The organism is Leclercia sp. LTM14 (assembly GCF_023736175.1).
Classification (GTDB): Bacteria; Pseudomonadota; Gammaproteobacteria; order Enterobacterales; family Enterobacteriaceae; genus Enterobacter; species Enterobacter barmai.
In genome coordinates, this window is sequence record NZ_JAIKTT010000014.1 from 1 (window position 1) to 114,377 (window position 114,377).

The 114,377-nt window shown below is 54.9% G+C and carries 106 protein-coding genes, 4 tRNA genes, 1 rRNA gene and 5 pseudogenes (1 of these 116 running past the window's edge); 61 read left to right on the forward strand and 55 right to left on the reverse strand.

Annotation, left to right across the window (positions count from 1 at the left end; translation table 11 throughout):
• The 3 genes from rrf to dkgB form a co-directional block, all read left to right on the forward strand.
• A 5S ribosomal RNA gene (gene rrf, locus K5I40_RS21380) occupies positions 1–93 on the forward strand; the annotation flags it as partial.
• 55 nt (positions 94–148) lie between these two features.
• Positions 149–225: transfer RNA gene (locus K5I40_RS21385), tRNA-Asp, on the forward strand.
• 162 nt (positions 226–387) lie between these two features.
• Positions 388–1,191 (forward strand): 2,5-didehydrogluconate reductase DkgB, encoded by an 804-nt coding sequence (gene dkgB, locus K5I40_RS21390; RefSeq protein WP_223075611.1) that lies wholly within the window; start codon positions 388–390, stop codon positions 1,189–1,191.
• Between the two features lies 1 nt (position 1,192).
• Here the strand turns inward: dkgB and yafC are convergent.
• Positions 1,193–2,124, reverse strand: a pseudogene (gene yafC, locus K5I40_RS21395) (DNA-binding transcriptional regulator YafC).
• 104 nt (positions 2,125–2,228) lie between these two features.
• Here yafC and K5I40_RS21400 point away from each other — a divergent pair.
• The 3 genes from K5I40_RS21400 to K5I40_RS21410 all read left to right on the forward strand — a co-directional run bounded on the left by K5I40_RS21400 (position 2,229) and on the right by K5I40_RS21410 (position 5,191).
• On the forward strand, positions 2,229–3,404 hold the full coding sequence (locus K5I40_RS21400; RefSeq protein ID WP_223075609.1) for an MFS transporter: 1,176 nt from the start codon (positions 2,229–2,231) through the stop codon (positions 3,402–3,404).
• A gap of 139 nt (positions 3,405–3,543) precedes the next feature.
• Positions 3,544–4,344 (forward strand): endonuclease/exonuclease/phosphatase family protein, encoded by an 801-nt coding sequence (locus K5I40_RS21405; protein ID WP_039032074.1) that lies wholly within the window; start codon positions 3,544–3,546, stop codon positions 4,342–4,344.
• Positions 4,345–4,420: 76 nt separating this feature from the next.
• Entirely contained in the window at positions 4,421–5,191 is a 771-nt protein-coding gene (locus K5I40_RS21410; RefSeq protein WP_223075608.1) for a class I SAM-dependent methyltransferase, read from the forward strand.
• A gap of 53 nt (positions 5,192–5,244) precedes the next feature.
• On the opposite strand, the gene mltD is transcribed toward K5I40_RS21410, so the two are convergent.
• Together mltD and gloB are read right to left on the reverse strand one after the other, a co-directional pair.
• The gene (gene mltD / locus K5I40_RS21415; RefSeq protein WP_039032075.1) at positions 5,245–6,612 is read right to left on the reverse strand and encodes a murein transglycosylase D; all 1,368 of its coding nucleotides are present in this window, start codon (positions 6,610–6,612) and stop codon (positions 5,245–5,247) included.
• Between the two features lie 71 nt (positions 6,613–6,683).
• Complete coding sequence (gloB, locus tag K5I40_RS21420; RefSeq protein ID WP_223075607.1) at positions 6,684–7,439, reverse strand: hydroxyacylglutathione hydrolase; 756 nt, start codon at positions 7,437–7,439, stop codon at positions 6,684–6,686.
• A 32-nt stretch (positions 7,440–7,471) separates the two neighbouring features.
• Here gloB and K5I40_RS21425 point away from each other — a divergent pair, with 32 nt between their 5' ends.
• Positions 7,472–8,188 (forward strand): class I SAM-dependent methyltransferase, encoded by a 717-nt coding sequence (locus K5I40_RS21425; RefSeq protein ID WP_223075606.1) that lies wholly within the window; start codon positions 7,472–7,474, stop codon positions 8,186–8,188.
• Here K5I40_RS21425 and rnhA read toward each other — a convergent pair whose 3' ends face one another.
• On the reverse strand, positions 8,189–8,656 hold the full coding sequence (gene rnhA / locus K5I40_RS21430; protein ID WP_039032078.1) for a ribonuclease HI: 468 nt from the start codon (positions 8,654–8,656) through the stop codon (positions 8,189–8,191).
• 145 nt (positions 8,657–8,801) lie between these two features.
• On the opposite strand from rnhA, the gene dnaQ reads away from it, so the two are divergent.
• A complete protein-coding gene (dnaQ, locus tag K5I40_RS21435) occupies positions 8,802–9,545 on the forward strand; it encodes a DNA polymerase III subunit epsilon (RefSeq protein WP_223075605.1) in 744 nt (247 codons plus the stop codon).
• Positions 9,546–9,675: 130 nt separating this feature from the next.
• A tRNA-Asp gene (locus K5I40_RS21440) sits at positions 9,676–9,752 on the forward strand.
• 97 nt (positions 9,753–9,849) lie between these two features.
• Here the strand turns inward: K5I40_RS21440 and K5I40_RS21445 are convergent.
• Both K5I40_RS21445 and fadE read right to left on the reverse strand, forming a co-directional pair.
• Positions 9,850–10,620, reverse strand: a complete 771-nt coding sequence (locus K5I40_RS21445) for an amidohydrolase (RefSeq protein ID WP_039032080.1) — start codon at positions 10,618–10,620, stop codon at positions 9,850–9,852.
• Positions 10,621–10,729: 109 nt separating this feature from the next.
• Entirely contained in the window at positions 10,730–13,174 is a 2,445-nt protein-coding gene (gene fadE / locus K5I40_RS21450; RefSeq protein WP_223075604.1) for an acyl-CoA dehydrogenase FadE, read from the reverse strand.
• A 238-nt stretch (positions 13,175–13,412) separates the two neighbouring features.
• On the opposite strand from fadE, the gene lpcA reads away from it, so the two are divergent.
• A complete protein-coding gene (gene lpcA / locus K5I40_RS21455; RefSeq protein WP_039032082.1) occupies positions 13,413–13,991 on the forward strand; it encodes a D-sedoheptulose 7-phosphate isomerase in 579 nt (192 codons plus the stop codon).
• A gap of 45 nt (positions 13,992–14,036) precedes the next feature.
• Positions 14,037–14,803 (forward strand): annotated as a pseudogene (locus K5I40_RS21460) (class II glutamine amidotransferase).
• Here the strand turns inward: K5I40_RS21460 and dpaA are convergent.
• Positions 14,774–15,514 (reverse strand): peptidoglycan meso-diaminopimelic acid protein amidase, encoded by a 741-nt coding sequence (gene dpaA / locus K5I40_RS21465; RefSeq protein WP_039032084.1) that lies wholly within the window; start codon positions 15,512–15,514, stop codon positions 14,774–14,776. The pseudogene K5I40_RS21460 and the gene dpaA overlap by 30 nt on opposite strands.
• Positions 15,515–15,938: 424 nt before the next feature.
• Between dpaA and K5I40_RS21470 the strand changes: the two genes are divergently transcribed.
• The 7 genes from K5I40_RS21470 to nqrM are packed head-to-tail and all read left to right on the forward strand — an operon-like array spanning position 15,939 to position 21,995.
• On the forward strand, positions 15,939–17,282 hold the full coding sequence (locus K5I40_RS21470) for a Na(+)-translocating NADH-quinone reductase subunit A (RefSeq protein ID WP_139564369.1): 1,344 nt from the start codon (positions 15,939–15,941) through the stop codon (positions 17,280–17,282).
• A gap of 3 nt (positions 17,283–17,285) precedes the next feature.
• A complete protein-coding gene (locus K5I40_RS21475; RefSeq protein WP_039032086.1) occupies positions 17,286–18,524 on the forward strand; it encodes an NADH:ubiquinone reductase (Na(+)-transporting) subunit B in 1,239 nt (412 codons plus the stop codon).
• Positions 18,517–19,311: a Na(+)-translocating NADH-quinone reductase subunit C gene (locus tag K5I40_RS21480; protein WP_039032087.1), complete on the forward strand. Its 795-nt coding sequence runs from the start codon at positions 18,517–18,519 to the stop codon at positions 19,309–19,311. The genes K5I40_RS21475 and K5I40_RS21480 overlap by 8 nt, the downstream gene beginning before the upstream one ends.
• A complete protein-coding gene (locus K5I40_RS21485) occupies positions 19,304–19,942 on the forward strand; it encodes an NADH:ubiquinone reductase (Na(+)-transporting) subunit D (RefSeq protein WP_032616678.1) in 639 nt (212 codons plus the stop codon). Before K5I40_RS21480 ends, K5I40_RS21485 begins: the two co-directional genes overlap by 8 nt.
• Before the next feature lie 6 nt (positions 19,943–19,948).
• Complete coding sequence (gene nqrE / locus K5I40_RS21490) at positions 19,949–20,545, forward strand: NADH:ubiquinone reductase (Na(+)-transporting) subunit E (protein ID WP_039032088.1); 597 nt, start codon at positions 19,949–19,951, stop codon at positions 20,543–20,545.
• An 11-nt stretch (positions 20,546–20,556) separates the two neighbouring features.
• The gene (nqrF, locus tag K5I40_RS21495; protein WP_039032089.1) at positions 20,557–21,780 is read left to right on the forward strand and encodes an NADH:ubiquinone reductase (Na(+)-transporting) subunit F; all 1,224 of its coding nucleotides are present in this window, start codon (positions 20,557–20,559) and stop codon (positions 21,778–21,780) included.
• On the forward strand, positions 21,780–21,995 hold the full coding sequence (gene nqrM, locus K5I40_RS21500; protein WP_039032090.1) for a (Na+)-NQR maturation NqrM: 216 nt from the start codon (positions 21,780–21,782) through the stop codon (positions 21,993–21,995). The genes nqrF and nqrM overlap by 1 nt, the downstream gene beginning before the upstream one ends.
• A gap of 33 nt (positions 21,996–22,028) precedes the next feature.
• On the opposite strand, the gene K5I40_RS21505 is transcribed toward nqrM, so the two are convergent.
• Positions 22,029–22,874 carry a glycerophosphodiester phosphodiesterase family protein gene (locus K5I40_RS21505; RefSeq protein WP_223075603.1) on the reverse strand — a complete coding sequence of 282 codons (846 nt, stop codon included), beginning with the start codon at positions 22,872–22,874 and terminating at the stop codon, positions 22,029–22,031.
• 159 nt (positions 22,875–23,033) lie between these two features.
• Between K5I40_RS21505 and dinB the strand changes: the two genes are divergently transcribed.
• The gene (gene dinB / locus K5I40_RS21510) at positions 23,034–24,092 is read left to right on the forward strand and encodes a DNA polymerase IV (protein WP_039032116.1); all 1,059 of its coding nucleotides are present in this window, start codon (positions 23,034–23,036) and stop codon (positions 24,090–24,092) included.
• 107 nt (positions 24,093–24,199) lie between these two features.
• On the opposite strand, the gene pepD is transcribed toward dinB, so the two are convergent.
• Positions 24,200–25,657, reverse strand: a complete 1,458-nt coding sequence (gene pepD / locus K5I40_RS21515; RefSeq protein ID WP_223075602.1) for a cytosol nonspecific dipeptidase — start codon at positions 25,655–25,657, stop codon at positions 24,200–24,202.
• A 260-nt stretch (positions 25,658–25,917) separates the two neighbouring features.
• On the opposite strand from pepD, the gene gpt reads away from it, so the two are divergent.
• From gpt to crl, 3 genes are all read left to right on the forward strand, one after another.
• The gene (gpt, locus tag K5I40_RS21520) at positions 25,918–26,376 is read left to right on the forward strand and encodes a xanthine phosphoribosyltransferase (protein ID WP_032616685.1); all 459 of its coding nucleotides are present in this window, start codon (positions 25,918–25,920) and stop codon (positions 26,374–26,376) included.
• 99 nt (positions 26,377–26,475) lie between these two features.
• On the forward strand, positions 26,476–27,720 hold the full coding sequence (frsA, locus tag K5I40_RS21525; protein WP_039032093.1) for an esterase FrsA: 1,245 nt from the start codon (positions 26,476–26,478) through the stop codon (positions 27,718–27,720).
• 57 nt (positions 27,721–27,777) lie between these two features.
• Complete coding sequence (gene crl / locus K5I40_RS21530; protein ID WP_223075601.1) at positions 27,778–28,179, forward strand: sigma factor-binding protein Crl; 402 nt, start codon at positions 27,778–27,780, stop codon at positions 28,177–28,179.
• 66 nt (positions 28,180–28,245) lie between these two features.
• Here crl and phoE read toward each other — a convergent pair whose 3' ends face one another.
• The gene (gene phoE / locus K5I40_RS21535; protein WP_039032095.1) at positions 28,246–29,298 is read right to left on the reverse strand and encodes a phosphoporin PhoE; all 1,053 of its coding nucleotides are present in this window, start codon (positions 29,296–29,298) and stop codon (positions 28,246–28,248) included.
• A 303-nt stretch (positions 29,299–29,601) separates the two neighbouring features.
• Between phoE and proB the strand changes: the two are divergent.
• Positions 29,602–30,704, forward strand: a pseudogene (gene proB / locus K5I40_RS21540) (glutamate 5-kinase).
• A gap of 10 nt (positions 30,705–30,714) precedes the next feature.
• On the forward strand, positions 30,715–31,968 hold the full coding sequence (gene proA, locus K5I40_RS21545; protein ID WP_223075600.1) for a glutamate-5-semialdehyde dehydrogenase: 1,254 nt from the start codon (positions 30,715–30,717) through the stop codon (positions 31,966–31,968).
• Positions 31,969–32,002: 34 nt separating this feature from the next.
• Here the strand turns inward: proA and K5I40_RS21550 are convergent, their stop codons facing one another.
• Entirely contained in the window at positions 32,003–34,636 is a 2,634-nt protein-coding gene (locus K5I40_RS21550) for an EAL domain-containing protein (RefSeq protein ID WP_286011614.1), read from the reverse strand.
• Between the two features lie 307 nt (positions 34,637–34,943).
• Here K5I40_RS21550 and K5I40_RS21555 point away from each other — a divergent pair.
• The 16 genes from K5I40_RS21555 (at position 34,944) to K5I40_RS21630 (ending at position 51,617) form a co-directional block, all read left to right on the forward strand.
• A tRNA-Thr gene (locus K5I40_RS21555) sits at positions 34,944–35,019 on the forward strand.
• Positions 35,020–35,184: 165 nt separating this feature from the next.
• Positions 35,185–36,399 carry a phage integrase central domain-containing protein gene (locus tag K5I40_RS21560; RefSeq protein ID WP_223075599.1) on the forward strand — a complete coding sequence of 405 codons (1,215 nt, stop codon included), beginning with the start codon at positions 35,185–35,187 and terminating at the stop codon, positions 36,397–36,399.
• 18 nt (positions 36,400–36,417) lie between these two features.
• Complete coding sequence (locus K5I40_RS21565) at positions 36,418–37,185, forward strand: hypothetical protein (RefSeq protein ID WP_251931038.1); 768 nt, start codon at positions 36,418–36,420, stop codon at positions 37,183–37,185.
• A 489-nt stretch (positions 37,186–37,674) separates the two neighbouring features.
• On the forward strand, positions 37,675–37,977 hold the full coding sequence (locus K5I40_RS21570; protein ID WP_223075597.1) for an AlpA family transcriptional regulator: 303 nt from the start codon (positions 37,675–37,677) through the stop codon (positions 37,975–37,977).
• 153 nt (positions 37,978–38,130) lie between these two features.
• Positions 38,131–38,850: a Rha family transcriptional regulator gene (locus K5I40_RS21575; protein WP_223075596.1), complete on the forward strand. Its 720-nt coding sequence runs from the start codon at positions 38,131–38,133 to the stop codon at positions 38,848–38,850.
• Positions 38,843–39,406 (forward strand): host cell division inhibitor Icd-like protein, encoded by a 564-nt coding sequence (locus tag K5I40_RS21580; protein WP_251929852.1) that lies wholly within the window; start codon positions 38,843–38,845, stop codon positions 39,404–39,406. Before K5I40_RS21575 ends, K5I40_RS21580 begins: the two co-directional genes overlap by 8 nt.
• Positions 39,399–39,608: a hypothetical protein gene (locus tag K5I40_RS21585; RefSeq protein ID WP_062677021.1), complete on the forward strand. Its 210-nt coding sequence runs from the start codon at positions 39,399–39,401 to the stop codon at positions 39,606–39,608. The genes K5I40_RS21580 and K5I40_RS21585 overlap by 8 nt, the downstream gene beginning before the upstream one ends.
• Positions 39,609–39,610: 2 nt before the next feature.
• Positions 39,611–42,367, forward strand: coding sequence for a TOPRIM and DUF927 domain-containing protein (locus tag K5I40_RS21590; protein ID WP_223075613.1), 2,757 nt, complete (start codon positions 39,611–39,613; stop codon positions 42,365–42,367).
• Positions 42,368–42,562: 195 nt separating this feature from the next.
• Positions 42,563–43,012, forward strand: coding sequence for a single-stranded DNA-binding protein (locus tag K5I40_RS21595; protein ID WP_062677022.1), 450 nt, complete (start codon positions 42,563–42,565; stop codon positions 43,010–43,012).
• Between the two features lie 258 nt (positions 43,013–43,270).
• Positions 43,271–43,441: a hypothetical protein gene (locus K5I40_RS21600; RefSeq protein WP_169809891.1), complete on the forward strand. Its 171-nt coding sequence runs from the start codon at positions 43,271–43,273 to the stop codon at positions 43,439–43,441.
• 90 nt (positions 43,442–43,531) lie between these two features.
• Positions 43,532–43,744, forward strand: coding sequence for a hypothetical protein (locus tag K5I40_RS21605; RefSeq protein ID WP_062677023.1), 213 nt, complete (start codon positions 43,532–43,534; stop codon positions 43,742–43,744).
• A 54-nt stretch (positions 43,745–43,798) separates the two neighbouring features.
• Positions 43,799–44,365: a hypothetical protein gene (locus K5I40_RS21610; protein ID WP_223075593.1), complete on the forward strand. Its 567-nt coding sequence runs from the start codon at positions 43,799–43,801 to the stop codon at positions 44,363–44,365.
• A gap of 62 nt (positions 44,366–44,427) precedes the next feature.
• A complete protein-coding gene (locus K5I40_RS21615) occupies positions 44,428–47,031 on the forward strand; it encodes a transglycosylase SLT domain-containing protein (protein WP_251929851.1) in 2,604 nt (867 codons plus the stop codon).
• Positions 47,012–48,709, forward strand: a complete 1,698-nt coding sequence (locus tag K5I40_RS21620) for a hypothetical protein (RefSeq protein ID WP_223075591.1) — start codon at positions 47,012–47,014, stop codon at positions 48,707–48,709. The genes K5I40_RS21615 and K5I40_RS21620 overlap by 20 nt, the downstream gene beginning before the upstream one ends.
• Positions 48,709–51,258: a hypothetical protein gene (locus K5I40_RS21625; protein WP_223075590.1), complete on the forward strand. Its 2,550-nt coding sequence runs from the start codon at positions 48,709–48,711 to the stop codon at positions 51,256–51,258. The genes K5I40_RS21620 and K5I40_RS21625 overlap by 1 nt, the downstream gene beginning before the upstream one ends.
• A 2-nt stretch (positions 51,259–51,260) precedes the next feature.
• The gene (locus K5I40_RS21630; protein WP_223075589.1) at positions 51,261–51,617 is read left to right on the forward strand and encodes a Rap1a/Tai family immunity protein; all 357 of its coding nucleotides are present in this window, start codon (positions 51,261–51,263) and stop codon (positions 51,615–51,617) included.
• 72 nt (positions 51,618–51,689) lie between these two features.
• Here the strand turns inward: K5I40_RS21630 and K5I40_RS21635 are convergent, their stop codons facing one another.
• Positions 51,690–52,244, reverse strand: coding sequence for a DUF2335 domain-containing protein (locus K5I40_RS21635; RefSeq protein ID WP_062677028.1), 555 nt, complete (start codon positions 52,242–52,244; stop codon positions 51,690–51,692).
• Between the two features lie 503 nt (positions 52,245–52,747).
• Positions 52,748–52,996, reverse strand: coding sequence for an AlpA family transcriptional regulator (locus K5I40_RS21640; protein ID WP_223075588.1), 249 nt, complete (start codon positions 52,994–52,996; stop codon positions 52,748–52,750).
• A gap of 539 nt (positions 52,997–53,535) precedes the next feature.
• Here K5I40_RS21640 and K5I40_RS21645 point away from each other — a divergent pair.
• Complete coding sequence (locus K5I40_RS21645) at positions 53,536–53,787, forward strand: GrlR family regulatory protein (protein ID WP_405023075.1); 252 nt, start codon at positions 53,536–53,538, stop codon at positions 53,785–53,787.
• A gap of 73 nt (positions 53,788–53,860) precedes the next feature.
• Here K5I40_RS21645 and K5I40_RS21650 read toward each other — a convergent pair whose 3' ends face one another.
• From K5I40_RS21650 to arsH, 3 genes are all read right to left on the reverse strand, one after another.
• Positions 53,861–54,268 (reverse strand): hypothetical protein, encoded by a 408-nt coding sequence (locus K5I40_RS21650; RefSeq protein WP_223075586.1) that lies wholly within the window; start codon positions 54,266–54,268, stop codon positions 53,861–53,863.
• A 6-nt stretch (positions 54,269–54,274) separates the two neighbouring features.
• On the reverse strand, positions 54,275–54,763 hold the full coding sequence (locus K5I40_RS21655; protein ID WP_223075585.1) for an ImmA/IrrE family metallo-endopeptidase: 489 nt from the start codon (positions 54,761–54,763) through the stop codon (positions 54,275–54,277).
• A 778-nt stretch (positions 54,764–55,541) separates the two neighbouring features.
• A complete protein-coding gene (gene arsH / locus K5I40_RS21660; RefSeq protein ID WP_223075584.1) occupies positions 55,542–56,240 on the reverse strand; it encodes an arsenical resistance protein ArsH in 699 nt (232 codons plus the stop codon).
• An 85-nt stretch (positions 56,241–56,325) separates the two neighbouring features.
• Here arsH and K5I40_RS21665 point away from each other — a divergent pair, with 85 nt between their 5' ends.
• Genes K5I40_RS21665 through arsC form a run of 3 tightly spaced genes read left to right on the forward strand, consistent with a single transcriptional unit; the run spans position 56,326 to position 58,418 of the window.
• Complete coding sequence (locus K5I40_RS21665; RefSeq protein WP_223075583.1) at positions 56,326–56,646, forward strand: transcriptional regulator; 321 nt, start codon at positions 56,326–56,328, stop codon at positions 56,644–56,646.
• Between the two features lie 44 nt (positions 56,647–56,690).
• Positions 56,691–57,980: an arsenic transporter gene (locus K5I40_RS21670; protein ID WP_223075582.1), complete on the forward strand. Its 1,290-nt coding sequence runs from the start codon at positions 56,691–56,693 to the stop codon at positions 57,978–57,980.
• 12 nt (positions 57,981–57,992) lie between these two features.
• Complete coding sequence (gene arsC, locus K5I40_RS21675; protein ID WP_223075581.1) at positions 57,993–58,418, forward strand: glutaredoxin-dependent arsenate reductase; 426 nt, start codon at positions 57,993–57,995, stop codon at positions 58,416–58,418.
• 495 nt (positions 58,419–58,913) lie between these two features.
• Here arsC and K5I40_RS21680 read toward each other — a convergent pair whose 3' ends face one another.
• Positions 58,914–59,081 (reverse strand): hypothetical protein, encoded by a 168-nt coding sequence (locus K5I40_RS21680; RefSeq protein WP_223075580.1) that lies wholly within the window; start codon positions 59,079–59,081, stop codon positions 58,914–58,916.
• 577 nt (positions 59,082–59,658) lie between these two features.
• On the opposite strand from K5I40_RS21680, the gene K5I40_RS21685 reads away from it, so the two are divergent.
• Positions 59,659–59,735, forward strand: a tRNA-Arg gene (locus K5I40_RS21685).
• A gap of 84 nt (positions 59,736–59,819) precedes the next feature.
• On the forward strand, positions 59,820–60,017 hold the full coding sequence (locus tag K5I40_RS21690; RefSeq protein ID WP_251929847.1) for a hypothetical protein: 198 nt from the start codon (positions 59,820–59,822) through the stop codon (positions 60,015–60,017).
• 614 nt (positions 60,018–60,631) lie between these two features.
• On the opposite strand, the gene K5I40_RS21700 is transcribed toward K5I40_RS21690, so the two are convergent.
• Entirely contained in the window at positions 60,632–60,883 is a 252-nt protein-coding gene (locus K5I40_RS21700; protein WP_223075579.1) for a DUF1471 domain-containing protein, read from the reverse strand.
• A 112-nt stretch (positions 60,884–60,995) separates the two neighbouring features.
• Positions 60,996–61,787, reverse strand: a complete 792-nt coding sequence (locus K5I40_RS21705) for an SDR family oxidoreductase (RefSeq protein WP_223075578.1) — start codon at positions 61,785–61,787, stop codon at positions 60,996–60,998.
• Between the two features lie 148 nt (positions 61,788–61,935).
• On the opposite strand from K5I40_RS21705, the gene K5I40_RS21710 reads away from it, so the two are divergent.
• Entirely contained in the window at positions 61,936–62,829 is an 894-nt protein-coding gene (locus K5I40_RS21710) for a LysR family transcriptional regulator (protein WP_223075577.1), read from the forward strand.
• 34 nt (positions 62,830–62,863) lie between these two features.
• Here K5I40_RS21710 and K5I40_RS21715 read toward each other — a convergent pair whose 3' ends face one another.
• The 9 genes from K5I40_RS21715 to K5I40_RS21755 all read right to left on the reverse strand — a co-directional run bounded on the left by K5I40_RS21715 (position 62,864) and on the right by K5I40_RS21755 (position 69,835).
• The gene (locus K5I40_RS21715) at positions 62,864–63,853 is read right to left on the reverse strand and encodes an aldo/keto reductase (RefSeq protein WP_223075576.1); all 990 of its coding nucleotides are present in this window, start codon (positions 63,851–63,853) and stop codon (positions 62,864–62,866) included.
• Between the two features lie 26 nt (positions 63,854–63,879).
• Positions 63,880–64,731, reverse strand: a complete 852-nt coding sequence (locus tag K5I40_RS21720) for an aldo/keto reductase (RefSeq protein WP_223075575.1) — start codon at positions 64,729–64,731, stop codon at positions 63,880–63,882.
• Between the two features lie 228 nt (positions 64,732–64,959).
• On the reverse strand, positions 64,960–66,066 hold the full coding sequence (locus K5I40_RS21725) for a PTS fructose transporter subunit IIC (RefSeq protein WP_039032103.1): 1,107 nt from the start codon (positions 66,064–66,066) through the stop codon (positions 64,960–64,962).
• A gap of 43 nt (positions 66,067–66,109) precedes the next feature.
• Positions 66,110–66,421 (reverse strand): PTS fructose transporter subunit IIB, encoded by a 312-nt coding sequence (locus tag K5I40_RS21730; protein WP_039032104.1) that lies wholly within the window; start codon positions 66,419–66,421, stop codon positions 66,110–66,112.
• A gap of 49 nt (positions 66,422–66,470) precedes the next feature.
• Entirely contained in the window at positions 66,471–66,941 is a 471-nt protein-coding gene (locus K5I40_RS21735) for a PTS sugar transporter subunit IIA (RefSeq protein ID WP_039032105.1), read from the reverse strand.
• A gap of 182 nt (positions 66,942–67,123) precedes the next feature.
• The gene (gene alsE / locus K5I40_RS21740) at positions 67,124–67,801 is read right to left on the reverse strand and encodes a D-allulose 6-phosphate 3-epimerase (RefSeq protein ID WP_039032106.1); all 678 of its coding nucleotides are present in this window, start codon (positions 67,799–67,801) and stop codon (positions 67,124–67,126) included.
• A gap of 22 nt (positions 67,802–67,823) precedes the next feature.
• A complete protein-coding gene (locus K5I40_RS21745) occupies positions 67,824–69,086 on the reverse strand; it encodes a PTS ascorbate transporter subunit IIC (protein WP_223075574.1) in 1,263 nt (420 codons plus the stop codon).
• 31 nt (positions 69,087–69,117) lie between these two features.
• The gene (locus tag K5I40_RS21750; protein WP_039032108.1) at positions 69,118–69,384 is read right to left on the reverse strand and encodes a PTS sugar transporter subunit IIB; all 267 of its coding nucleotides are present in this window, start codon (positions 69,382–69,384) and stop codon (positions 69,118–69,120) included.
• 7 nt (positions 69,385–69,391) lie between these two features.
• Positions 69,392–69,835 (reverse strand): PTS sugar transporter subunit IIA, encoded by a 444-nt coding sequence (locus K5I40_RS21755; RefSeq protein ID WP_039032109.1) that lies wholly within the window; start codon positions 69,833–69,835, stop codon positions 69,392–69,394.
• 189 nt (positions 69,836–70,024) lie between these two features.
• Between K5I40_RS21755 and K5I40_RS21760 the strand changes: the two are divergent.
• Positions 70,025–71,109 (forward strand): annotated as a pseudogene (locus K5I40_RS21760) (LacI family DNA-binding transcriptional regulator).
• 115 nt (positions 71,110–71,224) lie between these two features.
• Here K5I40_RS21760 and K5I40_RS21765 read toward each other — a convergent pair.
• The 6 genes from K5I40_RS21765 to K5I40_RS21790 form a co-directional block, all read right to left on the reverse strand.
• A complete protein-coding gene (locus K5I40_RS21765; protein WP_223075573.1) occupies positions 71,225–72,289 on the reverse strand; it encodes an alpha/beta fold hydrolase in 1,065 nt (354 codons plus the stop codon).
• Positions 72,290–72,396: 107 nt separating this feature from the next.
• On the reverse strand, positions 72,397–72,981 hold the full coding sequence (locus K5I40_RS21770; RefSeq protein WP_223075572.1) for a flavodoxin: 585 nt from the start codon (positions 72,979–72,981) through the stop codon (positions 72,397–72,399).
• Positions 72,982–72,990: 9 nt separating this feature from the next.
• Positions 72,991–73,752, reverse strand: coding sequence for a carboxymuconolactone decarboxylase family protein (locus tag K5I40_RS21775; RefSeq protein ID WP_223075571.1), 762 nt, complete (start codon positions 73,750–73,752; stop codon positions 72,991–72,993).
• Positions 73,730–74,206 carry a cupin domain-containing protein gene (locus tag K5I40_RS21780; RefSeq protein WP_042395262.1) on the reverse strand — a complete coding sequence of 159 codons (477 nt, stop codon included), beginning with the start codon at positions 74,204–74,206 and terminating at the stop codon, positions 73,730–73,732. The genes K5I40_RS21775 and K5I40_RS21780 overlap by 23 nt, the downstream gene beginning before the upstream one ends.
• A gap of 64 nt (positions 74,207–74,270) precedes the next feature.
• Positions 74,271–75,728, reverse strand: a complete 1,458-nt coding sequence (locus tag K5I40_RS21785) for a heavy metal sensor histidine kinase (RefSeq protein WP_223075570.1) — start codon at positions 75,726–75,728, stop codon at positions 74,271–74,273.
• A gap of 15 nt (positions 75,729–75,743) precedes the next feature.
• Positions 75,744–76,424, reverse strand: coding sequence for a heavy metal response regulator transcription factor (locus tag K5I40_RS21790; RefSeq protein ID WP_223075569.1), 681 nt, complete (start codon positions 76,422–76,424; stop codon positions 75,744–75,746).
• Positions 76,425–76,653: 229 nt separating this feature from the next.
• Here K5I40_RS21790 and K5I40_RS21795 point away from each other — a divergent pair, with 229 nt between their 5' ends.
• The gene (locus tag K5I40_RS21795; RefSeq protein ID WP_223075568.1) at positions 76,654–77,703 is read left to right on the forward strand and encodes an alpha/beta hydrolase; all 1,050 of its coding nucleotides are present in this window, start codon (positions 76,654–76,656) and stop codon (positions 77,701–77,703) included.
• 176 nt (positions 77,704–77,879) lie between these two features.
• Here K5I40_RS21795 and K5I40_RS21800 read toward each other — a convergent pair whose 3' ends face one another.
• The 9 genes from K5I40_RS21800 to K5I40_RS21840 form a co-directional block, all read right to left on the reverse strand.
• Complete coding sequence (locus K5I40_RS21800) at positions 77,880–79,082, reverse strand: multidrug effflux MFS transporter (protein ID WP_223075567.1); 1,203 nt, start codon at positions 79,080–79,082, stop codon at positions 77,880–77,882.
• Positions 79,083–79,273: 191 nt separating this feature from the next.
• A complete protein-coding gene (locus K5I40_RS21805) occupies positions 79,274–79,816 on the reverse strand; it encodes a DUF3916 domain-containing protein (RefSeq protein ID WP_223075566.1) in 543 nt (180 codons plus the stop codon).
• Between the two features lie 315 nt (positions 79,817–80,131).
• Positions 80,132–80,746: a hypothetical protein gene (locus tag K5I40_RS21810; RefSeq protein WP_052246226.1), complete on the reverse strand. Its 615-nt coding sequence runs from the start codon at positions 80,744–80,746 to the stop codon at positions 80,132–80,134.
• Between the two features lie 124 nt (positions 80,747–80,870).
• Positions 80,871–81,809 carry an XdhC family protein gene (locus K5I40_RS21815; protein ID WP_223075565.1) on the reverse strand — a complete coding sequence of 313 codons (939 nt, stop codon included), beginning with the start codon at positions 81,807–81,809 and terminating at the stop codon, positions 80,871–80,873.
• A 9-nt stretch (positions 81,810–81,818) separates the two neighbouring features.
• The gene (paoC, locus tag K5I40_RS21820; RefSeq protein ID WP_223075564.1) at positions 81,819–84,017 is read right to left on the reverse strand and encodes an aldehyde oxidoreductase molybdenum-binding subunit PaoC; all 2,199 of its coding nucleotides are present in this window, start codon (positions 84,015–84,017) and stop codon (positions 81,819–81,821) included.
• On the reverse strand, positions 84,014–84,970 hold the full coding sequence (locus K5I40_RS21825; RefSeq protein ID WP_223075563.1) for a xanthine dehydrogenase family protein subunit M: 957 nt from the start codon (positions 84,968–84,970) through the stop codon (positions 84,014–84,016). The genes paoC and K5I40_RS21825 overlap by 4 nt, the downstream gene beginning before the upstream one ends.
• Positions 84,967–85,641, reverse strand: coding sequence for an aldehyde dehydrogenase iron-sulfur subunit PaoA (gene paoA, locus K5I40_RS21830; protein WP_139564396.1), 675 nt, complete (start codon positions 85,639–85,641; stop codon positions 84,967–84,969). Before paoA ends, K5I40_RS21825 begins: the two co-directional genes overlap by 4 nt.
• Positions 85,642–85,801: 160 nt before the next feature.
• On the reverse strand, positions 85,802–87,007 hold the full coding sequence (locus K5I40_RS21835; protein ID WP_223075562.1) for a glycoside hydrolase family 88 protein: 1,206 nt from the start codon (positions 87,005–87,007) through the stop codon (positions 85,802–85,804).
• A gap of 14 nt (positions 87,008–87,021) precedes the next feature.
• Positions 87,022–88,302, reverse strand: a complete 1,281-nt coding sequence (locus tag K5I40_RS21840; protein WP_223075612.1) for an oligosaccharide MFS transporter — start codon at positions 88,300–88,302, stop codon at positions 87,022–87,024.
• A 203-nt stretch (positions 88,303–88,505) separates the two neighbouring features.
• Between K5I40_RS21840 and K5I40_RS21845 the strand changes: the two genes are divergently transcribed.
• The gene (locus K5I40_RS21845; protein ID WP_251931040.1) at positions 88,506–89,378 is read left to right on the forward strand and encodes an AraC family transcriptional regulator; all 873 of its coding nucleotides are present in this window, start codon (positions 88,506–88,508) and stop codon (positions 89,376–89,378) included.
• A 140-nt stretch (positions 89,379–89,518) separates the two neighbouring features.
• A complete protein-coding gene (locus K5I40_RS21850) occupies positions 89,519–89,785 on the forward strand; it encodes a type II toxin-antitoxin system HicB family antitoxin (protein ID WP_223075561.1) in 267 nt (88 codons plus the stop codon).
• 49 nt (positions 89,786–89,834) lie between these two features.
• On the opposite strand, the gene K5I40_RS21855 is transcribed toward K5I40_RS21850, so the two are convergent.
• Both K5I40_RS21855 and K5I40_RS21860 read right to left on the reverse strand, forming a co-directional pair.
• Complete coding sequence (locus K5I40_RS21855) at positions 89,835–91,301, reverse strand: UbiD family decarboxylase (protein WP_223075560.1); 1,467 nt, start codon at positions 91,299–91,301, stop codon at positions 89,835–89,837.
• A gap of 10 nt (positions 91,302–91,311) precedes the next feature.
• Positions 91,312–91,887, reverse strand: a complete 576-nt coding sequence (locus tag K5I40_RS21860) for a UbiX family flavin prenyltransferase (protein WP_039031322.1) — start codon at positions 91,885–91,887, stop codon at positions 91,312–91,314.
• Between the two features lie 96 nt (positions 91,888–91,983).
• On the opposite strand from K5I40_RS21860, the gene K5I40_RS21865 reads away from it, so the two are divergent.
• Together K5I40_RS21865 and K5I40_RS21870 are read left to right on the forward strand one after the other, a co-directional pair.
• Entirely contained in the window at positions 91,984–92,472 is a 489-nt protein-coding gene (locus K5I40_RS21865; RefSeq protein WP_223075559.1) for a MarR family winged helix-turn-helix transcriptional regulator, read from the forward strand.
• Positions 92,444–93,472 carry a GlxA family transcriptional regulator gene (locus K5I40_RS21870; RefSeq protein WP_223075558.1) on the forward strand — a complete coding sequence of 343 codons (1,029 nt, stop codon included), beginning with the start codon at positions 92,444–92,446 and terminating at the stop codon, positions 93,470–93,472. Before K5I40_RS21865 ends, K5I40_RS21870 begins: the two co-directional genes overlap by 29 nt.
• Positions 93,473–93,564: 92 nt before the next feature.
• On the opposite strand, the gene K5I40_RS21875 is transcribed toward K5I40_RS21870, so the two are convergent.
• Positions 93,565–94,947, reverse strand: a complete 1,383-nt coding sequence (locus tag K5I40_RS21875) for an MFS transporter (RefSeq protein WP_223075557.1) — start codon at positions 94,945–94,947, stop codon at positions 93,565–93,567.
• Positions 94,948–95,210: 263 nt separating this feature from the next.
• On the reverse strand, positions 95,211–96,122 hold the full coding sequence (gene yddG, locus K5I40_RS21880; RefSeq protein WP_223075556.1) for an aromatic amino acid DMT transporter YddG: 912 nt from the start codon (positions 96,120–96,122) through the stop codon (positions 95,211–95,213).
• 394 nt (positions 96,123–96,516) lie between these two features.
• Here yddG and K5I40_RS21885 point away from each other — a divergent pair, with 394 nt between their 5' ends.
• The 5 genes from K5I40_RS21885 (at position 96,517) to K5I40_RS21905 (ending at position 101,538) form a co-directional block, all read left to right on the forward strand.
• The gene (locus K5I40_RS21885) at positions 96,517–97,413 is read left to right on the forward strand and encodes a dihydrodipicolinate synthase family protein (RefSeq protein WP_223075555.1); all 897 of its coding nucleotides are present in this window, start codon (positions 96,517–96,519) and stop codon (positions 97,411–97,413) included.
• Between the two features lie 9 nt (positions 97,414–97,422).
• Complete coding sequence (locus K5I40_RS21890) at positions 97,423–98,925, forward strand: aldehyde dehydrogenase (protein ID WP_039031327.1); 1,503 nt, start codon at positions 97,423–97,425, stop codon at positions 98,923–98,925.
• A 117-nt stretch (positions 98,926–99,042) separates the two neighbouring features.
• Positions 99,043–99,207, forward strand: coding sequence for a hypothetical protein (locus K5I40_RS21895; protein ID WP_226842336.1), 165 nt, complete (start codon positions 99,043–99,045; stop codon positions 99,205–99,207).
• A gap of 95 nt (positions 99,208–99,302) precedes the next feature.
• Positions 99,303–100,004 carry a GntR family transcriptional regulator gene (locus tag K5I40_RS21900; RefSeq protein WP_032707853.1) on the forward strand — a complete coding sequence of 234 codons (702 nt, stop codon included), beginning with the start codon at positions 99,303–99,305 and terminating at the stop codon, positions 100,002–100,004.
• A 214-nt stretch (positions 100,005–100,218) separates the two neighbouring features.
• Positions 100,219–101,538 (forward strand): FAD-binding oxidoreductase, encoded by a 1,320-nt coding sequence (locus K5I40_RS21905; RefSeq protein ID WP_223075554.1) that lies wholly within the window; start codon positions 100,219–100,221, stop codon positions 101,536–101,538.
• Positions 101,539–101,577: 39 nt separating this feature from the next.
• On the opposite strand, the pseudogene K5I40_RS21910 reads toward K5I40_RS21905, so the two are convergent.
• Positions 101,578–103,403 (reverse strand): annotated as a pseudogene (locus tag K5I40_RS21910) (glycoside hydrolase family 15 protein).
• A gap of 332 nt (positions 103,404–103,735) precedes the next feature.
• Here K5I40_RS21910 and K5I40_RS21915 point away from each other — a divergent pair.
• A complete protein-coding gene (locus tag K5I40_RS21915) occupies positions 103,736–104,026 on the forward strand; it encodes a Bor family protein (protein WP_138370663.1) in 291 nt (96 codons plus the stop codon).
• A gap of 57 nt (positions 104,027–104,083) precedes the next feature.
• Here K5I40_RS21915 and K5I40_RS21920 read toward each other — a convergent pair whose 3' ends face one another.
• From K5I40_RS21920 to K5I40_RS21940, 5 genes are all read right to left on the reverse strand, one after another.
• Positions 104,084–105,025 carry a bifunctional helix-turn-helix transcriptional regulator/GNAT family N-acetyltransferase gene (locus K5I40_RS21920; RefSeq protein ID WP_223075553.1) on the reverse strand — a complete coding sequence of 314 codons (942 nt, stop codon included), beginning with the start codon at positions 105,023–105,025 and terminating at the stop codon, positions 104,084–104,086.
• A gap of 62 nt (positions 105,026–105,087) precedes the next feature.
• Positions 105,088–105,420 (reverse strand): DUF1294 domain-containing protein, encoded by a 333-nt coding sequence (locus K5I40_RS21925; RefSeq protein WP_223075552.1) that lies wholly within the window; start codon positions 105,418–105,420, stop codon positions 105,088–105,090.
• A gap of 66 nt (positions 105,421–105,486) precedes the next feature.
• Positions 105,487–105,942 (reverse strand): GNAT family N-acetyltransferase, encoded by a 456-nt coding sequence (locus tag K5I40_RS21930; RefSeq protein ID WP_223075551.1) that lies wholly within the window; start codon positions 105,940–105,942, stop codon positions 105,487–105,489.
• A 137-nt stretch (positions 105,943–106,079) separates the two neighbouring features.
• Positions 106,080–107,888, reverse strand: coding sequence for a diguanylate cyclase (locus K5I40_RS21935; RefSeq protein WP_223075550.1), 1,809 nt, complete (start codon positions 107,886–107,888; stop codon positions 106,080–106,082).
• A gap of 14 nt (positions 107,889–107,902) precedes the next feature.
• A complete protein-coding gene (locus K5I40_RS21940) occupies positions 107,903–109,012 on the reverse strand; it encodes an AI-2E family transporter (RefSeq protein WP_039032445.1) in 1,110 nt (369 codons plus the stop codon).
• 434 nt (positions 109,013–109,446) lie between these two features.
• Between K5I40_RS21940 and mmuP the strand changes: the two genes are divergently transcribed.
• Both mmuP and mmuM read left to right on the forward strand, forming a co-directional pair.
• Positions 109,447–110,844, forward strand: coding sequence for an S-methylmethionine permease (gene mmuP / locus K5I40_RS21945; protein WP_223075549.1), 1,398 nt, complete (start codon positions 109,447–109,449; stop codon positions 110,842–110,844).
• Positions 110,831–111,763, forward strand: a complete 933-nt coding sequence (gene mmuM, locus K5I40_RS21950; RefSeq protein WP_223075548.1) for a homocysteine S-methyltransferase — start codon at positions 110,831–110,833, stop codon at positions 111,761–111,763. Before mmuP ends, mmuM begins: the two co-directional genes overlap by 14 nt.
• A 234-nt stretch (positions 111,764–111,997) precedes the next feature.
• Here the strand turns inward: mmuM and fbpC are convergent, their stop codons facing one another.
• On the reverse strand, positions 111,998–113,044 hold the full coding sequence (gene fbpC / locus K5I40_RS21955) for a ferric ABC transporter ATP-binding protein (RefSeq protein ID WP_138370656.1): 1,047 nt from the start codon (positions 113,042–113,044) through the stop codon (positions 111,998–112,000).
• Between the two features lie 4 nt (positions 113,045–113,048).
• Positions 113,049–114,377, reverse strand: partial view of an iron ABC transporter permease gene (locus K5I40_RS21960; RefSeq protein ID WP_223075547.1) — the 3' portion only. 750 nt of this gene lie beyond the right edge of the window; 1,329 of the gene's 2,079 nt are visible here — the last part of the coding sequence; its start codon lies beyond the right edge, outside the window; the stop codon is at positions 113,049–113,051.

The following is a 114,377-nucleotide window of genomic DNA, read 5'->3' on the forward strand; positions in this document are numbered from 1 at the left end:
CCCACCTGACCCCATGCCGAACTCAGAAGTGAAACGCCGTAGCGCCGATGGTAGTGTGGGGTCTCCCCATGCGAGAGTAGGGAACTGCCAGGCATCAAATTACGCAGTGAACCGGGGCAATAAACCGGTGGTTGTAGAAGTATTCGGTGGAGCGGTAGTTCAGTCGGTTAGAATACCTGCCTGTCACGCAGGGGGTCGCGGGTTCGAGTCCCGTCCGTTCCGCCACTTATAAGAAGCCCTGAGCTAACGCTCAGGGCTTTTTTCTTGCCTGTCGTTTGATTATTGCTTCTAACGCAAAAATCCTCTGCTTAATACGCTCTTTTTTCACATAGCACCGATAGCGATAATCCTCTTCATTAACAAACATGATGAAGAAAAGAGGAATTCATGACTATCCCTGCATTCGGTCTTGGCACTTTCCGCCTGAAAGACGACGTTGTTATCGCATCCGTTAAAACAGCCCTTGAGCTGGGCTATCGCGCGGTAGATACCGCCCAGATCTACGACAACGAAGCAGCTGTCGGTCAGGCCATCGCAGAAAGCGGTGTATCGCGTGACGAACTTTTTATCACGACCAAGATCTGGACTGAGAACCTCAGTAAAGAGAAATTAATCCCAAGCCTCAAAGAGAGCCTGAAGAAACTGCGTACGGAGTATGTTGATCTGACGCTGATCCACTGGCCATCACCGAACGATGCCGTCTCCGTTGAAGAATTTATGCAGGCATTACTGGAAGCCAAAGCCCAGGGGCTGACGCGTGAAATTGGTATCTCCAACTTCACTATCCCATTGATGGAAAGAGCGATTGCCGCCGTTGGCGCAGAAAATATCGCCACCAATCAGATCGAACTTTCACCTTATCTGCAAAACCGTCAGGTGGTGGAGTGGGCGAAGCAGCACGGCATCCATATTACCTCTTACATGACCCTGGCTTACGGCAAGGCGCTGAAAGATGAAACCATTCTGCGCATTGCTGCTAAGCATAATGCAACCGCAGCACAGGTGATTCTGGCATGGGCGATGGGCGAAGGTTATGCGGTGATCCCGTCTTCAACTAAACGTGAAAACCTGGCGAGCAACCTGCTAGCGCGGGATCTGAAGCTGGATCAGGATGACAAAAAAGCGATCGCTGCGCTCGATTGCAACGATCGTCTGGTTAGTCCGGAAGGCCTGGCACCGAACTGGGATTAAATTAACCCGCCCTCTGTACTCCAAACCCTCTTACAGCTCCTTCGGGAGCTGTTTTACATGCTCGCTCAGAAAATCAATAAAGGCCCGGATCCGGGTACTCACCGCTCTGTCGCTGTAATAGACCGCGCTGAAGGGCATCTGAACCGGCAGGCGCTTATCCGCCATCAGCTCGACTAATTCACCCCGCGCGATCTCTTTATCAATCATATAATCCGACAGGCAAGCAATCCCATTTCCTTCCAGGCATAACTGTTTGAGCGTCTCGCCGCTGTTCGATGATAGACCGCAGACCACTTCATGCAACTGGCCATCGTTGCAGGCAACGGGCCAGGTATTTAGCGATACCGGCTCCGTGAAGCCTAGGCACAGATGCTGCTTCAACTCATCAATCGTCTCAGGCTTGCCGAAGCGGGCAATATAGTCCGGAGAGGCGATAATTTTGCGATAGCTGGTAAACAGAGGACGAGCCCGCAGACTGGAATCCGTTAATGTCCCGGCGCGGATCGCGACATCCACCTTGCGCTCGATCAGATTGATAAAGGTTTCTGAGGAGACCAGTGAGAGCGTCATTTCCGGATAACGTTCGCGGAAAGGCTTAATAAGAGGCATCAGGAAATGCAGCACAACGGGGGTCGCTGCATCAATACGTAATAGTCCTCGCGGTGTGCTGCGCGTTTCCATGATCTCTGTTTCGGCGGCGGCCATCTCCTGCAGGATGGACTGTACGCGCCGGAAATAGCGTTCACCTTCTTCTGTCAGGCTGAGCTGACGGGTTGTCCGGTTCAGCAGGCTGACGCCCAGCTTCATCTCCAGCTTTTTGACCGAGCGGCTGACGGCAGAATTGGCCTGTCCCAGCTGTTCAGCCGCACGGCTAAAACTGCCGCTCTCAACGACGGCGACGAATATCGCCAGCTCCTCAGAGGTTGCTTTCATTGTTGCTTTATCCGCAAAATTTTATTGATACTTTGAGCATTTTTGTTATTTAAACACTGGCGCATACTTCGTGTCATCTTAATCCTGATGAGACGGAGTTTTTTATGCCTCTGGCGCTACTTGCCCTGACGATCAGTGCCTTTGCAATCGGCACGACTGAATTTGTTATTGTAGGTCTGGTTCCAACGATTGCTGACCAACTTGCTATCTCGCTGCCTTCAGCGGGTCTACTGGTTTCTATCTATGCTCTTGGCGTGGCAATCGGCGCGCCGGTGCTGACCGCGCTTACAGGCCGTCTGCCGCGTAAGCAGCTGCTGATGGCATTGATGGTGCTGTTCACCGCGGGCAACATCCTTGCCTGGCAGGCACCGGATTATACGACGCTGGTCATTGCCCGCCTGCTGACGGGTCTTGCTCATGGCGTCTTCTTCTCTATCGGCTCAACAATTGCCACAAGTCTGGTGCCGAAAGAGAAGGCCGCCTCCGCCATCGCCATTATGTTTGGCGGTTTAACCGTCGCGCTGGTCACGGGTGTCCCGTTGGGCACCTTTATCGGGCAGCATTTTGGCTGGCGCGAAACTTTTCTTGCGGTCTCACTGCTGGGCGTGATTGCGCTGATTAGCAGTCTGGTACTGATCCCGTCCAATATTCCGGGGCGTGCGGCAGCGACGTTGCGCGATCAACTGAAGGTACTGACACATCCTCGTTTGCTGATGATCTATGCTATTACGGCATTGGGTTACGGCGGGGTCTTTACCGCGTTTACCTTCCTGGCACCCATGATGCAGGACCTGGCCGGGTTCTCACCGAGCGCCGTCAGCTGGATCCTGCTGGGCTATGGTGTTTCGGTGGCGATCGGCAATATCTGGGGTGGCAAGCTGGCGGATAAGCATGGTGCAGTCCCGGCATTGAAAATTATCTTTGCCGCCCTGGTTGTGCTGCTTTTGGTCTTCCAGTTTACCGCCTCCATGCAGTATGCCGCGCTGGCGACGGTACTGGTGATGGGGATCTTCGCCTTCGGCAACGTTCCGGGTCTCCAGGTGTACGTTGTGCAGAAAGCCGAGCTGTATACGCCAAACGCTGTGGATGTGGCCTCCGGTTTGAATATCGCCGCGTTTAACGTCGGTATCGCGCTGGGTTCGATTATCGGTGGGCAGACGGTAGAGCATTTCGGTCTGTCACAAACACCGTGGATTGGGGCGATGATTGTGCTGGTCGCCTTTCTTTTGATTGGTCTTAGTGGCCGCCTGGATAAGCCTGCTCGCGTCGCTCTGGGATAGCTTAATGTAAGTACTTACTGACAAAACTACTCAGGAGTTTCTTAGTAATTGCGTTGAAAGTGTGAGCTGAAAACCCTATAACATTAGAACCCGCTCCTGATTCTGGACGGGTTCTTGTTAATAGAGGTCGTTTCACACCGTGCGAAAAAATACCTATGCCATGCGTTATGTTGCCGGACAACCCGCGGAGAGGATCTTACCTCCGGGGTCGTTTGCGAGCATTGGCCAGGCATTACCTGCGGGGGCGCCTTTAAGCAGCGACGAAAAAATTCGCGTGCTGGTATGGAATATCTTCAAACAGCAACGTGCTGAATGGTTATCTGTCCTGCAGAATTTTGGCAAAGATGCTCATCTGGTGCTGTTGCAGGAGGCGCAAACCACGCCTGAACTGGTCAGGTTTGCAACCACCAACTATCTCGCTGCCGACCAGGTTCCAGCGTTTGTCTTACCCCAGCATCCATCAGGAGTAATGACGCTTTCTGCTGCGCATCCCGTTTATTGCTGCCCATTGCGCGAACGCGAACCGCTTCTGCGCCTGGCGAAATCCGCCCTCGTCACCGTCTATCCGCTGCCGGATACCCGTCTGCTGATGGTGGTGAATATCCACGCGGTCAACTTCAGTCTCGGCGTGGATGTGTACAGTAAGCAGTTGCTGCCTATTGGCGATCAGATTGCGCATCACAGCGGCCCGGTGGTGATGGCCGGTGATTTCAATGCCTGGAGCCGCCCGCGAATGAATGCGCTGTATCGCTTTGCGCGTGAGATGTCGCTGCGCGAAGTACGCTTTACCGATGACCAGCGGCGCAAGGCCTTTGGTCGCCCCCTCGATTTTGTCTTCTATCGTGGTCTGAACGTGAGCGAAGCCTCTGTGCTGGTCACTCGCGCGTCCGATCACAATCCGCTACTAGTTGAATTCAGTCCCGGCAAACCTGAGAGATAGAGGTGCGTCAGGTCTGCCGTGGGGCAGGCCTGCGCGGGTGCTGCCCTTTATTTTTCATCAACCGAAGGACAGCAAAATGACAACACAGTCCCATCATGACAACGTAGAAAAACAGTTTGGCTCCCAGGCTAAGGCCTATCTGACGAGCGCGGTGCACGCATCCGGGCGCGATTTGCAGCGGCTGGCTGAACGTCTGGCCGATTTTCCTGAAGCCAGCGTCCTTGATTTAGGCTGCGGGGCGGGTCATGCCAGCTTCGTGGCGGCGCAGCAGGTGGCGCATGTGACCGCATACGACTTGTCCAGCCAGATGCTGGAGGTGGTATCAGCCGCGGCCAGTGAGAAGGGATTAAGTAATATCACCACCCGTCAGGGCTATGCGGAATCCTTACCCTTTGACGATCAAACGTTTGATATTGTTATTAGCCGCTATTCGGCGCACCACTGGCATGATGTCGGCCAGGCGTTGCGCGAGGTTAAAAGGGTACTGAAGCCGGGTGGTCTGGTTATCATCATGGATATCATGTCGCCGGGCCACCCGGTACGTGATATCTGGTTACAGACGGTGGAAGCGCTGCGGGATACTTCGCATGTCCGCAACTATTCCAGCGGCGAGTGGTTGTCCATGTTAACCGAGGCGGGGCTGATCTCGCGATCGTTGCAGACTGACCGGTTGACGCTGGAGTTTTCTTCGTGGATCGCCCGTATGCGCACCCCAGAGGCTCTGAGCCAGGCGATTCGCCTGTATCAGGATAGCGCCTCTGCCGAGGTCAAAGCCTACTTTGAGCAGCAGGAAGAGGGCTCGTTTACCAGCGATACCATTCTGGCGGAAGCCCAAAAGGCGGGATAAACAAAAAAGGCACCGAGGGGAATCGGTGCCTTTTTCACCGCTGGTCTCTGAAATCAGGAGTCCGGGGTGGCGTTATTTTTCACAAACAGCGTTATCCGGTCGCCAGGCTGCAGATTGTCAGTATCGCTGTTCCAGCGCATCACATCTTTGATGTTCACGCCGTGACGCTTAGCAATACTGGAAAGCGAATCGCCTTTTTGCACGCGATAGGTAATGCTATCGCTGTTATTGGCGAGACGCTGCGCGCTGTTACCTGCGCCAATCGTCAGGTTCTGGCCCACTTTAAGGCTAGAGCCGCGCAGCTTGTTCCACTGCTGCAGATCTTTAGTGCTCACGCCGAGACGTGATGCGATGCCTGAAAGCGTATCACCTGTACGTACCTGATAGCTACGGCTGTTAAGCGGTGTGTTATCCGCAATCAGCGTAGACTGAACCGCTTCAATTTCACCCGCCGCCAGAGATACCCGTAACTGTTCAGCGTGTTTCTGCGGCACCAGAACGTACTTCGGCCCGCTGTTACCAAGCGTAGAGCCTTTAACACCTGCGTTGAAGGCTTTCAGTTTGGTCACCGAGATACCTGCCATATCCGCAACCTGTCTCAGTTCAACAGGGTTGTTGATACGCACTCTCGCCAGCGCACGACTTTCGTCTGAGGTCGGCAACTGCACGCCGTACTGTTTGCTGTTTTTGAATATTTCACTCAAAGCCAGCATTTTAGGTACGTATAATTTGGTTTCCCGTGGCAGTGGAAGCGACCAAAAGTCGGTAGGTTTACCCCGTGCTTTATTCGCTTTCATTGCCTTCAGTACACGACCCTCACCGCTATTATAAGCAGCGACCGTCAGCAGCCAGTCACCGTCGAACATCTTGTTCAGACGTTGCATCATGTCGAGAGCGGCAGTCGTCGAAGCGACTACATCACGACGCGCATCGTAGTTGCGGGTCTGTTTTAAACCATAATTTCGCCCTGTGCTCGGTATGATCTGCCAAAGACCTGCGGCCTTGGCGCCAGACGTTGCGTGCGGGTCAAAAGCGCTCTCCACTATGGGTAGTAGTACCAGTTCCATGGGCATGTTACGTTTCTTAACTTGCCCTGCTATCCAGTACATATACGGCTCTGCCCGTAAAGTTACATCGTGGAGATAGCTCTTATTGCTTAAATACTTCTGTTTCTGTTCGCGAATCCGGCTGTTTTCCGGAATTCCCATCTTTAGCTCGTCGCCAATAGAGACCCACAAGTCTTGATCCTGTGCGAAAGACGTCCCATCGTCTGCCCATCGCGATTGACTTGTAAACTTCCCTGCTTCCCCTTGACCAGCTGCAGAAAGGCTCTGTGCGTGCTGTTGTACGTTGCCAGTGTTCTGAGACGCCTGGCAACCCACAAGCAGGACAGAGGCGAGTAATATCGCTTTTGCCTTCATGTGTGTGTCAATAGTTGCTTAAAAGACGAGCGATGATAACGACGAATAATTAAAAAGGCAACCCGCAATTGTCAGAAGTCATCTTTCTTTGACCTTAACCATGCAAAACAATCCTCAGGTTGTAACATATTTGTTTCTTCTTTAATTTTTTTAACTAAATCAACATCATCTGTTCTGAGAAATAAATTAATTTTACGTTCATTTTTCAGAGTTACGGGGAGTGTTTTTTGGTTTTTTGCGCGTAACTCATTCACTTTGCAGTAATATTCCTGAATCGCTATATCCTCTGGCAGGATGTGCATCGCAAACTTCATATTCGCTAAAGTGTATTCATGTGCGCAACAAATCAGAGTATCTTCGGGCAGGGCGTCAATTTTCTTAAAGGACTGATACATCTGGGCTGGCGTGCCTTCGAATAGCCTTCCGCAGCCGCCAGAGAACATTGTGTCCCCACAGAAAAGATAAGGAAAACTGAAGTACGAAATATGTCCGGAAGTGTGACCAGGTGTGGCAATTACAGAAAATTCCAACCCAAGAATGAGGATCTTTTCGCCATCTTTGACTACGCGCGTTGTTCCCTTATTTTGTGTCTCAGCGGGGCCGTACACCACAAGATGCGGAAATTTTGCGCAGATAGCCGCCACGCCGCCAACGTGGTCATGATGGTGGTGCGTCAGCAAAATCGCTTCCGGCTTCCACTGGTTTTGCTCAATGGCTTTCAACACCGGCTCAGCCTCGCCAGGATCGACAATCACACAACGACCATCATCATTGCTCAAAACCCAGATGTAATTGTCCTGAAAAGCAGAAATACTGTTAAGATTCATACATTACCTCTCATAGCGTGGCGGGTGTTTTGATGAAACCGGCAAGGATACCTCAGATTGTTACCGCACCGAAACACTGGGCGGAGTTGCCCTGGGGTGAATACTATCGTGAAGCGCTTGAGCAGCAGCTTAAGCCCTGGTTTGCGAAAATGTATGGTTTTCACCTGCTTAAGATTGGCAATCTGAGCGCGGAAATCAACTCTGAAAGCTGCGCGATTTCGCATCAGGTCAATGTTTCGCTGGCCGGTGAGCCCGTCCAGGTGAAGGCCAACCCGTTACAGCTGCCGTTTGCTGAGAAATCCGTTGATGCCTGCCTGCTGGCGCATTCGCTGCCCTGGTGCGATGATCCGCACCGGTTGCTGCGGGAAGCCGATCGGGTGCTGATTGACGACGGCTGGCTCGTGATCAGCGGATTTAACCCGATGAGCCTGATGGGGCTCCGAAAGCTGGTGCCGGTGCTGCGCCGCACCCCGCCGTATAACAGCCGCATGTTTACCCTGATGCGCCAACTGGACTGGCTCTCGCTGCTCAATTATGAGGTGATGTACCAGAGCGGTTTTCAGGTGATACCCTGGACGCGGCAGGGGGGGAAGATGCTCAGCACCCATTTTCCGGCGCTGGGCTGTATGCAACTGATTGTGGCACGTAAGAGAACGATCCCTCTGACGCTAAATCCCATGAAGCAAAGCAAGGCAAAAACGCGGTTGCGTGCCGCCGTCGGCGCCACGCGACAGTACCGAAAGCCCTGATCAGGCTTCCGGTTTGTATCCTACATCCTCATGCTGAGGATTCATTGCGGCAGCGCGCGCCAGTTCGTCGCAACGTTCGTTTTCAGGATGTCCGGCGTGGCCTTTCACCCATTCCCACTGGATTTTATGCTGGCTAAGCGCCGCATCCAGGCGTTGCCAGAGATCGACATTCTTCACCGGTTTTTTATCCGCGGTTTTCCAGCCGCGTTTTTTCCAGTTATGGATCCACTGGGTGATCCCCTGGCGTACATACTGGCTGTCGGTGCTCAGCACGATATCACAGTGCTCTTTCAGCGCCTCGAGAGCCACAATCGCGGCCATCAACTCCATACGGTTGTTGGTCGTCAGGCGAAAACCTTCGTTGAAGGTTTTTTCGTGTTCACGATAACGCAAAATCGCACCGTAGCCGCCCGGCCCCGGGTTGCCGAGGCACGATCCGTCGGTGTAAATCTCTACCTGTTTACGCATCCTGGCAGACATCCTGTAATCAAAACGGTAAGTCTGACATAAATGGTCGCCATCAGCACTGCAAAATAAAGTCCCTGTGAATTAGCCTTTGAACGCCTGGTCAGGTTGTTTACAATGTCGTCGTTAAAACGAACAGGCTGACAGAATGAGTATTGCAGACACACATAACGCCGACAGGATCATTGTCCTCGATACCGAAACCACCGGTATGAACCAGATCGGTGTCCACTATGAAGGGCATAAGATCATTGAGATCGGTGCGGTGGAGGTGGTTAACCGCCGTCTTACCGGCAATAACTTTCACGTTTACCTGAAGCCAGACCGGCTGGTGGACCCGGAAGCCTTTGGGGTTCACGGGATTGCTGATGAATTTCTGCTGGATAAACCCACCTTTGCTGACGTCGCCGATGAATTCATCGACTACATCAAAGGCGGCGAGCTGGTCATTCATAATGCCTCGTTCGATATCGGCTTTATGGATTATGAATTCAGCAAGCTCAACCGAGGCCTGCCGAAGACAGACACCTTCTGCAAGGTCACCGATAGCCTGGCGATGGCAAGGAAGATGTTCCCCGGCAAGCGGAACAGCCTTGATGCATTGTGCTCACGCTATGAAATAGACAACAGCAAACGAACGCTACACGGGGCACTGCTCGATGCCCAGATCCTGGCAGACGTCTATCTGATCATGACGGGCGGCCAGACCGCCCTGGCATTTAGTTCCGATAGCGATGCACAGCAGCAGTCCGGCGAAAGCGAAATTCAGCGCGTTATTCGTCAGTCCAGTGCGCTGCGCGTCATACTTGCCAGCGATGAGGAGTTAATGGCGCATGAATCCCGTCTCGATCTGGTGCAGAAGAAGGGCGGAAGCTGCCTCTGGCGCGGATAAAAGTGGCTGAAACGCTGGTAAAATGACCGTTCGGATCGTTTTTGCAGCAAACGATTCAAAAGCTGAGAAAAAGCATTGACGGGATCGAGGGCAAACCGTAATATCTGCCTCGTTCTCAAGGGAACACAGCGGAGCGGTAGTTCAGTCGGTTAGAATACCTGCCTGTCACGCAGGGGGTCGCGGGTTCGAGTCCCGTCCGTTCCGCCACTATTCAGAAGGCCTGAGTCAGCAATGACTCAGGCCTTTCTCATTTTATTCGCCAGGTAAAAATTGCCGGGCAACCTCAAGGCCACCCGGTACACAGTTAACCGATACTGAACGGATCGGCATCCTGCCATGCAGGAAACTTCTCCCGGTACTCTCGCAACGCGGTCAGCGACAGCTCGGCATCAATACGTGTGGCGTGATGCGGCTCAGCGGAGGCAATAATCTCGCCCTGCGGACTAATCACCCGGCTGTCGCCACGGTAGTGATGACCATTGCCGTCGGTACCCACCCGGTTGCAGCCAGCGACATAGGCCTGGTTCTCAATCGCCCGCGCCGTCAGCAGCGCCTGCCAGTGCAGCGAGCGTGGGGCAGGCCAGTTAGCGACATACAGGGCCAGATCATAATCGTTACGGTTACGCGACCACACCGGGAAGCGCAGGTCGTAACAGACCAACGGCAGGATGCGCCAGCCGCGCCACTCAAATACGACGCGCTCGTTACCCGCTTCGTAATGCTGGTGCTCGTCCGCCATGCGGAACAGGTGGCGCTTGTCGTAGAAATGCACCTTGCCTTCGGGCTCTACCAGCAGAAAACGGTTAACCGGCCCGCGCTCGGTCTGCAGCGCGGCGCTGCCAGCAATTAATGCCTGGGTTTGCTGCGCTCTGGCCTGCATCCAGGCGATCAGCTCGTCCTGTGGCAGGGACTGTTTAGCTGCTTCCATGGCAAACCCGGTGGTGAACATTTCCGGCAGGATAATGACGTCGCGTCCGGCGATCTCTTCCAGTTGACGATCAAAATGGCGCAGGTTGGCCGGACCATCCATCCACACCAGCGGTTGTTGCAAAAGCGTAATCTTCAAACCAGGCACAGTTAAGACTCCTCGAATAACCCCATTTTGACACTGTAGCACGACAATCACAGAAACGGGTGGCAATAAAAAACCCCGCACCAGGCGGGGTTTTGTCTACTGAAACGGGTTAGGCGGCTTCAGGTTTACGCACTATCTCTTTCTGCTTTACCGGCTGCGTCGCCAGCTCTTCAGCGTCAAAATCATCAACGTTAATACTGCGCAGACGGCTCTCTTCCGCTTTGATCAGCAGGTCTGCTTCATCTTTAGTAATGATGCCGCCCGCCAGGGCTTCTTTAGCCAGTTCGTTCAGACGGGTGAACGGCAGGTTTTTACCCAGCTGTTTGCAGATCTTCTGATGAATCGGATCGGCAGCCATCACGTCCAGCAGCGCCTCTTCCAGCAGACCGACCGGGTTATGCTCGGTCGGGGCCAGATACTGACCGCGGCCGATACGTGAGCGGGTGGCGCTCGGAACCTGCAGGATCTTCGCAACTTTATGATCCAACTTATCGGACGGTGCCAGATAGTGACGGCCGGTCGGGAAGATCACCACGCGCAGGGCGCCCGCCACAAAGCGGTTCGGGAAGTTCACCAGCAGATCGTCGATAGCCTGTTCCGCCTGATACAGCGCATCCTGCACGCCCCAGTGCACCAGCGGCAGATCCGCTTCATGACGGCCTTCATCGTCGTAGCGCTTCAGCACTGCCGAGGCGAGGAAGATCTGGCTCAGCACATCACCCAGACGAGCAGAAATACGCTCCCGACGCTTCAGGCTACCGCCCAGTACCGCCATCGACACGTCAGAGAGCAGCGCAAGGTTGGCACTCAGACGGTTCAGATGCTGGTAGTAACGACGGGTCGCATCGCCGGTTGGCGTGGCGCTCGTCAGGCCGCGGGTCAGACCCAGCCACAGGCTGCGCATTTTGTTACTGCCGACGTGACCGATATGTTTAAACAGCAGCTTATCGAACGCATCAACATCGTTGTTCTGGGCGGCAGCCATCTCTTCCAGCACGTAGGGATGGCAGCGAATTGCGCCCTGGCCGAAGATCATCATGCTGCGGGTCAGAATGTTCGCCCCTTCAACGGTGATGGCAATCGGTGCGCCCTGATAGCCACGCGCCAGGAAGTTGCCTTCACCCAGCATAATACCTTTACCGCCGGCAATATCCATCGCATCGATGATGGACTGCTGTGCACGGTGGGTACAGTGGTACTTCACGATAGCGGACAGCACAGCCGGTTTTTCGCCCAGCATGATGCCGTAGGTAATTAAGGAAGCGGCGGCATCCATCACGTAGGCGTTGCCTGCGATACGGGCCAGCGGCTCCTCGATCCCTTCCATCTTACCGATAGAGATTCTGAACTGACGGCGGATGTGAGCGTAAGCGCCAATCCCCATTGCTACCGATTTCAGACCGCCCGTGGAATTCGACGGCAGGGTAATGCCGCGGCCAACGGACAGACATTCCACCAGCATGCGCCAGCCCTGACCGGCCATTTTCGGCCCGCCGATGATGTAATCAATCGGTACAAAGATATCCTGACCGCGGGTCGGACCGTTCTGGAACGGCACGTTCAGCGGGAAGTGACGACGACCAATCTCAACGCCAGGGGTGCTGGTTGGGATCAGCGCACAGGTGATGCCCAGATCCTCTTCGCCGCCTAACAGTTTGTCCGGGTCAGAGAGTTTAAACGCCAGGCCCAGCACGGTGGCAATGGGTGCCAGCGTAATGTAACGCTTGTTCCAGGTCAGACGCATACCCAGAACCTGCTCGCCCTGCCACTCGCCCATGCAGACCACGCCGGTATCCGGAATAGCGCCCGCATCGGAACCCGCTTCCGGGCTGGTGAGTGCAAAGCAAGGGATCTCGAGGCCACGCGCCAGACGCGGCAGGTAGTGATTTTTTTGCTCTTCGGTACCGTAATGTTGCAGCAGTTCACCCGGGCCTAAGGAGTTAGGCACGCCGACGGTGATCGCCAGGATCCCGGAGACGCCAGACAGTTTTTGCAGCACGCGAGCCTGGGCGTAAGCAGAGAACTCCAGCCCACCGTACTCTTTCTTAATGATCATCGCGAAGAAGCGATGTTCTTTTAAAAATGCCCACAGTTCCGGCGGCAGATCGGCCATCTCATGGGTGATCTGGAAGTCATTCGCCATGCGGCAGGCTTCTTCAACCGGGCCGTCAATAAACGCCTGCTCTTCAGCAGTGAGGCGCGGCTGCGGGTAGTTGTGCAGCTTTTTCCAGTCTGGGTTGCCCTGGAACAGCTCGCCTTCCCACCAGGTGGTGCCCGCGTCAATCGCCTCTTTTTCGGTACGCGACATCGGCGGCATCACTTTGCGGAAGCCACGGAATACCGGTGCCGAAATCAGCGATTTACGCATGGAAGTGACGTTGAACGGCACCAGAATAATCGCCAGCGGAACCAGCACCCAGGTGTTCCAGATGCCGGTTACGCCCAGCGCAGCGGTCCAGGCCAGTAAGATAAGGCTGCTCAGAATTAAGCTGACCCGGTGATAGAACAACACCCCGAGCAGAACAACGGTTAAGAGAATACTTAAAATCATCATAAAGAATTGCTCCCTGTCTTGTAGGAGGTCTGACCACTTTTGATGATATGGTTGTAGTGGATGTTATTTCTTTTAGCAATGCATTCACAAAATAATTACAACCTGGTTCACATTGTTCAGGTTTTACCCGGCACAAAAAAGCAAAACGCCCGACGATTCGCGCGGCTTTAGCTTCTCGCTTTTACCGCTATCCGGTAAACTTGCTCTGTTATTTCATCAATACTGAAGGATTATCCTCATGTACCAGGATCTTATTCGTAACGAACTGAACGAAGCGGCGGAAACGCTGGCCAACTTTCTGAAAGATGAAGCCAATATCCACGCTATTCAGCGCGCGGCGGTCCTGCTGGCCGACAGCTTCAAAGCGGGCGGTAAAGTCCTCTCCTGCGGCAATGGCGGTTCGCATTGCGATGCCATGCACTTTGCCGAAGAGCTGACCGGCCGTTATCGCGAAAACCGTCCGGGCTACCCGGCGATTGCGATCTCTGACGTCAGCCACATCTCCTGCGTGGGCAATGACTTCGGTTACGATCACATCTTTTCGCGTTATGTTGAAGCCGTGGGCCGTGAAGGGGATGTTCTGCTGGGGATTTCCACCTCAGGCAACTCCGCCAACGTGATCAAAGCGATCGAAGCCGCACGTGAAAAAGGGATGAAAGTGATCACCCTGACCGGTAAAGACGGCGGCAAAATGGCCGGTTCTGCGGATATCGAAATCCGCGTGCCGCATTTCGGTTACGCTGACCGTGTTCAGGAAATTCACATCAAAGTGATTCATATCCTGATTCAACTGATCGAAAAAGAGATGGTTAAGTAAGACTTCGCTGGGGGCAATATGCCCCCGCTGTTGTGGAGGTGATATATGTGCGAACTGCTCGGGATGAGCGCCAATGTGCCAACCGATATCTGCTTTAGTTTCACCGGGCTGGTGCAGCGCGGTGGAGGAACCGGGCCGCATAAAGACGGCTGGGGTATTACCTTCTACGAAGGAAAAGGCTGTCGCACGTTCAAGGATCCACAACCCAGCTTCAATTCACCCATTGCCAGACTGGTGCAGGACTATCCCATTAAATCCTGCTCGGTGGTGGCGCATATTCGCCAGGCCAACCGGGGTGAAGTGGCGCTGGAAAATACCCACCCGTTTACCCGCGAGCTGTGGGGACGCAACTGGACCTACGCCCATAACGGCCAGCTGAGCGGTTATAAATCACTGGAGACGGGCAACTTCCGTCCGGTGGGGGAAACCGACAGCGAAAAGGCCTTCTGCTGGCTGCTACACAAGCTGACCGAACGCTATCCGCGCACGCCGGGCAACATGACCGCGGTCTTTAAATACATCGCCTCGCTGGCGGCGGAGCTGCGGGAGAAAGGTGTCTTTAATATGCTGCTGTCGGACGGGCGTTATGTGATGGCGTTCTGCTCGACGAACCTGTTCTGGATCACCCGGCGGGCGCCCTTTGGTGTGGCAAAACTGCTGGATCAGGATGTGGAAATTGATTTTCAGACCGAAACCACACCCAACGATGTGGTCACGGTTATCGCCACTCAGCCGCTGACGGGCAATGAAGCCTGGCAAAAATCATGCCAGGCGAGTGGATCTTATTTTGTCTCGGGGAGAGAGTAGTTTGACGCCAGCTGTGGCTGGACGACCTCGTGGCTCAGCGGCTTGCTGACCACGTAACGTCCATCCACCACCGAAACGGTCGGCGGCTTATGCGTCTGCTGGAAGTAGTCATAACCCGGCTTCAGCTGTTTCCAGAAATCGGCGTAGTATGAGCTCTTGTGACGCTGCATATTGGCATCGGTCATGCGGAACGGATAGATGCTCACCTGCACGGCAGACTGGCCAAACACCAGCGCGCCGGTCACAAACTGGAAGATCTCATCAATACCGCTGTCCGTCATCGCGTAGCAACCCACCGACACGCAGGCACCGTGGATCATCAGGTATTTCCCGTCATAACCATGCGCACGGTCAAAGGCATTCGGGAAACCAATGTTGATGGCTTTATAGAAGCGGCTGTCGGGTTTTAGCTGGCTACGCTGAACGCTGTAGAACCCCTCCGGGCTTTTGAAATCGCCCTGACGCTGTTTCGGGCCGAGGCCGCCGGAGTAGTTACAGATTTTATAGCTGTCGAGCAGCTGATACGTCTCACCCATCTTCACGAACAGGTCTAACGTGCGCTCTTCCTTATAGATCTGGATATAGACCGGAGAGCCCATCAACTGCTGTTTATATTCTTTGCTAATCGGCGTTGTTGAGCTGTTGCTGCTGAGCAGCCCGGCAAACGAAACGCACGGAATAAGAAGCATCGCAATGAACAATGCGATTTTACGCATACTACATGTTCCTTGATAAAACCTAACCAACTTGCCAGGACGGCAAAAGAGACCCGAACTCAGAATTATCTGTATTAGGAGCGCTCACATTAGCACCACTGCATTTTTTCGCAAGCGTCGGCGCGTGGGTTTACAAAATAGTTTTACCTTATAACCTGGATTGACTCCGCTGGCATTGAGAACTTTGCGTAATCGGTCGCATTTTAGCACCCGCCGCTGCGTTATCTCTGCCTCATGATGGTGGAAAATGGTACACTGCGCGCGTCTTACGACCGAAGGTCAAGAAAGGGAGCTTTTTCAGGATCATCCGCGATCCTGCTGGTCACATCAGCGACTTCTCGCCACCTTTCTTTTCCTGTGCAACGACTTCTGACTTGTCCGGCTTGCTGGCCGGAACGGTTATTCATGGATATCAATTAACACTATGATTAGAATCAGAAAAGGACTTGATTTGCCGATTTCCGGCATTCCAGAACAGCAGATTTCTCCCTGCGCGCCGCCCCGCCACGTTGCGATTCTGGGGGATGATTACGTGGGCATGCGTCCCACTATGCTGGTTCAGGAAGGCGACAGCGTCATCAAGGGTCAGGCGTTATTCGAGGATAAAAAAAATCCTGGGGTCCTCTTTACTGCGCCCGCCAGCGGGACGGTGGTCGCCATCAATCGTGGCGAGCGCCGGATATTGCAGTCGGTAGTGATCCGGACTGAAGGGGAGGGTGAGCGCGAGTTTACCCGCCACGAATCTTCGGATCTCGCCACGCTCACCCGCCAGGCCGTACAGTCGCAACTGCTGGAATCGGGGCTGTGGACGGCATTTCGTACCCGCCCCTTCAGCAAAACCCCGGTGCCCGACACCGTTCCGGCGGCTATCTTTGTCACCGCCATCGACACCAATCCGCTCTGCGCCGACCCGCAGCCCATTATTCTGGCCGAGCGTCAGGCTTTTGATGCCGGGCTGACCGTGCTTACGCGTCTGACGGAGGGCAAGGTGCATGTCTGCCAGGCGAGCGGCGGCAAACTGGGCGGGCATCCGCAGGGGCAAGTGACCTTCAACACCTTTGCCGGGCCGCATCCGGCAGGCCTTCCAGGCACTCATATCCATTTCCTGGAGGCGGTCAGCCTGACCAAACAGGTGTGGCATCTGAACTACCAGGACGCTATCGCCATCGGCAAGCTGTTCACCACCGGCCAGCTTTGCACCGAGCGAGTGATCGCCCTGGGCGGCCCGCAGATGCGCAATCCGCGTCTGGTGCGCACCTGTATGGGCGCCGACATCAACGAGCTGCTGGTGGACGAAACCCTCGAGGGCGAAAACCGTCATATTTCGGGCTCTGTGCTGAGCGGCAGGCATGCGGTGGGCACCCAGGCATATCTCGGGCGCTTCCATTTGCAGGTCAGCGTGGTGAAAGAGGGGCGTGAGAAAGAGCTGTTTGGCTGGGTGATGCCGGGCAAAGAGAAGTTCTCCGTGACCCGCACGACGCTGGGCCATTTCCTGCGCAACAAGCTGTTTAACTTCTCAACGGATACCAACGGTGGCGAGCGGGCGATGGTGCCTATCGGCAACTACGAGCGGGTGATGCCTCTCGATATTCTGCCGACCATGCTGCTGCGCGATCTGCTGGCGGGTGATACCGATAGCGCACAGGCGCTGGGCTGCCTGGAGCTGGATGAAGAAGACCTGGCGCTCTGCACCTACGTTTGCCCCGGAAAATACGAATACGGACCCGTATTGCGCGAGGTGTTAACCCGCATTGAGCAGGAAGGATAACTGATGGGCCTGAAACATCTCATTGAAAAAATAGAGCCGCACTTTACCCACGGCGGCAAGCTGGAAAAGTACTACCCGCTGTTTGAAGCGACGGCGACGCTCCTCTATACGCCAGGGCAGGTTACCAAAGGCGCCGCGCACGTGCGTGATGCCATTGACCTCAAGCGCATGATGATCCTCGTCTGGTTCGCCGTGTTCCCGGCAATGTTCTGGGGCATGTACAACGTCGGGCTGCAAACCATTCCGGCGCTGAACCATCTTTATGATGCACAGCAGCTGCAGCAGATCATCGCGGGCGACTGGCACTACCGGGTGGCGCAGATGTTGGGCGTCAGCTTTGCCGCGGATGCCGGTTGGATCAGCATGATGACGCTGGGGGCAGTCTACTTCCTGCCCATCTACATGACGGTATTTCTGGTCGGTGGCTTCTGGGAAGTGCTGTTCGCCATCGTGCGCAAGCACGAGATCAACGAAGGCTTCTTTGTTACCTCGATTTTGTTCGCCCTGATTGTGCCGCCGACGTTACCGCTGTGGCAGGCGGCGATGGGGATCAGCTTTGGCGTGGTGATTGCGAAGGAGATCTTCGGTGGCACCGGGCGCAACTTCCTTAACCCTGCTCTCGCCGGACGCGCGTTCCTGTTCTTTGCTTACCCGGCGCAAATCTCCGGCGATCTGGTCTGGACGGCCGCGGACGGTTTTTCCGGCGCGACGCCTCTGTCCCAGTGGGCTGCCCGCGGCGGGGAAGCGCTGGTCAATAACGCCACCGGACAGCCGGTCAGCTGGTTCGATGCCTTTATCGGCAACATTCCAGGCTCAATAGGTGAAGTCTCCACGTTGATGATCCTGATTGGCGGGGCCATCATTCTGTTTGGCCGCGTCGCCTCCTGGCGCATCGTGGCGGGCGTCATGCTCGGCATGATCCTCACCGCAACGCTGTTTAACCTGATTGGCTCGGCGACGAATCCAATGTTTGCCATGCCGTGGTACTGGCATCTGGTGCTGGGCGGTTTCGCCTTCGGCATGATGTTTATGGCTACCGACCCGGTTTCGGCGTCCTTTACCAATAAAGGAAAATGGTATTACGGGGCGCTGATTGGCGCGATGTGCGTGCTGATCCGTGTCGTTAACCCGGCCTATCCGGAAGGGATGATGCTGGCGATCCTGTTCGCCAACCTGTTTGCGCCGCTGTTCGATTACCTGGTGGTGCGTGCCAACATCAAGCGGAGGAAGGCGCGTGGCTGAGATTAAAAATAATGACAGCATCGGCAAGACGCTGATGGTGGTGGTGGTGCTTTGCCTGGTCTGCTCCATTGTGGTGGCAGGATCTGCGGTGGGACTTAAGTCCCGTCAGCAAGAGCAACGCGCCCTCGATAAACAACGGAACATCCTGGCCGTAGCGGGGCTGATGAACGGTGAAATGAGCGCTGAAGACGTGGCGCAGACCTTTGCCTCACGCATCACGCCGCGTCTGGTGGATCTCAATACCGGCGAACTGCTCGAGACCGACCCGTCTGGCTATAACCAGGCTCAGGCCCTGAAAGATCCGCAGCGCAGCACCGAACTGGATGCCAGCCAGGATCCGGCAGGTATCAAACGCCGCAGCAATACGGCGGAGATCTATCTGGTGCGCGATGAACAACAGCGCGTTCAGGAGCTGGTCCTGCCGATCTACGGCAACGGCCTGTGGTCGATGATGTATGCCTTTGTGGCCCTGAATACCGATGGCCGCACCGTTAAGGGCATCACCTACTACGATCAGGGCGAAACCCCGGGGCTGGGCGGTGAAGTGGAAAACCCGGCCTGGCGCGCGCAGTTTATCGGCAAAAAAGTGCTGGATGACAACGGACAGCCGGCGCTGAAAGTGGTGAAAGGTGGAGCGCGTCAGGGTGATGAGTACGCTGTCGACGGCCTGTCGGGCGCTACGCTCACCTCAAACGGCGTGCAGCACAGCTTTGATTTCTGGATGGGCGAGATGGGTTTTGGTCCTTTTCTTAAGAAGGTACGTGAAGGAGAGCTGAACAATGGCTGATGCGGGCGAACTGAAAGAAGTTAAACGGGTTCTTATCGGGCCGCTCATCGCCAATAACCCGATTACCCTGCAGGTGCTGGGTGTCTGTTCGGCGCTGGCGGTCACGACAAAACTGGAAACCGCGGTGGTGATGACCCTGGCGGTGACGCTGGTGACGGCGTTTTCCAGCATGTTTATCTCGATGATCCGCCACCATATCCCGAACAGCGTGCGCATTATCGTGCAGATGGCGATCATCGCTTCGCTGGTGATCGTGGTGGATCAGCTGCTGCGGGCGTTTGCCTATGAAACCTCAAAACAGCTGTCGGTCTTTGTGGGCCTGATCATCACCAACTGCATCGTGATGGGGCGTGCAGAAGCCTATGCGATGAAAATGCCGCCGCTGGCCAGCTTTATGGACGGTATCGGCAACGGTCTTGGCTATGGCGTGATCCTGCTGACGGTCGGTTTCCTGCGCGAGCTTATCGGCAGCGGCAAACTGTTTGGTATCACCGTGCTGGACACCGTACAGAACGGTGGCTGGTATCTGCCAAACGGCTTGTTCCTGCTGGCGCCCAGCGCGTTCTTCATTATCGGTTTGCTGATCTGGGCGGTGAGAACCTGGCGTCCTGAACAGCAGGAAAAGGAGTAACCGACAATGGCTCATTACATTAGTCTGTTTGTGCGCGCGGTGTTTGTCGAAAACATGGCGCTCGCGTTTTTCCTCGGGATGTGTACCTTCCTCGCGGTGTCGAAAAAGGTGTCGACGGCCTTTGGCCTGGGCGTTGCCGTTACGGTAGTGCTGGGTCTGGCGGTGCCGATCAATAACCTGGTCTTTAATCTGGTGCTGCGCGACAGCGCGCTGGTTGAGGGCGTTGATCTGAGCTTTCTCAACTTCATTACCTTCATTGGGGTGATTGCCGCGCTGGTGCAGATCCTCGAGATGATCCTCGATAAGTACTTCCCGTCCCTGTATACCGCGCTGGGCATCTTCCTGCCGCTGATTGCGGTGAACTGCGCCATCTTCGGTGGCGTGTCGTTCATGGTGCAGCGTGATTATAACTTTACCGAGTCGGTGGTGTACGGCTTCGGCTCCGGTATTGGCTGGATGCTGGCTATCGTGGCGATGGCGGGTCTGCGCGAAAAAATGAAGTATGCCAACGTGCCGGCCGGGTTGCGCGGCTTAGGGATCACCTTTATCACCACCGGTCTGATGGCGCTGGGCTTTATGTCCTTCTCCGGTGTGCAGCTGTAAGGGCAAATTGTATGGAAATTATTCTTGGCGTGGTGATGTTCACGCTGATCGTGCTGGTGCTCTCGGGGCTGATTCTGGTAGCGCGATCAAAGCTGGTCAATTCCGGCGATGTGATCATTGAGATTAACGATGAGGCAGACAAGCAGATCCGGACGCCTGCGGGCGACAAACTGCTGAACACGCTCTCTGGCAACGGCATTTTTATCTCCTCTGCCTGTGGCGGCGGCGGCTCGTGCGGACAATGCCGGGTCACCGTTAAAGAGGGCGGTGGCGATATCCTGCCGACCGAGCTGTCGCACATCAGCAAGCGTGAGGCGAAAGAGGGCTGTCGTCTGGCGTGCCAGGTGGCGGTGCGCCAGAACATGAAGATCGAACTGCCGGAGGAGATCTTCGGCGTGAAGAAGTGGGAGTGCGAGGTTATCTCCAACGATAACAAAGCCACCTTCATTAAAGAGCTGAAGCTGCGCGTGCCCGATGGCGAAGACGTGCCGTTCCGTGCGGGCGGCTACATTCAGATCGAGTGCCCGGAACATACTGTCGCCTATAAAGATTTTGATGTGCCTGAGCAGTACCGCGGCGACTGGGACAGATTCAACCTGTTCCGCTTTGTCTCTGAGGTCAAAGAGCCGACGCTTCGCGCCTACTCCATGGCTAACTACCCGGAAGAGAAGGGCATCATTATGCTTAACGTGCGTATCGCTACGCCGCCGCCAGGCGTGCCGGATGCACCACCGGGGATCATGTCTTCCTATATCTGGTCGCTGAAAGCGGGGGATAAAGTCACCATCTCCGGGCCGTTTGGTGAGTTCTTTGCCAAAGAGACCGACGCCGAAATGGTCTTTATCGGCGGCGGAGCCGGAATGGCGCCGATGCGCTCGCACATTTTCGACCAGCTTAAGCGTCTCGGCAGCCAGCGTAAAATCAGCTTCTGGTACGGCGCCCGCTCCCTGCGCGAGATGTTCTATCAGGAGGAGTTTGAGCAGCTGGCGCGGGATAACCCGAACTTTAGCTTCCACATTGCGCTTTCCGATCCGCAGCCGGAAGACAACTGGACCGGCTATACCGGCTTCATTCATAACGTCCTGTATGAAAACTATCTGAAGCACCACGCCGCACCGGAAGACTGCGAGTTCTACATGTGTGGTCCGCCAATGATGAACGCCGCAGTCATTAAAATGCTGCAGGATCTGGGCGTGGAAGATGAGAACATCATGCTGGATGATTTTGGAGGCTGATGATGATGACCTTCGTGCTGACCTTTGCCATCTTCGTGCTGGTGATATTTGGCATGTCCCTCGGCTGGCTGATTAAGCGCAAAAGCATTCAGGGCAGCTGCGGCGGCATCTCCTCCCTGGGGATGGAGAAAGTCTGCGATTGTCCTGAGCCGTGCGACGCGCGCAAAAAGCGCATGGAGCGAGAGGCACAGCGCCAGCAAAACAGGATCCTCTGAAATAAACAGGCCGCAAATAGCGGCCTGATTTTTTTACTTCAGCCACTCTCGCGCCTGAGCGGGAGAATCGACCATCACGCCGTCTGCTCCCAGGGCTTTTGCTTTCTGGTAATCCTCTGCGGAATTCACTCCCAGCAGGATAATGTGTCCATTACCCTGAGAGCGGAAACAGTCCATCGCCTCTTTATCCCAGGTCAGGGTTGCCGGAGAAACACCCTCGCCAAGGGTGAACTTTTCCACCACTTCCACCTTGCGGTTCAGCTCCAGCCCGTACCAGTACGCCTCCATTTTCTTTGCTGGCGTCTGGCACACGTGGTTCAGCGAGATATTTGCCAGCCGGGTACGGGTTTCACTCCGGGAGACAAAGCGTGGAATTTCGACTGGCAGAGCATCCAGATAGCGATCTTCCGTTGAGTACACGCGCACGCGTTTCAGGCTATTGGTCTCTTTCAGCACGGTAAGCAGCTGTTTGCCCATTTCTGCCGAGTCCGCGTCAGGGGATTTGATATCAATGTAGAACGGAGTCTCAGGCCAGCGTTCAAGCACGGCTTTCAGCGTCGGGATCGTGGCGCCGGCGACATTCTCTTTCCATTTCGCGCCTGCATTAAATGTCGCGAGTTCCGCCTGGGTATACCGGGACACTTTTCCCTGCGCCGTGGTTAACGCACTTAAATCGCTGGGACGATACAGGACAGGCACGCCGTCACGGCTGAGCTGTACGGTAATCCAGATAGCCTGAGCGTGGTTTTCCAGCGCCAGCGCGATCGCCGGAAGGGTATTCTCTGGTGCGTCTGCGGTTCCACCACGGTGGGCGATAATCTGTGGGTCCGCCCAGGCGTGAGTGGCGATCAGCAGTGAAGCAATAATCATCTTTTTCATGAATAATTTTCCATTTAAAATATTTTAACTTAATGAATTTTAACGATTTATTGACGGGATCTTGTACCACGATTTAGTGACAGAATTGAGACAGTAAAACTGCTGACGCATTTTTTGTACTTTGTTATACTGGATGTAATTACAGGTATGGTGAAGACGATGCGCAAAATCATCCATGTCGATATGGACTGTTTTTTTGCTGCGGTGGAGATGCGGGACAATCCGGCGCTGCGGGATATCCCCATTGCCATTGGCGGCAGTCGCGAACGGCGTGGCGTGATCAGTACAGCTAACTATCCGGCGCGCAAGTTTGGCGTGCGCAGCGCCATGCCCACTGCGATGGCGTTAAAACTTTGCCCCCATCTTACCCTGTTGCCGGGGCGCTTCGATGCCTACAAAGAGGCCTCCAACCATATCCGTGAAATCTTTTCCCGCTACACCTCCCTGATTGAACCCCTGTCGCTGGACGAAGCCTATCTGGACGTCACCGACAGCCTGCACTGTCACGGCTCCGCCACGCTGATGGCTCAGGAGATCCGCCAGACGATTTTCAATGAACTGCAGCTCACTGCTTCGGCGGGCGTCGCGCCGGTAAAGTTTCTCGCCAAAATCGCCTCGGACCTCAATAAGCCCGACGGCCAGTATGTGATCACCCCTGACGAGGTTCCGGCGTTTATCAAAACGCTGCCGCTCGGCAAGATCCCGGGCGTGGGTAAAGTCTCCGCCTCCCGGCTGGAGAGCATGGGGCTGCGCACCTGCGAAGATGTGCAAAAAAGCGATCTGGCGATGCTGCTCAAGCGCTTTGGTAAGTTTGGCCGCGTGCTGTGGGAGCGCAGCCAGGGCATTGACGAGCGCAACGTTAACAGCGAGCGGCTGCGTAAATCGGTTGGTGTGGAACGGACGCTGGCCGAGGATATCCACGAGTGGGAAGCCTGCGAAGCCATCATTGTTGAACAGCTTTATCCTGAACTGGAGCGGCGGCTTACGAAGGTCAAACCGGATCTGCTGATCGCCCGCCAGGGAGTGAAGCTGAAGTTTAACGACTTTCAGCAAACCACGCAGGAACACGTCTGGCCGCGTCTCAACAAAGAGGATCTGATTGCGACCGCGAAGAAAACCTGGGAAGAGCGTCGGGCAGGGCGCGGGGTTCGGCTGGTGGGATTACACGTCACGCTGCTGGATCCGCAGCTGGAACGACAGTTGGTGCTGGGGCTGTAAAAAAGCCCGGTGGCGCTAACGCTTACCGGGCCTACAAAGGGCATTAATCCGTATGGTACTGTCCGTAGGCCCGGCAAACGCAGTGCCGCCGGGCATCAGACCGCACCTTACTTAGCCGGAATCGCTTTCAGCAGTTCGGTCAGCAGGGTCCAGTAATTACCCACGCTTTCGATATGAACCTGCTCATCCGGAGAGTGCGGACCGGTAATGGTTGGCCCGATGGACACCATGTCCATGTCCGGGTACGGCTTTTTGAACAGACCGCATTCCAGACCTGCGTGAATAATCTGAATGTTCGGCGTGCTGTTGAACAGACGCTGATAAGTTTCACGCACCAGCGCCATCACCGGAGAGCTTGCATCCGGCTGCCAGCCCGGGTAGCTGCCTTTGGCGACGGTTTTCGCGCCAGACAGTTTGCCCAGAGATTCCAGCGTGCTCACCACGTAGTCTTTACCGCTGTCGATCAGGGAGCGGATCAGGCAGATGATCTCTGCGCTGTCGTCACCCATGGTCACCACGCCGACGTTCAGGGAGGTCTCCACCACGCCTTTCGCCACGTCGGAGTTGCGGATCACGCCGTTTGGCGTGGCGTTCAGCAGCTGAACAAAACGATCGCGTGACTGTTCAGTCAGCGCCGCTTTATCGCTGGCGATTGCTTCCAGAACCATGGTCAGGTTCTTCTCTTTAGCTTCCAGTTCGTTTTTCAGGATATCCACATAAACGGAGGAGAGCTTTTTCAGCGCATCGGCTTTGTCTGCGGCAACGGCCAGGGTCGCGAAGGCTTCACGCGGGATAGCGTTACGCAGCGTACCGCCATTGAAATCGACCAGACGCAGATCCAGTTCCGCAGCATGACCGGCCAGGAAACGGGCCAGCAGCTTGTTGGCATTGCCCAAACCTAAGTGAATGTCAGCGCCGGAGTGGCCGCCTTTCAGCCCTTTCAGCGTCAGCTTGAAGGTCTGGAACCCTGCCGGGATCGCTTCACGGGTCAGTGGCAGCGTGGAGATAAAGTCGATACCGCCCGCGCAACCCATGTAGATTTCGCCTTCCTCTTCGGAATCGGTATTGATCAGGATATCCGCCTGCAGCCAGTTTGCCTGCAGACCAAATGCGCCATCCATACCGGCTTCTTCGGTCATGGTCAGCAGCACTTCCAGCGGGCCATGCTCAACGCGGTCGTCAGCCAGCACCGCCAGCGCAGAGGCCATACCGATGCCGTTATCCGCACCCAGGGTGGTGCCGCGGGCTTTAACCCATTCGCCGTCGATGTACGGCTGAATCGGGTCTTTGGTGAAATCGTGAACGGTGTCGTTGTTCTTCTGTGGCACCATGTCCAGGTGAGCCTGCAGCACAACAGGTTTACGGTTTTCCATGCCTGGGGTAGCAGGTTTACGGATCAGAATGTTGCCAACCTGGTCGCGTTCAGCGTGCAGCCCTTTTTCCTTCGCCCAGCCCATAATGTGTTCGGCAAGCTGTTCTTCGTGATAGGACGGATGAGGAATGGAGCAGATTTTGGCAAAAATATCCCACAGCGGTTGTGGTGATAGTTGAGACAGTTCAGACACAGTAAGTCTCCTTGTCGATCTCCTGCAGACAATCTTGCAGGTCACGGGGTTAGCAGGTTTAGAGTTACCACAAGTCAGACTTGCGAGGTGGGTTTGAGAATACCACTTTCTCTGTCGGCTGGTAGGGGTAAGCAAGTAAAAACTCCCGCTGTAACCGCTTAGCACTGGTTTTTAGTGCTTCAGATCTCTATAATCTCGCGCAACCATTTTCCCCCTCGAACACTTTTTAAGCCGTATAAACACAGGCTGGGACAATTCACATGAGCGAAAAATACATCGTCACCTGGGACATGTTGCAGATTCATGCACGTAAACTGGCTGCACGCCTGATGCCATCCGAACAGTGGAAAGGCATTATCGCTGTCAGCCGCGGCGGTCTGGTACCAGGGGCGCTGCTGGCACGTGAGCTGGGTATTCGTCATGTCGATACCGTGTGCATCTCCAGCTACGACCACGACAACCAGCGTGAGCTGAAAGTGCTGAAACGCGCTGAAGGCGATGGTGAAGGTTTCATCGTGATTGACGATCTGGTTGATACCGGCGGTACGGCAGTCGCTATCCGCGAAATGTATCCAAAAGCGCATTTCGTTACCATCTTCGCCAAGCCGGCCGGTAAGCCGCTGGTTGACGATTATGTCATTGATATCCCACAGGATACCTGGATCGAACAGCCATGGGATATGGGCGTCGTATTCGTCCCACCTATTTCAGGCCGCTAATAAATACATTTTTAACGCCCGGTGATGCCGGGCGTTATTTTTTTCGCCTCTGTCGCGTTACAATGATGCCCTCTGACGTATCTATAGAGGCAGCGCGCAATGTCCCAGGCGAATCTCAGCGAAATTCTCTTCAAGCCCAAATTCAAGCACCCGGAAACCTCGACGCTGGTTCGTCGTTTTAACAGCGGCGTACAACCCTCAGTGCAATCGGCGCTGGATGGCAAAAACATCCCGCACTGGTACCGCATGGTGAACCGTCTGATGTGGATCTGGCGCGGCATCGATCCCCGTGAAATTCTCGACGTGCAGGCGCGTATCGTCATGAGCCAGGCCGAACGTACCGACGAGGATCTGTACGATACGGTGGTAGGCTATCGCGGCGGCAACTGGATTTACGAATGGGCAAAACAGGCGATGCTCTGGCAGCAGAAGGCCAGCCAGGAGGAAGATCCTCTGCTTAGCGGCCAGCACTGGCTGCACGCCTGTAACCTCTACAGCATCGCGGCATACCCGCACCTGAAAGGCGATGAACTGGCGGAGCAGGCCCAGGCGCTGGCGAACCGTGCCTACCAGGAAGCGGCCCAGCACCTGCCTGGCCGTATGCGCGAAATCAGCTTTACCATCCCCGGCGGCCCGGCGGTGACCGGCTTCCTGCATATGCCCCCAGGCGACGGCCCTTTCCCGACGGTGATGATGTGCGGCGGCCTCGACTCCCTGCAAACCGATTACTACAGCCTGTATGAGCGCTACCTGGCGCCGAAAGGGCTGGCGATGCTGACCCTCGACATGCCGTCGATTGGCTTCTCGTCAAAATGGAAACTGACGCAGGATTCCAGCTTGCTCCACCAGCATGCCCTGAAAGCGCTGGAACAGAATCCGTGGGTGGATCACACCCGGGTGGCGGCGTTTGGCTTCCGCTTTGGCGCTAATGTCGCCGTTCGTCTGGCCTATCTGGAATCATCACGCCTGAAGGCGGTGGCCTGTCTGGGGCCGGTGGTTCACGCTCTGTTAAGTGAACCCGCCCGTCAGGGCAGCGTGCCGGAGATGTATCTTGATGTGCTGGCCAGCCGACTGGGTATGCACGATGCCTCAGACGAGGCGCTGCGCGTGGAGCTCAATCGCTACTCCCTGAAAATGCAGGGGCTGCTGGGCCGCCGTTGCCCTACGCCAATGCTCTCGGGTTTCTGGAAAAACGATCCGTTCAGCCCGGAAGAGGAGTCCCGCTTAATCACCTCGTCATCTGTGGATGGCAAACTGCTGGAGGTGCCGTTCAGCCCGGTGTATGAGAATTTTGACAAAGCCTTGCAACAGATCACGCGCTGGATCCATCAGAGATTGAGTTAAGAGATTGCTAATTTTTTGAGGTTTGGTAAAACAGTGGCTTCACAAAAGGAGATCGCAATGACGTTACCGAGTGGACATCCGAAAAGTAGAATGATCAAGAAGTTTATGGCTCTTGGCCCCTACATCCGCGAAGAGCAGTGCGAAAAGAATCGTTTCTTTTTCGATTGCCTGGCCGTGTGCGTTAACGTAAAGCCAGCGCCGGAGAAGCGCGAATTCTGGGGATGGTGGATGGAAATGGAAGCCGAAGAGTCACGCTTCACTTATAACTACCAGTTTGGCCTGTTCGATAAAGAGGGTCACTGGCAGGCGACGGCCATTAAGGATCCGGAAGTGGTCCAGCGCCTTGAGCACACCCTGCGTGAATTCCATGAAAAAGCCCGTGCGCTGCTGGCAACGTTCGATCTTAAACTCGAGCCTGCTGATGATTTCACCAACGAGCCGGTGAAATTAACGGCATAACGTCTGACGCGAAAAACAGACAATAAAAAACCCGGCACCGAGCCGGGTTTTTTTTATTTGCATAAATCAGAACTGGTAGGTCACACCCAGCGCAACGATGTCATCGCTGCTCACGCCCAGTTTATTATCGTCGTCAATCTGGTTGATTTTATAATCAACAAACGCCGACATATTTTTGTTGAAATAATAGGTCGCGCCGACGTCGATATATTTCACGATATCTTCATCACCGATACCTTCAATATCCTTACCTTTAGACTGGACATAACCCAGGGATGGACGCAGACCAAAGTCAAATTGATATTGCGCAACGGCTTCGAAGTTTTGCGCTTTATTAGCGAAACCACCAGAGATTGGCGTCATATTACGCGTTTCGGTGTACATGGCTGCCAGGTAAACGTTGTTCGCGTCATATTTCAGGCCGGTGCCCCAGGCTTCTGCTTTTTCACCTTCGCCGCGTGCCAGCAGATTCTGGGCATTGGTGCGGTCAGAGTTGGTGTAAGCGCCGCTGATAGCGAAATCGCTGCCGCCGAAATCATAGGTCAGTGCAGTACCGAAACCGTCGCCGTTCTGTTTTTTGGCTTCGCGGCCTTCGTTTTTACCCTGATATTGCAGGGTCAGATCCAGGCCATCAATGGCGCCGAAGAAGTCGGTATTACGGTAGGTTGCCAGACCGCTGGCGCGTTTGGTCATGAAGTTGTCGGTCTGCGCGGAAGAGTCACCGCCGAATTCCGGGAACATATCGGTCCAGGCTTCAACGTCATACAGCGCGCCCAGGTTACGACCGTAATCGATTGAACCAAAGTCCTTCAGCTTAATACCGGCAAAGGCCAGACGGGTTTTCTGCGTTGCGTCGCTTTCGGCTTTATTGCCGGAGAATTCTGCTTCCCAGCGGCCATAGCCGGTCAGCTGTTCGTTGATCTGCGTTTCGCCTTTAAAGCCGAAACGCACGTAAGTCTGGTCACCATCTTTAGCATCATCATCGCTGATATAACGCATGGCTTTTACTTTACCGTACACGTCCAGTTTATTGCCGTTTTTATTAAATACTTCGGCTGCCTGTACAGATGAAGTTGCCACAACGCTCATTACCACTAATGCCAGAGTACTCTTTTTCATTTTCAATCCTGGTTTTATATATACGCGCTAATATTCGCTGAACAGTCAGCTGATGCTTATGTTCCGTGAAAAAACAGGAAGGGTTTTAACTTTCTGTAATGAACGTTTTATGACAATCTCAGAATAATTTTAAATAAATGTATTTTTCTGTTTCAGTAATAAAAGTGTCAAAGTTTGCCGCTACGCTTCCTGATCCCGCGCAACAAAGTGGTGGCCTTAGTGCTAAGGCGGTTGGCAACAGGCCCCAGTCCTGATAAAAAGTCTGATTGATATCATTTCCCCTATTTTGAACGGCAGAGAATCATGAGTGACAGCCAGACGCTGGTGGTAAAACTCGGTACCAGTGTGTTAACAGGCGGATCGCGCCGCCTTAATCGCGCCCACATTGTTGAGCTTGTGCGCCAGTGCGCGCAGTTGCACGCCGCAGGGCATCGTATTGTGATTGTCACCTCCGGGGCGATCGCCGCCGGGCGTGAGCACCTGGGCTACCCCGAACTCCCCGCCACCATCGCCTCCAAGCAGCTGCTGGCGGCGGTAGGGCAAAGCCGCCTGATCCAGCTCTGGGAACAGCTGTTCTCTATCTATGGCATCCACGTCGGGCAGATGCTGCTGACCCGCGCCGATATGGAAGACCGGGAGCGTTTCCTCAACGCCCGCGACACCCTGCGCGCGCTGCTGGATAACAACATCGTTCCGGTGATTAACGAAAACGATGCGGTCGCCACCGCAGAAATCAAAGTCGGCGATAACGATAACCTCTCCGCGCTGGCCGCCATTCTGGCAGGGGCAGATAAACTGCTACTGCTGACCGATCAGCAGGGTCTGTTCACCGCCGACCCGCGCACCAACCCGCAGGCTGAGCTGATCACCGATGTGAAAGGCATCGACGACGCGCTGCGCGCCATTGCGGGCGACAGCGTCTCTGGCCTCGGCACCGGCGGTATGGGCACCAAGCTGCAGGCGGCCGACGTGGCCTGCCGGGCGGGGATCGACACCATTATTGCCGCAGGCAGCCGTCCGGGCGTGATTGGCGACGTGGTGGAAGGCATTTCGGTAGGCACCCGTTTCCATGCCGAAGCCACCCCGCTGGAAAACCGTAAACGCTGGATCTTCGGCGCGCGCCGGCCGGCGAGCTTATTGTGGATGAAGGCGCGACCGCCGCGATTCTGGAAAGAGGCAGCTCATTGCTTCCAAAAGGAATTAAAAGCGTGACAGGTAACTTCTCCCGTGGTGAAGTGATTCGTATCTGCAATCAGGAAGGGCGCGACATTGCCCACGGCGTCTGCCGCTACAACAGCGACGCGCTGCGCCGCATTGCAGGCCACCATTCACAGCAGATCGATGCCATTCTCGGCTATGAGTACGGCCCGGTTGCTGTCCATCGCGACGACATGATCACCCGTTAAGGAGCAGGACATGCTGGAACAAATGGGCGCCGCTGCCAAAGCCGCCTCGTACAAACTGGCGCTCCTTTCCAGCCGCGAGAAAAACCGCGTGCTGGAAAAAATTGCAGAGTATCTGGAAGCCCAGTCCCACGAGATTTTGCTCGCTAACGAGCAGGATCTGCTGGAAGCCCGCCGCAACGGCCTGAGCGAGGCGCTGCTCGATCGTCTGGCGTTAAACCCCGCACGCCTGAAAGGCATTGCCGACGACGTGCGTCAGGTATGCAGCCTCGCCGATCCGGTAGGGCAGGTGATTGACGGCGGACTGCTGGACAGCGGCCTGCGCATCGAACGTCGCCGCGTGCCGCTGGGGGTGATCGGCGTGATCTACGAAGCCCGTCCCAACGTGACCGTAGATGTTGCCTCGCTGTGCCTGAAAACCGGCAACGCCGCCATCCTGCGCGGCGGGAAAGAGACCTGGCGCACCAACGCCGCCACGGTAAAAGTGATCCAGCAGGCGCTGGAAGAGTGCGGCCTGCCGCCCGGGGCGATTCAGGCGATTGAAAACCCGGATCGTGCCCTGGTCAACGAAATGCTGCGTATGGACAAATACATCGACATGCTGATCCCGCGCGGTGGCGCAGGCCTGCACAAGCTGTGCCGCGAGCAGTCGACGATCCCGGTGATCACCGGCGGTATCGGCGTATGCCATATCTTTGTGGATGACACCGCCGACGTCGACCCGGCCCTTAAGGTTATCGTCAACGCCAAAATCCAGCGTCCAAGTGCCTGTAACTCGGTGGAGACGGTGCTGGTGCATCAGGACATCGCCGACACCTTCCTGCCAGCGCTCTGCAAGCAGATGGCGGAAAGCGGCGTTACCCTGCATGCCGATGCCAACGCGCTGACACAGCTGCAGAGCGGCCCGGCGAAGGTTGAAGCGGTGAAAGCGGAGCAGTACGACGACGAGTTCCTGTCGCTGGATCTGAACGTGAAGGTGGTTGCCGATCTCGACGACGCCATCGCCCACATTCGTGAACACGGCACTCAGCATTCCGATGCGATCCTCACCCGCACCCTGAGCAATGCGAATCGCTTTATCAACGAAGTGGACTCTTCTGCGGTTTACGTCAACGCTTCTACCCGCTTCACCGACGGCGGCCAGTTTGGCCTGGGCGCCGAAGTGGCGGTAAGCACCCAGAAGCTCCACGCCCGCGGCCCGATGGGGCTTGAAGCGCTCACCACCTACAAGTGGATCGGCTTCGGCGACGATACTATTCGCGCGTAATCCCCTGCGCGGGCAGCAACCGCTGTTGCCCGCGCTATCCCTGATTATTCTGGCTTGCCCGTTCCTGTGCCGCCGAGTCCAGCGCGGCGATTTGCTCCTTCAGTGCCGTCAGGCTAAGCGGCCTGCTGATTAAATACCCCTGGGTTTCATCGCACTCCATCATCATCAGCTTTTGCAGCTGCTCTTCGGTTTCCACCCCTTCTGCGGTAATGCTCAGCGAGAACGCTTTGCCGAGGCCGATAATATTTTCGACGATGGTGTTGGCGCTGTCGCTCCCCGGCATGCCGTCGATAAAGGATTTATCCAGCTTGATGCCATCGAACGGGAAATTGCGCAGGTAGCTCAGGGAGGAGTAGCCGGTGCCGAAATCGTCCATCAGCAGCTTCACGCCCAGTTTCTTCAGCGCCAGCATGATTTCGAGGCTGTTCTCCGGGTTCCACAGCGTGGCATTCTCGGTCACTTCGATCTCCAGCCGGGCCGGATCCAGCTGCGACTCCTGCAGCGCCTCCCTGATGCGATCCACCACCTGCCAGGATCGGAACTCGACCGCAGAGATGTTCACCGATACCGAGAGGCCATGCAGCGTCTGCTGCGCATCCCGGCAGGCGGTTTTCAGCACCCAGTCGCTGAGCGGGATAATCAGCCCGGTCTCTTCGGCGAGGGAGATAAACTGATCCGGCATGATCAGACCAAGTTCGGGATGATGCCAGCGGATGAGTGCCTCCACGGCGATGATCCGTGATGAGTTGTGGCCATAGCGCGGCTGGTATACAAGACTGAACTGCTCTTTTTTGATGCCCTCGCGCAGGCTCTCTTCCATCTCCCGGCGCTGCACAATCTGCTCTGCCATTTCCGGGGTGTAGAACATCCACCTGTTACGCCCGGTGGTTTTGGCCCGGTACAGCGCAATGTCGGAGAACCGCAGCAGCTCGCCCGCGTCGACGGCATCATGCGGTGCCATGGCGATCCCGATGCTGGCCCCAATCACGATCTCATTTCCGTTGATCAGGAAAGGGCGCGTCAGCTCGGTGATGATGCGTTCGCACAGGGTCTCAATGTAGCGCCGGTCGTGAATGTCGGAGATGATCAGAATAAACTCGTCCCCGCCCTGGCGCGCCACCAGATCGTAATCCCGGATGCAGGCCCGTAACCGGGCCGAGACCTCATGCAGCACGCTATCACCGGCACCGTGGCCGAACAGATCGTTGACCGGCTTAAACTTATCGAGATCGAGACTCAGCATCGCCAGCGGGTGCATCTGGGTAGGCTGTGCCCGCAGCTTGCCCTCCAGAAACTCGCGCATGCGCACCCGGTTGGGCAGCCCGGTGAGATCGTCGTGTCGGGAGAGGTACTCCACGCGCGCCTGGGCCTCGACTTCGAGGGTGACATCCGTGGCGGTGCCGCGGTAGCCGGTGATCCCCTCCGGCGCGACAACGGGTTTGATCGCAATATGGCAGTAGCGCTGGTGGCCCATCGCCGACAGATAGCGGCAGTGCAGCAGGCGGCGATGGCCCGTCTGGCCGGGCAGGGTGATCCACTCCGCCAGCGACTGGTTTTCTGCCTCCATAAATTCGCTGAGCGGGCGGCCGATCCAGGACGAGATACTGTGCCCCGTGATCCCCGGAAAACGCTCAGAAAGCCAGGTGAAACGCAGTTCGGTGTCCGTCTCCCAGATCCAGTCCGTGGTGGCCTCGGCGACGTCACGAAAACGTCTTTCGCTGGCGGTCAGCGCCAGACGGTTCTGCGCCAGCAGCCAGGTATTTTCGTCATACATACGCGCCTTTTTCAGCGCGTTGCGCCCCAGTATCACGCCGGGAACAGCGGTGCAGAGCGCGAGCAGGATCAGCAGCGGCAGGATATAGCGCATCAGCTCCCGCCCCGGATCCTCACTTTTCCACTCAAAAGTGACCTGCTGACCATCAACCGGGAGCGTCGCCGTCCCGCGGCGACCTGCCAGCTTCGGCGCGCCCTTATGCTGCACGCGTGTCTCGGCGATTCCGTACTCCTCACCCAGCGCGGTGAGCTTACGCGCATCCAGCACGTCCACAAACACCAGCACCGATGCGGAACCAGGAGCAACATTAATGCTTGAGTCATCACCCGTGGTGATGCGCGCTGCCGCCACGAGTGCCGGATGGCCATCCTTCATCACCACCGTACTCGCCACTGGCATGGCGTCAGGCTTATCTATTTTTTGCGTCAGGTCGGGCAGGGGATCGTCACCCAGCCAGGATTGCAGGGAGCGAGCCACCAGCTTGCCGTTAATCACGCTGTAGCGAGTCTGCCCGCTACCGTCGAGCACGAACACCCCTTCGTACTCAAAATCGCGCCACAGCGAAGCGCCCATATTCTGGCGGGTATAGGCCCAGTCAGTGTCCACCCTGGGGTGAAGATGCTGGTAGGCCTCGCCCCACCAGGCATAGTCTTTGATGTGGGTCGTGAGCGTATCGACACGGTTATAGATCGCCTTTTGCAGCAGCATGGCGCTGTGCTTATCGCTGTCTTCGTTGATATTGCGCACGATGGTCAGCAACGCGATGATGGCGATGATAAACAGCATCGCCAGCAGAGACACCATCACCAGCAGGGCGCGTTTGATAAAGCTGGCGGTTCTTTTCGGCTCAAGGTCCGTGCCGGCTACGTCATCGGAGACAAAAAATTTATGCATTATTCACCCACTCTCTCAGGCTTTTCTTCGTTCCGGTCTCTGTAAGTATCGACCTGTTCTGGCGGGGCTTGATTTTAATAAGTTAAAACTGAAGATAGACGATCCTGGAAAGATGCGGGGAGAGGGGGCAGGCAGTGTGGGTAAATAGTCGCCAGCGGAGCGGTTGAAAAAGCCAAAAGAGGGCAGTAACCCTTCGGTTTGTGTTGATTTTGTTCATGGTGCTGCAAAAAACAACAACCAAAAGGCGAAGGCTTGACGGGGTGGGCGCTTTTTCTTACCCTTTTACACCGAAGCACCCCTCCTGAAAGCCGATATAGCTCAGTTGGTAGAGCAGCGCATTCGTAATGCGAAGGTCGTAGGTTCGACTCCTATTATCGGCACCATTCTTACTTCTTTCTCTTTCTCTCTAACTCCACGAAGCACCGTGAATGCTGGGGTTTTTGTGCTGTTGTATTCTTTCTACTTCTACCAATGTCTATTGAAATCTACACCGTATTGGGGGTACATTCGGGGGTATATTCTGTTCGGTCTTCCTGAGATACCCCCAAATGAAACTTAATGCCCGTCAGGTCGATACAGCCAAGCCAAAGGATAAGCCTTACAAGCTCGCCGATGGTGGTGGCCTCTACCTCCTCGTGAATCCAAATGGTGCCCGTTACTGGAGGCTCAAGTATCGGGTTTCAGGAAAGGAGAAATTGCTTGCTTTAGGCGTGTATCCAGACGTTACCTTGGCAGATGCCCGCGCTAAACGTGATCAGGCAAAAAGGGGTATCGCTGGGGGTATCGATCCTAACGAAGCAAAGCGGGAAGAAAAGGCCAGCCGCGAAGCTCAGGTAAACAATACATTTCATGACATCGCTACAGAATGGCATTCGAGTAAGTTAAAGAAGTGGTCCCCTGGATATGCCTCCGACATTATGGAAGCATTCAAAAAAGACGTGTTCCCCTACATTGGCAAAAAGCCAATTGCGGAGATTAAGCCGCTTGAGCTGCTGAATGTGCTTCGTCGAATGGAGGCTAGAGGGGCTACAGAGAAAGCCAAAAAAGTGCGGCAGCGTTGCGGAGAGGTTTTCCGTTATGCCATCGTTACTGGCAGGGCTGAGTATAACCCCGCACCAGATCTCACTAGTGCCATGCAGGGGCATGAATCCAAACACTACCCTTTCCTAAATGCGCCAGAGCTTCCCGCATTTTTTGAGTCGCTATCACGCTACTCAGGCAGTGAGTTGGTGGTACTGGCTGCACGCTTGCTCATTATTACCGGCCTCAGAACGGGAGAGTTGCGCGGGGCATCCTGGCAAGAAATCGATGAGCAGGTCGCAGTATGGGAAATCCCCGCTGAACGCATGAAAATGCGCCGCCCACATATGGTCCCTTTATCCCTGCAGGCGCTATCCATCATTGCACGCATTCGTGAAATCACTGGTAGATACCCTCTCATGTTCCCAGGGCGTAACGATCCAAGGAAGACTATGAGTGAGGCCAGCATTAACCAGGTGTTTAAGCGGATTGGATATGCCGGGAAAGTAACAGGCCATGGATTCCGCCACACCATGAGCACGATTCTCCACGAACAAGGCTACAACACAGCTTGGATTGAAACGCAGTTGGCGCATATCGATAAGAACTCTATTCGGGGAACGTACAACCATGCCCAATATCTGGACGGTCGTCGCGAGATGCTCCAGTGGTATGCAAACTATATGGATAGTCTGCAGCATGGTGAAAATGTGATTCACGGTAAATTTAGCTTAACGAGATAATTAATAATGGGGCTCTAAATGACTACTAATCATGAAGAAGGGCAATCCCTTAAAAAATGTATGAAGTTGGTCAGGCTGATCGAATCAATAACTTTTTGGACAATTGAGGAAATTGATGCTGAGAAGATATCAACGTTTGAAGATGCCGAGATGGTTGCGCAGACTTGCCAACTTTTTGTTTTAAAAGAAATAAATCAATATAGTTCTATTGATGTTCAGGCGAATTTGTCCTTTTACAACAATGTGATAGGAAATGATAGGAACTTCAAAAAGTTCATAGGACTCGTTAAATTCAGCAAATCACCGTTGGATTTTATATATGATGCTGCTCTCGATAGCATCATTAGGAATAAGTTACGCGCTTATAGACACTGTGAGAGAATATATATTGATGAAGTTTTCGGTCCGCCAGTACAGGAATACTTCTACTGGATGAAATGTGCTCAAGAGATGGTATATGCCTACTATCCAATGATTGGGCAATCATTTTACTCTCGGTTGCTACGCCTCATTTTGCAGTACCAAGCAAAAAAAGGTAATTCCGGGATTATGGATGATCTACGCTTCCTGAATGAGTATAAGGCTAAGCTGGCAGAAGTATGTAAGATGGCACAGGATTCCATCTTTGACAGCTTAAATCGTAACCGTCGCGAGCCAGATGAGTATATGGGGGATGGCGTTTTCAATCTATTTGAAATTGAGCAACTTATAAAAAAACGGAGTCACTTATCATTACAAAAAGACAAGATGAAACGCTCCATGAAAGGATATTTGCTTCGGGTTTAATGATACTTCTTCATTCATGTGGAGTGAAAAATGTATTAAGCGTTACAAATGTATTTATGGGGGCTGGGTTTATCGAAAATATTGTCGAGCATAGAACGCTTGCTCGTCTGTGGAGTAGTGTTAAAAAGCGCCATGAGCTCGAACTGCAGAGCATTGCTGAACGAGAGGATTTTTCAAAAAAAGATTGGAGAAATCTAAAACTAGAAAAAATGCTATGAATGGTTACACCCTAAATCGTGAAATTTCCACTAAGTTTCACGAACATGCAAAGCATTTAGGGGTGACAAAGAACAGGTACAACCAAGCCTGACTTTGTCATGCCAATATCCCGCCCGCAAATCACAAGCATTGTCATGTCAAACATGTGGTACTGAATGAACGTGTTTGACATGGCGACATTAAGCTAATCTCCCTCTGGTATTGTCATTACTGAAAAAAATCCAATCCCATATAGTGAACCTGACGAAAAACAAAGAAGGTGAACGAAAGATGGAAACGATTAGCAATCAACAAGACCGGGTTAGTAACGATCAGTTGATAGATATGAAGTTTATTACCGCAGATTCTGGCATGGGTGATAAATGGTTTTATCGACTAATGTCTGAGGGTAGATTTCCTCGTCCCATTAAGCTTGGCCGTTTAAGTCGATGGTTGGCGAGGGATTACTATGCATGGAAAGACACCCAGATCTTAAATTCAGCAGAAGAGTTTAAAAAAAGACAGCAGGAAGCCTTGAAGAGAGCAGAAGCAAAGCGTAGCAAACATCAGAATCATGCGATGGGGGTTGCGTAATGGAAATGAAATCCTCAGTGCGACCAAGCGCCATAGCGCATTGAATCAGGCTTTTGTGCAGATGAATTCTGCTGCTGATTATAGTTTCAGCCTGTCAGCGTACATCGCATCCTGAAAAAGCACCGTAATACTGCAAAATAACGGAGCCTGAAAATGAAACTGAATAATATGACCTTATCAGGTCAGGGCCTTGCTCACCCTGCAGCCAGCCAGAATGACATTTTAATTAATCATAAGTCCGAGCCGCGCATTGATTCCCGCGTCATTTCAGAGCGCGCCGGAATACAGCATGAAAGCCTGGGCGCGACGATCAAATCGCACCAGGACAGATTGCGTGAGCTGGGATCGCTGCCCCGCCAGTCCCTCAAAGAATTACCCGATTTGAAATCGGGAAAATCAGGCCGCAAGCGCGGACGCCCTGAGATTAGCTATCTGCTTAATGAGCCCCAACTCGACTATCTGCTGCGCATCATCCGTGGGCGTGATCCTGAGCGTGTTAACCAGTTCAAGCTGGATGTCACTAAGGCATTCACGAATCGTCGCGCCACTCAGCCGGTACGCCGTGAATATCTGCCCGGTTATCACGAAAGCCGTGACGGCCTGAAGGCGCTGGGCGCGCAGCGTCACCACTACATCAATCTGGCACGCGCTGAAAACCGCGTTGCTGGCCTGTCAGATGGCGAGCGTGGCTCCGCTGATGCGCAGCAGCTGGGCGTACTGATCGTTATGCAGAAAATTGAGCAGGCCGCATTCCAGGAAGCCATTAACAATGGCATGACCCCTACAGATGCGGTGAGAGAGGTGGCTAAGCGCATGGAGGCATTCGCCAGCCTTATGAGCGGCAATGCCACCCTGGGGGTAGGACATGCGTAAAAATGCCTTAAATCAAGTTTTGCACCCTCTGCACAAAAAGGGCTTGCCGTTCGTCCCTAACCAGGTTTATGGTTATAGCGCACCAGCAAAATCTGGTGTCAGGATTGGCGTCCTGGTAAAGTTATCGGCGACATACGACGCGCCAGGCGTCTTTTTTTGTGTCGCTAGCTTAGTACACCCTTTTTTCAGCGATGCGGTTATAGTCCGTGTCGTTCACGAGATTATGGTGGGCTGGGCGGGGGCTTCTTCGGAAGCGCCGGTTTCCGATAACGCCGGTTACGCCAACCCTGTCCAGTCCATCACCAGTGAAATTGGCGTTTCCGGTGATGGGTTTATACCATTGTTATCGGAGGCTGCCATCATGGCTACTTTCCCTACCCAAAATCCGCAATTTATCTGGATTATCGCCGCAGTTCGTCGCGATAGTCAGGTTGTAAAACCTATCCTTCACCATATCGTTGCCGCTTCTGAACGTGAAGCTCGTCGCGAACTACTACGTGAACATGTTTGTTTCTTTGCCGGCCGCCTGGCATTGCAGGGGGTGAGCTATGAGTAACCTATTTTCTCGCCCAGCAAACGAGGCTTACTTAATTTCCGAACTTACCCATGATGTTGAATGTTTACTGTCTATCCTTCGTTCCATAAACGAGATTGAAGATCCTCATACAAAGAGCTATCTGGTTGATGCTTCGGAACTTATTGGCACCGGATTATTGAAAAAGCTTGAGCATAATGAGCGTATCGAGGATGGAGAATGATGATGCGTAACATCGACATGATCCGCCAAATTTCTGAGGCAGCCCGCGGCCGTTGGCCAGATGTTCTTTCACTCATGGGGATCGATGTTCCCGACTCGCCCCGCGCTCAGGTCGGCTGCCCGGCTTGTGGCGGAAAAGATCGCTTTCGCTTCGATGACGACGGGCGCGGAGCTCATTTCTGTAATAACTGCGGCGCTGGAGACGGGCTGGAACTGGTGAAAAAAGTAAACAGTTGCGACGCCACCCGGGCCGCTCAGCTGGTGGCCGACGCGCTGGGGATGAACGTGCAGGACATACGCAATCCCACTAGCCAGTGTGGTGCCCAGCAGCAAAAGGTCCAGGCAGAACGCCGGGCGGCGCTGGCGCAGCAGCAGGCCCAAGAACAGGCGACGCGAGCGGCCCGCTTCTCTTCTAAGCTGTCGGCGCTGGCGGCTCAGGCGCAACCTGGTGAATCCGCTTACCTGGCAGGCAAGGGACTGACCGGGTTTTTCTATCCGATCCTGCCTGATGGTGTCCTAGTGCTGACGCTGGTGAATGAATCCGGCACAGCTGCCGCCGCGCAGACCATTGCGGCTAATGGTGAGAAACGTCTGCTTACCGGGTCGGCGAAAAAGGGTGCATATCATGTAATTAACCCCTCTCTTTCGCCGCAAACAGTGATTATCGGTGAAGGGCTGGCAACCGTCCTGTCTGTTCACCTAATGCGCCCCGACGCGCTGGCGGTGGTGGCGATTGACGCCGGGAACCTGCTGCCCGTTGCGCAGGTGATGCGACAGCAATATCCGCAGGCGCAAATCGTCATTGCCGCGGATAATGACTGGCACGCGCCGGGCGAACTGGATGATAAGGGGAAACCCATGGTGAATACCGGGCGTGTCAGCGCAGAACGGGCCGCTGAAATCGTGTCCGGGCTGGTAGCGCTGCCGCTAGGCGAAGAAAAAGCCGACTGGGATGATCTGCGCCAGCGTGATGGCCTCCAGTCCGCCAGCGCAACATTTAACGAATCGCTATACCGGCCGCAAGGAGAAAAAGTGACTGCGCCAGCAGAAGTAATTGAGATCGGCTCTCACGTCAGTCAGAAACGCAACACACAGAAGCCCTACGTGGATAGCCGCCGCAATGGTCTTTTCTGGGTGGAACCCAGGGAAAAGGGCGGGGAGATCACCGAGGTGGAAAGCCTGCTTTGTTCCGCCCTCCAGGTGGTGGGCGTTGGTATTGATGACAACAGAACGCGCTATCTGGTGCTGCGCTGGCGGGCGCTGGGAGCGAAGGAAGAAACGACGCAGGCGATCCCTCTGGCCGACATTGGTGAAAGAGAGGGGTGGCGAACGCTTAAAGGTGGCGGCCTGTATGTCACCACAAAAAGCGGCTTGCGCGCGACGCTGGCTGACTGGTTACAGAGTCAGGCGCACAAAGGTGAGATATGGCGCATCGCTCAGGCTACAGGCTGGCAGTGTGGCGCATACCTGATGCCTGACGGCGACATTATCGGCACTCCTGAAATACCAGTGCTTTTTAACGGACGCAGTTCTGCCGCATCAGGCTATACCACTCGCGGTACAGCAGAGAGCTGGCGTGACAGTGTGGCAAATCTGGCAAATGGCAATTACTCCATGATGACTGGTGTTGCGGCTGCGCTGGCGGCCCCGCTGATTGGCCTCGCCGGAGCGGACGGGTTCGGGATCCATTTCTATGAACAGTCGAGCGCCGGTAAAACTACCACGGCCAACGTTGCAGCCAGTCTGTACGGCAATCCTGATGTGCTGCGTCTGACGTGGTACGGCACTGCGCTGGGGCTGGCGAACGAAGCCGCCGCGCACAATGACGCGCTGATGCCCCTGGATGAAATTGGCCAGGGCGCGGATCCGGTTGAGGTGTATAAGTCGGCTTATGCGTTGTTTAACGGTACCGGGAAATTGCAGGGCGCCAAAGAGGGCGGCAACCGCGAGCTGAAACGCTGGCGCACTGTTGCCATCAGTACCGGTGAGGTGGATCTCGAGACTTTCATTGCCGGTGCCGGACGCAAGGCAAAGGCCGGGCAGTTGGTGCGTCTGCTTAATATCCCACTCTGTAAAGCTTTTCGCTTTCACGGCCATGAAAGCGGTAAGCACCATGCCGATGCGCTTAAAGACGCTTATCAGAATCACCACGGAGCTGCGGGGCGCTCATGGATTCAGTGGCTGGCTGACCACCAACAGGAAGCCGTTAATGCTGTGCGGGAGGCAGAGGCGCGCTGGCGCGGGATAATACCGGCGGATTACGGCGAGCAGGTTCATCGCGTCGGGGCGCGCTTCGCCATTCTGGAGGCTGCGCTCATGGCCGGGCGGGTGATCACCGGCTGGGATGAACAGACCTGCCGGGATGCCATCCAGTACAGTTTCAACGCCTGGGTTCGGGAGTTCGGCACCGGTAACAAAGAACATCAGCAGATCATTGAGCAGACCGAAGCATTCCTCAATGCTCACGGACTTAGCCGGTTCGCACCATTCCCGTATGACCCTGGAAGCCTGCCAATTACCAACCTGGCAGGGTACCGCCAGAAGGGAGGGCATGAAGCGGACCCGGTGGTGTTCTACACCTTTCCGGCAGCTTTTGAAAAAGAGATTGCGCAGGGGTTCAACGCGAAGATGTTTGCTGAAGTGCTGAAAAATGCAGGGATGCTGACCCCGCCAAATACAGGGCGAGGGTATCAGCGCAAATCTCCGCGCATTGATGGCCGACAGATCAATGTTTACGTGATCCAGTATCAACCGGAGTGAAGCCAGCCAGAGTATGTAACTCTCTCATGTGCGTAGTTTAGGTGTTGGTTCAGTTGGTTCAGTTGGTTCAGTGTTTTTATACGATTGTTATTTAAGGGTTCACGCTTTAAAGGTGAACCAACACTGAACCAACAAATGGCCTTTTTGAACCAACACCAACCCCGGATTTCAGCATCAGCGACAGGAAATAAGACGATGACAGCACAAATTTCAGCATACGGGCGGCTGGTGGCGGATGTGCAGAGCCGCACGACCAACAACGGTAACCCGATGGCATTTACCCGCATGGCAGTTACGCTGCCATGTCAGAAAGCAGAGAACGGTGAGGCCACCTTCTGGCTGGCGGTCACGGCGTTCGGTAGGCAAGCCCAGTCATTGGCGAAGCATCAAAAAGGCGACCTGGTGAGCGTGGCGGGCAATATGCAGGTCAATCAGTGGACGGGTAACGATGGCGGCACACAGACCGGGTATCAGGTGATCGCCGATAGCGTGATCAGCGCCAGAACGGCGCGCCCTGGGGGAAAGAAAGGCCAGCAGGGGCAGGCAACCGACGCGTTGCGCCGCGCGCAGGAACAGCAACCACCCACGCAGGCCTATGAGGACTACGACCAGAGCCAGGCTTACGACGATCAGATCCCCTTCTGAGGATGCCGTGAGAGTGGGCCGCTGGTTTTAAATGAAGCCAGCATGCCATTGAGCATCGAAACAGACGATCGTACACCGAATCGCTCAGCTCGCAGGCAATCAAAAAGCACGCCACATTTGGGCGGGACGTTGGAATGATAAGGCCACCTCTGGTGGTCTTTTTTTCGCCATTAATTTCGTTTTTTGCAATGATGGCGATGATCATTGCATTTAGTGAAATTATAATAATTGTATCGATATAGAGTGTCAGGAGGGGTTATGGCCATTTCAGTAAAGCCGGTTCTGCTTAGCGACAGCCAGATTCAGGCTATTAAAAAAATTCAGGATGAACAGAAGCAAAAATCCGGCATCGGTGTGGCGCCAACGCTACACGAAATTGCGCGTGGGTTGATGGATAAGGCGCTGCAGCATCATTTTGAAAGAGTTTAGTTAAATCACGTTGGTAAAAGCTATAAGGCTGAAACAACTATCTGCATGATTATCAAGATTATATTTAACATTTAAAGGTTAAGAGAGGTAATGATGAAAGCGAATATTACTGATGAAGAGCTACTGCAAGAAGTACAGAAACTAGCGAGTGAATTATCCCTCGCAAAACGCCAGCACATCCTGGAATTAATGCTGCGCTACAAGGCTCTTTACAGCATCGTACAGTCGGTTATCCCCAATTATCCAAACGGGGTTTTGGATGCCATAACTCACAACGCTATAAATCCAGAACGAACACACTAAGAACTATTTTTCAATTTATCTCATTGATTTTATAAGATTAAAAGAGGTGAAATAATGTGTGAACCTACCACAATCTTTGCCGGTGCTACCCTCGTTGCTGGTGCACTATCCGCCTACAACCAGTATCAGACTGGCAAGTATTCGGCAGCGGTGGCTGAGCGGAATGCTGACGTAGCAGAGGCGCAGGCGCAGGACTCAATCAACCGTGGTAATGCCCAGGCTGAGGAAGTTCGTCGCCGTAATCGTCAGGTCGCAGGTACGCAAGCGGCAACCATGGGTGCCACCGGCGCCGAGCTATCAACAGGCAATGCGCTGGATATCTTTGGGGACACCGCTCAGTTCGGAACTCTCGATACGCTTACGACCGTTAACAACTCCCAGCGTGAGGCATATGGCTATCAGGCTCAGTCTGCAAACTATGACGCCCAGGCTGTATCGGCACGCAAGCAGGGAAACATAGGGGCCGCGACAACGCTTCTGACTACCCCGCTTAAGGCATACGGTGCTTATCAGATCGGTGGAGGTGAATGGAACCCGTTTAAGACTAAAACTGGAACAACTCCAATGCTGGATTCTGGCGCGATGGGATCAGACTTTCGCTTCAAAATTGGAGGTTACTAATGCCAACCGTACCAACCGTAACCGGGCGTCAGGTAGAGAGTCGTGGCTTCCAGACACTTGGTATGCAGGCCTTCGACCATCCAAACATCGGTGACGCAATTGCGCAGGTCGCGCCAAAAGCTATTGATGTTTTCGGTCAGGCCAAGCAACAAGCCGATCTCGCATTAACTCAAGACGCAACCCAAAAGCTTTACGCAGTCGGAAGCGGATTGATGGATGACCCTAATGAAGGGCTGCTGTCCCGCCAAGGGAAAAATGCCATTGGCCAAGCCCCTGGATACATCCAGAAATTTGATAACGAGGTGCAAAGTATTGCCGGCTCGTTACCTGAATCCGCAAGAAACGTATTTTTAAAGCAGGCCCAACAGCAGCGAATGCAATTTGCTACCCAGGCCGAACGGTACGAGTTAGGTCAGCGTAGGCAATATGAAACTGGGCAGCAAAAAGGATACCTGTCATTACAGGCCCAGCAAGCCATATCCAATCCAGCCCTATTCAACCAAGCTTCTTTAAATGCCAGAGCCTCAATTATGGCGTTTGGACAGGCTCATGGACAAAGCCCTGAAGAGATCGAGGCTAACTGGGGGCAGTGGCGTGAACAAGCTGCTAACAGGGCAAGTGAATCCTGGTACACGCCTACTTATCAGCAGATGATGGGTCCAAACGGTAAGATTGAAATTACCGATACCCCTTCGGCTTCTCAACTATTCTCCGCGATGATTTGGCAGGAAAGCGGTGGGAACCAGTTCGGAAAAGATGGAACCCCGCTTGTGTCACCAAAAGGTGCTGTAGGCGTTGCCCAGGTGATGGAAGATACCGGCCCTGAAGCTGCCCGACTGGCTGGCCTGCCATGGGATCGGGATCAGTGGTTGAACGACCCTCGCTACAACGCGAAGCTGGGCCAGGCATACTTCGGCGCACAGATGCAGAAATATGACAATAATCCCGTGCTGGCGGTGGCCGCGTATAACGCTGGTCCCGGCGCGGTTGATGGATGGATAAAACAGATAGGCGACCCGCGCAGCGGCGAAATCACTAATGCCCAGTTTGCCGCTGCTATCCCCTACGAGGAGACGCGTAACTACGTTGCAAAAATCACTGGCAGCGCGGGAGCAATCCCTGGTTCCGCGACGATGGAAAACCTCATCGCTCAGCCATTCTGGAACGCCATGAGTCCTGATAAAAAATCGCAGATGATGAGTAAGGTTGCCGGTCTGTACGACATGCAAGCCGCGGCCGGTCGCGTGGCAATTCAGGGCCGCATGCAGGACGATCTCGCGAAGCTTGAAGCTGGCCAACCAGTGAACCCGATCTCTGCCCGCGAGTGGGCGGCGGTGATGCCGCTGCAGGCTGCCCCCGCCGAACGTCTTCAGATGGAGAAAACCTACCAGCAGTATCAGCAGGCGATGACGCTGCAACCCGTTTACCAGACCATTGTGCAGGGCAGCGCCCAGCAGGGCATAGCAGCCGTACAGGCCATGATGCCGAAAGAGGCAGATCCTGACTTCAAATACAAAGCCGAACTTTACTCATCTGCCCAAGCGAAATTAAACCAGGTGCAGAAAGCCCGCGAAGCCGATCCCGGCAACTGGCTGCAGCTGAACTCCCCAGTGGTTAAATCAGCGTTTGCTGAGTACCAGAATGATCAGCAGTCAGGGGAATACCTGGTATCGCGCATCCAGGCGGAGAAAGACCGTTTGGGCATTAACAGCAAAAAAGTGCTGCCAGATACCATGATCGACAGCCTGTTGCAGCGCATCGACAACACGCAAGAATCCAGCGTTACGGCTATTCAGGCGGTGGCGCAGTCGTTTGGGAAATACTCCGATCAGGTCATGCAGCAGGTGCAGAAAAATGCGTACCCGGCGCTGCAGGTGATCATGGCCACAGAGAATCCTCGCGCCGCCAATGCGCTCTGGCAGAGCCGAAGTGTTAAAACCTCAGACCTACGAGGCAGCTTTGAAAAAACCGACGCCGATAGTGCCGATTCATCCTGGAATGATAAGGCGAAAGGCTTTGCCAGCACGATGGTCGTACAGCCCGGCGGCACTGCCGTCTGGAACAACTTCAACGAGCAGGGCAAGCGCCTGACCTACATCAACATGCAGCGCGGCATGTCAGCCTCTGTCGCGGCAACACAGGCATACCAGGACATTCTCGGCGAACAGTACCAGACCAGCGGCACGTGGCGGCTGCCTAACCGAGCTGGGGTGGATTTGCGCGACGTCAACGACGGGGCAGACAAATACCTTGAGTCGCTGACAGCTGAGCAGATCATGCCGCTAATAGGCGATCCCAGACTACCGGAGGAAGTGAACCGCCATCAGAGCCTGTCACGCATCAAAGAAAGCGCCCAGTGGGTCACGAACAGCAACGAGACGGGTCTGACGCTGATGCTTAACGGTATGATCGTTAACGGTTCAGACGGTCGACCTGTTTCTGTTTCGTTCCAGGACCTGTCTAAGCTGGGTGCGGTTAATCGCTCCTACTTCAATAATCTGAGCAAAGACCTATCGAGAATTAACACCTATACACCTGGCGAATCAATGCAGCGATCAGAGGAAAGAAACAGGCAATTTGTTGAAGAGTTGGGCCGTCAGCCTTCTTCGCCTCAGACAAATATGGCCGAAGGTATGAGGGACGCAAATGCCAATTTATACCGATGATCCTGGGCTGGGGATTAACCAGCCAATTGGCAATGCTCCATCCGGTTTGGGTGAATCGCTGCTGTCTTCTCTTAAGCAAGGTTTTGAGGAAGGGCCGGTCATGTCCGGTTACCGCTTTGCGCAAGCCGACGCGCTGGCGGACGATCCAAACTCTACAGTAGTCAGCAAAGCTGATGCCGACGAGCGTTTGAAACAATATGGCGTGAAGAGCATCAATGTGCCGGAGAAAGGCGTTACCCAGGCATTTCTTGACCACGTTGTTGCTGAGCGCAAAAACTCGTTAGCGCGCCAGCAGATCGCCGCGTCTGCGCCTTCTGGCTGGGTAGCGACCCCGCTTAACTTCGCTGCCAGCCTAGCCGGGTCAATGGCCGATCCCGGCAACGTGGCGCTGGCGTTTGTGCCTTTTGCTGGTGAAGCGCGGGCGGCTTCCATGCTGGGCCGCTTCGGTGAGCGCTTTGTTGCGGGCTCCCGCCTGGGCGCTGCGCAGGCAGTGGCCACAGTTCCATTTACTGCGATGGCAGCAGCTGCTGAGGGCGACGACTTCACGTACGGCAATGCGCTTGAGAGCACATTTTTCAACACACTGGCGGGCGGTCTGATGCACGCTGGTGGTGGGGTGATATCTGAACTGGTGCGCTCACGACGCGCAGCTGAGCATGCTGCATCAGAAACAGCGATCCCTACCCAGGACGCGCAGCCTACACCAGTGTTGACCCCCGATAACATCCCTGCAGGCGTCAACATACCGGAGCGCGGGACTAATTCAGATCTGGCTGCGGCCATTTCCAGCGACGCGGAGAACTATGCCTGGAGCCGTGCGTATGACGATGTTGTGCCGGAGTATATGGCGCAGCAGCGGGAGCTACAGACAGGGCAGATCGATAACGTGGCTGATCTGCGCACCGAGCTTACTACCAACCAGCGCCAGGCGGACGCGCTGGACGCCACCGTGCAGCAGCGCACTACCGATTACCAGTCTCAGCGGATGAAGTTCAAAGATGCGCGGGCGCGGGCGCTGAAAGATGTCCAGGCAGAAAAGGATAAATTCACCTCGCGCAACGATGAAATCAACCGCACGCTGGAGCAGAATGCCGCCGCCGAGCAGGCGCGTGGCCGCCAGTCTCAGGTTAATAAGGGTGAGATCCCCGACGACCTGAAGGTGCGTATTGCTGAGCGTGCGCAGCAGATCCGGGATGGCATACAGATGTCGCCCGTGGCAGGTGCTGTACGTACAGCAGCCGGAGCTATACGCGAGGCTGACTGGGCGGTTAACCAGCAGGCGTACCGCGCCGCGCTGGCGCACATGATGGAAGGTCGCAGCCCGGACGTTGAGCCGTTCTATGAGTTGCATACTCCGGCGCTGCGTGAGCGCGCCATTCAGCGCATACAGAACCCGGTGCGCCAGATGGATGAAGCCGCGCGCCCGATCAGCGAAACCGCTGATCGTGTTTACCGCGAAACCCAACAGGCAGACCACGAGGTCACCGCCGCCGCTGCCGATCTCGAAAACGAGTTTAACCTGAGCAACGCGCTGTTGGACGATATCGCCGTCGACAACCCGGAGCTTGCGGCCACGATGCGCGAAAACCTTAACGCTATTCGGGCCGAGGCCAGCGACAATAGCATCAGCAACGCTTTCCGGGCCTTTGCCGCCTGTATGATTAACCGGGGGATCTGATGGCAGCCAATGACTTTTTAACGCAGTGTGAGCGCACAGTTAACGCCGCCGCCGGGCGCGACCTGTCACCTGATGAAATGGAGACGCTGGTGCGCGACATGCGCGATACCACTGAGCGGATTATGGCGGGCAACGAGGCGCTGTCTCTTGAAGAGGCTGCGCTGCGGGCCGCAGAGGAGCTGAGTAACGCCGACGTGCTGGCGAAGCAGATAGAGGCCCGCAACAAGGCTATCAACACCCGCATCGCTGCCCAGCGCTTGGGAGAACTGCGAACCACATGGAAAGACCGCCCTGATATCGGTCTGGAAGCGCTGCTGGTGGGGCGTAACGATGCTCGCACCGGTTCCCGCCGCTCTGTATCTTCCGAGGTGTCACAGTTGCGCGGCAAGTACCATGCCGGGATCAACTACGATTTCGACCGAGCTGACCTGGTGAAGTTTATCGCCAGCGGCAGCAACGACCGCGAGATCGCCGACGCTATGTGGCGCATCGGGCGCGGGGAGAAAACAGACGGTATGACACAGCAATCAGTCAGCGCTGCGAAGATCATCATGAAGTGGCAGGAAACTGCTCGCGTAGATGAAAACCGCGCTGGCGCCTGGATCGGCAAGATGCCTGGCTACATCGTCCGGCAGTCGCATGACATCCTGAAAATCCGAGCCGCCGGGTATGAGTCCTGGCGCAATGCTATTCTCCCTCGTCTGGATGATGTCACCTTTGACGGGATCACCGACCGCGAAAGTTTTTTGAGTGACGTTTTTGATGGACTGGCATCTGGTGTGCACCTGACCTCTGAAAAGCCTGACTGGATGAATGGCTTCAAGGGATCGGCGAACGCGGCGAAACGCGCCAGCCAGGAGCGCGTGCTGCACTTTAAAGACGGTGTGACATGGCACGAATACAATGAGCAATTCGGTACTGGCAGCCTGCGCGAGGCAGTATTCGGAGGCCTGAACAGCGCGGCGCGCACGACGGGTATGATGCGGATGCTGGGCACTAACCCGCAAAATATGTTCAATTATCTGGCTAGCACCATTGAAAAAGATATCAAAAAGTCAGGAAATCCTGCTGCATTGGCTGACTTTAATACCAAAGTAAAACGTATTAACCGTACTGTAATGCCACAGGTTGATGGTTCTCTAAACATACCAGGTAGTGTTGGCTGGGCCAATGGTTCAGCTAACGTGCGCGGCTGGCTGCGTATGAGTCAACTCGGCGGCGCGGTGATTTCCTCATTCAACGACGTGCCTATCTCCGCTACCGAGATGCGTTACCAAGGCCAGAACTTCATGCAGGCAGTGCTGGGCGCGATGAAAGGGCGTTTTACCCGCTATACCAGTGCTGAGCAAAAGGAAATTCTTTCATCGATCGGCGTTTATTCCGATGCGATGACGCAGGAGATCATCCGCCGTATCTCAGGCGATGACAGCCTGACCGGGAAAATGGGTCGCGCCCAGCAGCTGTTCTTCAAGTACAACCTGATGAACTTCTGGACGGAGAGCGGGCGCAACAGCAACGCCATGATGATCACCAACTGGCTGGCGCAGAACGCTGACCAGGCGCATGCCCGCCTGCCGGAGGACTTGCGCCGGGTGCTGGACCTGCACGACATTGGAGATCGTGAGTGGGAGATCTTCCGCCACATGGACATGGCCGACAGCGAAGGCCGTAAGTTCATGACGACCAGCGGCATTCGTGGCGTGCCGGACGATGTCATCTCCGGGTATGTGCAGAGCAAAGGGCTGACGCCAACCGAGCGCGCCATCTCAGATGCCCGCGACCAGTTGGAGGGGCAGCTGCGCGGCTACATCCTCGATCGCCTGAACATCGCTATGTCGGAGCCTGGCGATCGTACTCAGGCATTTATGAAGATGGGGACCGTGCCGGGAACAGTGGCAGGGGAGGCGATCCGGTTCGCCGGCCAGTACAAATCCTTTACCGCCAGCTTCATGCAGAACGTGCTGGGCCGTGAGGTGTTTGGCCGCGGCTATACTCCCGCCGGGCTGGGCGAATCGAAAACCACATCGATGACCAATGCGCTTATGCGGAATGGCAGTGGCGCATTCATTGGCGCTGCTAACCTGTTTGTGTGGGCGACGCTGTTTGGTTACACGTCAATGCAGGCCAAGCTTCTTCTTAAGGGCCAAACGCCGCGCCCGGCTGATGCCAAAACTTTCCTCGCTGCTGCGGCTCAGGGAGGTGGTCTGGGTATCCTGGGCGATTTCATGTTTGGCGAAGTAAACCGTATGGGGGCAGGACCTGTTACATCCCTGATGGGCCCGGCGGCATCCAATGCCGATAGCATAATCACGCTACTGCAAAGCACTACACGCGGTGATGCCGACCTGGGCGACTGGTATCGCACCTCTCTGGACAATACGCCGTTCCTGAACGTATTCTGGCTACGCACAGCAATGAACGGTCTCATATTGAACCGCATACAGGATGCGCTTGACCCTGGCTCTTTGGAGCGATATCAGCGCCGGGTTGAGCGTGAGCAGGGTAACGACTTCCTGATCCCACCGTCACAGTTTATGTTAGGGAAATAATAGTGAATGTTAAATATATTGCTTGTTTTCTTTTCGGCTCGTTTTTGATTCCAGCAGAAGCGAAATTCTACGATGGCCAGCAGTTATACCAATATGCCCAGGAATATAAAAAAGCCGAACAGACCTCCAGCAGAACGCCAGACAATCAACTTCAGGCTGGTGTTTTCCTAGGGTATGCGGCATCAATGATCGATGCTTATGGTACTGAGGGGGCCCGAGTCTTTTGCCAGCCAAACGGGAAAATTCAAACTTATGCCGATGTAATTTATAAATACCTAAATGCTAATCCTGATAAAAGAGTTAACTCAGCTGAAAGTTTGGTGATTGCCGCCATGCAGGATTCGTTTCGGTGCAAATAGCTATCAGATGCGCTGGGCAACAATTAGCGTGACATGTCACAAAGTCAGGCTCACGCCCACAAAAAAAGCCCGCTATGCGGGCTTTTCCTCTTCAACATTATTGTTGTCTTCAGGTTGCTTTTTAATGCTTGGCTTCTGCCTGAGAACAAAAATACAGGCTACCGCAACAACTGTTCCTATGACCGCACCCGCCAAAACCTCATGACCAGTCAGTCCTAAAAGAGTCGCGCAAGCCACCGTGAAGAGAGTAGCGCCCAGACCAAATCGTTGTCCTCGCTGATCTCTGTTAATTGCTCCATCCAATGCCTTCTCTTCCATCTTTTGCCTATGAGCAAATTCCTTTTCTGTCAGCTGGAAAATGCGTTCAGGGGCATCAGGTAGAATGTCCTGATACCCTCGTAGAAGGTAGGGTGGTGGCAATGGCCCCTGGAACGCGTGATGAGCTACGACAATTTCCTGGATTTCAGGTCTATCGAGTACGCGTGAGAAAGCATCTGGATGTTCGATGATCTCTTTGCTGAGATCCTCCTCTACTTCTTCAAATTCAGGACTATCGCTTTGTTTGCCAGTATAGTCTTGCGTATTTGTCGAAGCCTGTGGAACTTGTTTTGGGTGCTCCGGCTGCATCAAAACCTTCCTTTGGTAGCGTTAACGCAAAAGCTTTGCCTTGCGGCGCGTCCACTCGCTTGCCATTTCTGACAACGGACTTTCTATAAACCGTGACCGTGGCTCTACGCAGGTCATCACCAACGGCACGCATATCTTGTTCGATAAACCTACCGGTTGATGAGTCTCTTTTAACAATTCTGGAGTAGTCAGATCGAGGAACGATACCCAAAGGGCTTCCTGACTCTAACGCCAGCTCTTTGTTATATCTTCTGCTCATGTGCACCTCGACTAAACGATTACCCGTAGGGTAATTTCAAGCATCAGTATAATGCTTTGAACGACAAGCAGTGTAAATACTTATTGGTAATTGTAACTGCAAAAGGCGCATCCTTGCGCCGTGTCATGCCTCTGTCAGTAAGCTGACTTTTTCTGGCTGATGTACTGCGCGTGGCTGCGGATAAAGAGGCCGACGAGACTGCTTAGCCATGCTGCAAGGCGGTATCTTGAGCACCAGGGTGCCCCTATGGATCTTTGCTGACTGGCCGGTAAACGCGCTGCTCAAGTGGCGGCTTTTTCCCAGCGAACTCTGCCGGGCTGTTAGCCTGGCGCTCATCAAGCCACCGCTCGATCTCATCGCCGTTCCACGCGCAGCGGCGATCGGTGATATACCAGCGCTTTGGGAATTTGCCAGCGGCTTCCAGGCGTCCGATCGTGCTCCATGACAGTGGGACCATGTTCATCAATTCTTTCTTCCCGATTGCTCGTTTCATAAGCCCTCCAGGTAGTTATTACATAGGGTCACTTTTCATCCATAAGTGACCCTATGTAGGAGCTGCATAGGGTCACTTTTTTAAAAAGTGGCACTATGAGGCAGGCTGTATAGGGTCACTGTTTAAGAAAAAGTGGCACTAGATATATGTATAACTACTGTATGAAATCGACCTTATAAAAAGGGCATTTTTGCTAATGGAAGCAGGCACTGATGCTCCGTCAGAACGTCAGTGATGGCGTAGATATCGGCGGTAGCAGCGCGGGGGTGGCAAGTAGTAAGTTAAGAAGTAAATCTATATGCATATGAACGGAATACCGGCAATATCAGCATCGGAAAGGTTGAACTTGAGCATGATCACATCATGCAAAAAAATAACGCCCTCAGATTTTTTTTGGTTGAATCAAAACGTAGTGACCCAATAAACATTAAGCACCTGAATTAGGTGTTTTCATTTTAAGGGATTACACACATGAAAACGGTATTTATTTTGTCGTGTTTAGAAGCGGTCAAAATGATGTTGGAAGCGGAACGGTCGTTGTGAAGGAAGGTGCGGTCAACGGTGGCGATTTTGGGTTTACCTATCAGGGGCGCATCCAGGATGGAAGATTGAACCTTCATGTATCACGTCATAATCCTTCTGCACAAAACGTTATTGCAGGCCTAAACGACTATGTGATGGATCTGTCTCTCAGAGATATTGGCGATGGTTATTACCTTGAGGGCAGTATTGCAGGTGTGCCTGGCGCGAACTTGGCTGTACAGGCAAAATTTATCGGTGGCTTGATTTAAGGTTCACAGACTCCAAAACCGCCTCCGGGCGGTTTTTTGTTGTCGTCAACATAAACCCAGCGCCTGATTAATGTCAGCGGCGCTTGAAAAGATACTTAGTAACAACGAGGACCAGGCCAAAAACCTCCGTCATTGTTCCCCCCATGTACAACTGAAGGGTAAGGTCATCCTTGAAGCTAAGCTTTGACCAACCAACAAGAATAAATACGCCGTTCATGATTAGAAGCTGGCAGGCGAGGATAATTAAGAACCATTTACCGTAAGATTTCTTGAGCTTGATTTCAGCTTCAAAGTCAACGTTATTCAGCCGTTGTCTTTCAGGATCTAAATGGCTAACCTCTTTAGCTATAGGCGGCTTTTGCTCATCCACCTTAATTGGGTCTGCCTCATCTTCTTCTGCCAGCTTGCGATGTGCGTTTAGTGTTTCTTTGAGCTGTTGAGCAATCGAGTTCTTGAATGATTCTTGGTTTTCTTCAGACATTCAGATTTACTTCAGCCCCAGCTTTTTAAGGCGATAATGAATAGCATCATCCGAAACGCCAAAATAGTGTGCCATCGCATAGTTAGGGTAGCCCTGCGCAATCAAATCCTTAACGGCGTCAACAGGCATTAACAGTTCCGCGGAGAACTGATTTGCAAAAATCTCCTCGGGGTCAGTGCCATTGCTGGCCTTCTCACCGCGCAGGTCCACATACTCGTAAACATCATTGTTATCAACCTGACGAGATATGTAGTGGCCTAACTCATGGCCGCACGAAAAGCGCTGGCGCACACGGGCGTCATCAGCGTTTAAGAAAATCGCCGGGTCTTGGTCTTTCTGTTTGATTAGTGCGCCGGAAACGGAGCCAGGCAGCTCAGTGACAAAGACATCGAGCCCCATTTCTTTGGCAATTTGAACGGGATCGACCGGAAAGCCCCTGTTACACCAGACAGTATCCAGCACTCGCCGGGCATGCGCTCTTGGGTTAGTTGCCATATTTCCTCCAAACTCACGTTCATTTCATCATCGAAATATTTCAAATTATGGTGAGAGGTACCTCTCTTGACAAACCTGGAACGTTACTCAGGCTCAAAAACATCATATCCAATGCCCTATGCCTTAGGAACATAATTCTGTGGGTTACCTGCTTAACAGCTCAAAAAACAATGTTTTTGCTGACAAGGTGGATAGCGGCGACAGCCAATCTTTTGGTGGATTGGATCGTTACCTTGGCCGGGAGATTTTTTTGCCGTCAACACCTCACGAATCCTAACGCCTAGACTGCGCATTACGGCGCTGACACCCCGCACAGATCACCCCTTCAAAGCCCCTTCAATGCCTGGCAGATAATGGCTGGTAGCCCAATATCACGCCAGAGAGATCCCCCCTCAATCTGCGCACAGAACTGCGCAAAATTGCGCACTGCGCAGTAATACGCAAACTGCGCAATTCTGCCTTACCCCATGAAGGGTTGATAAAAGCTGATATTGTGACTGCGCAAAGGCCTGTCTGGGTGCTTCAGATAACTTCAGGTGCGCAGCTATCCGCTAGGGAAAACTAGGGAAGTGCGCAGTATCCTGTTAGTCATTGTTAGTGCGCAGCGCCTGTTATGGTTTGTTATGGTTCCGGCGGCCTGATAAATATCCAGTGTGGCCACCAGCCAAGGTAAGGTTGCTTCCACGGGCTCGCGTCTAAACCCTCATAAGCCGAATGGCATAGGTTATAAACAGCAGAAACCAATAGAGTATTGGGTGCCGCAACGGCATTTACAGTTTCAGATTTTGGCCTGATTGACCCGCTCAGATAGCGCCTGATGGTTCTCTTTTCGCTCGCTGTAGCGATCAGCAAGATAATCTGTGTGACCCTTAAGCAGCAGCGTGATTTTAAACAACTCCTCGGCGACATCGACGATACGGTCATACCAGGGAGAAGGCTTCATCCGTCCATTCTCATCAAATTCCTGCCAAGCTTTCGCGACGGAAGATTGATTAGGGATCGTGAACATCCGCATCCAGCGACCCAGAATACGCATCTGGTTGACGGCATTAAAGGACTGCGAACCGCCGCAGACCTGCATGACAGCAAGTGTTTTGCCCTGCGAAGGACGAACCGCGCCTTCACTTAAGGGTATCCAGTCGATCTGCGCCTTCATAACCGCGCTCATAGCCCCGTGTCGTTCCGGGGAACTCCAAACCATTCCGTCACACCATCTGACCAGACCGCGCAGTTCGATGACTTTAGTGTGCGTGTCTGGCGCATCATCTGGTAGAGGTAAACCGGAGGGGTTAAAGAGTTTCACCTCTGCGCCCATCGCCGTCAGCAGACGACCTGCTTCTTCTGCAGCAAAGCGGCTGTAGGAGCGTTCCCTTACTGAGCCATACAGGATCAGAATTCGTGGCGGCTCCTGCAGTTGCAGGCGTTCAGCGATATGTTGATCAAAGCATTCAGTATTCAGGGCAGGAAATTGCTCCATTTTTCTCCTCCGGAGATATTTGGTGATTTCAAAGTTAATACATATGATTTAACATATGCGTATTCTAAAGGGAATGGAGTTAAAAATGCTACAACCTGTTCAGCTTTTCAAAATCCTGTCGGATGAAACACGGCTTGCCATCGTCATGCTTCTCCGGGAGTCAGGAGAACTTTGCGTCTGCGATATCTGCGCGGCCACCTCCGAATCACAGCCCAAAATTTCACGACATATGGCTATCCTTCGCGAGGCTGAGCTCGTTCTTGACCGTCGGGAAGGTAAGTGGATCCACTATCGTCTGTCACCCCACATACCGGCGTGGGCAGCTGAAACAATCACGACGTCATGGCAATGTCTGCGAGAGGATGTGCGCGAATGTCTGGGCAAATCAGCCTGCACTTCATGCTGAAGTAGTGAAACATATTCACATAATCATATGTAATGGAGTCTGAAATGCTTTTGGCAGGGAGTATATTTTTACTGACGCTGGTTCTGGTGATCTGGCAACCCAGAGGCCTGAGTATTGGCTGGAGCGCGAGTATCGGGGCAGTGCTGGCGCTGGGATCCGGTGTCATCAATATCGCTGACATTCCCGTTGTGTGGAATATCGTCTGGAACGCGACGGCGGCATTTATTGCGGTCATCATCATCAGCCTGCTGCTCGATGAGTCTGGATTCTTTGAATGGGCCGCACTGCATGTCTCCCGCTGGGGTAACGGACGTGGCCGCCTGCTGTTTACCTGGATAGTGTTGCTGGGGGCCGCTGTTGCGGCGTTATTTGCAAATGACGGCGCGGCACTGATCCTGACGCCGATTGTGATTGCGATGCTACTCGCACTAGGGTTCAGCCAGGGTACGACACTGGCCTTTGTAATGGCCGCAGGATTTATCGCAGATACAGCCAGCCTGCCGCTCATTGTTTCTAATCTCGTGAACATCGTCTCAGCAGATTTCTTCGGCCTAGGGTTTACGCAGTACGCCTCCGTTATGATCCCTGTGGACGTGGCAGCGATTGTAGCCACACTTGTCATGCTACATCTTTTCTTCCGCAGGGATATTCCGGCGACATATGACGTTTCGCTGCTGAAGACGCCAGCCAGTGCGATAAAGGATCCGGCAACCTTCAGGGCGGGCTGGATTATCCTCTTATTGCTTCTTGTTGGTTTCTTTGTTCTGGAGCCGCTGGGGATCCCTGTCAGTGCGATAGCGGCTACTGGCGCAGCAGTGCTGTTTGTGGTGGCGAAAAGAGGCCATGCCATCAGCACCGGGAAAGTCCTTCGCGGTGCGCCATGGCAGATCGTGATTTTCTCGCTGGGCATGTACCTTGTGGTCTATGGCCTGCGCAATGCTGGCCTTACAGAGCACCTGTCAGGCGTGCTGAACCTGCTGGCAGACAAAGGTTTATGGGCAGCAACGTTCGGTACCGGCTTCCTGACCGCGTTCCTGTCGTCGGTGATGAACAATATGCCGACGGTGCTGATTGGCGCGCTGTCGATTGACGGGAGTACAGCAACCGGCGTCGTCAAAGAGGCAATGATTTATGCAAATGTGATCGGCTGCGATTTAGGCCCGAAAATTACCCCTATCGGTAGTCTGGCTACACTGCTGTGGTTGCATGTGCTTGCCCAGAAAAATATGACGGTCACCTGGGGATATTATTTCCGCACCGGCATTGTCATGACTGTGCCCGTGCTGTTTGTCACTCTGGCCGCGCTGGCGTGGCGGCTCTCTGTCACTTTGTAATGAGATACTGATATGAGCAACATTACCATATACCACAATCCGGCCTGTGGCACCTCGCGTAATACGCTGGAGATGATTCGTAACAGCGGTAACGAACCGACCATTATTTATTATCTCGATACACCTCCATCCCGGGATGATTTGATCAAACTGATTAAGGATATGGGAATTACGGTGCGCGCCTTGTTGCGTAAGAACGTTGAACCCTACGAAAAACTGGGTCTTGATGAGGACACATTTGCTGATGAGCAATTGATAGAATTTATGTTGCAGAATCCCATCCTGATCAATCGCCCCATTGTCGTAACCCCAGTGGGGACCAGATTGTGTCGTCCTTCTGAGGTAGTGCTGGACATTATTCCAGAACCTCAAAACAGCGCCTTCACGAAAGAGGATGGCGAACAGATCATTGATGAAACAGGGAGGCGGGTGAAATAGACAAAATCAATCGGAAAGAGGTTCGCATTCTGGTTCGCAGGGTTTTGCCATCTTTACGTGCGAACCTGCAGAGCTGCCAAAGGACAAAAATGTCCTCTGGCAAATTCCCGGGTTATGAGAGTCTGTGAGTGACTGATAGTCACGCGCAAGACGCCAGAGTAACAAGCTATCTTTCAGCGAGTCACTCCCGGCGCTGTCTTTGAGTGCGCCCGTCAGCTTGTCCAACGGTTGTTCAACGATGCGGCGAAAGGGGAGGGCTTAACCTAAAGGTGGGGAAATCCCACCCCGCCCATGTCGAGAACTGTCAAAAGTTGTCATGTCGGTTTGAGAGCCAACGGCATTGGCTGACAAAACGGCGATGATAAACAGGACAAAAATCCTCTTTAAAAAGCAGAAATCTGCCCTTTTGATTCGCTCACCAACATACGGGATTTTCCCGCATCTACATTCCCGGCTTTACGGGTATGTACCGGTTTCCAAAAGCGAGGTATCCACTCAGGTATCCACCAGAACGGCAGGGATGGGATGGATACCTGCAGGGGTAACCAGCACCAGTAACCACTTCTGGTAACCGGATGAAGCGGCTTCCAATGGGGTGGTTACCAGGCAGGTTACCAGCGAAAAGGTGGTTGCCAAACGCGAGGTTGCCAGACTGGTTGCCACCGAAAGCGCCGGTTACCAAAAGAGAGGTTACCAGGCAGGTTACCAGCAAAACAGCAGTCGCTAAGTGGAAACTCAACGCATAGCCGCCGGAGTTCACGCACAGGCTTCACGCATAGCAGCGCCAACCAGAGGACGCTCATTCCCGGCTGGTAATCTGTTTACCCTCGGTGACATCGTTAACCAGTTCCTGCAACCAGATAGAACAGCGCAAGCCAGTGAGGTATTCCCCTGGCCGGCTGGTTTCCGATTGTGAAGGCGTCAAGAGTTTTGAGACCAGTACGCGCGCGAAGGTGAGCCACCAGCTGGTGGAGGGACTAACTACCGGAACCGAAGCGCCAACTGACTGTGGTTTCAGTATTAGCGAGGCGGCGTTCAATGTCATAGCCATCCCGCATTCACATGCAACCTTAATAAATTTCTCCAGCCGCCTGGCTTATCTTGCATTTCAGATGCTATTTTTAAACCGGTATTTGATAATACTCTCGACTAATAATTCGAATCGCGTGAGCTTGTGCTCATAGTGCAGAGAAAACTGCATGACCCCACTGACCAGCTGCTCATCGCTGGTCTTTTTTTTCCGCCATTAGCTCAACTGGAAAGAGCACGGAGTTTCTACCTCTGTGGTTCGGGGTTCGAGTCCTCGATGGCGGACCACAGCATCTCTTCATTCATCATTAAGTTTTGGTAAGGCCACGGAGCATTCAGGGGCGTTACAATTCAATTTTTGCAGGGGGGAGTATGGAAGAGGGGTTCTATTGGATATTGTACGCCGGATCAGTTCAGGTGGCATATTTTACTAAGGAGGTATTCGAGGACTTGGCTACGGGGCAGATGGTCCCCGGTGTCTGGCACCTTACTCAGGGAGATGCGATCTGCCACAATGGCGAAGCGGAGGTAATCAGTGGTCCACTTAGCCCACCGGAAGGTTGGGATTAGCGTTTTTAAACGGCGTGTTGGTTCACGGCCTCTTTTTGTTGGTTCAAAAATGGGGTGTGTTGGTTCAGTTTTTGATAATAATATCTTTAAAAACAATGATCTTTACAAATTGAACCAACTGAACCAACTGAACTAACACTTTTCAAGCACACATGGAGTGATTTCTGCAGCTGGGATCGTGCGCAGAATCAAAATCGGCGTAAGTGCGAATTCTTCCATTGAATGTAATCACTCAACAACCAGCGAGAATTACGACCGAATTTGATGGGCGGTGGCAGGGTACCCTTTTTGATTTGGTCGTAAAAAAACTTAGAAGTGAAACCAGAATCATTGGTCATGTAGAGCATGTCTATTAATGATGATGGTTCGAGTTGTCTGCTCATGATGTACCCCCATAAATTTGGCTAACAACGCTATCCATATTGGTTAAATTGTAGACACATCAAAGGTGCGAAAATCAATGTGGGGGTACATTTGGGGGTATGCTATAAATTAAAACAAAAATAAATACATAAAAAACATCAAGTTGACTATATGTGTTTTATTCCTATTATCGCACCATTTCAAACTCCCATAAGAAGGTTGTGACACATCCTGTCCCAGATGCTAATGATTTACTTATAGATTTCAGCAACCCCGTGCAACCGGCTATTCCCCGTGGTTGACAGGATTTTGAATGACGTTGCTCCTTGCTCATCAGCTTTACGGGAAAGCGCATTCGATAATTCATCAAGCGTATAGGCATTGCTGGCTGAGACGACACCGATCTTCTCTTTCCCATCGGCATGGTTAATTTCCTGAGCGGCAGAGGCGGAATTCACAGAAATAAATCCCATGACCAATGTAGTAATAAGCAATGCTTTCATATCTAATACCTCTTTTAAATTTATGTTTGAAACTGGAGTCATTTTCTCCGTCTGTGTATTCAAATATACAGACCTAAGCTGTCATGATGCTGACCGCTTTATGACAAAATTGTCAGGGTTGTCGATTGGTTAATTTTTTTGAATACAAATTCAGCTCGTTAATAATGCACTCAGGTTCTTCACGCAGAAGCATATTGTCTATGTCCAGAACCCCATCAATTTTTTGTGGATCATCAGCCAGCAGATCTGCGAATAATGGGGTAAGATCCTGCTGTGCTTCGCCTTGCTCAGCCACCAGCTCGAAGGTTTTATTTTTTGCCTCGTCGTGGGTCAGGGCACTGACCAGAACTTGGGCTATTTGCTCCCGGGATATCACACCATCTTCTGGTGTTCCCGCATGGCGACGATCTCCCTGAAGCATAACGATTCGGTGTTCATCATCATTGTTGTAATCAAACCAGCCGGGCCGGACGATGGTATAGGGATGACCACTGGCCCTGACCAGACGCTCGGCACGTCTTTTCCAGTCATGAACCTCAGTACGTTGATTCCAGGTACTGAGTCGTTCAGTCACGCCAATCGTGGTCATCAGGCTGATATGAACAGGTGTATCCTTGAAAATTCGTAAAATATTACGCACTCCGCCGTAGTCGATCGCTCTGGCACCAATACGACCCTGACCATCAGAACCGAGCGTGAAAATGATGGCATCAATATCTTTCGGCAATTCGGTGAGTGTTTCAGGTAGTGATACATCGCCGTAAAAAACATCCGTTCCACGAGGAAGTAATTTTATTTTGCGTTTATTTCTGACCAGCGCGACGGGCTGATGGCCCATTTCAATAGCGCTATTCACGACATGAAGACCAATACTTCCTGTCGCGCCTGCTATGAGTATTTTCATGATAAACCTTCTGATAATTCGGACTTATTTTCGATAGGGTCACAATATCAATTATCATTATTGTCAGTAATAGGGCTAAAATGATTGTGTCTATGAACACCCTTCATGAGTGTGCGATGAAGGGAATGCCTCCATAAGGAAATCGCCGATGCTTAAAGAAAACTTCAACGAACTGCAAATCTTTCTTGTGGTGGCAAGGGAGCGAAGTTTTACCAAAGCAGCGGGCAAACTGGGTGTCTCTCAGTCGGCACTCAGCCACGCGATGAAGGCCCTTGAGGAAAGGCTGAATATCCGCCTCTTAACCCGCACGACCCGAAGCGTTGCCCCTACGGAAGCCGGTGAGAGAATTATTGCCTGCCTTGAACCTCGCATTGCCGATCTTGAACAGGAGCTGGAATCGCTGGTTCAACTGAACGGCACTGCCTCCGGCAATATCCGTTTATCTGCCGGGGAGCATGCAGCGCGAAGCCTGGTATGGCCGAAGCTTAAACCCTTCTTCAGGGAATACCCGGAAATTAATCTCGAACTGGTTGTTGATAACGGCTTTGTCGATATTGTTGAGGGGCGTTTTGATGCCGGGATCCGCCTGGGCGAAAGCGTGGATAAGGACATGATTGCGGTAAGAATTGGGCCGGACATGAAAATGGCCGTGGTAGGAGCGCCGTCTTATTTCGCTGCAAATCCTGCACCTGAAACGCCGCACGAGCTACAAAATCATCGGTGTATCAATATGCGCCTGCCAACAGCCGGTGGGCTTTACCACTGGGAGTTTGAGAAGGATGGGAAACCGTTACGGGTCAGAGTGGAAGGGCAGCTAACGTTTAATCTGCAGGCGGAAAGGATTGATGCGGCGTTATCGGGTTTTGGCCTCGCCTGCATACCTGAAGACAGGGTGCAGGATTATATAAAGTCGGGAGAGCTTATTCAGGTTTTGCAGGACTGGTGCCCATCTTTCCCCGGATATTATCTTTACTACCCGAGCCGTAAGCAGCATCCGCCCGCATTTGCGCTGATGATCGATGCGCTTCGCTACCATGAATAACGGGTCCGCCAGTCTCAGCGGACCCGTCCGGATATTAACGTCCTGTGCGGGCCTGATGCTCAGGAGAGTAACGTTCGCCGACGATTTTAATCGTTTCAAGCGCCTGGGTTATCTGTCGCGAGTCATCCTGAGAAAGGATGATGTCGGCGGCCCCAAGGTTTTCCTCCAGCCGGTGCAGTTTCGTGGTACCAGGGATAGAAACAATCCAAGGCTTTTGTGCCAGCAGCCACGCCAGCGCGATTTGTGCAGACGTCACACCTTTCTCTGCCGCCAGTTCACCCAGCAATAAGACCAGTTTTTCATTGGCTTCAATCGCCTGCTCTGCGAAACGCGGCACTTGGCTTCTGTAATCATCCTTGCCAAAAGTGGTTCCTGGCTTAATCGAGCCCGTCAGGAAGCCCTTGCCTAATGGGCTGAAGGGCACAAAACCAATGCCCAGTTCTTCCAGCAACGGCAGGATCTCCCGCTCAGGCTCGCGCCACCACATGGAGTATTCGCTTTGAAGCGCAGTGACCGGTTGTACGGCATGCGCACGACGAATGGTTTGCGCACCCGCTTCGGACAGACCGAAATGTTTAACTTTGCCTTCAGCTATCAGGTCTTTTACCGTACCCGCAACATCTTCAATCGGGACATCCGGATCGACACGGTGTTGATACAGCAGGTCAATGACATCAGTCTTAAGACGGCGTAATGATCCTTCCACAGCTTCACGGATATGCTCCGGACGGCTGTTTAAAATCTGCTGCTTGTTGTCGTCGCCAAAAGTAAAACCAAACTTAGTGGCAATGACCACACGGTCACGAAACGGTTTTAAGGCTTCGCCGACAACTTCTTCATTGAGGAAGGGGCCATACACTTCAGCGGTATCGAAGAAGGTGACGCCACGTTCAACCGCTGCGCGAATGAGCTCGATAGCCTGACGAGTATCGGTCGCCGGGCCGTAGCCGTGGCTTAAGCCCATGCAACCGAGCCCAAGCGCGGAGACTTCGAGTCCGGATTTACCCAGATAACGTTTTTGCATTGAATTAATACCTCTTTTATCGCGACTTAAACATCAAGTTTGCGGCCAGTCAGCCATTCCACCATCGCCGGGTCGCGGTGAGAGAAGAAGGCGCTGGTTGCGGTGTCGAGGGCGGAAATCTGCAGCATATCTTCAGAGCTGAGTTCAAAATCGAGAATGTTGATGTTCTCTTCCATGCGTTCTTTGCGCACCGATTTCGCCAGCGAAACGATGCCTCGCTGGAAGATCCAACGCAGCACAACCTGACCCACGCTTTTGCCGTACTTCTGGCCAATCGCCGTTAACACGGGATGCTGGAACAGGCCATTTTTACCCTCAGCAAACGGTGCCCAGGCTTCCGGTTGAATGCCATGGCTTTGATTCCATGGAACGGCATGTAGCTGCTGGTTGAAGGGGTTAACTTCAATCTGGTTCACCGCAGGGGCAACTTTGTTGAAGGCGATAAGGTCGGCCATTCGGTCAGGATGGAAATTGCTGACGCCAATGGCGCGAATTTTTCCTGCCTGATGCAGTTCTTCCATGGCGCGCCAGGCTCCATGGACATCGCCATAAGGCTGGTGAATCAGGTACAGGTCAACGTAATCAAGTTGCAGTCGATTCAGGGAGCGTTCGAACTGGGCTTTAGCGCCTTCGTAATTCGTATCCTGTAGCCAGAGTTTGGTCGTTACAAAGAGTTCGTTGCGGGCGATACCGCTCTGTTTAAGCGCGTTCCCGACCTGGGTTTCATTCTGGTAAGACGCGGCGGTATCGATCAGGCGGTATCCCGTATCGATGGCATCAAGAACGGCTCTTTCGCATTCAGCAGCATCCGTCATCTGGAAGACACCAAAGCCCAGCAGGGGCATTTCAATACCATTGTTCAGTTTTACAGTTTGCATGACGTTATCCTTCAGCTCTTGTGTTGGAAAATCATAACGCAAACTGATTTATTCGATTAGATGGGGTAATTAGCTAGGGTTTATTAGATGTGTTCATTAATCAAATGGTACTGGTTCTGGGTATCATCAAAAGGCTCTATTCTTTTCGTAAGGGATGCAGATATTTATCTGCATCCCTTAAATAAGCCCATAATTTACTCAGCTGGTTATTTGTGGTGACGTATACGCTTAGCTTATTTTGATGTCATCCAGGTTAATATCCTCCTCTTCATGATCATTGTTTATGACAACATCCCGAGGAACATCTTTTTTGATAACTGCATAGACAGTCGCTGTGACCAATATATTAACCAGTAATGCCATAATACCCGCCATTGGGTGTGACATTGTTGGAATCATTAAAACGCCGCCAAAAGGGACGGTTGCATCTGCGCCATATACCATGGTGATGGCACCGCCACAGGCACCACCAATTGCAGCAGCCGCAATACCGCGAACGATGTCATTCATCACTATGGGTATAGATCCTTCAACAATATTGACTACCCCCATAGGAACCGCCGATTTTAACATTTCGATCTCTTCGTTATTGTAGATGTTTTTGCGAAGAAGTTTGGCGATAAAGAATGCAAGCCCGAAACCGATAGGTGTTGCAGTGTTAACTAACTGCAGAGCCGTAATGGGCTCATTTATACCTTGCGCCTGAAGCGTTAAAACGAATGCAAAGCACGTTTTATTGATCGGCCCGCCAAAGTCAATGATACATAGCGCTCCAATAACAGCACCTAAGAGTAAATTAGATGAAGTCCCCATACTTCTCAGGAAAGATGTCAGCGCATCGGTAAAAATACCAATCGGCGTACCGATGATATAGACCATGATTAACGCACTGAGAATCGATGCAAAAAAGGGCACAATCAGTGTCGGCATTAAGCCCCGGGCCCAGTCCGGGACCTTCATATTTTTAATGATAGCAAGGGCGATATAGCCTGAAATGTAGCCCCCGATCATGCCTCCGATAAAACCTGCACCAATGGCGTTAGCAGCCAGACCTACGACAAAACCGGGTGCAATGCCGGGCTTGCCTGCAATCGAGCCAGAAATACCGATGGCAATCACGACGGGTAATAGTCCGAGCGCCTTGGCTCCCATGGTTGCCAGGGCCTGCCACAGATCAAACTCACCGGGTACTAAAGCGTCCTGAACCGTACCCCCAAGACCCATACCGATAGCAATAATAAATCCAGCGCCACACACTATGGGAATTAAGAACGAGATAGCAGTTAGCAGATGACCTTTAGGATTCGCTGCTTTCCATATTTCTTTTATATTCATAAATTACGCCCTTTAATTTATAGAGGATACGCACAGGTAAAAGTTATGAATTCACTAATTCACCGAGCTTTTCAATAAGCTTGTTGGGAGATTTCACAGCCATTTCCGTTGGAACTTTTACTATTCTCTTTCCGGCGAACCGTTCTTCTCCAGATACCTGAACATCAGCGGCGAGCAGCACAATATCGGCCTGGGCAATTTCTTCAGCGGTTAAAGCGTTCTCGATACCAATAGTTCCTTGCGTTTCAATTTTGACATTGTGACCCGCTTTTTTTGCTGCAGTTTCAATTTTCTTTTGGGCAATATAGGTATGCGCAATCCCTACGGTACAGGCGGTAATTCCGACAATATTCATCTCTTTCACCTTGATTTATTTAATGGTAAGCAGTTACACAACCCATTTTTTAAACGCCAGCACCTTCGCTTTCAGCATTTAAAAGATCAATAATTCTCTGAGGGTCATTCTCTTGCAGTAATTTATCAATAATATCTTCATCCGCCAGCGAGCCAGAAACATGAGCCAGCAGCCGAATATGGGTCGCATTCTGATCGACTAAGCACACCGCAAATAAAATAATGCATCGGACATCACTGCCATCCATGGTTTCCCAGGGAATATCATGTTGGGTTCGTCCGATTGCCAGTGCCGTCCGCGCTACGCCGGAAGATTTGCCGTGCGGGATTGCAATATGATTTTCAAACCCGGTTGAATCCAGTTCTTCACGAAGCCAGACATCTTTCAAAAAATCAGCTTTATTAATGACGGCGCCATCCTGCACCAGGAGATCCGTTAATTCTTCAATGGCCTCTTCTTTCGTTTTTGCCGCCATATTTAATTTGATGTTTTTTACATTAAGTACATGAGAAATATCCATCATCGACCTTCGTTAAAATAAAGTCAGGGTTAATTATCAAAGTGCATAGATTTCACCTTGATAATAAATGAGGTACAGCACCCTCAACCGTAAAAATCAGGCGCGAGGGCAAAGAGACAGACCGGTTAAATAGACTCTTAGTCCTGCGCGATGGCTCAATACGGCTGAGCGCGCTGCAATTTTCAGGCAGCGACTTCGCGCTGGTAGATATCGACCATTTTATCCCAGGCATCGCTGACATTATCCGCCAGCGAGAACAGGCCCGATGTTCCCACAATAAAGACGTCGACGCCGGACTGGGAGATGACATTAAAGGTCTTCTCGTTGCAGGAGCCGTCAATTTCCGTCAGGTAGTGGTAACCATGCGCTTCGCGCATCGCAATCAGTTGTTTGATTTTGTTGAGTGATTCTGGAATAAATTTCTGCCCCGCATAGCCTGGATCAACCGACATGACGGTTACTTTATCCAGCAGGTGCGCGTACTCTTTAATAGCATCCGCTGGAGTAGCCGGGTTCAAAACCACGCCACAGCGACGACCAGCGTCTTTAATCTGGTTCAGCAGACGGAAGATTTTGTTATTCGCCGTCTCCGGATGGAAGCTGATAATATCTGCCCCTGCATCAATACACATTGGAATAATATCTTCCGGGTGATTCACCATCAGATGCACATCAATTGGCACATCGGTAATTTTCTTCAGGTTTTCGATAAAGAACGGTGATAGCGTAATATTCTTTACATAGCTACCGTCCATAATATCAACGTGATAAAAATCAGCCCGACCATTCATTGCCGTAATTTGTTCTCTGAACTGCGTTAAATCCATACACATTAACGAGGGCGAAAATTTAGCTGCCATACCTCACCTCCAGAAGAGTTAATTAGTTAAACAGTGACACGACATGCCCAAGAATGATGCCAACAACGCCGAAGTCTGCATCGCCAAAGGTGGTGGATGCAAAGCCAAGGTCGCCCATCAGAGGCAGCATAATCGCAGGCAAAAATGAAATCAGCAGACCGTGAGCGAATGCACCCACCACCGCGCCGCGCCGACCGCCGCAGATGTTGCCGTAAACGCCCGCCGTCGCGCCGCAGAAGAAGTGCGGTACCAGGCCGGGAACGATGACGCTCAATCCAAACAGTGGGCACAGGAACATACTCACCAGACCAGCTGCAAAGCTTGACAGAAATCCGACGATCACCGCGTTCGGGGCGAATGGAAAGACGGTAGGGCAGTCGAGCGCCGGTTTGGCATCTTTCACCAGCTTGTCGGCGATGCCTTTAAAGGCCGGAACAATTTCGGCAATAATCATGCGCACACCCGCGAGGATGATCCACACGCCTGCCGCGAAGGTCAGCGACTGAATAATGGCGAAGATGATAAAGTTCTGACCGCCGCTGATGCTGGTTTCAACAAACTCTTTGCCGGCTATCAGGACCAGAATCACGAACAGGATCATCATTGTCAGCGAAATGGCGACGGAGGAGTCACGCAGGAAGTTCAGCGATTTCGGGACCTTCAGCTCTTCAATCGACGGACTGCCTTTACCGATCGCTTTCCCCACCAGCGCCGACAGCAGATAGCCGGTTGAACCAAAGTGGCCCAGCGCCAGGTCATCAGTACCAGTAATTTTGCGTGTGAACGGCTGCAGAATAGCCGGAGAGACCACCATCATGATGCCGAGGATCACCGCCCCTACCAGTACCACCCAAAACGGCGACAGACCGCCGACAGAGAGGATGACAGCCAGCATTGCCGACATATAGAGCGTGTGGTGCCCCGTCAGGAAGATGTACTTCAGCGGCGTGATACGGGCAAGGACGATGTTAAACAACATCCCCAGCACCATGATCATTGCCGTCGCGGTACCGTAGTTTTTCTGCGCCAGCGCGGCCATGGCGTCGGTATTGGGTACCACTCCCTGAATATGGAATGAGTGCTCAAACAGCTGGCTAAACGTTGTTAACGTCGTGGCGACAATCGCCGCCCCGGATGTTAATATCACAAAACCCATAATGGTTTTGAGGGTTCCGGAAATAACTTCGGAAATGGCTTTTTTCTGCAATAATAAGCCGATCAGGGAAAACAGACCGACCAGTATTGCTGGTGTACCCAACACATCATGAATAATAAACTGCAGCATAGAATGACTCCGTAAGGCCGCAAATAATTAATCAGAGATTTTCGGAAAGAATTTCTTTGATTTTATTGTTATCCAGCAGATTAGATAAACCAAATACCTGTGCAGAATGGTTTGACAAATGTTCAGCAATATCTCTGGCGCTAAGAATAATATCGGCCGTTTCGCTTTTTGCTGACGTCAGATCGGTATGGGAAACCTCGGCTTCTTTATTCAGCTCTTTAATTATTTTTTTTACGTTCATTTCAACGATAAAACTGCTGCCTAAACCGTTACCGCAAACAATCAGAACTTTTTTCATCTCTACCTCACTGCCCGTTGATAACGGTCTGAATTGATTCCATTGATGATGCCTTCAGCAGTGCTGAGAGTCGTTCATCATCGCTAAAAATGTCCGCCAGGGCTGTAATCATATTGATGTGCTCATCTCCCGAAAGCGCACATAACATAATCACAACGTAAATAGGGTCATTCTCTTCTGCGGCAAAAGAAACGCCTTGCTTAATATGTAAAAGCGATAGCCCGTTTTTAATTGCTCCTTGTTCCGGGCGAGCATGAGGCATCGCCAGGCCAGGTGCCAGAACATAATAAGGACCAAGTTCCCGGTGGCTGTTAAAAATGGCTTGAATATAGTCTTCAGTGATCGTCTCTTTCGCCAATAAGGGTTGAGCCGATAATGTAATGGCCTGTTTCCAGTCGCTAACTGAATCTACAATCTGGATATTTTCTGCAGGTAACCATCTCGTAATCATAAATACCCCGATAGCGTTGAAAGTGGGACTACTATAGTGGAATGTTTTCGTGGCTTACCGTGATCATTCTCTCAAAGTTAGCGCTAACATGGATGTAATGTTAAAATTCTTGTTACCGCTAACTTTGCTAATCAAACTTATCATTACTTTTCAGTTGTGCAATGCGCAAAACGCTAAACATCAATTACAATGGCTGCCCATTCAGGCGAGAGGAGGACATCAGTGCAGACGTTAGAAGCGGACGATAGCGGGAGAGAAAAACGCAGAAAAAACACCGGTAAAATCACGCTCGCTGAAGTTGCTAAACTGGTCGGCGTTAGCACGATGACCGTGTCGCGCGCGTTACGTATGCCTGAAAAAGTGAATCCTGAACTGCGCACCCGTATTGAAGCGGCGGTGAGCGAGTTGGGCTATGTGCCAAACCTGCAGGCCCGTAGCCTTGCCTCTGCTGACTCCAGCCTGGTGATGGGCGTGGTTCCCTCTTTTTCCTCCCCGGGCTTTCTTGCCGTCTCCGAAACGCTGCAGACCGTGCTCGGGACCCAGGGCTACAGCATGATGTTTATCGAGTCCGGCCAGGGGGGGCAGAGTGAAGAAAATGCGTTTGCGCAAATGCTCGCCTACAACCCGGCGGCGATTGTCCAGTTCAATATTGATAACATCGGCAGTTGCTCGCAATGATAATCAACACCGGCGTGCCGGTGGTTGAGATTGGTGCCATCAATCGCGACGCAAGCTGGGTCAGCATTGGCGTTGACTACGCTGCAGCCATCAAAAAGCTGGTCACGTCGCTGGTACAGGCCGGATATAAAAATATTGGCCTGCTTTGCACCGCCTCCAATAACATTATGTTTCGCCAGGTACTGAGCGGTTGGAACAGCGCTATGCTCTCGGTTAACAACTCCCCGCATCGCGTGGTTACTTCTCACCTGCCAGCGGGTATTACAACCGGTTTGAACCTGCTGGGCGATATTCGTATCACCTGGCCTGAGCTGGATGCCCTGATTTGTACATCTGATGAAATTGCCTGCGGCTGCATCATGGCCTGCAACGGTGCGGGGCAAAAAGTGCCCGACGCGCTGGCATTGGCAAGTTTGAGTGGAGGGACCCTTGCAGCGGTTTGCTCCCCGGCTCTGACTGCGGTCGAATTCCCCTGGAGTGAAACGGGAACTGTGGCAGGTAAAACGTTGCTGGATCTGCTGGCGGATAAATCGACAGATAAAGTCATTGAATTACCATCAACTTTACAGGTTCGCGCCAGCACCAGAAAACAATAGGGCGATTAACATTATTGATTTGTTATCCCGCCAGATACGGCAGGATAACTGTTGGTCACTGGGCGTCGGCATGAGAGTGTGTCGGGCTGATACTCTCTGTTGATAACATTTCTCCCTATTGCAGATTTTTCTCTTTCAAAAACTGACTAACCAAATCAGCAATCTGCACATTATTTAAATCAGAGAACGGGAAGTGGGTATTCCCTTTAATTCCCACTTCTGGCAGATGTGTCACGGTGACATCCCCGCCATGCTTATTCACCACGTCGCGCCACTCACGCGCCATCGCAAGGCGTACGCGCCAGCTGTCCTGCGCGGGCATGGCGACAGGTTTATCCGGTATGTTATCGCCGTAAATAATCAGAATCGGGATTTTGGTCAGTGCCATAAACTGCTCCATCGGCACCGGCTCACCCTTCAGCGTGTCGAACGCGCTTGGCATAGGGGCTGGGAGTTCTTTTTCCGGGAAGACAAAGCTGCTTCCTGGCTCGAAGGCGACAATGGCTTTGACCTTGTCATTTTTCATCGCCGTGTACCAGCCTGGTCCGCCACCCTGAGAGTGGGTGAAGAGGATAGCGGGGCCGGATTTATCCACGACGGCGGACATCGCATCAGAGATGACATTGATATCAAACGGCCCGGTATTTGGGGTCATCTGACGGAAATACTGGTTCAGCGCTTCTTTGTCGTGAGAGAACTGAACGCCCTTAAAATACTCTGGCCACACGCCAACGCGGAACTGGTTGAACCACATCTGTTCATCCGGCTTAGGCGTAACAGTACCTTCTACAGTCGTGCGCCCGGCGCTGCCCCGACGCGGCTGATCGACAAGATAGGTTGAGAACCCGCGACGCAGGAAGATGTTCTGGAACCCTTCGCGACCATCCGGAGTGCTTTCCCAGGTACGGGAGAACTGACCCGCGCCGTGCAGCATGACAATAGGGTACTTATGCGGATTCTCCGGGATTTGGTAGAACACAGAGGCATGATCGCCATGCCAGGTTTGGCCAGCTGAATTCAGCGGCTTTTTCGCGTCAAATGTTCCTGGTGCGGTTATGATAGTGCCACCAGCAGAAAAGCTTCCCTGTTCCTGAATGACCAGCGGCTCGGCGTATACCGACTGAGCCACCAGGCCACCCGCCATTACGCAGATGGCCAGCGTTTTTAAGATTGTCTTCAAGATTACATCCTCTGTTATGTTTGCCGTTCAATCATATCTGAGTAGTCAGCGGTAATTATTTAGCACCCCTGATTGCCCTTATTTGGCAGACTCATGAATGCGGACGATTAACTGCGTATTGTCTCTAACCAACTTGTTACCGTTTCAGTGGTTCTTCGCTCCTGGTCGCATTCAATGACCAGCGGTTTTTCCTGACGCGCAGTTGGGGCGAGACTGGCAAGGATGTCGTCGCTGTCTCCTTTACCGTAGCCACCGTGAGTAATAAAGGGGATGAGTAATTTGCCCGCAAGGTTGTGGCTGCTGAGAAATGCTTGCACGACAGGCGGCACGCTGGTCCCCCAGATCGGAAAGCCTAAATACAGGGTCTCGTAGCGTGAGATATCTGCAACGCTATTTTTTAATGCCGGTTTTACGCCTCGCTCACGCTCATTTTTCGCCTGTTCAACGGTCTGAAAATAGTCTTCCGGATAAGGCGTAGCCGGTTCGATTTCAAACAGATCGGTATTCAGGCTGCGGTGAATGACGCCCGCAATGACGCGTGTGTTTCCGCTGCGGGAAAAGTACGCCACCAGAACACGGCTTTTACCCTGCACGTTTGCAGTTCCGGTGGCTGCCGATGCCAGAGAGACGTTCGCCAGCGTGAGCCCGGCAAGTGCGGTGATTAACATTCTGCGGTTGGGATCATGCTCCATAATCCACTCCTAATTGTTTGCTAGCGCCTGCTGCAGCGCTTTTTCAGCTCGCGTTGCTGCATCACTTTCGCCATGTTCACGCAGAACCTGTGCCAGCTGGCGCAGCTGCGCTGCCGTCAGGCCGACCCGCATGCTTGCTCGCGTATGCGACAGCAGTTGTGATTCAACGCCTGGCGTGGCCGCTAATGCGCCAACCGTTGCCAGCTCGCGGCTTTGCCAGTCGAGGTTATCGCGGGCGAAAATGTCGCCGAACAGATGCGTTTGCAGAAACTGGTTAATCACCGGGGCAAAATCAAACAGCGGGCCCTGGACGGGAGCGCCTGAGATTTTTGTCTGGTTTGCGGTACCGGCACGGCGAAGCTCATCTCCAACGGGGATCGGGGCAACCGGCTCTTTACCCTCAACGTCTTTGATACCACGTTGTTTACGTGCTTCGACGACTTTCATCAGTTCATTAAGCGCATTCAGGCTACGAGGGAAGCCCGTATAGGCATAAAGCTGGACGAGAATCTCTTTGGTTTCGTTTATCGTAAGCCCGGCATCCAGTCCCTGATTCAGTGCTGCATTCAGCTTATCCATCTGACTGCTGGCCATCGATGCCGCAATCAACGGGATGGCCTGTTGGCGGGCTGACAGCGTATCTGAAACCTTTTGTTCGTGGTTCATTTCTGAGGCTCCTTTATTGACGGGCGCAGCATGTGCCGCGAGACCAAAACCAAAGGTCAGCAGTACCGCTGCCGCTAATGCTTTAATGGGCGTGGTATTGTTCATCTGTCACTTTCTCCATCCAGTTAACGCTTTTGCCATCCACAATCCCGGTTATCGCCAGATGCGTCATCGCGCTGCCGGGGGCCGCCCCGTGCCAGTGTTTGACGCCCGCCGGGCAAGAGACAACGTCACCGGCGCGGATAACCTGCACCGGCTGGCCTTCTTGCTGGGTGAGCCCAACACCCGAGGTCACAATAAGCCGCTGACCTGCCGGATGCGTATGCCAGGCGGAACGAGCGCCGGGTTCAAACGTGACATAAGCCCCGGAAACAGGGATGTCGTTATCCGGTTTGAAGAGAGGATCAACCCTGACACGACCGGTAAAGTTCTCGGCTGGCCCGAACACCGCGTTCTGACTTCCTGCAGGGGCGATATGGACAGCGGGATTTTGTTCCGCTGCCCAGGATGAAAATGTAATAGGCAGTAACAGCCCGAGGTAACGTAAATGTCCGATCATGCAAAGCGTCCTTATCAATGAAGAGGGGATTGCCTGCGATGATTTTATCGAGGGGGTAATGACGTCAGGCTGACGCCCCCCTGACAATTCTGTCAGTTAACCCGGGTCCCGGCTCAGCGCCGGATTGAGTATTGCCCGCCGCTTTATCCGCATGTATCGCAAAGGTGAGGCCAAATGTATTGATGCCACCTTTACTACGGGCAAAGACATCTCCCCTGTGCATAATGGCGACGGCACGCACGATCGACAGGCCCAGTCCATGATGGGTATCACTCCTGGCTCGGGAGGTATCAACGCGATAGAACCGCTCGAAAAGTCGGTGTAAGTGCTCTGGTGCTATCGGATCGCCCGGGTTTGACACTTCAATACAGGCTTGATGACCGGTTTCGCTTAACCGCACCGTAACCGTGCTGTTGGAGGGTGAGTGCCTTGCGCTATTTTCCAGTAAATTAGCCAGTGAGCGGTGGAACAGTCGTCGGTCGATATGCGCGGTGACGTCGCCTTCCACATCCAGAGAAAGCTGTTTTTCAGCAAAAGAAGGCTCTACATACTCCGCTGTTTTCAGCGTTTCTTCCCGCAGGGACACTTGGGTAAGCTGGGACGCATGTTCACCCGCATGGGCATGGGACAGGAACAGCATGTCGTTAACGATAGACGTCATGCGTTCAAGTTCTTCCAGATTGGAACCCAGTAACTCTTCCAGTTCATCCTGCGAGCGTCGGCGCGAAAGCCCCAGCTGCGTCTGGCCGATCAGGTTAGTCAGCGGAGTCCGGAGCTCATGCGCAACATCGGCATTAAAGCTTTCGAGCTGCCGCCAGGCGACCTCTTGCCGTTCCAGCACGCCATTAAAAGATGATGCTAATTGCTGTAATTCGTCAGGTAATGCTTCGGTATTCAGGCGCTGACCATGGTCCCCGGGAGCGAGTTGCCTCGCCTGTTTACTGAGCGCCCCAACGGGACGAAGACCGATCCTTGACACGACGTATCCCAGTAAGGCGACAATCACGACGCCCAGTGCGGTAATGATCAGTAATGTACGCGTGAACGCATCGAGTGTGCCCATGTACGGCGTGGAGTCGATGGCAACCACATAGCGCAGCTCAGGCCTTTCACCGTTGGCGGGTATCGTTTTCACTAAAAGGAACAGCGAGCAGGCACCTTCTGATGCGCCGGGCACTTTATTAAAGCCTTCCTGTAAAGAAGACCACTGAACGCCCACCGGTGGCGTTCCCCCCATGCTAAAGCGTGGGTTATCGCTCACTATCCAGTAGCGAACGCGCTCACCTTCAGAATTGGTTAACACGGTGAATTTATTGGCAAGCAGTGACCAGCCGTCAGCCGAGGTTCGTGCGGTGATCCACGGACTCATTAATGATTCGCGAAACAGCAGCTCGTTGTGCATCTGCTTTTGCAAAGAGTCATGCAGGGAGCTTCTGAGCAGGATACCGATAACGGACACAATCAGCAGCGCGGATAAGGCAAACATCAGCGCCAGGTGAACGGAGATGGAACGCTTAGGCATGCTTATCCCCTTCATTTATTCGGACCGGACTTCGAGGACATACCCCATGCCACGAACGGTATGTAACAGCTTGATATCGAACGGCGCATCCACTTTGGCCCGAAGTCGTTTAATGGCCACTTCAACCACGTTGGCATCGCTGTCGAAGTTCATGTCCCATATCTGCTCCGCAATCATCATTTTTGACAGAATCTCTCCCTGATGCCGGGCCAGAAGGCTCAACAGGGAAAACTCTTTCGCGGTCAGCTCCAGCCGTGTTCCGGCGCGAAATACGCGACGAGCCAGCAGGTCGAGATGCAGATCGTGAATTTGCAGCTGGGTGATGTCTGCGCCATCCGTAGCGCGGCGGCGCACCAGCGCCTGAATACGCGCCACCAGTTCAATAAGCGAAAAGGGCTTGGGCAGATAATCATCCGCGCCAAGACGCAGCCCTTTAACGCGCTCGTCGACCGATCCCCGTGCCGAGAGCATCAGTACCGGCGTCTGTTTGATTGCCCGCACGCCCTCCAGTACCCGGTAGCCGTCCATCCCCGGCAGCATCACATCCAGTATTATCGCGTCGTAGTCGAACTCCAGCGCGTAATGAAGACCTTCCGCGCCATCTGCAGAGACATCTACCGTAAACCCGGACTCACCCAGCGCACGGTTGAGATAGGTTGACGTTTTTTCTTCATCTTCGACTAACAACAGACGCATAACGGGACTTCCTCTTAACTATCCAATCGGGATCATTCTGCTTCTTGATTGCCAACATAAAGCTGACGGCTACCTGACAGCGCTGTCAGAAATGCTTCCCACCCGTTCTGTTCCTGACAAAAATGTTATTTCTCTGTCACTATGCTGACAGCCCTCTCTCCCTAATCTGAGCCTGCAAATTTGATTCTGCGGGCCTGTATAACCAGGCCGACACTCATCGGGAGAGACCATGAAATTCACGCTTATCAGTGCAATGCTACTCACGGCAATGGCCGGAGTGACCTCAGTCAATGCGGCTGATTACAAAAAAAATCCATTCACACTCGTCTATGACGGTGCCATAACTGAGAACGTCAAAGGCAAGGTCAACATTCATCCCGTGAAATACGATCTGCATGGCATCCAGATTGCTGCGAATGTCTATACCCCTGCTAACTACGATCCCGCCAAAAAATACCCTGCTGTAGTGGTGGCACATCCTAATGGCGGCGTAAAAGAACAGGTCGCCGGGTTGTATGCCCAGCGTCTTGCCGAGCAGGGATACATCACGATTACCGCCGATGCGGCGTATCAGGGTGCCAGCGGCGGAATGCCGCGCAGCGTGGATAAACCTGCTAATCGTATCGAGGACATTCACGGCATGGCTGACTACATCAGCCAGTATCCTGGTGTAGATACCGCCCGCCTTGGTCTGCTGGGTATTTGCGGAGGCGGCGGGTATTCACTTGTTGCGGCCGAAACTGACAAGCGGTTCAAATCGATAGCAACCATCAGCATGTTTAATTCAGGCCTTGTGCGCCGCAACGGTATGCAGGATTCACAGCTGGATACTGTCCAGCAGCGTCTTCAGCAGGCTTCTGATGCACGGGCTCAGGAAGCCGCCGGAGGCGAAGTCCTATACTCCGGCGATGCCAACCTGACTGATGAACAGATTGCTAAATTACCTTTTGCCTTATATCGCCAGGGCTACGAGTACTACTGGAAAACCCATGCGCATCCGAACTCCACGTTTAAATACACCACCAGCAGTCTTCTGGATTTGATGAGCTTTGACGTAACGGACCATATCAATCTCATCAATAAACCGCTGCTGATGATTGCCGGTACAAAAGCCGATACGCTCTATATGACTGAAGATGCGTTCGCGAAAGCCACCGGGACGAAGGACAAAGAACTTTTCCTGATCGACGGCGCTACCCATATCGAGACGTACTGGGTGCCAAAATACGTTGACCAGGCGATGCAACAGTTAGACGTCTTCTTCGATAAGAATATTTAACTAGCCTGCGATGACGCCCCAGCCGTACAGGCTGGGGTATGCCTGTCAGTTACAGCCACTTTCCGCTTGAATATTCACTCGATAGATCCAGATTAACGAAGTTGCGGTTAAAGATAATTACGCTATTTAAATAGGCGCTATGAGTTAAATTCATAAGCGTGGCGGAAATATAGTGGTCACTTTTTTATCTGAACGGTCAGTGCCATTACGGCGCTGGCTGCTGTAAACAACGCGATTATCCAGCCCATCGTCCAGGGTGTGCCATCACTGAACAGCGCGAGAAGAAGTGAAGAGATGATGCCGCTGCCGTATTGTAACGCGCCCATGAGCGCCGACGCGGAACCCGCCACATTAGGCACTGCATCTAATGCGCAGGCCGTGGATGTCGCCGCGATGATGCCATTCATAGAGAAGAACACGAACACAGCGCCGACAATCACGGTAATTCCACCTACGCCCAGGCCGGTGGTGACCGCCAGCACTATTGCCGCAAGAGTGGCGACGAATACGGCCTTCCTGAGCAACGCTTCCAGTGGGTAGCGGTGAACCAGACGTCTGTTGACCATACTCACCGCCATCAGTCCAAAAATGTTTACTGCAAACAGCCAACCGTAATGCTGCGGATCAACGCCGAAGTACGTGATGTAGACAAACGGAGATCCGGTGATAAAGGCATAGGCTGCAACGTAGTAGAACGTCAGGCAGAGGGTAAAACGCATATATTTGGCGTTGGTCAGTAATGCGTAATAGTTACTAAAGGCGCTGGATACGGACGCTTTCGAACGTTTTTCAGCAGGTAACGTCTCCGGTAACCAGAATAAAGACATCAGCATTAATGTGCCGATAATCGCCAGCAGCCAGAAAATGGCATGCCACGAGGTGACTTTAATCATCTGCCCGCCGATCAGGGGCCCGGCAATCGGCGCGATGGCCATGATTATCATCAGTGTAGAAAGCATTTGTGCTGCACGAGTGCGGCTAAACAGGTCACGGATCATTGCTCGTGCCAACATCGGCCCGGTACAGGCACCTAACGCCTGAAAAACACGCCAGAAGACTATTTGAACGATATCTGTTGATAACGCACAGCCCACCGAGCCGATGATGAACAGCCCTAAACCGATAAACAGTGGCAGACGACGCCCATAACGATCGCTAATCGGCCCCCAAATCAGTTGCGCAATGCAAAAACCGATAAGGAACCCGGTGATTGTCAGCTCCGCATCACCCTGCAAATCTTTGGCCATCAAGGGCATAGCAGGAAGATAGATGTCGGTTGATAAAGAGGTAACAGCCATCAGGGCGCTGAGAATGAGTAGAAACGAGAGACCAGTTTTTTTAGCTGTAGCCGACTGTGTTTGTACCTGTTGATTAAGCATGGTGATCCGTTGGACATGTAAAGATAAAGCATGTTAACGGGTTTGCGCTCGCTGATAATCACAGGTGGGAGGATAGGGACTATGAATGACATTCATTAATGAAAGTTAATTTATCAGATAACGCTTTTATAGACAAAAGTAGCATCCCTTTTTATAAGTGATTTATTTTTAATCAAATGAATGAAGGTCTCTTAAGTCACCTGACCATAATACCAGCGTTCTCCCGTGAACCATTCATCACGATCGTCGCTTCCATAATATTCGAGTGTGATACCTATTTCCTGTACGTTATCTGGCAGAACGAGTCCCCATTCAGCAGCAAGACTACGATCTTTGATCAAAGCAGAAGCACCATTTTCAGAACGATCTTCAGTTATGAAGCCTTGATAATATTCTTCGGAGCGATAAAGACAGACCTCACTTGTAAACATATCTGGAAGACATACCATAGCGGTAATTCGAGGGCTGTAATTCATACTAGCAGTAGCCGTTATGAGGTTTGAACAAGCATTAATTAAAGCTTGTGCACAAGCTGCTTTGGTTTTAAGCGTGCTGTATTTTCCCTGAACGAGATTTATATCTACCGGAATTTTGAAATTCCAGTAATGCTCTTCTTCTGGAAAAATACTACGTTCAGGGCTATAAAAAGTACCAGCCCAACGATTAAGAGCTTTTATGCGTCGGGTAATATTTCTGACTTTGGTTCTATGATCTCTGTTAAGTCGTCTACTCATAAATAATGTAACTATTAGCTGCTTAAACGGTTCACGTTTTGCCCCTATACAAGAGCATTCTATCCTAAGTTGTTCCGCTTATCGTTACGTCTGCAATATAACGCACCGCAATCGGCTTATGAGAATTTATGTCCGCTCTTTGCTCAAAGCAGTCCCGTCACATTCCCTTTGGCAGTAATGTCGCAAAAGCATAACCCAAGGCTTTATTTAAATAGCCTGTGAATTCGCCAGGATTTATCAGGTGGTTTCATTGAATTTTGCATCCTGTCTCCCTTAACGCTTCTATGGAGAAGGAAGACAGGCTGCCCAGCGACGTTAAAACTGCGGCTTGGTCGCGTTTTGCTGATCCATGAATTTTATCCTGGCGTTTTGCCAGGCAGGATCGATCAACGTCAGTTTTGTGCTGGCCACTTTCAGTTCGGCTGTACCCTGTTCGCATCCCATGCCTGTCCCGGGCAGGGGTTTTTCACACCATATAGGGTTCGTATCAGGGGCGGAAACCGGGCCATATTTTGCCAGTGCGGCTTCCTTCATTGACGCTGCATTATCGCTCGTCCAAGGGATCTCATAGGAGATCAAGGCTGCAGCCATCGGGTTGCTTTTGTCGTAAGGGACGCGAGGTTCGAAACTTACCTGCATCCGGGTACCGTTGTTCTCATAGACCAGATACATAACCTGCGGGCTCCCGGTAATCTTAGTTGCCACCTGGTATGTCGCAGACTTAGAGGCTTCGATTTTGTCGGCTGAGACACCAAAATTTTTCTGCATCGCTGCTCGGGCTTGTTCAACGCTCATCCCGGTCTTCACGCCGCCGACATCAAAGGATTTTACATCAACAGCATGCACCGGCTGCGCGGCGCTGGCGGGGGAGACGATACAAGGTAAAGCCATAAGAATGGCAGGGGGCAATGCGAAGAGAGTTTTTTTCATCTACTTTCCTGTAGGGGTTAGTTAAGTGCGATTTCCATTTTCAGCTTCAAGTGTGTGGTAACCCGTCCACACGATGAAACAGTGTTAAATAATTTAACATGCACTCAGGAAACCAGGCGTAAAATCAGCCCAACCCATTAATTTTGATAGGTTCTTCCTGATGCAAACGCGCCGCCGCCACGTCCGCCACCACCGACAGCGCCAGCGTATTCGCATCCCGCGCCTGAGGAAAAATCCCAATCGGCGCCTTGATGCGCGCGATATCCGACTCTTTCCAGCCCAGTTCAAACAGCTTCTCGACCCGCCGCTGGTGGGTGCGACGGCTGCCGAGGGCACCGATATAAAAAGGGGCTGCCGTCAGGGCGGCCTCCAGCACCGGAAGCTCCTTGTGCCCATCGTGCCAGAGCAAAATCACCGCCGTATCGGCATCCATCCGCTCAACCCTGCGCGGGTTGCACTGAACCTCATACCCCGCCGCCTGGGCCACGCGGGCGGTGGCCTGCGCCTCCACTGAGCCCCCGTAAATCAGTATCCGCACACTGGGGCGATAGCTCTGCTCAAAAAGATCGTCCTTCCAACCTGTCCGGGTTGTCCCGGGCACTGAGTGCAACGACTCCGACGGGGCGTGATAGCGCAATCCCACCGGTTTGCGCTGCGCCAGGCTGTTCAATACCGCCAGCAGCGGCTGCACCGAGCGCAGTTTATGGATGTTCAGGGTAATCCCGCCGCCGCAGGGCAGCACGATGTCGAACCACGGCGATCCCTCGCCGTACTTCACCTGACGGTCTTTGCCGCTTGCGAGGGTTTCCAGCGCCTCGTAAGCGGCAGCGGACTCCACGCAGCCGCCGGAGACATAGCCGCAATATAAGCCGTCCTCACGAACGGCCATCTGCGCCCCCAGCGGCCTGGCGGCACCGCCGCGGATCTCCACCAGGGTCACCAGCGCCACCGCCATGCCTGCGTTTAACCCCTCCGCCGCGAAGCGCAGCACCGCCACGCTGTCGTCGGTAGCAAAGGCTTGTTCGGGTATAATCTGTTCTGTCAGCGCAGCGTGTTGCAGCATCCTCTCTCCTTACACCACATCGGGTAGCGCTTCGATCAGCTTGTCCAGGGTGATGGGATACTCCCGTACCCGCACGCCCGTCGCGTTATACACCGCATTGGCGATGGCCGCCCCCACGCCGCACAGCCCCAGTTCGCCCACCCCTTTGGCTTTCATGGGCGAGGAGATCGGGTCGGTGTCGTCGAGGAAAATGACCTTCTGCTCCGGGACATCGGCATGCACCGGCACTTCATACCCCGCCATGTCGTGATTGACGAAGTACCCCAACCGGGTGTCCACCGCCAGCTCCTCCATCAGCGCCGCGCCGAGCCCCATGGTCATCGCGCCAATCACCTGGCTGCGGGCGGTTTTCGGGTTAAGAATGCGGCCTGCGGCGCACACCGCCAGCATGCGCCGGACCCGCACTTCCCCCGTCGCCACGTCCACGGCCACCTCGATAAAGTGCCCGGCAAAGGTCGACTGCTGGTACTGCTTGTCCAGATCGCCAAACTCGATACTGTCTTCGGCGGTCAGCGTGCCGTTGGCGGCGGCCTCGCGAATCTCCGCGCTGCGCGTATCCTGGGCAATCTTACCGTCGCTAAATTGCGCCTGAGCGGGATCGAAACCGAGTTTCGTGGCGATGGTTTCGCGCAGCTTTACGCAGGCGGCGTAAACCCCCGAGGTGGAGGTATTCGCCCCCCACTGTCCGCCTGAACCGGCCGACACCGGGAAGCTCGAATCCCCGAGGTGCACCGTCACGTTTTCCAGCGGCACGCCCAGCATTTCCGCCGCCGTCTGGGCAATGATGGTGTAACTCCCGGTGCCGATGTCCGTCATGTCGGTTTCTACCGTCACCTTTCCGTCGGCATCCAGATGCACCCGGGCGGCGGATTTTTCTAACAGGTTATTGCGAAAACCGGCCGCCATGCCAATGCCCACCAGCCAGCGTCCGTCGCGAACCTGGCCTGGCGTCGCGTTGCGCTGCTTCCAGCCGAACTCCTCGGCCCCGGTGCGCAGGCACTCAATCAGCTGACGACGGGAGAAGGGACGCTTCGGATCCGCCGGATCGACCTGCGTGTCATTGAGGATGCGAAACTCAACCGGATCGACGCCCGCTTTCTCCGCCATCTCGTCGATGGCGATCTCAAGCGCCATCAGGCCCGGCGCTTCGCCGGGGGCGCGCATGGCGTTGCCCTCGGGCAGATCCAGTTTTGCCAGCCGCAGGCCGGTATGACGATTTTCACCCGCGTAGAGCAGTTCGGTCTGCTGCACCGCCGTCTCCGGCGTGCCGCCGGGCAGATTGCCGGACCAGCTGTCATGGGCGATGGCGGTGATTTTCCCTGCCTTGTCAGTACCGATGCGAATGTGCTGAATGGTCGCCGGACGGTGAGTGGTGTTGTTAGGGATCGTCGGGCGCGCCAGCATCACCTTAACCGGACGCTTCACGGCCCGGGCCGCCAGCGCGGCCAGCAGGGCATCGCTTCGCAGGAACAGCTTGCCGCCAAAGCCCCCGCCGATATAGGGGGAGATGATGCGCACGTTCTCCTCGGGGATCTTCAGCGTCGCCGCCAGGTCGGTGCGACACCATGCCACCATCTGATTGGAGGTCCAGAGCGTCACCTTATCGCCGTCCCAGACGGCCATAGAGGCGTGCGGCTCCATCGCCATATGGCTCTGATCGGGGGTGGTATAGGTAACGTCTAACTTCACCTCGGCGGCGTTAAAGGCGGCGTCAAAATCCCCGACGTTTTTGTCCGGGCTCTTCTCTGGCGGCTGGCTGACGGCGGGTTTTTCCTCCGCCAGCGAGTACGCGCCCTGATCACGCCGGTACTGAACCTGCACCAGCGACGCCGCCGCCCGGGCCTGCTCAAAGGTTTCGGCCACCACCAGCGCAACGGCCTGATGGTAGTGCTCGATCTTCGGCCCACCCAACAGTGTGGCCGCGTTGCGCTCCCCTTTGCCGAGTGCGCCCGCGCTGCTGGCGGTGATCACCGTCAGCACGCCCGGGGCCTTTTTCGCGGCCTGGGTGTCGATGGTGGCGATCTCGCCTTTCGCGATGGCCGAGCCGACCACGTAGCCATAGGCCGCGTTGGGCGCGGTATCGTGCCATTCGTAGGCATAGTGCGCCTTGCCGGTGGTTTTTAACGGGCCGTCGATACGGTCATGAGGCTGTCCAACCACCTTCAACCGATCGATCGGGTTTTCCCCTGCCGGTTTCTCAAATTTCATACCTGAGCCCTCGCTTCTGTCAGCACGGAGGCAAGCGTTCGCTTCGCCAGGGTAAGTTTGAATCTGTTTTCAGGCGTCGGATGCGCGTCGGCAAACAACGCGTCATACACCGCCTGCGCCCCCTGAGCGACCTGCGCATCGGCCTGCGCCACCCGCCAGGGTTTATGCGCCACGCCGCCCAGCGCGACGCGACCTGTGCCGTCCGGCTGGACAATCGCCGCCACCGACACCAGCGCGAAGGCGTAAGAAGCGCGATCGCGGACCTTACGGTAAATGTGCTGCCCACCCACCGGCGGCGGCAGGCTGACGGCGGTAATCAACTCGCCGGGCGCCAGGACGGTCTCGATATGAGGCGTTTTCCCCGGGGCGCGATAAAAGTCGGCGAGGGGGATGTTGCGCGCTTTTCCGTCCGCGTTGATGGTTTCCACCACCGCGTCCAGCAGCCGCATCGCCACGGGCATGTCGCCAGGATGGGTGGCGATACAGGCTTCGCTGCTTCCCACTACCGCATGCTGGCGGCTAAACCCTTCCAGCGCCGCGCAGCCGCTGCCGGGAAGGCGTTTATTGCAGGGCTGATTAGTGTCGTAAAAGTAGGGGCAGCGGGTTCGCTGGAGAAGATTGCCCGCCGTGGTGGCCTGGTTGCGCAGCTGTCCGGAGGCCCCGGCCAGCAGCGCCCGGGAGAGCACGGCATAGTCACGGCGCACGCGCTCATCGGCGGCCAGATCGGTATTTCGCACCAGGGCACCGATGCGCAGCCCGCCCTCGTCGGTAGCGTCAATCTTATCCAGCCCCAGGCCGTTCACGTCGATCAGGTGGGTGGGGGTCTCAATTTCCAGCTTCATCAGATCCAGCAGATTGGTGCCGCCAGCGATAAATTTCGCGCCAGGGGTGCGCCGGGCGCTGGCCGCCGCCTCGGCCGGGGTCTGTACCCGTTCATAGGTGAAGGCTTTCATGATTTCTTCCCTCCGGCGACGTCTTCAATGGCGGCGAGAATGTTGGCGTACGCGCCGCAGCGGCAGATGTTGCCGCTCATGCGCTCGCGGATCTCCTGGGCGCTCATTTCGGGAGGGGAGACCAGATCGAGGGTCACATGGCTGGGGATGCCCGCTTCAATCTCTTTCAGCACCGCCACCGAGGAGCAGATTTGCCCCGGCGTGCAGTAGCCGCACTGATAACCATCGTGTTCGACAAACGCCGCCTGCATGGGATGCAGATTGTCAGGTGTGCCCAGCCCCTCGATGGTGGTGATGTCGGCGTTCTGGTGCATCACGGCCAGGGTGAGACAGGAATTGATCCTGCGCCCGTCAACGATAACGGTGCAGGCGCCGCACTGCCCGTGGTCGCAGCCTTTTTTGGTGCCGGTCAGGTGCAGGTTCTCGCGCAGGGCATCCAGCAGGGTGGTGCGGGTATCCACCTCCAGCTGCTGCTGCTCGCCGTTGACGCGAAACGTCACCGGCATCATCTCCGGCGCGGGCGTGACGGCGGGTTGACCCTCGGCCAGCGCGCCACAAGGGTAAACCGCCGCGGTTGCCGCCGCTGCGGCGCTGACTTTTATCAGATCCCGACGGGACAGGCTGAAGTCGTGTGATCGTCCATCATCAGGGTATTCGCCTTGGTTGCTCATGCCAGGCCTCCGGTATTTAAGGGGATAAAAGTGAAAGAGGGTGCGACTGTGTCGTCTGTTTTTTAAACGTTAAGCATAGTCGGCGATGTGAGCAGGATTATTCTTAAATCGTGGATGCCATGCGCCAGAAGGAATTATCAGGCGCATGGCCGGTGGGCGATTACCAGTACCTCGGCCAGGTCTGACGCACCCGGGTCAGCAGCTCGAGGTAGTAATAATCACCCCAGCTACAGCACTCATCCACGCCAATACCGGCGGGCATGTGATAAACCGAATGCTTCAGCAATCCTTCACACGTATCCTCGTCATCCGCCAGATAGTTCTCGGTCAGCGACTGGACGATCCGCAGCGCCATCTCCTCATAATGGGCCCGATGTTCGTCCAGCACCGGCAAGGCGTTAACCAGCTCAAGCAGGCCGCAGGCGGCGATAGCTGCCGCCGAACTGTCGCGCACGGCATCGGTGCCCAGCAGGGCCAGATCCCAGTGGCAGACATCATCTTCCGGCAGGCGGTTGATAAAGTAGTGGGCCAGGCTGCGGGTCAGGTCTACCAGAGGCTTATCGCCGGTGTAGAGATAGCTGAGCATAAACCCATAGATGGCCCATGCCTGGCCGCGCGACCAGCATGACGTATCGCTATGGCCCTGATGGGTATCACCAAAACGCGGCTCGCCGGTCGTCACGTCCATGTAAAAGGTGTGGAAGGTCGAGGCATCCGGGCGGACGATGTATTTTGCCGCCTGCTGCGCATGAGCCGCTGCGGCTTCGGCGTAGCGCGCTTCGCCGGTCTGCTCGCTGGCCCAGTACAGAAGCGGCAGGTTCATATTGCAGTCGATGATCATCCGTCCCTGCTGCGCCGGATCGTTCAGGTCGCCCCAGGCCTGGATAATTTTCGCCACCGGGTTGTAGCGCTCCATCAGGATATCGGCCGCCTGAAGTGCGATCCGGCGGGCGGTCTCATTCCCCGTTAAGCGCCAGGCGTTGACGCAGGAGAGGGAGTAGAGAAACCCCAGATCGTGGGTGGCCGTTTCAATGCGCTGTTCCAGTCGAGCGGCAAAAGAGGGCAGATAGCGCTCCGCCGCCTGACGGTATTTATCATCCCCGGTCAACTCCCAGGCCAGCCACAGCTGACCGGTCCAGAAACTGGTGGTCCATTGCGTATTGTCTGAAGGGGTCCATTTTCCCCCTTCGCAGGCTTCGTTAGGGAATTTATCTCCCATCAGGGCAATCGTTTTGTCCAGCTTAGGCGTGATGCGGGTTATCGCCTCATCCAGCTTGCGGCGCAGCTGCAGGCGATCGACCTGATGCAGTTCCACAGGGCGCAGTGACTCGGTCACGACATTTGCAGTGACAGCAGAACGAATCATATTTTGTCCTCAGATTAGTGTTTTACCGGCTCGACCGGGGTAGGTTTCAGTTCAGGGGAAAAGGTATCGGTCAGGCCACGTTGAGACTTGCAGGGCGAAAGGGTAAAGGCGGAGATCAGGGTAAACAGCAGGGCGCAGCTGCCCATCATCAGGTAGGTGTGCTCAAAGCCGATTGTCTCATACAGGTAGCCCGCAGGCGGCGCCACCACCACGGAGCCGACGTAGACCATCGCCTGATAGCCCAGCAGATACATGGTGGCATTCACTTTTTTATGGAAATGCTCGGCGATGTATTTGAAAACCGAAATCAGCAGCAGGGCAATTTCCACGCCATACAGCGGCTTGATAATCGAGATCATCAGCGGATCGGAGGTCAGCCCCGAGGCAATCAGGCGGATCCCCACTACCAGGCCGCACAGCAACAGCCCTTTTTTGGCGCCGTAATGGTTCACCAGCGCGGGGATAAACATCATCATCAGGAATTCGATCCCGGCCTGCAGGGTACCCAGATAGCCGTACCACGCGTTGCCCTGCTGTTTCGTCTCGAAGAAGGAGACGAAGTAGCGCGGGAACTGCTGCTCGGCGACAAACATCATCCACGCCACCCCGGCCACATAGAGGCTGAACATCCAGAACTTCTGATTTTTCAGCAACGCAATCACATCGGCAAAGACAATGCGGTTGTCGGCAATGACGTTGTTATTACGCAGCTGTTCGTCGCCTATTTTCAGGCTCATCAGCACCAGCAGCATCACCACGGAGGTCCCGCTGCTGACAAGAAAGTTCGCCAGCGGGGTGATGTTAAACAGCACGCCGGAGACCGACGCTGCCAGCGCCCAGCCTAATGATCCCCACATGCGGATCCGGCCAAACTCCAGGCTATACAGACGACTAAAGCGATCGGCGTAGGACTCCGCTGCCGCGACGCCGGCATACCAGCCGAGGCTCAGCCAGAACGCGCCGACGATAATGCCGATGGTGGTATGGGTTAACAGCAGCGGCTGGTAGACCGTGACAAAAAAAGGTGCCATCAGGGCCGAGATGGCGCAGACAAAATAGAGCAACCATTTGCTCATGCCTATTTTATCCATGATGTAGCCGTAAACCGGTTTAAGGATCACCGCAAAGGCACCGTTAATCGCAAATACGCTGCCAATGGTGATGCTGTCTAATCCCACTTTCTGGCTCAGCCATAAGGCATATAAACCAAAGCTCGATGACCAGGTAAAAAAATAAAGAAAAATAAAACCACTCATTTTTATTTGTGCGGTACGAACGGATGAGGATAGCGTCATCATTATCTCTCCTGATTACTCATTTATTTTATTGCGTGTGGCGGGCACACGGTGAGCGAATCCTGGTGGATTTTCCGCTTTTCTCCGAGTGAGCCACTTCACAAAAACTATCCGTTATTTAAAGAAAGTTGGATTTAAGCCCGTACACGGCAATATTTTATAAATCATGGCCTAAAAACTTAATTCTGTTGCTGTGAGGAAAAATGCAGGAACGACAATTAATGGAGCGCATCGCGCTAAATGACGACGTCATGGCGCTCTATCGTCCGCGCGGCTCCAGCGCCATGTATTACCACTGGCACCAGTGCGTTGAGTTTCTGTATGTCTCAGAAGGCTACGGCATTGTGGTGGTCGATAACCGCCATTACACCGCGCGGCCCGGACGGCTGTTTATCTTTCCGCCTTTCCGGCTGCACAAGGTGCACGTCGAAGCGAGCGACAGTAACCGCTACTACCGCACCACCATGCATATTGAGCAATCGTCGGTGATTGCTGCCCTGCGGGATTTCCCCCGCCATCAGGCGCAGTTTGCCGCCCTGGCCGACAGCAACGTGCCTGCGCAGGTGTACGATCTCAGCGAACACGCCCAGATGATGGCGTGCATTCTGGATCGGTATTGCGGGCAGGGCAGCGGCAATCAAACGGAAGCCAGCGAGGTGGCGTTTCTGGTGATGCAGATAATGGCCTTTCTGCCCGCACAGCCGCAGACGCCCGTTCAGCAACAACATAGCGTGGCGGCGCAGATCATGCAGTGGGTGGAAGATCATTATCAGGAGAAGTTTTCCCTGGACGATCTGGCCAGCGCTATCGGCCTGTCGCGCAGCTACACGTCGCGGATCTTCCGTCAACAAACCGGCGGCAGCATTCACGAATACCTGCTCACCCGGCGCATCAAGAAAAGCTGTGATTTATTGCGTATGTCGCCGTTAAGTATCAACGGGATTGCCGAAAAGGTGGGGTTTACCGAGATGACGTATTTCATTACCTGCTTCAAAAAGCGGATTGGGCAGACGCCATTACAGTACCGCAAGCAGCATCTGGCTCCGGATGCACGTCAGGAGCACGATGAGGCATGACCGCCATGGTAAATCCCCTCAGGATCCGTAAAGTTTATCGACCATCATCAAAAATTTTTTTACTTTCAAAACTGCTTTTTAATTTGATTTATGGAGCGTAATATCCACACCAGTTATGTTGATTAGGATAATTCTCAAGGATGAGCCGCTCAAATACCCTTTTTATCGACGGACACAAAGCCCTGGTGACCTACGATCCGGTGATTGATATGTTTCGTGGTGTGTTTCTGAATACCAGAAGTGAAGCGCGCTTTATGGCGCGAGATGTGCAGGAGCTGAAGATCGCCGCCCGGGATGCGCTGGATAGCTATCTCAACATCTGCTCTATTACCGGCGTAACGCCTTTCCAGCAGCGATCCCTGCGGCCTTTGATGGCGCTACAGCGGCTTAAAGCTATTCTGCATTGATCGGTTGCTGTTAATGCCTGCCTGTTTTACCCCCAGGCAGGCACAGCCATTACCCTTCCGTCGGCCAGTTCTCCAGCACGCGCTGGCGTACCGCTTCCGGATACCCCTGCTCAAACGAGGCATGCAGATGGCGGGTGGATTGCAGCGTATCAAACACCACTTTTGCCCCTTTTCCTGTCACGTACTCCGCTTCTTCGTAGCACTGCGGCAGGCGGATCACCCGCTGATTGTCAAACACCACGCGGCGGCCAACCGGGTGTACGCGGGTTGAGAGGACCCACACCACTTCACGCAGGTTTGTCGGGTCAAAATCATCGTCCACCACGTACACTTTCGGGATAAACACCATCGCGTCGGTGTTAAACAGCACCTCGCCGATACGTTGCGCCAGAGCTTCGCTGGTGACGCCCGGCAGCTGCTCGCGCCAGTTCTGCGGCACCACCACCAGCAGCCAGTGGACGGTGGAATCTTCCGGGATCCAGGCTGTGGTAATCGGCAGTTCTGCTTCACGCAGATACGTCAGGGCATCGGCGGCCAGTCCCATCGCCCACAGGGTGTGCGACTCGTCGGTCGGGCGGCCGGTAATCGACATCGGCCAGATGGGATCGTCCCGGTGGGTGATGGTCTCAACGTGGAAGGTCGGCTGGGCCGAGGAGCCTTCCCCAAGGTAGCCGCCGTACTCGCCGTAGGGCCCTTCCTGACAGTCGCGATTGATGGAGACGTGGCCCTCAATCACGATCTCTGCCGTGGCAGGCACGTCCAGATCGATACTAACCGCTTTCACCACCGGCACCGGCTCGCCTGCCAGGGTACCGATGTAGTCCGCTTCATCCGCGTGGGCCGGGATCGGAATACCGGACACGCACGAGATCGCCGGGGCCGGGCCCTGCACCAGCGCGTAAGGCATCGGCTGGCCGAGCTTGACCCATTCGGTCCAGATCTGGCCGATATGCTGGCTCGGGACAATCAGCCCCACCATCCGCTTGCCGTCCACCTTCATCACGCGGGCGATGGACCAGTTCACCCATTTGCCGTCCGGCGTTTTGACGATCAGCGTCCCCCAGGTGTTGGCGTAGCGACCGCCGTCCTTGTCGTGGGCAAAGGGGATCGGGAAGCGATCGAGATTCGCCTCTTCACCGCGCAGGATGTTCTGATGACAGAGGGCATCAGCGGAGGCCACGCGCACCGGAGGAATGCCGGGCTTATGACGCGCCGCCGACAGCGCTTCGACGATCTGCGGCCCGGTGGACTCCGGCGCCAGACCGAGCGACATCGCCACCCGGGCATAGGGCATCTCCTTGCGGGAGGAGAGGCTGGCCGGGGCACCGAACAGGCGGAAACCGGGCGCCACGCCAGCCACCTTATGGAACAGCGGGGCAGGGGACTGGATCTCATAGCTGCGGCGGGTAATGGCGCTTGGTTCAAAATCACCGTCCACTTCCCGGGTCACGTGCATGATGTCGCCCATGGCGTCGAGGGCATCGATATAACTGCGTAAATCACCGTAATAGTTCATCAGGCTCTCCTTAAGCCGTGGGAGCGGAGTGAGATTCACCCCAGCGTTTCGTTAAAGCGTTATCCAGGCCGAACTGATCCAGAATGCGCGACACAAAGTGGTTAATGATGTCGTCAGTGCTGGTGGGGTTGTTATAGAAGGCGGGCATCGGAGGCAACATCATAGCCCCGGCGCGGGTCAGGGCGAGCATGTTTTCCAGGTGGATGGCGTTGAGGGGCGATTCGCGCGGTACCAGCACCAGTTTGCGCTGCTCTTTTAGCGTCACGTCGGCGGCGCGGGCAATCAGGCCATCGCCGTAGCCGCAGCGGATGGCGGCGAGGGTTTTCATGCTGCACGGCACCACGATCATGCCGTCGACGCGAAAGGAGCCGCTGGAGATCGCCGCCGCCTGATCGTGCTCGCTGTAAGTCTTCGAGGCGAGCGCAATAACCTCCTGTACACTGTAGGGCGTTTCCAGTTGAATGGTGGCGCGCGCCCACTTAGAGATGACCAGATGCGTTTCGACATCCAGATCTTTCAGCGCGGCCAGTAAACGAACGCCAATTGCAGCGCCAGTAGCGCCAGTCATGCCTACAACAAGCTTCATGCGGGTTCTCTGAATGTATTCTTTCATGTATAGTTTGAGTTCAAACTGTTTGTGCTCGAACTATATGTTTGTCGTTTTCAGGAGTCAAGAGAGTCGATGGCAGAAAATCGCGACTTAATCCTTGCCGCGCCCCTGTGGCCGCATGGCGATTGTTCACTAATGCACCTGATGCGCCGCGCAGGGCAGCACTCGACCACCTGCTGGTCGCAGTGCGTCGATACCGGGTTATCTGCCGTGCAGTACGCCATACTGGTAGTGCTGGCGGAAGAAACCACCTGCGACCAGCAAACGCTGGGGAGTCGTGCCGGGTTTGATAAAGCGACCGGCACCTACGTGATCGACCGGATGACCAAAAGCGGGCTATTAACGGTAGAGACCGATCCCGCCAACCGCCGCCGCAAGCTGGTTGCCATGACGGCAGAGGGGGAGGCGATGCTGGCCCGGATGATTGAGCAGGCCAAAAGCGCCGAGAAGATGATTACCGTTGGTCTGAATACCCAGGATATCGCTGACCTGAAGCGTCTGCTGAGCAAGCTGGGGGGATTGCAGGAGCCTGATGACGATGTCGCCAACGACAGTGCCTGACAGCCACATCGAGCCGAAGCCCGATCTGACGATCGGTTTTTTGCTGATGAAGCACTTTACGCTGGCCTCGGTGGCGGGGCTGGTAGAGTCCCTGCGCTTTGCGGCGGACGAGTCCTTCTCCAGCCGGCAGATCTTCTGCCGCTGGGAGTGGATGACCTGCGATGACCAGCCGATTACCGCCAGCTGCGGCCTGCCGGTGTCACCCACGGCGGCGCTCGATTTCTCAAAAGAGTGGGACTACTTCGTGGTGGCGGGCGGGCTGCTGGAAGAGACCCGCCAGTCGCCGGAGTGGCTGTTGCAGGCCCTGCGGGGCCTGCATGCCCGCAATATCCCGATCATTACCCTGTGCAGCGGGGCCTTCGTCGCCGGTAACGCCGGGCTGCTGGACGGTCGCCACTGCGCCATCCACTTCACCACCCGGGACGAGTTCCGGCTGCGCTTTCCCAAAGCCATCCCGGTGATCGATAAAACCTACATCAAGGACGGCGGGATTATCTCCTGTCCGGGCGGGACGGCCATTGACCTGGCGGCCGATCTGATCCGCCAGCACTGCGGGCTGGTGCGCTCGCAAAAGGTGCTGAAATATCTGCTGGTGGATGAGGTGCCCACGCCGAAAACGAAGCACAAAGCGTCGCTCAGCGAGCCTGACGTTTACGAAAACCCGCTGGTTACGAAGGTGATTGAGTTTATGAAGCACCATCTCGACTCGCCGTTACCGCTGGCGGAGGTGGCAGACTTTGCCGGGGTGACGTTCCGCCAGCTCAACCTGATCTTTACCCAGTGTACCGGCCACTCGGCGGCGGTGTACTGGCGGCGGATGCGCCTTGAGCAGGCGCGCAAGCTGATGGCCGACTCCAGCAACAGCATTAACGCCATCGCCACCGCCACCGGCTTTGCCGACGCCTCGCACCTGATCGCCTGGTTTCGCAAGCAGTACGGTGAAACGCCCAGCTCGTTCAGAAAGCGGCGGCGGGAAGTGGAAAAGTTGGTGAAGGAGTAACTGACATCGCCTGGCGGCGCTGCGCTTGCGCGGGCCTACAGGTTTAGTAGGCCGGGTAAGCGTAGCGCCACCCGGCACAACAGACGGCACCACTACAACATATGACGCTTCGCCATATGCCCCGGCACGCGGGCTTTCTGCGAGGCCTCATCGTCCAGCGAGGCCGCATCGGCCAGGCTGCGGGCGTTGGTTTCCGGTGCCAGCCACCAGGAGACGGCTAAGCCCACAAAGGTGATCGCCGCGGCGATGTACATGGTAGTACCAATCCCCAGACTCTGCAGCGAGGCGGGCACCAGCCAGGTGCCGACCGCCGCGCCAATGCGCGACAGCGACGTCCCCACACCCACCGCACCGGCACGGATTTCCGTCGGGAAAATCTCGTTCGGGTAGACCAGTTGCAGCACCTGAGCCCCGCCGATAAACAGCGCATAAGCACCAAACATCAGCAGAATGATCATCGACGGACCGTCACGCAGCAGGCCCAGCAGCAGTAACGCCAGCCCCGACCAGAGGAAACTTTGCAGCAGCAGCTTGCGGCGTCCCAGGGTATTTACCAGCCGGGTGGCGATAATGCAGCCGACCACGAACAGCAACGTGATGGCAACGGAACCGTAGGAGGCCCACTTACCGCTGAGGTGCAGGGCATCCAGCACTTTCGGCGCAAAGGCATACACCGCGAAGACCGGGATCACCGAGCAGGTCCAGAAGATGGTCACGAACGCCATGCGTTTGCCATAGCCCGAGTGCAGCAGGTTGAAGAAGGAGAGGTTTTTGCTTTCCGCCTGCTCCGGCAGATTGTCCAGGCCAAAGTCAGGGCCATACACCTTGCGAATGATCGCTTCGGCTTCAGCGTGACGGCCTTTACTGATTAACCAGCGAGGGGATTCCGGCGTGCCCATACGCACCAGGAACAGCAACGCACCAATGACCGCAGTGCTCGCCAGGGTCAGACGCCAGGCGTCCGGGCCGCCAAAGTGCAGCAGCGCTTCGCCGATCATGTAGGCTGCGGCGGCACCGGCAAACCACAGGATGGTGAGCGTCGCCAGGCACGGCCCGCGGTTTTTCTTCGGCAGAAACTCCACCAGGAAGGCGGTCGCCACCGGGTACTCAATGCCCACCGCCACACCGTTTAGAAAGCGCAGGGCAAACAGCATCTCGCCGCTCTGCACCCAATACTGCGCCACGGAGCAGACCACAAACAGCGTCGGGCCAACGAAATAGAGCATCCGTCTGCCCAGTCGGTCAGTGAGGGCGCCACCGATAAAGCCGCCAAAGAAGATGCCGATCAGCGCCGAGGCAGCAATCAGGCCCTCCCAGAAGGCGGTCAGCCCCAGGGCCGGGGAGACCTTCATCATGGCGATGCCGATAATGCTCAGCACATAGCCATCAACAAAGGAGCCACCGCCGGAGCGCACGGTCAGCAGGCGATGAAAGCGGTTGAGTGGTACATCTTCAACAGAAACGGTATTTGACATGGTAACTCCTGTCTTTCCCCGATATCGTTGAATTAATGGGTCACAGCAAGAATAAACATCATTAGCGATGAATGTTTCTTCAGGCCGAGCGAAACCGCTTTCCATTAATCATCGATTACGGAATAAATATAGGTCTAAGAAGGTTCAAGCGTTAAATAAGAGCGTGCGTTATTTCGCGTAATTCATGGCAAATACTCCTCCGCTGCAGGTGGTCGGATAAGATGTCAGTTATATTTATTATGTTTTTACTGTGTTTGTTATTTTTAAGACGCTTCGTCAGATAATCGTTTTACGGCAACCGTGCGTGTCGACCACCAGCAGATAAGCGAGCCCAGGCTCACCATCGCCGTGCCCTGCCAGAAGGCCAGGGTCAGGTGAGAATCCAGCATAAAGGCGGCCAGCACCGCTGAGATGATGGGGATAAAGTACGATGCCGCCGCCAGCACCGTGACGTTGCCGTGCAGGATCCCGACGTTCCAGGCGGCGTAGCCAAAGCCCATTGCCATTGCCGCCAGCAGCAGGCTGATCCACGCGTGCCACGACAGCACAAATTCCGGTTGTGGCGAGGTAAGATATTTCACCCATAACGTCAGCGCCGTTAATATAAAGAACAAGGTGATACCGTTATTTCCCTGGGCGATACGCTGGGTGACCACGCAATATATTGCCCAGATCACCGCTCCGCTGAATGCCAGGCCATAACTTAACGGATTATCCATGACGTTATTACTCATCTCCGTCAGCGAAAATCCGCCGTCGCCGCCCAGCACCCGGCCAATTCCGACGATGGCTAACATCACGCCGGGAACAATCAACGGGCTGGTTTTCTGACGGTTAACCATCACCGCCAGTAAAATAGTCATACTCGGCCAGAGATAATTCACCATCCCCACTTCAATCGCCTGCCGCCCGTTATGGGTAAAGCCCAGCGACAGCGACAGGCACAGCTCATAGCAAACGAACAGCACGCTGCCGATGATGAGATAGCTCAGCGGGAACTTTTGGATCTTCGGAAAGCCGATGGTAAACAGCAGCAGCACCGCGCTACAGGAATAGATCAACGCCGCCCCGCCCACCGGGCCAAAGCCTTCGCTCACGCTTTTGATCAGGCCGACAATCGCGCTCCAGAGCAGGATGGCGATCAGGCCGATGAGTGTCGCTTTCTTATGGGGCATAACCGCTACCTCTGTTTACATTTAGGTCACAACCAGGGGTTCTGGCGTGCCGCTTTGTTAAATTCTGGTTAACTACAGGATTAAAACTATGCCTCCCGATGGACGCTGTAAATACGTCTCAGAGGGCGATAATTCGGGAATGTGATCGCTATCTGAAATCATATAGAAAATTACTACGGTAGAATTAACAATTTAATTAATTGATTATTGAGTGTTTATTTTTAATTGATCGTAGAAATCTCCTGTTATTTCGTATTTATGTTGTATTTTTGTTGTATACAAAAATATTCATCCATTGACCTTTTTCCTCCCTGTGTGCAAATTTTTAACAAACGCAGTCCATCACGGTTGCGTAGCAGACTTAAACGGTCGTGAATTCCCCCTGGAGGTTATCGTGTTGACATTTGAAGGTATCTACACCCCGGCAATTACCCCTTACGCAGCCGATGGCAGCATTGATTTCCCGCGCTTTTCAGAGGTGCTGGAGTCGCTGATCGACGCCCGCGTTCACGGCATCATCATCGGTGGCTCTACCGGTGAGTACTACGCGCAGAGCCCACAGGAGCGTAAGGCGCTGGTAGAGCATGCGCGTCAGGTGATTGGCACCCGCCTGCCGCTGATTGTCGGCACCGGCGCGACGCGTACCGAAGACGCGGTGGACTACGCGAAACATGCCCGTGAGACCAAAGCCGACGCCATCCTGGTGACCTCGCCGCCGTATGCCCTGCCGACCGAGCTGGAAAACGCCCATCACGCGCTGACCGTTGATAAGGCCGCGCAGCTGCCGATCATGCTCTACAACTACCCGGGCCGCATGGGCATCACCATGGGCGAGACCTATTTCCGCGAAGTGAGCCGCTCGCCGAACGTGGTGGCGATCAAAGAGAGCTCCGGCGACTTCAATAACCTGCACCTGCTGGCCTGCAAATTCCCGAATATCGCGCTCTCCTGCGGCTGGGACGATCAGGCGCTGGAGTTCTTCGCCTGGGGCGCGAAAAGCTGGGTCTGCGCCGGTTCCAACTTCATCCCGCGCGAGCACGTGGCGCTGTACGAAGCCTGCGTGGTGGAAAAAGATTTCGCCAAAGGTCGCAAGATCATGGCGGCGATGATGACGCTGATGAACTTCCTCGACGGCGGAAAGTTCGTGCAGTCCATCCGTTACGGCTGCGAGCTCAACGGCCTGACCTCCGGCACGGTGCGTGCGCCGCTGCAGGATCTGAATGAAGAAGAGAAAGCGCAGCTGAAAGCGGTGATTGCCGATGTGAAACGCAACGTCGCTGCGGCGCTGTAAGGGGGCGATATGAGTCAGTTGCAAACGCTGGATGCGGTAACGGCCATCGCCCGGGGGCTTTCTCTGGCAGACAAAGCCTTTATCAACGGCCGCTTCGTGGCCGCGCGTTCAGGCAAGACCCTGGCGACCACTAACCCGGCTACCGGGGAGATCCTCACTCACATTGCCGCCTGCGACGTCACCGACGTCAATGCCGCGGTGGAAGGGGCGCGCAGCGCCTTCGAGGCCGGAAGCTGGAGCAAGCAGGCGCCGGGCGAACGCAAAGCGGTGCTGCTGAAGCTGGCGGCGCTGATGGAGCAGGAGATCGCCTCTCTGGCAGTGCTGGAGAGCCTCGACAGCGGCAAACCGGTCAGCGAATGTGAAGCGGTCGACGTGCCGGAAACCATCCACGTGCTGAAGTGGCACGCCGAAGCCATCGACAAACTGTATGACCACACCGCCCCGGTCGGTAACGGCGCGATGGCGCTGGTGGTGCGCGAGCCGATTGGTGTGGTGGGCTGCGTCCTGCCGTGGAACTTCCCGCTGCTGATGCTGGCCTGGAAAATTGGCCCGGCGCTGGCGGCTGGCTGTTCTGTGGTCGTGAAACCAGCGGAGCAAACCTCGCTGACCGCGCTGCGGGTTGCCGAGCTGGCGTATGAAGCGGGCGTCCCGGCGGGGGTGCTGAATATCGTCACCGGCACCGGCAAGGAGGTCGGGGAGCCGATTGGCCTGCACCCGGATATCGACATGGTGAGCTTTACCGGCTCCACCGCTACCGGACGGCGTTTCCTGCACTACGCGGCAGAATCCAACCTCAAGAAGGTGGTGCTGGAGTGCGGCGGTAAAAATCCGGCGGTGGTCTTTGACGATGCCCAGGATCTGGCCGCCGTCGCCGGACACGTGCTTAACGGGGCATTCTGGAACATGGGTGAGAACTGTTCCGCCACCTCGCGCCTGCTGGTGCAGGAGAATGTTAAAGATGCGCTGCTGAAGGAGATGGCGGCGCAGATCGGCGACTGGCGCATGGGCAACCCGCTCGATCCGAACAACCGGTTGGGGGCCATGGTCTCGACGGAGCATTTCAGCAAGGTGAGCGGCTATCTCGACACCGCCCGTCAGGAAGGGCTGCGGATGGTGCAGGGCGGCGATACCGAGCAGGGCGTTTACGTCCAGCCGACCATTATCGATGGCGTAACGCCTGAGAGCGCGCTGTTCCGGGAGGAGATCTTCGGCCCGGTGCTGTGCGTCACCACCTTCAGAACCGAAGCGGAAGCTATTGCCCTGGCGAACGATACGCAGTACGGCCTGGCCGCGTCGGTGTATACCGGCAGGCTGAACCGGGCCATTCGCGTCTCGCGCGCCATCCGCGCCGGCACGGTGACGGTGAACTGCTTCGGGGAAGGTGACGCCACCACGCCGTTTGGCGGCTACAAGCAGTCGGGCTTTGGCGGGCGCGATAAATCTGTCTTCGCCCTCGACCAGTACACCGAACTGAAGACTCTCTGGATTGATCTCTCTGAAGACGACGCCTGAAGCCGTTTTTAACGGTCTGGAAGAGAGAATTCATTTCTATTTCTGTCTTCTGGTGGCGGTTGGCCTGTCGAGAAAGCAGGGACGCATCTGCTCAAACCGGCAAAAAATGCCTTTATTATGAAGTGGCTAAAAAATGCCGGGCAGCTGCCGCCGTTTCGCCACGTTGCCGGCAGTGAAATTGTCTGGCTGCGTGGGGAGATCCTGCGCCATCCCCCAGACCGGGATCCGGAGCCCCTCCTGAGGCTGATCTATCAGACGGCCAGAGAAATGCGCAGAGCATGATTGCTGTGGCTGATAATTTTGCTGTTGCACATCTTTATCTGTAGGTTAAGCAACATCATAGTTAAGCATCACAGGTCGATTTTCAGGAGGCGGCAATGAGAACGGGAAAGGTAGCGCTGTATGAGGATCTCAAGCGACATATTCTGACCATGGAGCTGGATCCGGACGAGCTGCTGGATGAAGCCGCGCTGACCGCGCAGTACGGTCTCTCCCGTACGCCGGTGCGTGAAGTATTCCAGCGCCTGGCGGGGGAAGGGTACCTCGAAATTGTGGAAAAACGCGGCGTACGGGTGATCCCGATGAGCCACTCGACGCTGCGCAATTTCTTCCTGGTAGCGCCGATGATCTATGCCGCCACCGGGCGTCTTGCCGTACAGCATTACAAACCGGCGCAGCTAAAAGCGCTGAAAGAGACCCAGAAGCGATTTCGTAAGGCGGTGCAAACCCGCGATGCCGAAGCCCTGGCGCTGGAGAACAACCGTTTTCACGAGATCATGGGCGAGATGGCGGCCAACCCCTATCTGCAGCCGAGCCTGGGACGTTTGCTGATCGACCACTGTCGCATCGGGCACACCTTCTTCCGGCCGCAAAACGAGGACATGGAGCGCCGTTTACAGCTGGCTGCGGATCATCACGATGCCTTTATCGCTGCCATCGAGGCGCGTGATGAACAGGCGGTGGTCGATCTGGTGTTTGAGCACTGGGAACTGTCGCGGGAAAACATGGAGATCTTCATCGCGCCCCAGGGGCTGAAAGCCGATAACTTCGCCCCTTTCCCGGAGGGGGATAACCGCTGAACGCATCCCGCTAAGGCCTGCTGGCACCCGCTGACAGGCCTCCTTTCCCCATTCGTATTTCTTCTCTGACGCCCCGCTGCGCCGGGCTTCCCACGCCTTTTTTATCATTCCTGTAACTATTTTTATACTTGATGTATACATGAGATATACATCACATACACATTTTCTCGGGATGGCTAACATTGATTCAACGCTACTTACCGGAGTAACCCACGTGCAAAAGATCACTTCTCTACCTGCTGACGACGCCCTGCCGGGTTGGTATCACACCAGTCAGCCGCGTACCCCGCGTCCTGCCCACACGGGGCAAAAGCATGCCCGCTGGGCCATCGTCGGTGCCGGGTTAACCGGGCTGGCCGCCGCCCGCCAGCTGGCACTCAACTTCCCGGATGATGAAGTGCTGCTGGTTGAAGCGCAGGACGTGGGCTACGGCTCCTCCGGGCGCAACGCCGGTTTCGCCATTGATGTCCCGCACGATATCGGGGCGAAGGACTATATCGGTGATGTCACCACCGCGAATCTGATCCTCAAGCTCAACACTCTCGGGCAGAACTATCTGCGTGAGATTGTAAAGGAGCACGGCATTGAATGTCAGATGAGCGACTCCGGCAAATATCAGGCCGCGGTGGGGGAGAAGGGGATCGCTATTCTGGAGGCCTACCGCAGCGGGCTGGAGAAAATTGGCCGTCACGCGGAGATGATCCCCGGGAAGGATCTGCCGGACCATATCGGCACCTCATACTACCAGCAGGCGCTCTACATTCCGGGCACTATTCTGCTCCAGCCCTCGGCGCTGGTGAAAGGACTGGCGGACAGCCTGCCCTCTAACGTGACCCTGTATGAAAATACGCCGATCACGTCCATCGACTATGGCGACAAAGTGACGCTGGTGCATGACCACGGCAGCATCACCGCCGACACGCTGATCCTGGCGAACAACGCCTTTGCTGCTCACTTTGGCTTCCTGCGCGGTCGCCTGCTGCCGACCTTCCTTTATGGCAGCCTGACCCGTCCGTTGACCGCTGAAGAGCAGGCGCAGCTCGGCGGCAAGCCGGTGTGGGGCGTTATCCCGGCGCATCCGTTTGGCAGCACCGTGCGTCGCACGGTTGATAACCGCATCCTGATGCGTAACAGCTTTAGCTTCCATCCCGATGGCCGTCCGCGTGACAAACAGCTGAAGCACAATATCGAGACCCACCGTAAATCGTTCGAGCGCCGCTTCCCGATGCTGAGCAAGGTTGATTTCGAATACTCCTGGAGCGGGGCCATCTGCCTGTCGGATAATCACGAAGGCTTCTTTGGTCAGCTGGCACCAAACGTCTATGGCGCGCTGTGCTGTAACGGTCTGGGGATCACCCGCGGCACCGCTACCGGCAAGCTGCTGGCGGATATGATCGCCGGGGAGCGCAACGAGCTGATCGACTTCCTGGTGGCATCGCCGGGCCCGAACAGAACCCCGCCGGAGCCGTTCCTGTCGATTGGGGTGAATTCGGTGCTGAAGTGGGGCCAGTTCCGCGCGGGGCTGGAGGTATAGCATCGGTGATGCCCGGCCAGCGGCTGGCCGGGCTCAGCGCTATTTCTTTTCCTGTTGATGATCGCTGATGGCCTGCGCCGCACAGATCAGCGCCAGATGGCTTAACCCCTGAGGCATATTGCCGACCCACTCGCCGGTGCGGGTATCGAACATTTCATTGAAGGTTTCGACATTGCCGCGATGACATAGCGTTTCAAGAATTTCATCCATGTTCTTTTCGGCCTGCTCCGGTTCGCCCATCGAGGCCCAGGCCTCCGCCAGCCAGAAGGCGCAGGCGATAAAGGTGCTCTCCTCCTGCTCAACCCCGCTGTAGCGGTAGATCATCGCGCTGTTATGACCCAGCTCGCGTTGGATGGCCTGATAGGTCAGCTTCATGCGTTTCGGGTTCACTTTCACACCGTAGCGCGACACCAGGGTGAGCGACGCATCCAGCAGCCCGCCGTCCCCGTCGTAAAAACAGTAGGACTGATGGGTCTCGGACCAGCAGTGCTCTTCAATCCAGTCGCGGATGCGGTCCCGCTCCCGGGCCCAGCGCGCTTTCCATGTAGGTTCGATATGGTTGGTCTCGGCCAGCACCACGGCGCAGTCCAGCGCCAGCCAGCAGGCCATTTTTGAGTGGGTGTAATGCCGCTCTTCCGGCAGCTCCCAGATCCCGGAGTCCTTCATGCGCCAGCGGTCGGCGCACTGATTGGCAAGATGCCCCAGGAAGCGCGAGGTGCCGATATCCAGAATATGCCCCGCCTCGACGAACAGTTTCGCCACGCCAAGCATATCGCCATACATGCTCAGCTGGCGCTGGTTGCGGGCGTTATTGCCGAGGCGTACCGGCTGCGAATCCCGGTAGCCCTGCAGTTCGGGGTAGGTCTCTTCCGGCACCAGTTCGCCGTCGAGGGTGTAGCAGGCCCGCATCTCCGGGCCGTGTTTAATGATGGTTTTCGACAGCCAGGAGAAGGCCGCTTTACACTCTTCAAGGGTGCCCAGATAGGTAAAGGCTTTGATGATCAGGCAGGCATCGCGCACCCAGGCAAAGCGGTAATCATAGTTTTTGCTGCCGCCGGGCCCCTCCGGCAGGGAGGTGGTGGCGGCTGCCGCCAGCGCGCCGGTGGGGGAGTACCAGAGGAACTTCAGCGCCAGCGCGGAGCGGATAACGTGATCTTTATAGAGGCCGTCGTATTTCAGCCCCTTCACCCAGTCCTGCCAGGCGGTGTGGCTGGTTTCAATGCGGTTATCAATCGCCTGAATGTCCGGTACCGCCAGCGGCTCATCCAGGGTCACCAGCAGCGCGACAATCTCCCGGCTCCCTTTCTTCAGGACGATCTCCGCCTCGATCTCTTCATCATCGGCACGGGTAATGACCACGTTTTCGCTGGTGTGGAGCATCGCCATCAGGTCGCCGATATGGTAAACGCTGCCCTTGTCGGTATCGGAGCGCCAGGGCGATCGCGTTTCGATCATCGTTCCGAACCGCAGTTGAAGTCTGAACGTCACGGTGCCGCGCACCCCTTCCAGACGGCGGGCCAGCTCGCTCCAGGGCAGACGACCTGCCAGTGTGCTGTTGATGGATTCGGTTAACAGCGCCGTACCGTCTTTCGTTTCAAAGCGGGTTTCCAGGATGTTGCTGTCCTCGCGATAGGCGCGGGAGACGGTGTATTCACTCGCCGGCGTCAGGCTGAAAAAACCGCCGATGCCAGGGTCCAGCAAGCGGTCAAAAAGGGGCGGCGAATCGAGGTTGGGCGCGCCCACCAGTCGATCGAACCATCCGGGGCGATGAGCGCCACCGAGCGCCCTTCACCGATAGCGGCGTAGTCTCCAAGGCCAACGAACCCGTTATCGCGCAAAGGCATGTCGTATTTCGCATTTTTCAAATGAGTGATCCCTTTTCTTTGATGAATATAAAGCCTGGCATAATGTGACGGTTATCGCGCTTTCAGGGGGGATATGATGGGAGAAAATCCTGGCACCATCGGCTCCCTCTCCATTCAGGGAGAGGGCTGGGGTGAGGGGGAATATGCCGCACAGATGCTTTTTTCTTACTCGCCGCACACACTCGTTTAACAAAGCCAATCTGCCGAAATTACATATATCAATGGCGCGTCAATAGAACGCGTAAGTTTCGCGATATGCCCGCTGGTCGGATATGTTGGGCAGGGGGGCAGTCATAACATCCAGGACTGTTCCTCCCCAACCTAAGAAAATTATGAAAAAGTTAATGATGATAGCGTTCGTCGCGGTTGCTCTGTCCGGCTGCGCCCAACAAACTTTCAGGATCAACAGCGGGGTGGCTGAAAAGCCCACTCAGGAAACAAAACAATCCTTCTTTGTTAATGGTATTGGTCAGTCTAAGACGATTGATGCGGCGCAGGTTTGCGGCGGCGCGGATAAAGTTATTCGTACCGAAGTGCAGGAATCCGGCACAGATGTATTATTACGTGTCGTAACGCTGGGTATTTATACCCCTCGCGAAGCGCGGGTTTATTGCGCTAAATAAATATAATGGCGGGCATTTAATAATGCCCGCCATTATTTATTAGCGCCTGGAATCGATTTATTTACGCGTAAACTGTTGCTCTGTAATGGTGCTGCCCCACTGATCGCCTTGCCACTCTTTCGATAATACAAAGCCGAAGGACTCATACAACCGCCGTGCCGCCGTCAGCTTATTAAAGGTCCACAGCTGAACCGCAGAGAACTCCCTCTCATCGCAAAACTTCATCGCTTCAGCAATCAGCTTTCTGCCCACGCCGCCACCGCGACAACCGTCATCCAGGATAAACCAGCGCAAATGCGCCTCGTTGTTTCCGAGATCTTCGCCGTCAATGGCGACTGAGCCAACGATGCGTCCGTTCTGCATCGCCAGCCAGATTTGATTGTTCGCATTGTCCAGACGCCCCGAAAAATCCGCTAAGCCAGCGGCGACCTTCGCCTCAAAAAAAGAGCCAAAGTGATGCTCTCTCGCATAATAGCTGCCGTGCATCTCCGTGATGCGGCCAATCATGCCTGGATGATAGCCAGAGACAATGGTTACCGCGCTTTTTCCTGGTAGATCAACATTATCCCGGCAGGCTTTGAGGGCGCTGGCATAGACGCTCAGGCCCTGTGATACGACGCGCTGCTGGCTGGCGTCCATTTTTTGCAGGGCGGAAATGACGCGTTCGTTACCGTAGGCATTAATTCTGCGCACCGTTTCTCTGCCCTGAGGGCTCAGGCTAAGCTGCTTGATTCTGGCATCCTCCGGGGAGGCGCTCTCTTCCAGCTCCCCGGCCTTGATCAGTTTGGCGAGCATGCGGCTGACGCTGGATTTCTCCAGTCCCAGGACCTGCACCAGCTGGGCGGCAGTCAGGGAGCCCCTGGCTTCCATCTCAAGCAGGGTATGCACTACGGAAGGGGAGTAGTCCGTTGCCGCCAGGGTGTGGTTCATAAAGCCGAGTTCCCGCACCATCAGACGCGACGAGATACGGATCTCTTCAACAATCGACGAATCAGTCATTATTAGGTTAGCCTGTAAAAGATAGTTGTACTATACAACCATCTTTCACGCATTGCTGTCAATCAGGAAGCGAAACGCCAGGCGACAAGCATCAGCACCGCGACGTTAAGCACCACGCTAAACATAAAATAGGTTTTGAACGGCTGTTTTTGGGTTTTATGACGAAACAGCTGCTGGCCAAAGATAGCGCCTGGCCATCCCCCGACAAACCCGCATACCAGCAGGGTCGATTCCGGGACTCTGCGCCAGGCTTTCCGGGCCGCCAGTTTGTCGGCACCGTAGATCAAAAACGTCAGCGCGCTGGCGAGCAGAAACCACATCGCCAGAGAATGAGGCAACAGGGCGCTGCCCGCGGCGGCAAGGGCGAGAAGGAAATAACAGAGGACATTGAGCATGGTAGGCGGTATCAGTTATCAATCCGAAGAGCGATGATACGCGATCCTTTCGGAAGTGTAACCGGGCTAGCCGGTTAACCTTTTGGCAAAACAGATGGCCTCGTCGCGCCCGATATAGGGGCCATAGTTTTCTCTCTGCACATAGCCATGCTTTAAATAGAACTGCACCGCGCGAGCGTTGATTTTACGCGTCTCAAGCCACAGCTCGCGGTAGCCCATGCCCCGGGCTGCCTCTTCAAGCCAGGCGAGTAGCGCCGCCCCAGTGCCCGGGCAACTCCGGTCAGAGAACATGCGTTTGAGTTCGGCAGTGGTCTCAGTCAGCGGGCGGAATGCACCACAGCCTATGGGTTGATTATTCTCATCTTTGGCTATCACCCACATCGCCCGCGCCCCGGAGACATCCTGCGGGTCGAAGTGGCTTTTGCCACTGTCGCCGGTTATCGCGGCAAGCTCTGAAGAGAGTTGATCGATGAGCGCCTGAGAGTCGGTTGAGGTCGGGCTGGATTTTTCGATGGTTATCATTTTGACTGGGGCTGAAATTCGGTTTGGATGCCAGTATAAGTCATTGTAAAACCGGCTTATCATACGCAAACGTTATGATGCTACAGCGCGAAGATGGAAGAAGCACCCGCCGGCGACGGGAGCTTCTTTGAGCTCTGTCAGATATTCGCCCCCGGTGGCTGATTCCCCGCCTCCAGCATCCCGAAACTCACAATCCTTGAACGCCCCAGCTCTTTCGCGCGGTACAGCGCCACGTCGGCGGCGCGCAGCAGGTTTTCGCCCTGAGCGTGCTGCGGATAGCTGGCAATGCCAATCGACACATCCACCGGGCCGATCTCCGACAGCTCATAGCGCAGCGCCAGGCCGTGCACGGCGGTATGGATTTCGCTGGCAGTGGCAAACGCCGCCGCTTCATCCGCGCCCGGCAGCAGGGCCAGAAACTCCTCGCCGCCATAGCGGAACGCCATGCCCTTGTCGCTGACCGCGCGCTGGACAATTGCCGCCACACCCTTAATCACCTGGTCGCCCGCTTCGTGCCCAAGTCTGTCGTTGATGGCTTTGAAGTGGTCGATGTCGATCATCAGGCAGCTTACCGGGTTCCCGCTGTGCAGCGCCTGGTTCATCTGGGTGCGCAGGGCATCTTCCAGATGATGGCGGTTGCGCAGCCCGGTCAGGGGATCGAACAGCGCTTTTTCCAGCAGGGCATCGCGCAGACGCTGGTTAGCCAGCGCCAGACCGAGCGCTTCAGCCATCAGCTCCAGATAGGCGCGGGAAGGGGCCATCGCCGGCGTAAGGTTCTGGAAGGAGAGCAGGCCGATGGCTTCGCCCTGGGCAATCAGCGGCACGCAAAGGGCGTGATGGGCGCAGCTGTCCGGCAGGTGATAGCAGGCGATATCCGGCTCGCCGTTGACCGGCGGATGGCTCTGACCGCGACGCACCGCCCAGCACTGGTCCGGATGGAAGGGATCGGGCTCGCCCTGCGGGTTAAGCCACTCGGCGGCGCAGCGCATCTGCCACGGCGCGTGTTCGAGAAGATAGAGCCGCCCGGCGATCCCCGGCGCAATGCTGGGAGCGAACAGCCGCGCGACGTTCAGCACGTCCTCGACGGATTCGCACCCCTGCAGGCGTTGCGTCATGCGCGCCAGCAGTTCGCGGATTGCCCAGTCGGCGTCGCGCTCCTTCTCAAGCCGCTGCCGCACCAGGCCGTTTTCACGAAAGATGCGGATCGCCTGGGCCATGTCGCCAATTTCGTCGATCTGACGGTAATCCGGGGCTTCGACGGCATAATCCTGGGAAGCCAGCCGGTTGACCACGTCGCTCAGGCGCACCACCGGGCGCAGCACCCGGCGCTTAAGGATAAAGCCCAGCACAAACAGGAACATCAGCGCGGTGAGGCCGACCATCACCTCGGAGAGGGTGCGCAGCGCGTGGGATTTTGCCGTGGCATCCTCAATGGCCACGTCCGTGCGGCGGTCCAGCATCTGGCGAAAATGGTCGAGCTGGTTCTGCGCCTGCTCAAGTTCGCTCTCGTAACGCTCGCCATAGAGCCGTTCAATGGCCTGCGCCTGCTGCCCGCTATTGACGCTGGCGATGGCGCGCTGCTGTTCATCCTGCAGGGCATCGGCCACGCTTAGCCCTTCGTGCAGCAGGGCCAGCTCTTCATCGCTGGCCCCCGCGTCTTTAAGCTTTTGCAGGCGATGCTCGACGCCGACCATGGAGGCCGCTTTCTGGCGATACTCGTCGGCCACCGCGGACGTCTGTTTGATGACATACAGCCGTGCCAGATCCGAGAGCGCCCAGGCGTCCACCTCAACTTCTTCGGTCAGTTGATCGAAGACGTAGCGCTGTTCTACGGCCTGTCGCTCCACCTTTTCAGCGCTGGAAGCCATTAACATGGCTATCCCTGAAGCGATGGTCAGACAGACCGTGGCACCGTATGCCCAGTTAGTGATAGTGGCGATACGCAAGTCTTATTCCTTTTTCATAAATCAGGCGAATTTTTGCCTTCTTCGATAATGGCGTCATCTATTTCTTCGGCATTACCGGCATGATCGCGCCCCGAGAGCAGATTCCAGCAGGCGATAAACAGGGCGGCGATCAACGGGCCAATCACAAAGCCATTGATACCGTAAATCTCCATCCCGCCCAGGGTGGTGATGAGGATGAGATAGTCGGGCATTTTGGTGTCTTTACCCACCAGCAGCGGACGCAGAATGTTATCCACCAGGCCGACGATCAGCACAAAGAACCCGACGATAAACAGGCCCTGCCAGATTTGCTGTGTGGCGAAGAGGAAGATGGCCGCGGGCACCCAGATGATCGCCGAACCCACCGCCGGGATGAGGGACAGGAACGCCATCAGCGCACCCCACAAAATGCTGCCGTTGATACCGACTATCCAGAAGGCGATCCCGCCCAGCAAACCCTGGACCAGGGCCACCACGGCCGTGCCTTTTACCGTCGCTCTGGCGACCCCGGCAAACTTGGCAAACAGATGCTGTTTGGCGAAATTCGACAGCGGCAGGCTGTCGAGGATCTGGCGCACCAGCCAGGGGCCATCTTTCAGCAGGAAAAACAGCAGATAGACCATCACGCCAAAGCTGATGGCGAAGCCAAAGGTGCCCTTACCAATCAGGAAGGCGCTGCCGGCCAGGTATTGTCCGCCTCTTAACGCTGCTTCAGAGAGCTTCTGCTGGATCTGCGCCGCGGTATCGAGATCGTGCTCGATCATCAGGGTGCGCAGCCAGTGGGGCAGATGGGCGAAGAGGCTCGCCACCACGGTGGAAAACTGGGTGTCGTTCTGCTGCAGGCGCGTATAAACGATATTGAGTTCAAAGGCTAATGAGGAAAAGATCACCATCAGCGGAATAAAAACAATCAGGCAGATCAGCAGCACGCTGAGCAGCGCCGCCAGCCCGTTGCGATCCCCCAGCCTGATACGCAGCGCGTTTTTAACCGGGTAGAAAATCACCGCCAGGATAGCGGCCCACAGGATCGCCGAGAAGTAGGGCGACAGCACATCAAAAAACGCCCAGGTAACCAACAGGAGAATAAGTATGAAGAAACCCTTGGTCAGTCCGTTAAATCGCATTGGATCATCCTTTTTTATATAAACACTACGACTATAGGATGTTTTATATGATTTAACATTCTCATGATTGCGTGCGGCCGGTTGCCGGGTGGCGGCGATGCCTTACCCGGCCTACGTTTCGTGGTTTTGTAGGCCCGTGCAAGCGGAGCGCCGCCGGGCGCTGCGCACTCCCCCTAAAGTTTAGCGGCCCAAAACAGATCCCACTTTCGTCTGACCGACGGAGGATGCGGGGCGGTACATGCTGTAAGTATCGGCTTGCAGGAGGTATCAGATGGCATGGCGACCCTTTCTCTACGTCATTTATACGGTTCATCCCCGCCTGAGCGCCCGTCGAGGATGTCTTCGTCTGGTGCATGGCTAGCAATTTGTTAACAATCGCGGTATAAAAACACCTTCCTTTGGATGTTTAGATGTCCATACGTATAGAAGGTGATATGCAAACACAACAAAATGGGCAGCTTCAGCGCACCATGAAGACTCGCCACTTAATCATGCTGTCGCTCGGCGGCGTGATTGGCACAGGGCTGTTTTTTAATACGGGTTACATCATTTCGACCACCGGGGCGGCGGGCACGCTGCTGGCCTATCTGATTGGCGCGCTGGTGGTCTGGCTGGTGATGCAGTGTCTCGGCGAACTCTCCGTGGCGATGCCGGAAACCGGCGCCTTTCACGTCTATGCCGCGCGCTACCTTGGCCCGGCAACCGGCTACACCGTGGCGTGGCTCTACTGGCTCACCTGGACGGTGGCCCTCGGGTCGAGCTTTACCGCCGCCGGGTTCTGCATGCAGTACTGGTTCCCGCAGGTGCCGGTCTGGGTGTGGTGCGTGGTCTTCTGCGCGGTGATCTTCGCCCTCAACGTCATCTCGACCCGCTTCTTCGCCGAAGGGGAGTTCTGGTTCTCGCTGGTGAAAGTGATCACCATCATCGCCTTTATTATTCTGGGCGGAGCGGCCATCTTTGGCTTTATCCCGATGCAGGACGGTTCTCCCGCGCCGGGGCTCAGCAACATCACCGCCGAAGGCTGGTTCCCACACGGCGGCCTGCCGATCCTGATGACCATGGTGGCGGTTAACTTTGCCTTCTCTGGCACCGAGCTTATCGGCATTGCCGCCGGGGAGACCGAGAACCCGCACAAGGTGATTCCGGTCGCCATTCGCACCACCATTGCCCGCCTGATTATCTTCTTTATCGGCACCGTGTTTGTGCTGGCGGCGCTGATCCCGATTCAGCAGGCCGGGGTGGAGAAAAGCCCGTTCGTGCTGGTGTTTGAGAAGGTCGGCATTCCGTATGCCGCGGATATCGTCAACTTTGTCATCCTGACGGCGATCCTCTCGGCGGCCAACTCGGGGCTCTACGCCTCCGGACGCATGCTGTGGTCGCTGTCGAACGAGAAAACCCTGCCGCGCTGCTTTGCCAGAGTGAATAAAAACGGCGTGCCGCTCACCGCGTTGTCGGTGTCGATGCTCGGCGGCGTGCTGGCGCTCTTCTCAAGCGTGGTGGCCCCGGACACGGTGTTTGTCGCGCTGTCGGCCATTTCCGGCTTTGCGGTGGTGGCGGTGTGGATCAGCATCTGCGCCTCGCACTTTGTCTTCCGCCGCCGTCATCTGCAGGCGGGCAAACCCTTGAGCGCGTTACAGTATCGCGCCCCGTGGTATCCGCTGGTGCCGGTGCTTGGCTTTATCCTCTGCCTGGTGGCCTGCGTCGGCCTGGCCTTTGACCCGAGCCAGCGCATTGCCCTTTACTGTGGGTTGCCGTTTGTGGCGCTCTGCTATGGGGCGTACTACCTTACCCAAAATCTGAAAACCCAGGAGCCTGAACATGTCGCAGAATAATCCGCTTACCGCCATCCTTGAAACCCAGCCGTTTGTGGTGCTGGACGGGGCGATGGCAACGGAACTGGAAGCGCGCGGCTGCAACCTGGCCGACAGCCTGTGGTCGGCGAAGGTATTAATGGAGAACCCGGAGCTGATCCGCGACGTGCATCTCGACTACTTCCGCGCCGGGGCGCAGGTGGCGATCACCGCCAGCTACCAGGCCACGCCGGACGGCTTTGCCGCCCGCGGGCTGGACGAGGCGCAGTCCCGGGCGCTGATTAGCAAAAGCGTTGAGCTGGCGCGCAAGGCGCGGGAAGCGTATCTGGCGGAAAACCCGCAGGCGGGCGCGCTACTGGTGGCCGGGTCCGTCGGGCCGTACGGCGCGTTCCTGGCCGACGGATCGGAATATCGCGGCGACTACGTGCGTAGCCCGGAGGAATTCAGCGCCTTTCACCGCCCGCGCGTAGAGGCGTTGCTGGATGCCGGGGCTGACCTGCTGGCCTGCGAAACCCTGCCATCGTTTGCGGAAATAAAAGCCCTGGCGGCGTTGCTGACGGACTATCCCCGCGCCCGGGCGTGGTTCTCGTTTACGCTTCGCGACAGCGAACACCTGAGCGACGGCACGCCGCTGCGCGAGGTGGTGTCGGTGCTGGCGAACTCACCGCAGGTGATTGCCCTGGGCATTAACTGCATCGCGCTGGAGAACACCACCGCCGCGCTGCAGCATCTGCAAAGCCTGACCGCGCTGCCGCTGGTGGTCTACCCGAACTCGGGGGAGCATTACGACGCGACGACCAAAACCTGGCACCACCACGGCGAGACGTGCGAGACGCTGGCGGGGTATCTGCCGCAGTGGCTGGCGGCAGGGGCGAAGCTGATTGGCGGATGCTGTCGGACGACGCCGAAGGACATTGCGGATTTGAACGCCCAAAGGTAACCGTGTTTTTCCCCTCGCCCCTTTGGGGAGAGGGTCAGGGTGAGGGGAACAGGCCGCACCGTTGTAACCATTGCCGGGTGGCGCTACGCTTACCCGGCCTACATGAGCGCGCCGGACTGTTCCCTCGCCCCTTTGGGGAGAGGGTCAGGGTGAGGGGAACAGGCCGCACCGCTGTAACCCTGCCGGGTGGCGCTGCGCTTAACCGGCCTACGGTTCTTGCCGAATTGCTTTTACCTATGCCACATCCGCCAGTACAAACATCCCGTACGGGTGGATCTCCAGGAAATACTCCTCCCCGACATCCGGCTGCAGTCTTGTCGCGTTCACCTGCAGCAAAATCTCCTGCCCGTGCCACTCCACAATCACCTCGTACTGCGGGCCCATGTAGGCGACGTGGCGGATCACGCAGCGCTGGCTGGCCTCGCCGTGCTGGCTTAAGGTGATCGCCTCGGGGCGCACCCCGACGGTGCCCGCGCCCATGGCAGCAAAGTGCAGCGGGCGGGGCAGGCGATAGCCGTGGATCGCCACGTAATCCTGGGTGAAGCTCGCCGGGAACAGGTTGGCATCGCCCATAAAGCTCGCCATAAAGCGCGACGCGGGCTGGCGATAGAGATCCTGCGGGGAGCCAATCTGCATGATGTTGCCCTTGTTCATCACCAGCACCGTATCCGACACCGCAAAGGCCTCGCTCTGATCGTGGGTCACGTACAGAGAGGTAATGTTGAACTGCTTTTGCAGCTCGCGGATCTTATCCCGCATGCTCCGACGCAGGTTGGCATCGAGGTTACTCAACGGCTCATCGAAAAGCAGCACTTTCGGCTTGAGGATCAGGGCGCGGGCCAGAGCCACGCGCTGCTGCTGGCCGCCGGAGATCTGGTCCACGTAGCGATCTTCAAAGCCCTCCAGATCCACCATCGCCAGCGCCTCTTTGACGCGGGCCTTGATCTCGCTGCGCGACACGCCGAGCATCTTCAGGCCGTAGCCGACGTTCTCGCCCAGCGACATGTGCGGGAAGAGAGCGTAGGACTGAAACACCATGCAGATATCACGCTGCTGAATGGAGCGGTGGGTCACGTCCTCGCCGTCGATGAGGATCTGCCCGTCGGTGGGTTTCTCCAGCCCGGCCACCAGGCGCAGCACCGTAGTTTTACCGCAGCCGGACGGGCCAAGCAGGGTCACCATCTGCCCCTGGGGGATCGCCAGGTTGATGTTTTCAATCACCGTGTTCGCGCCAAAGCGCTTGGTCACGTTACGCAGTTCAACGAAATGTTTCTGAGTCATAGTGTTACGCCTGGTTTTTGGCTTTTGAGCGGGAGATTCGTGCCTCACCGATCAGCCAGTCAAAGAGGAAAATGATCGCCAGCATGACCACAATCAGGATCGAGCCGTAGGCAATCGCCACGCCGTATTCGCCGTCTTCCACGCGGTTCAGGATGTAGGCCGTAGCCACGCGGGTATCCGGCGTGACGAGGAACACAATGGCGCTGACGGTGGTAATGGCGCGCACAAAGCTGTAGATCAGCGCCGACAGAATGGCCGGGCGCAGCAGCGGCAGCAGGATGTGCGTAATGGTGCGTAGCGAACCGGCGCGCAGGCTCAGTGACGCCTCGTCCAGCGACTTGTCGATCTGGCCCAGCCCCGCGATCCCGGCGCGAATACCGACCGGCACGTTACGCATCACCATCGAGATAATGACGATGGCGGCGGTACCGGTGAGGTACACCGGGGCGCTGTTAAAGGCCAGGATATAGGAGACGCCAGCCACGGTGCCCGGGACGGCAAAGCACAGCATGGTGGTGAACTCGATGGTCTTTTTGCCTTTGAACTGCTGGCGCACCACGATCCAGGCGATCAGCAACCCGAAGGCGGCGGTGATCGGCGCGGCGATCCCGGCGTACAGCAGGGTATCCAGCAGCGAAGGCCATGCGCCGTCGCTCATCCCCTGGCCGAACAGCTTGATAAAGTTATCCAGCGTCAGGGTGTAATCCACCCCCCAGTTGACGGTAAAGCTGCCGTAGAAAATGCTGCCGTAGAGCAGGGCGTTAAAGGCGATCCACACCGCCAGCAGGGCGATCACGCTCCATACCAGAGTCACCGGCAGAGGCTGGACGTCGCCGCGATAGGACTTGCCGGAGACGGTGACGTAGGAGCGCTTGCCGATCCACATGTACTGAATGCAGAACACCAGCAGCGAGAAGAGCAGCAGGAACGCGCCGAGGGTGCTGGCCGCCTGGTAGTCGAGCTGCGATCCGGTGATGTAGAAGTAGATCTGCGTCGCCAGCACGTCGAAGTTGCCCCCCAGCACCAGCGGGTTACTGAAGTCCGCCAGCGACTGGACGATGACGATCAGAAAGGCGTTGGCCAGGGCCGGTTTCAGCAGCGGCACAAAGACGCCGTTAAAGGTCTGCCAGCGGCTGGCGCGTAGGGTGTAGGACGCCTCTTCCAGCGACGGATGAATGGTCTTGATCGCCCCGTCGAGGATCATAAACGCCATTGGGGTGAAGGCCAGCACCTGCGCCAGCCAGATACCGGTGAAGCCGTACAGCCAGTTGGTGTTGGTCAGCCCGAACCAGTCGACCATCAGCTCGGTGATGTAGCCCGAGCGGCCCATCAT

Excerpts from the sequence above, each read along its gene's own strand:
- frsA (WP_039032093.1), top strand. The coding sequence starts at position 26,476 with ATGTCCCAGGCGAATCTCAGCGAAATTCTCTTCAAGCCCAAATTCAAG.
- K5I40_RS21785 (WP_223075570.1), bottom strand. The coding sequence starts at position 75,728 with ATGCCTAAGCGTTCCATCTCCGTTCACCTGGCGCTGATGTTTGCCTTA.
- K5I40_RS21595 (WP_062677022.1), top strand. The coding sequence starts at position 42,563 with ATGACAGCACAAATTTCAGCATACGGGCGGCTGGTGGCGGATGTGCAG.
- K5I40_RS21795 (WP_223075568.1), top strand. The coding sequence starts at position 76,654 with ATGAAATTCACGCTTATCAGTGCAATGCTACTCACGGCAATGGCCGGA.
- K5I40_RS21735 (WP_039032105.1), bottom strand. The coding sequence starts at position 66,941 with ATGGATATTTCTCATGTACTTAATGTAAAAAACATCAAATTAAATATG.
- K5I40_RS21470 (WP_139564369.1), top strand. The coding sequence starts at position 15,939 with ATGATTAGAATCAGAAAAGGACTTGATTTGCCGATTTCCGGCATTCCA.
- K5I40_RS21810 (WP_052246226.1), bottom strand. The coding sequence starts at position 80,746 with ATGAAAAAAACTCTCTTCGCATTGCCCCCTGCCATTCTTATGGCTTTA.
- K5I40_RS21730 (WP_039032104.1), bottom strand. The coding sequence starts at position 66,421 with ATGAATATTGTCGGAATTACCGCCTGTACCGTAGGGATTGCGCATACC.
- K5I40_RS21575 (WP_223075596.1), top strand. The coding sequence starts at position 38,131 with ATGAAACTGAATAATATGACCTTATCAGGTCAGGGCCTTGCTCACCCT.
- paoA (WP_139564396.1), bottom strand. The coding sequence starts at position 85,641 with ATGAGCAACCAAGGCGAATACCCTGATGATGGACGATCACACGACTTC.
- mltD (WP_039032075.1), bottom strand. The coding sequence starts at position 6,612 with ATGAAGGCAAAAGCGATATTACTCGCCTCTGTCCTGCTTGTGGGTTGC.
- K5I40_RS21425 (WP_223075606.1), top strand. The coding sequence starts at position 7,472 with ATGAAACCGGCAAGGATACCTCAGATTGTTACCGCACCGAAACACTGG.
- K5I40_RS21775 (WP_223075571.1), bottom strand. The coding sequence starts at position 73,752 with ATGAACAATACCACGCCCATTAAAGCATTAGCGGCAGCGGTACTGCTG.
- K5I40_RS21505 (WP_223075603.1), bottom strand. The coding sequence starts at position 22,874 with ATGAAAAAGATGATTATTGCTTCACTGCTGATCGCCACTCACGCCTGG.
- K5I40_RS21770 (WP_223075572.1), bottom strand. The coding sequence starts at position 72,981 with ATGGAGCATGATCCCAACCGCAGAATGTTAATCACCGCACTTGCCGGG.
- K5I40_RS21665 (WP_223075583.1), top strand. The coding sequence starts at position 56,326 with ATGCTACAACCTGTTCAGCTTTTCAAAATCCTGTCGGATGAAACACGG.
- K5I40_RS21620 (WP_223075591.1), top strand. The coding sequence starts at position 47,012 with ATGCCAATTTATACCGATGATCCTGGGCTGGGGATTAACCAGCCAATT.
- K5I40_RS21915 (WP_138370663.1), top strand. The coding sequence starts at position 103,736 with ATGAAAAAGTTAATGATGATAGCGTTCGTCGCGGTTGCTCTGTCCGGC.
- K5I40_RS21815 (WP_223075565.1), bottom strand. The coding sequence starts at position 81,809 with ATGCTGCAACACGCTGCGCTGACAGAACAGATTATACCCGAACAAGCC.
- K5I40_RS21790 (WP_223075569.1), bottom strand. The coding sequence starts at position 76,424 with ATGCGTCTGTTGTTAGTCGAAGATGAAGAAAAAACGTCAACCTATCTC.
- K5I40_RS21710 (WP_223075577.1), top strand. The coding sequence starts at position 61,936 with ATGCTTAAAGAAAACTTCAACGAACTGCAAATCTTTCTTGTGGTGGCA.
- K5I40_RS21865 (WP_223075559.1), top strand. The coding sequence starts at position 91,984 with ATGGCAGAAAATCGCGACTTAATCCTTGCCGCGCCCCTGTGGCCGCAT.
- K5I40_RS21700 (WP_223075579.1), bottom strand. The coding sequence starts at position 60,883 with ATGAAAGCATTGCTTATTACTACATTGGTCATGGGATTTATTTCTGTG.
- K5I40_RS21715 (WP_223075576.1), bottom strand. The coding sequence starts at position 63,853 with ATGCAAAAACGTTATCTGGGTAAATCCGGACTCGAAGTCTCCGCGCTT.
- K5I40_RS21800 (WP_223075567.1), bottom strand. The coding sequence starts at position 79,082 with ATGCTTAATCAACAGGTACAAACACAGTCGGCTACAGCTAAAAAAACT.
- fbpC (WP_138370656.1), bottom strand. The coding sequence starts at position 113,044 with ATGACTCAGAAACATTTCGTTGAACTGCGTAACGTGACCAAGCGCTTT.
- proA (WP_223075600.1), top strand. The coding sequence starts at position 30,715 with ATGCTGGAACAAATGGGCGCCGCTGCCAAAGCCGCCTCGTACAAACTG.
- K5I40_RS21410 (WP_223075608.1), top strand. The coding sequence starts at position 4,421 with ATGACAACACAGTCCCATCATGACAACGTAGAAAAACAGTTTGGCTCC.
- K5I40_RS21570 (WP_223075597.1), top strand. The coding sequence starts at position 37,675 with ATGGAAACGATTAGCAATCAACAAGACCGGGTTAGTAACGATCAGTTG.
- K5I40_RS21900 (WP_032707853.1), top strand. The coding sequence starts at position 99,303 with ATGAGAACGGGAAAGGTAGCGCTGTATGAGGATCTCAAGCGACATATT.
- K5I40_RS21750 (WP_039032108.1), bottom strand. The coding sequence starts at position 69,384 with ATGAAAAAAGTTCTGATTGTTTGCGGTAACGGTTTAGGCAGCAGTTTT.
- mmuP (WP_223075549.1), top strand. The coding sequence starts at position 109,447 with ATGCAAACACAACAAAATGGGCAGCTTCAGCGCACCATGAAGACTCGC.
- K5I40_RS21895 (WP_226842336.1), top strand. The coding sequence starts at position 99,043 with ATGAAGTGGCTAAAAAATGCCGGGCAGCTGCCGCCGTTTCGCCACGTT.
- K5I40_RS21925 (WP_223075552.1), bottom strand. The coding sequence starts at position 105,420 with ATGCTCAATGTCCTCTGTTATTTCCTTCTCGCCCTTGCCGCCGCGGGC.
- nqrE (WP_039032088.1), top strand. The coding sequence starts at position 19,949 with ATGGCTCATTACATTAGTCTGTTTGTGCGCGCGGTGTTTGTCGAAAAC.
- K5I40_RS21400 (WP_223075609.1), top strand. The coding sequence starts at position 2,229 with ATGCCTCTGGCGCTACTTGCCCTGACGATCAGTGCCTTTGCAATCGGC.
- K5I40_RS21920 (WP_223075553.1), bottom strand. The coding sequence starts at position 105,025 with ATGACTGATTCGTCGATTGTTGAAGAGATCCGTATCTCGTCGCGTCTG.
- K5I40_RS21805 (WP_223075566.1), bottom strand. The coding sequence starts at position 79,816 with ATGAGTAGACGACTTAACAGAGATCATAGAACCAAAGTCAGAAATATT.
- K5I40_RS21825 (WP_223075563.1), bottom strand. The coding sequence starts at position 84,970 with ATGAAAGCCTTCACCTATGAACGGGTACAGACCCCGGCCGAGGCGGCG.
- K5I40_RS21725 (WP_039032103.1), bottom strand. The coding sequence starts at position 66,066 with ATGAATATAAAAGAAATATGGAAAGCAGCGAATCCTAAAGGTCATCTG.
- K5I40_RS21845 (WP_251931040.1), top strand. The coding sequence starts at position 88,506 with ATGCAGGAACGACAATTAATGGAGCGCATCGCGCTAAATGACGACGTC.
- K5I40_RS21870 (WP_223075558.1), top strand. The coding sequence starts at position 92,444 with ATGACGATGTCGCCAACGACAGTGCCTGACAGCCACATCGAGCCGAAG.
- lpcA (WP_039032082.1), top strand. The coding sequence starts at position 13,413 with ATGTACCAGGATCTTATTCGTAACGAACTGAACGAAGCGGCGGAAACG.
- K5I40_RS21640 (WP_223075588.1), bottom strand. The coding sequence starts at position 52,996 with ATGAAACGAGCAATCGGGAAGAAAGAATTGATGAACATGGTCCCACTG.
- K5I40_RS21930 (WP_223075551.1), bottom strand. The coding sequence starts at position 105,942 with ATGATAACCATCGAAAAATCCAGCCCGACCTCAACCGACTCTCAGGCG.
- K5I40_RS21720 (WP_223075575.1), bottom strand. The coding sequence starts at position 64,731 with ATGCAAACTGTAAAACTGAACAATGGTATTGAAATGCCCCTGCTGGGC.
- arsH (WP_223075584.1), bottom strand. The coding sequence starts at position 56,240 with ATGGAGCAATTTCCTGCCCTGAATACTGAATGCTTTGATCAACATATC.
- dpaA (WP_039032084.1), bottom strand. The coding sequence starts at position 15,514 with ATGCGTAAAATCGCATTGTTCATTGCGATGCTTCTTATTCCGTGCGTT.
- K5I40_RS21755 (WP_039032109.1), bottom strand. The coding sequence starts at position 69,835 with ATGATTACGAGATGGTTACCTGCAGAAAATATCCAGATTGTAGATTCA.
- arsC (WP_223075581.1), top strand. The coding sequence starts at position 57,993 with ATGAGCAACATTACCATATACCACAATCCGGCCTGTGGCACCTCGCGT.
- K5I40_RS21840 (WP_223075612.1), bottom strand. The coding sequence starts at position 88,302 with ATGACGCTATCCTCATCCGTTCGTACCGCACAAATAAAAATGAGTGGT.
- gloB (WP_223075607.1), bottom strand. The coding sequence starts at position 7,439 with ATGAATCTTAACAGTATTTCTGCTTTTCAGGACAATTACATCTGGGTT.
- K5I40_RS21605 (WP_062677023.1), top strand. The coding sequence starts at position 43,532 with ATGATGAAAGCGAATATTACTGATGAAGAGCTACTGCAAGAAGTACAG.
- K5I40_RS21855 (WP_223075560.1), bottom strand. The coding sequence starts at position 91,301 with ATGAACTATTACGGTGATTTACGCAGTTATATCGATGCCCTCGACGCC.
- K5I40_RS21610 (WP_223075593.1), top strand. The coding sequence starts at position 43,799 with ATGTGTGAACCTACCACAATCTTTGCCGGTGCTACCCTCGTTGCTGGT.
- K5I40_RS21615 (WP_251929851.1), top strand. The coding sequence starts at position 44,428 with ATGCAGGCCTTCGACCATCCAAACATCGGTGACGCAATTGCGCAGGTC.
- K5I40_RS21940 (WP_039032445.1), bottom strand. The coding sequence starts at position 109,012 with ATGCGATTTAACGGACTGACCAAGGGTTTCTTCATACTTATTCTCCTG.
- K5I40_RS21565 (WP_251931038.1), top strand. The coding sequence starts at position 36,418 with ATGACTACTAATCATGAAGAAGGGCAATCCCTTAAAAAATGTATGAAG.
- K5I40_RS21670 (WP_223075582.1), top strand. The coding sequence starts at position 56,691 with ATGCTTTTGGCAGGGAGTATATTTTTACTGACGCTGGTTCTGGTGATC.
- K5I40_RS21475 (WP_039032086.1), top strand. The coding sequence starts at position 17,286 with ATGGGCCTGAAACATCTCATTGAAAAAATAGAGCCGCACTTTACCCAC.
- K5I40_RS21600 (WP_169809891.1), top strand. The coding sequence starts at position 43,271 with ATGGCCATTTCAGTAAAGCCGGTTCTGCTTAGCGACAGCCAGATTCAG.
- phoE (WP_039032095.1), bottom strand. The coding sequence starts at position 29,298 with ATGAAAAAGAGTACTCTGGCATTAGTGGTAATGAGCGTTGTGGCAACT.
- K5I40_RS21560 (WP_223075599.1), top strand. The coding sequence starts at position 35,185 with ATGAAACTTAATGCCCGTCAGGTCGATACAGCCAAGCCAAAGGATAAG.
- paoC (WP_223075564.1), bottom strand. The coding sequence starts at position 84,017 with ATGAAATTTGAGAAACCGGCAGGGGAAAACCCGATCGATCGGTTGAAG.
- yddG (WP_223075556.1), bottom strand. The coding sequence starts at position 96,122 with ATGCCCCATAAGAAAGCGACACTCATCGGCCTGATCGCCATCCTGCTC.
- nqrF (WP_039032089.1), top strand. The coding sequence starts at position 20,557 with ATGGAAATTATTCTTGGCGTGGTGATGTTCACGCTGATCGTGCTGGTG.
- K5I40_RS21890 (WP_039031327.1), top strand. The coding sequence starts at position 97,423 with ATGAGTCAGTTGCAAACGCTGGATGCGGTAACGGCCATCGCCCGGGGG.
- K5I40_RS21485 (WP_032616678.1), top strand. The coding sequence starts at position 19,304 with ATGGCTGATGCGGGCGAACTGAAAGAAGTTAAACGGGTTCTTATCGGG.
- K5I40_RS21625 (WP_223075590.1), top strand. The coding sequence starts at position 48,709 with ATGGCAGCCAATGACTTTTTAACGCAGTGTGAGCGCACAGTTAACGCC.
- K5I40_RS21835 (WP_223075562.1), bottom strand. The coding sequence starts at position 87,007 with ATGATTCGTTCTGCTGTCACTGCAAATGTCGTGACCGAGTCACTGCGC.
- K5I40_RS21705 (WP_223075578.1), bottom strand. The coding sequence starts at position 61,787 with ATGAAAATACTCATAGCAGGCGCGACAGGAAGTATTGGTCTTCATGTC.
- K5I40_RS21875 (WP_223075557.1), bottom strand. The coding sequence starts at position 94,947 with ATGTCAAATACCGTTTCTGTTGAAGATGTACCACTCAACCGCTTTCAT.
- K5I40_RS21635 (WP_062677028.1), bottom strand. The coding sequence starts at position 52,244 with ATGCAGCCGGAGCACCCAAAACAAGTTCCACAGGCTTCGACAAATACG.
- K5I40_RS21745 (WP_223075574.1), bottom strand. The coding sequence starts at position 69,086 with ATGCTGCAGTTTATTATTCATGATGTGTTGGGTACACCAGCAATACTG.
- nqrM (WP_039032090.1), top strand. The coding sequence starts at position 21,780 with ATGATGATGACCTTCGTGCTGACCTTTGCCATCTTCGTGCTGGTGATA.
- dnaQ (WP_223075605.1), top strand. The coding sequence starts at position 8,802 with ATGAGTATTGCAGACACACATAACGCCGACAGGATCATTGTCCTCGAT.
- rnhA (WP_039032078.1), bottom strand. The coding sequence starts at position 8,656 with ATGCGTAAACAGGTAGAGATTTACACCGACGGATCGTGCCTCGGCAAC.
- fadE (WP_223075604.1), bottom strand. The coding sequence starts at position 13,174 with ATGATGATTTTAAGTATTCTCTTAACCGTTGTTCTGCTCGGGGTGTTG.
- dkgB (WP_223075611.1), top strand. The coding sequence starts at position 388 with ATGACTATCCCTGCATTCGGTCTTGGCACTTTCCGCCTGAAAGACGAC.
- gpt (WP_032616685.1), top strand. The coding sequence starts at position 25,918 with ATGAGCGAAAAATACATCGTCACCTGGGACATGTTGCAGATTCATGCA.
- K5I40_RS21780 (WP_042395262.1), bottom strand. The coding sequence starts at position 74,206 with ATGATCGGACATTTACGTTACCTCGGGCTGTTACTGCCTATTACATTT.
- K5I40_RS21550 (WP_286011614.1), bottom strand. The coding sequence starts at position 34,636 with ATGCATAAATTTTTTGTCTCCGATGACGTAGCCGGCACGGACCTTGAG.
- K5I40_RS21580 (WP_251929852.1), top strand. The coding sequence starts at position 38,843 with ATGCGTAAAAATGCCTTAAATCAAGTTTTGCACCCTCTGCACAAAAAG.
- K5I40_RS21850 (WP_223075561.1), top strand. The coding sequence starts at position 89,519 with ATGAGCCGCTCAAATACCCTTTTTATCGACGGACACAAAGCCCTGGTG.
- alsE (WP_039032106.1), bottom strand. The coding sequence starts at position 67,801 with ATGGCAGCTAAATTTTCGCCCTCGTTAATGTGTATGGATTTAACGCAG.
- K5I40_RS21650 (WP_223075586.1), bottom strand. The coding sequence starts at position 54,268 with ATGTCTGAAGAAAACCAAGAATCATTCAAGAACTCGATTGCTCAACAG.
- mmuM (WP_223075548.1), top strand. The coding sequence starts at position 110,831 with ATGTCGCAGAATAATCCGCTTACCGCCATCCTTGAAACCCAGCCGTTT.
- K5I40_RS21590 (WP_223075613.1), top strand. The coding sequence starts at position 39,611 with ATGCGTAACATCGACATGATCCGCCAAATTTCTGAGGCAGCCCGCGGC.
- K5I40_RS21585 (WP_062677021.1), top strand. The coding sequence starts at position 39,399 with ATGAGTAACCTATTTTCTCGCCCAGCAAACGAGGCTTACTTAATTTCC.
- K5I40_RS21860 (WP_039031322.1), bottom strand. The coding sequence starts at position 91,887 with ATGAAGCTTGTTGTAGGCATGACTGGCGCTACTGGCGCTGCAATTGGC.
- K5I40_RS21690 (WP_251929847.1), top strand. The coding sequence starts at position 59,820 with ATGGAAGAGGGGTTCTATTGGATATTGTACGCCGGATCAGTTCAGGTG.
- crl (WP_223075601.1), top strand. The coding sequence starts at position 27,778 with ATGACGTTACCGAGTGGACATCCGAAAAGTAGAATGATCAAGAAGTTT.
- K5I40_RS21655 (WP_223075585.1), bottom strand. The coding sequence starts at position 54,763 with ATGGCAACTAACCCAAGAGCGCATGCCCGGCGAGTGCTGGATACTGTC.
- dinB (WP_039032116.1), top strand. The coding sequence starts at position 23,034 with ATGCGCAAAATCATCCATGTCGATATGGACTGTTTTTTTGCTGCGGTG.